General features: G+C 71.6%; 84 protein-coding genes, 1 tRNA gene and 5 pseudogenes (1 of these 90 cut by a window edge). 55 read left to right on the forward strand and 35 right to left on the reverse strand.

Features of this window, described 5'->3' with window-relative positions; translation table 11 throughout:
• The first annotated feature begins 80 nt into the window (after nt 1-80).
• Both GQS52_RS04485 and GQS52_RS04490 read left to right on the forward strand, forming a co-directional pair.
• On the forward strand, nt 81-1,034 hold the full coding sequence (locus GQS52_RS04485; RefSeq protein ID WP_182311766.1) for a 2-dehydropantoate 2-reductase: 954 nt from the start codon (nt 81-83) through the stop codon (nt 1,032-1,034).
• 202 nt (nt 1,035-1,236) lie between these two features.
• Entirely contained in the window at nt 1,237-2,139 is a 903-nt protein-coding gene (locus GQS52_RS04490) for a TIGR03619 family F420-dependent LLM class oxidoreductase (protein WP_182311767.1), read from the forward strand.
• 157 nt (nt 2,140-2,296) lie between these two features.
• Here the strand turns inward: GQS52_RS04490 and GQS52_RS04495 are convergent, their stop codons facing one another.
• The 3 genes from GQS52_RS04495 to GQS52_RS04505 are packed head-to-tail and all read right to left on the reverse strand — an operon-like array spanning nt 2,297 to nt 3,768.
• Nucleotides 2,297-2,917, reverse strand: coding sequence for a dihydrofolate reductase family protein (locus tag GQS52_RS04495; protein ID WP_182311768.1), 621 nt, complete (start codon nt 2,915-2,917; stop codon nt 2,297-2,299).
• On the reverse strand, nt 2,917-3,423 hold the full coding sequence (locus tag GQS52_RS04500) for an SRPBCC family protein (RefSeq protein WP_182311769.1): 507 nt from the start codon (nt 3,421-3,423) through the stop codon (nt 2,917-2,919). The genes GQS52_RS04495 and GQS52_RS04500 overlap by 1 nt, the downstream gene beginning before the upstream one ends.
• Nucleotides 3,424-3,426: 3 nt before the next feature.
• Nucleotides 3,427-3,768, reverse strand: a complete 342-nt coding sequence (locus GQS52_RS04505; protein WP_182311770.1) for a metalloregulator ArsR/SmtB family transcription factor — start codon at nt 3,766-3,768, stop codon at nt 3,427-3,429.
• A 292-nt stretch (nt 3,769-4,060) separates the two neighbouring features.
• Here GQS52_RS04505 and GQS52_RS04510 point away from each other — a divergent pair, with 292 nt between their 5' ends.
• Nucleotides 4,061-4,477 (forward strand): hypothetical protein, encoded by a 417-nt coding sequence (locus tag GQS52_RS04510; protein ID WP_182311771.1) that lies wholly within the window; start codon nt 4,061-4,063, stop codon nt 4,475-4,477.
• Nucleotides 4,478-4,507: 30 nt separating this feature from the next.
• Here the strand turns inward: GQS52_RS04510 and GQS52_RS04515 are convergent, their stop codons facing one another.
• Nucleotides 4,508-5,551: an endonuclease/exonuclease/phosphatase family protein gene (locus GQS52_RS04515; protein ID WP_182311772.1), complete on the reverse strand. Its 1,044-nt coding sequence runs from the start codon at nt 5,549-5,551 to the stop codon at nt 4,508-4,510.
• A 208-nt stretch (nt 5,552-5,759) separates the two neighbouring features.
• Between GQS52_RS04515 and pnuC the strand changes: the two genes are divergently transcribed.
• On the forward strand, nt 5,760-6,419 hold the full coding sequence (gene pnuC / locus GQS52_RS04520) for a nicotinamide riboside transporter PnuC (RefSeq protein WP_182311773.1): 660 nt from the start codon (nt 5,760-5,762) through the stop codon (nt 6,417-6,419).
• Complete coding sequence (locus GQS52_RS04525; RefSeq protein WP_182311774.1) at nt 6,416-7,501, forward strand: AAA family ATPase; 1,086 nt, start codon at nt 6,416-6,418, stop codon at nt 7,499-7,501. The genes pnuC and GQS52_RS04525 overlap by 4 nt, the downstream gene beginning before the upstream one ends.
• 145 nt (nt 7,502-7,646) lie before the next feature.
• On the opposite strand, the gene GQS52_RS04530 is transcribed toward GQS52_RS04525, so the two are convergent.
• Nucleotides 7,647-8,144, reverse strand: a complete 498-nt coding sequence (locus tag GQS52_RS04530) for a hypothetical protein (RefSeq protein WP_182311775.1) — start codon at nt 8,142-8,144, stop codon at nt 7,647-7,649.
• 277 nt (nt 8,145-8,421) lie between these two features.
• On the opposite strand from GQS52_RS04530, the gene GQS52_RS04535 reads away from it, so the two are divergent.
• Entirely contained in the window at nt 8,422-9,045 is a 624-nt protein-coding gene (locus GQS52_RS04535) for an RNA polymerase sigma factor (protein ID WP_182311776.1), read from the forward strand.
• A complete protein-coding gene (locus GQS52_RS04540; RefSeq protein ID WP_182311777.1) occupies nt 9,038-10,060 on the forward strand; it encodes a CU044_5270 family protein in 1,023 nt (340 codons plus the stop codon). Before GQS52_RS04535 ends, GQS52_RS04540 begins: the two co-directional genes overlap by 8 nt.
• A gap of 126 nt (nt 10,061-10,186) precedes the next feature.
• Here GQS52_RS04540 and GQS52_RS04545 read toward each other — a convergent pair whose 3' ends face one another.
• Nucleotides 10,187-10,660 carry a protein-tyrosine phosphatase family protein gene (locus GQS52_RS04545; protein WP_259371036.1) on the reverse strand — a complete coding sequence of 158 codons (474 nt, stop codon included), beginning with the start codon at nt 10,658-10,660 and terminating at the stop codon, nt 10,187-10,189.
• A gap of 299 nt (nt 10,661-10,959) precedes the next feature.
• On the opposite strand from GQS52_RS04545, the gene GQS52_RS04550 reads away from it, so the two are divergent.
• From GQS52_RS04550 to GQS52_RS04605, 13 genes and pseudogenes are all read left to right on the forward strand, one after another.
• The gene (locus tag GQS52_RS04550) at nt 10,960-11,430 is read left to right on the forward strand and encodes a DIP1984 family protein (protein ID WP_182316201.1); all 471 of its coding nucleotides are present in this window, start codon (nt 10,960-10,962) and stop codon (nt 11,428-11,430) included.
• 685 nt (nt 11,431-12,115) lie between these two features.
• The gene (locus GQS52_RS04555; RefSeq protein WP_182311779.1) at nt 12,116-12,436 is read left to right on the forward strand and encodes a WXG100 family type VII secretion target; all 321 of its coding nucleotides are present in this window, start codon (nt 12,116-12,118) and stop codon (nt 12,434-12,436) included.
• 62 nt (nt 12,437-12,498) lie between these two features.
• Nucleotides 12,499-12,789 carry a WXG100 family type VII secretion target gene (locus GQS52_RS04560; RefSeq protein WP_182311780.1) on the forward strand — a complete coding sequence of 97 codons (291 nt, stop codon included), beginning with the start codon at nt 12,499-12,501 and terminating at the stop codon, nt 12,787-12,789.
• A 222-nt stretch (nt 12,790-13,011) separates the two neighbouring features.
• Complete coding sequence (gene mycP, locus GQS52_RS04565; protein WP_259370575.1) at nt 13,012-14,277, forward strand: type VII secretion-associated serine protease mycosin; 1,266 nt, start codon at nt 13,012-13,014, stop codon at nt 14,275-14,277.
• Nucleotides 14,270-14,590, forward strand: a complete 321-nt coding sequence (locus tag GQS52_RS04570) for a hypothetical protein (RefSeq protein WP_182311782.1) — start codon at nt 14,270-14,272, stop codon at nt 14,588-14,590. The genes mycP and GQS52_RS04570 overlap by 8 nt, the downstream gene beginning before the upstream one ends.
• Before the next feature lie 38 nt (nt 14,591-14,628).
• On the forward strand, nt 14,629-16,110 hold the full coding sequence (locus tag GQS52_RS04575) for a hypothetical protein (protein ID WP_182311783.1): 1,482 nt from the start codon (nt 14,629-14,631) through the stop codon (nt 16,108-16,110).
• Nucleotides 16,111-16,188: 78 nt separating this feature from the next.
• The gene (locus GQS52_RS04580) at nt 16,189-17,481 is read left to right on the forward strand and encodes a S8 family serine peptidase (RefSeq protein WP_182311784.1); all 1,293 of its coding nucleotides are present in this window, start codon (nt 16,189-16,191) and stop codon (nt 17,479-17,481) included.
• Between the two features lie 285 nt (nt 17,482-17,766).
• Nucleotides 17,767-17,898 (forward strand): annotated as a pseudogene (locus GQS52_RS27470) (short-chain dehydrogenase); the annotation flags it as partial.
• Nucleotides 17,899-17,954: 56 nt separating this feature from the next.
• Nucleotides 17,955-20,984: a DUF6531 domain-containing protein gene (locus GQS52_RS04590; protein ID WP_259370576.1), complete on the forward strand. Its 3,030-nt coding sequence runs from the start codon at nt 17,955-17,957 to the stop codon at nt 20,982-20,984.
• A gap of 260 nt (nt 20,985-21,244) precedes the next feature.
• Nucleotides 21,245-21,334, forward strand: a pseudogene (locus tag GQS52_RS27475) (hypothetical protein); the annotation flags it as partial.
• 72 nt (nt 21,335-21,406) lie between these two features.
• Nucleotides 21,407-22,378: an RHS repeat-associated core domain-containing protein gene (locus GQS52_RS27480; RefSeq protein ID WP_259371037.1), complete on the forward strand. Its 972-nt coding sequence runs from the start codon at nt 21,407-21,409 to the stop codon at nt 22,376-22,378.
• Between the two features lie 85 nt (nt 22,379-22,463).
• Nucleotides 22,464-23,003, forward strand: coding sequence for an SMI1/KNR4 family protein (locus tag GQS52_RS04600; protein ID WP_182311785.1), 540 nt, complete (start codon nt 22,464-22,466; stop codon nt 23,001-23,003).
• Between the two features lie 322 nt (nt 23,004-23,325).
• Entirely contained in the window at nt 23,326-23,829 is a 504-nt protein-coding gene (locus tag GQS52_RS04605; RefSeq protein WP_259370577.1) for a hypothetical protein, read from the forward strand.
• A gap of 136 nt (nt 23,830-23,965) precedes the next feature.
• Here the strand turns inward: GQS52_RS04605 and GQS52_RS04610 are convergent, their stop codons facing one another.
• Entirely contained in the window at nt 23,966-24,469 is a 504-nt protein-coding gene (locus GQS52_RS04610; RefSeq protein ID WP_259370578.1) for an ATP-binding protein, read from the reverse strand.
• A gap of 264 nt (nt 24,470-24,733) precedes the next feature.
• Here GQS52_RS04610 and GQS52_RS04615 point away from each other — a divergent pair, with 264 nt between their 5' ends.
• The 3 genes from GQS52_RS04615 to GQS52_RS04625 all read left to right on the forward strand — a co-directional run bounded on the left by GQS52_RS04615 (nt 24,734) and on the right by GQS52_RS04625 (nt 26,313).
• On the forward strand, nt 24,734-25,570 hold the full coding sequence (locus GQS52_RS04615; RefSeq protein ID WP_182311787.1) for a helix-turn-helix transcriptional regulator: 837 nt from the start codon (nt 24,734-24,736) through the stop codon (nt 25,568-25,570).
• Nucleotides 25,567-25,788 (forward strand): DUF397 domain-containing protein, encoded by a 222-nt coding sequence (locus GQS52_RS04620; protein WP_182311788.1) that lies wholly within the window; start codon nt 25,567-25,569, stop codon nt 25,786-25,788. The genes GQS52_RS04615 and GQS52_RS04620 overlap by 4 nt, the downstream gene beginning before the upstream one ends.
• Before the next feature lie 126 nt (nt 25,789-25,914).
• A complete protein-coding gene (locus tag GQS52_RS04625; protein ID WP_182311789.1) occupies nt 25,915-26,313 on the forward strand; it encodes a hypothetical protein in 399 nt (132 codons plus the stop codon).
• Nucleotides 26,314-26,344: 31 nt separating this feature from the next.
• On the opposite strand, the gene GQS52_RS04630 is transcribed toward GQS52_RS04625, so the two are convergent.
• On the reverse strand, nt 26,345-26,857 hold the full coding sequence (locus GQS52_RS04630; RefSeq protein ID WP_182311790.1) for a peptidoglycan DD-metalloendopeptidase family protein: 513 nt from the start codon (nt 26,855-26,857) through the stop codon (nt 26,345-26,347).
• A 770-nt stretch (nt 26,858-27,627) separates the two neighbouring features.
• Between GQS52_RS04630 and GQS52_RS27490 the strand changes: the two genes are divergently transcribed.
• Together GQS52_RS27490 and GQS52_RS27495 are read left to right on the forward strand one after the other, a co-directional pair.
• Nucleotides 27,628-28,578 (forward strand): DUF262 domain-containing protein, encoded by a 951-nt coding sequence (locus GQS52_RS27490; protein WP_259370579.1) that lies wholly within the window; start codon nt 27,628-27,630, stop codon nt 28,576-28,578.
• A gap of 57 nt (nt 28,579-28,635) precedes the next feature.
• Entirely contained in the window at nt 28,636-30,204 is a 1,569-nt protein-coding gene (locus tag GQS52_RS27495) for a DUF1524 domain-containing protein (protein ID WP_259370580.1), read from the forward strand.
• A gap of 325 nt (nt 30,205-30,529) precedes the next feature.
• Here GQS52_RS27495 and GQS52_RS04640 read toward each other — a convergent pair whose 3' ends face one another.
• From GQS52_RS04640 to GQS52_RS04670, 7 genes are all read right to left on the reverse strand, one after another.
• Nucleotides 30,530-32,290 carry an Hsp70 family protein gene (locus tag GQS52_RS04640; protein WP_182311791.1) on the reverse strand — a complete coding sequence of 587 codons (1,761 nt, stop codon included), beginning with the start codon at nt 32,288-32,290 and terminating at the stop codon, nt 30,530-30,532.
• Nucleotides 32,287-33,033, reverse strand: coding sequence for a hypothetical protein (locus tag GQS52_RS04645; RefSeq protein ID WP_182311792.1), 747 nt, complete (start codon nt 33,031-33,033; stop codon nt 32,287-32,289). Before GQS52_RS04645 ends, GQS52_RS04640 begins: the two co-directional genes overlap by 4 nt.
• Before the next feature lie 149 nt (nt 33,034-33,182).
• The gene (locus GQS52_RS04650) at nt 33,183-34,925 is read right to left on the reverse strand and encodes a hypothetical protein (RefSeq protein WP_182311793.1); all 1,743 of its coding nucleotides are present in this window, start codon (nt 34,923-34,925) and stop codon (nt 33,183-33,185) included.
• The gene (locus tag GQS52_RS04655) at nt 34,925-40,384 is read right to left on the reverse strand and encodes a DEAD/DEAH box helicase (protein WP_259370581.1); all 5,460 of its coding nucleotides are present in this window, start codon (nt 40,382-40,384) and stop codon (nt 34,925-34,927) included. The genes GQS52_RS04650 and GQS52_RS04655 overlap by 1 nt, the downstream gene beginning before the upstream one ends.
• A 2-nt stretch (nt 40,385-40,386) precedes the next feature.
• Nucleotides 40,387-41,379, reverse strand: a complete 993-nt coding sequence (locus GQS52_RS04660) for a hypothetical protein (protein WP_182311794.1) — start codon at nt 41,377-41,379, stop codon at nt 40,387-40,389.
• Nucleotides 41,376-43,436 (reverse strand): hypothetical protein, encoded by a 2,061-nt coding sequence (locus tag GQS52_RS04665; protein ID WP_182311795.1) that lies wholly within the window; start codon nt 43,434-43,436, stop codon nt 41,376-41,378. Before GQS52_RS04665 ends, GQS52_RS04660 begins: the two co-directional genes overlap by 4 nt.
• 424 nt (nt 43,437-43,860) lie before the next feature.
• Nucleotides 43,861-45,093 carry a DNA sulfur modification protein DndB gene (locus tag GQS52_RS04670; protein ID WP_182311796.1) on the reverse strand — a complete coding sequence of 411 codons (1,233 nt, stop codon included), beginning with the start codon at nt 45,091-45,093 and terminating at the stop codon, nt 43,861-43,863.
• A gap of 278 nt (nt 45,094-45,371) precedes the next feature.
• Here GQS52_RS04670 and GQS52_RS04675 point away from each other — a divergent pair, with 278 nt between their 5' ends.
• From GQS52_RS04675 to GQS52_RS04700, 6 genes are all read left to right on the forward strand, one after another.
• A complete protein-coding gene (locus tag GQS52_RS04675) occupies nt 45,372-47,615 on the forward strand; it encodes an N-6 DNA methylase (protein WP_182311797.1) in 2,244 nt (747 codons plus the stop codon).
• Entirely contained in the window at nt 47,612-49,609 is a 1,998-nt protein-coding gene (locus tag GQS52_RS04680; RefSeq protein WP_182311798.1) for a class I SAM-dependent DNA methyltransferase, read from the forward strand. Before GQS52_RS04675 ends, GQS52_RS04680 begins: the two co-directional genes overlap by 4 nt.
• Complete coding sequence (locus GQS52_RS04685; protein ID WP_182311799.1) at nt 49,606-50,826, forward strand: restriction endonuclease subunit S; 1,221 nt, start codon at nt 49,606-49,608, stop codon at nt 50,824-50,826. The genes GQS52_RS04680 and GQS52_RS04685 overlap by 4 nt, the downstream gene beginning before the upstream one ends.
• Nucleotides 50,823-54,005, forward strand: coding sequence for a type I restriction endonuclease (locus tag GQS52_RS04690; RefSeq protein ID WP_182311800.1), 3,183 nt, complete (start codon nt 50,823-50,825; stop codon nt 54,003-54,005). Before GQS52_RS04685 ends, GQS52_RS04690 begins: the two co-directional genes overlap by 4 nt.
• A gap of 1,187 nt (nt 54,006-55,192) precedes the next feature.
• A protein-coding gene (locus GQS52_RS04695; RefSeq protein WP_182311743.1) for an IS5 family transposase occupies nt 55,193-56,001 on the forward strand; the annotation gives its coding sequence in 2 pieces (ribosomal slippage) (nt 55,193-55,541 and nt 55,541-56,001; 810 coding nt in all).
• A 471-nt stretch (nt 56,002-56,472) separates the two neighbouring features.
• Complete coding sequence (locus GQS52_RS04700) at nt 56,473-58,065, forward strand: serine/threonine-protein kinase (RefSeq protein ID WP_182311801.1); 1,593 nt, start codon at nt 56,473-56,475, stop codon at nt 58,063-58,065.
• A gap of 201 nt (nt 58,066-58,266) precedes the next feature.
• Here the strand turns inward: GQS52_RS04700 and GQS52_RS04705 are convergent, their stop codons facing one another.
• A complete protein-coding gene (locus GQS52_RS04705) occupies nt 58,267-59,937 on the reverse strand; it encodes a DUF262 domain-containing protein (protein WP_182311802.1) in 1,671 nt (556 codons plus the stop codon).
• A 296-nt stretch (nt 59,938-60,233) separates the two neighbouring features.
• On the opposite strand from GQS52_RS04705, the gene GQS52_RS04710 reads away from it, so the two are divergent.
• The 3 genes from GQS52_RS04710 (at nt 60,234) to GQS52_RS04720 (ending at nt 65,395) form a co-directional block, all read left to right on the forward strand.
• The gene (locus tag GQS52_RS04710; RefSeq protein ID WP_182311803.1) at nt 60,234-61,904 is read left to right on the forward strand and encodes a DUF6119 family protein; all 1,671 of its coding nucleotides are present in this window, start codon (nt 60,234-60,236) and stop codon (nt 61,902-61,904) included.
• Between the two features lie 325 nt (nt 61,905-62,229).
• Complete coding sequence (locus GQS52_RS04715) at nt 62,230-64,371, forward strand: UvrD-helicase domain-containing protein (RefSeq protein WP_182311804.1); 2,142 nt, start codon at nt 62,230-62,232, stop codon at nt 64,369-64,371.
• Nucleotides 64,372-64,648: 277 nt separating this feature from the next.
• Nucleotides 64,649-65,395 (forward strand): EcsC family protein, encoded by a 747-nt coding sequence (locus GQS52_RS04720; RefSeq protein WP_182311805.1) that lies wholly within the window; start codon nt 64,649-64,651, stop codon nt 65,393-65,395.
• Here GQS52_RS04720 and GQS52_RS04725 read toward each other — a convergent pair.
• Nucleotides 65,374-65,807: pseudogene (locus tag GQS52_RS04725) on the reverse strand (zinc ribbon domain-containing protein); the annotation flags it as partial. The gene GQS52_RS04720 and the pseudogene GQS52_RS04725 overlap by 22 nt on opposite strands.
• A 153-nt stretch (nt 65,808-65,960) precedes the next feature.
• Here GQS52_RS04725 and GQS52_RS04730 point away from each other — a divergent pair.
• From GQS52_RS04730 to GQS52_RS04740, 3 genes are all read left to right on the forward strand, one after another.
• Nucleotides 65,961-68,102 carry a UvrD-helicase domain-containing protein gene (locus GQS52_RS04730; RefSeq protein WP_182311806.1) on the forward strand — a complete coding sequence of 714 codons (2,142 nt, stop codon included), beginning with the start codon at nt 65,961-65,963 and terminating at the stop codon, nt 68,100-68,102.
• A 456-nt stretch (nt 68,103-68,558) separates the two neighbouring features.
• The gene (locus GQS52_RS04735) at nt 68,559-74,084 is read left to right on the forward strand and encodes an ATP-binding protein (RefSeq protein ID WP_182311807.1); all 5,526 of its coding nucleotides are present in this window, start codon (nt 68,559-68,561) and stop codon (nt 74,082-74,084) included.
• Entirely contained in the window at nt 74,081-75,550 is a 1,470-nt protein-coding gene (locus GQS52_RS04740) for a hypothetical protein (protein WP_182311808.1), read from the forward strand. Before GQS52_RS04735 ends, GQS52_RS04740 begins: the two co-directional genes overlap by 4 nt.
• Before the next feature lie 236 nt (nt 75,551-75,786).
• Here the strand turns inward: GQS52_RS04740 and GQS52_RS04745 are convergent.
• Nucleotides 75,787-75,874, reverse strand: a tRNA-Leu gene (locus GQS52_RS04745).
• A 270-nt stretch (nt 75,875-76,144) separates the two neighbouring features.
• On the opposite strand from GQS52_RS04745, the gene GQS52_RS27500 reads away from it, so the two are divergent.
• The 4 genes from GQS52_RS27500 (at nt 76,145) to GQS52_RS04765 (ending at nt 82,226) form a co-directional block, all read left to right on the forward strand.
• The gene (locus GQS52_RS27500; RefSeq protein ID WP_259370582.1) at nt 76,145-76,837 is read left to right on the forward strand and encodes a WXG100 family type VII secretion target; all 693 of its coding nucleotides are present in this window, start codon (nt 76,145-76,147) and stop codon (nt 76,835-76,837) included.
• Nucleotides 76,838-77,330: 493 nt separating this feature from the next.
• Entirely contained in the window at nt 77,331-79,115 is a 1,785-nt protein-coding gene (locus GQS52_RS04755) for a long-chain fatty acid--CoA ligase (protein ID WP_259371038.1), read from the forward strand.
• A gap of 319 nt (nt 79,116-79,434) precedes the next feature.
• On the forward strand, nt 79,435-81,258 hold the full coding sequence (locus tag GQS52_RS04760) for an AMP-dependent synthetase/ligase (RefSeq protein WP_182316207.1): 1,824 nt from the start codon (nt 79,435-79,437) through the stop codon (nt 81,256-81,258).
• A gap of 131 nt (nt 81,259-81,389) precedes the next feature.
• Nucleotides 81,390-82,226, forward strand: coding sequence for an aldo/keto reductase (locus tag GQS52_RS04765; protein WP_275946452.1), 837 nt, complete (start codon nt 81,390-81,392; stop codon nt 82,224-82,226).
• A 108-nt stretch (nt 82,227-82,334) separates the two neighbouring features.
• Here GQS52_RS04765 and GQS52_RS04770 read toward each other — a convergent pair whose 3' ends face one another.
• Entirely contained in the window at nt 82,335-84,515 is a 2,181-nt protein-coding gene (locus GQS52_RS04770) for a phage holin family protein (protein ID WP_182311810.1), read from the reverse strand.
• 289 nt (nt 84,516-84,804) lie between these two features.
• Here GQS52_RS04770 and GQS52_RS04775 point away from each other — a divergent pair, with 289 nt between their 5' ends.
• The 3 genes from GQS52_RS04775 to GQS52_RS04785 all read left to right on the forward strand — a co-directional run bounded on the left by GQS52_RS04775 (nt 84,805) and on the right by GQS52_RS04785 (nt 87,158).
• Complete coding sequence (locus GQS52_RS04775) at nt 84,805-85,599, forward strand: MBL fold metallo-hydrolase (RefSeq protein ID WP_182311811.1); 795 nt, start codon at nt 84,805-84,807, stop codon at nt 85,597-85,599.
• A 44-nt stretch (nt 85,600-85,643) separates the two neighbouring features.
• Nucleotides 85,644-86,261: a VTT domain-containing protein gene (locus GQS52_RS04780; RefSeq protein ID WP_182311812.1), complete on the forward strand. Its 618-nt coding sequence runs from the start codon at nt 85,644-85,646 to the stop codon at nt 86,259-86,261.
• 108 nt (nt 86,262-86,369) lie between these two features.
• Nucleotides 86,370-87,158 carry a 2OG-Fe dioxygenase family protein gene (locus tag GQS52_RS04785; RefSeq protein ID WP_182311813.1) on the forward strand — a complete coding sequence of 263 codons (789 nt, stop codon included), beginning with the start codon at nt 86,370-86,372 and terminating at the stop codon, nt 87,156-87,158.
• Nucleotides 87,159-87,204: 46 nt separating this feature from the next.
• On the opposite strand, the gene GQS52_RS04790 is transcribed toward GQS52_RS04785, so the two are convergent.
• From GQS52_RS04790 to GQS52_RS04800, 3 genes are all read right to left on the reverse strand, one after another.
• Nucleotides 87,205-88,707: an MFS transporter gene (locus GQS52_RS04790; RefSeq protein WP_220472738.1), complete on the reverse strand. Its 1,503-nt coding sequence runs from the start codon at nt 88,705-88,707 to the stop codon at nt 87,205-87,207.
• 160 nt (nt 88,708-88,867) lie between these two features.
• Complete coding sequence (locus tag GQS52_RS04795; RefSeq protein ID WP_182311815.1) at nt 88,868-90,007, reverse strand: MBL fold metallo-hydrolase; 1,140 nt, start codon at nt 90,005-90,007, stop codon at nt 88,868-88,870.
• 52 nt (nt 90,008-90,059) lie between these two features.
• Entirely contained in the window at nt 90,060-91,532 is a 1,473-nt protein-coding gene (locus GQS52_RS04800; protein WP_182311816.1) for an aminotransferase class I/II-fold pyridoxal phosphate-dependent enzyme, read from the reverse strand.
• Between the two features lie 326 nt (nt 91,533-91,858).
• Between GQS52_RS04800 and GQS52_RS04805 the strand changes: the two are divergent.
• From GQS52_RS04805 to GQS52_RS04825, 5 genes and pseudogenes are all read left to right on the forward strand, one after another.
• A pseudogene (locus GQS52_RS04805) lies at nt 91,859-92,218 on the forward strand (ornithine decarboxylase); the annotation flags it as partial.
• 210 nt (nt 92,219-92,428) lie between these two features.
• Nucleotides 92,429-93,018, forward strand: a pseudogene (locus tag GQS52_RS04810) (lytic polysaccharide monooxygenase auxiliary activity family 9 protein).
• Between the two features lie 597 nt (nt 93,019-93,615).
• Nucleotides 93,616-94,749 (forward strand): Vms1/Ankzf1 family peptidyl-tRNA hydrolase, encoded by a 1,134-nt coding sequence (locus GQS52_RS04815; protein ID WP_182311818.1) that lies wholly within the window; start codon nt 93,616-93,618, stop codon nt 94,747-94,749.
• An 84-nt stretch (nt 94,750-94,833) separates the two neighbouring features.
• Nucleotides 94,834-95,205 carry a DUF2795 domain-containing protein gene (locus GQS52_RS04820; RefSeq protein ID WP_182311819.1) on the forward strand — a complete coding sequence of 124 codons (372 nt, stop codon included), beginning with the start codon at nt 94,834-94,836 and terminating at the stop codon, nt 95,203-95,205.
• A 223-nt stretch (nt 95,206-95,428) separates the two neighbouring features.
• Nucleotides 95,429-97,015 (forward strand): bifunctional phosphatase PAP2/diacylglycerol kinase family protein, encoded by a 1,587-nt coding sequence (locus GQS52_RS04825; protein WP_182311820.1) that lies wholly within the window; start codon nt 95,429-95,431, stop codon nt 97,013-97,015.
• 110 nt (nt 97,016-97,125) lie between these two features.
• Here GQS52_RS04825 and GQS52_RS04830 read toward each other — a convergent pair whose 3' ends face one another.
• The gene (locus GQS52_RS04830) at nt 97,126-97,452 is read right to left on the reverse strand and encodes a DUF5709 domain-containing protein (protein WP_259370583.1); all 327 of its coding nucleotides are present in this window, start codon (nt 97,450-97,452) and stop codon (nt 97,126-97,128) included.
• A gap of 317 nt (nt 97,453-97,769) precedes the next feature.
• On the opposite strand from GQS52_RS04830, the gene GQS52_RS04835 reads away from it, so the two are divergent.
• From GQS52_RS04835 to GQS52_RS04850, 4 genes are all read left to right on the forward strand, one after another.
• On the forward strand, nt 97,770-99,185 hold the full coding sequence (locus GQS52_RS04835; RefSeq protein WP_182311821.1) for a GAF domain-containing SpoIIE family protein phosphatase: 1,416 nt from the start codon (nt 97,770-97,772) through the stop codon (nt 99,183-99,185).
• Entirely contained in the window at nt 99,166-99,531 is a 366-nt protein-coding gene (locus GQS52_RS04840; protein ID WP_182311822.1) for an STAS domain-containing protein, read from the forward strand. Before GQS52_RS04835 ends, GQS52_RS04840 begins: the two co-directional genes overlap by 20 nt.
• A gap of 173 nt (nt 99,532-99,704) precedes the next feature.
• On the forward strand, nt 99,705-101,120 hold the full coding sequence (fes, locus tag GQS52_RS04845) for an enterochelin esterase (RefSeq protein WP_182311823.1): 1,416 nt from the start codon (nt 99,705-99,707) through the stop codon (nt 101,118-101,120).
• Nucleotides 101,121-101,378: 258 nt separating this feature from the next.
• Nucleotides 101,379-102,047 (forward strand): hypothetical protein, encoded by a 669-nt coding sequence (locus GQS52_RS04850; RefSeq protein WP_182311824.1) that lies wholly within the window; start codon nt 101,379-101,381, stop codon nt 102,045-102,047.
• A 9-nt stretch (nt 102,048-102,056) separates the two neighbouring features.
• Here the strand turns inward: GQS52_RS04850 and GQS52_RS04855 are convergent, their stop codons facing one another.
• Complete coding sequence (locus tag GQS52_RS04855; protein ID WP_182311825.1) at nt 102,057-102,200, reverse strand: hypothetical protein; 144 nt, start codon at nt 102,198-102,200, stop codon at nt 102,057-102,059.
• Between the two features lie 18 nt (nt 102,201-102,218).
• Nucleotides 102,219-102,800, reverse strand: coding sequence for an NAD(P)H-dependent oxidoreductase (locus GQS52_RS04860; RefSeq protein WP_182311826.1), 582 nt, complete (start codon nt 102,798-102,800; stop codon nt 102,219-102,221).
• A 296-nt stretch (nt 102,801-103,096) separates the two neighbouring features.
• Between GQS52_RS04860 and soxR the strand changes: the two genes are divergently transcribed.
• Nucleotides 103,097-103,543, forward strand: coding sequence for a redox-sensitive transcriptional activator SoxR (soxR, locus tag GQS52_RS04865; protein WP_182311827.1), 447 nt, complete (start codon nt 103,097-103,099; stop codon nt 103,541-103,543).
• A gap of 666 nt (nt 103,544-104,209) precedes the next feature.
• Nucleotides 104,210-105,343 (forward strand): transposase, encoded by a 1,134-nt coding sequence (locus GQS52_RS04870; RefSeq protein ID WP_182311828.1) that lies wholly within the window; start codon nt 104,210-104,212, stop codon nt 105,341-105,343.
• On the opposite strand, the gene GQS52_RS04875 is transcribed toward GQS52_RS04870, so the two are convergent.
• The 10 genes from GQS52_RS04875 to rfbH form a co-directional block, all read right to left on the reverse strand.
• Entirely contained in the window at nt 105,298-106,470 is a 1,173-nt protein-coding gene (locus tag GQS52_RS04875) for a hydrolase (protein WP_259371039.1), read from the reverse strand. The genes GQS52_RS04870 and GQS52_RS04875 overlap by 46 nt on opposite strands.
• 83 nt (nt 106,471-106,553) lie before the next feature.
• A complete protein-coding gene (locus tag GQS52_RS04880) occupies nt 106,554-107,810 on the reverse strand; it encodes a DUF6365 family protein (RefSeq protein WP_182311830.1) in 1,257 nt (418 codons plus the stop codon).
• A 12-nt stretch (nt 107,811-107,822) separates the two neighbouring features.
• The gene (locus GQS52_RS04885) at nt 107,823-108,977 is read right to left on the reverse strand and encodes a DegT/DnrJ/EryC1/StrS family aminotransferase (RefSeq protein WP_182311831.1); all 1,155 of its coding nucleotides are present in this window, start codon (nt 108,975-108,977) and stop codon (nt 107,823-107,825) included.
• Nucleotides 108,978-109,011: 34 nt separating this feature from the next.
• Nucleotides 109,012-109,449 (reverse strand): nuclear transport factor 2 family protein, encoded by a 438-nt coding sequence (locus tag GQS52_RS04890; protein WP_259370584.1) that lies wholly within the window; start codon nt 109,447-109,449, stop codon nt 109,012-109,014.
• 37 nt (nt 109,450-109,486) lie between these two features.
• Nucleotides 109,487-110,710, reverse strand: coding sequence for a ketosynthase chain-length factor (locus GQS52_RS04895; protein ID WP_182311833.1), 1,224 nt, complete (start codon nt 110,708-110,710; stop codon nt 109,487-109,489).
• Complete coding sequence (locus GQS52_RS04900) at nt 110,707-111,975, reverse strand: beta-ketoacyl-[acyl-carrier-protein] synthase family protein (protein ID WP_182311834.1); 1,269 nt, start codon at nt 111,973-111,975, stop codon at nt 110,707-110,709. Before GQS52_RS04900 ends, GQS52_RS04895 begins: the two co-directional genes overlap by 4 nt.
• A gap of 59 nt (nt 111,976-112,034) precedes the next feature.
• Nucleotides 112,035-112,820, reverse strand: a complete 786-nt coding sequence (fabG, locus tag GQS52_RS04905; protein ID WP_182311835.1) for a 3-oxoacyl-ACP reductase FabG — start codon at nt 112,818-112,820, stop codon at nt 112,035-112,037.
• Nucleotides 112,821-112,944: 124 nt separating this feature from the next.
• Nucleotides 112,945-113,913, reverse strand: a complete 969-nt coding sequence (locus GQS52_RS04910) for a Gfo/Idh/MocA family oxidoreductase (protein WP_259370585.1) — start codon at nt 113,911-113,913, stop codon at nt 112,945-112,947.
• Nucleotides 113,910-115,253: an NDP-hexose 2,3-dehydratase family protein gene (locus tag GQS52_RS04915; protein WP_259370586.1), complete on the reverse strand. Its 1,344-nt coding sequence runs from the start codon at nt 115,251-115,253 to the stop codon at nt 113,910-113,912. Before GQS52_RS04915 ends, GQS52_RS04910 begins: the two co-directional genes overlap by 4 nt.
• A gap of 23 nt (nt 115,254-115,276) precedes the next feature.
• Nucleotides 115,277-115,343, reverse strand: the final stretch of a protein-coding gene (rfbH, locus tag GQS52_RS04920; protein WP_182311836.1) for a lipopolysaccharide biosynthesis protein RfbH. Its footprint extends 1,241 nt past the window's final position; only the last 67 of its 1,308 coding nucleotides appear in the window; its start codon lies off the right edge, out of view; the stop codon is at nt 115,277-115,279.

The following is a 115,343-nucleotide window of genomic DNA, read 5'->3' on the forward strand; positions in this document are numbered from 1 at the left end:
CCCGGTCCTCCCGCCGGGGCCGAACCCGACCGCGGCGAGAAGGACAGGTGCCGGCCCGCGAACCGAGAGGATCCCCGACCGTGCACTCCGACGAACCGCGTACCAGCACCTCCGCCGCTCCCGTCCCGTCGTCCGCCCGGACCGTGGCCGTGCTCGGCCCCGGAGGGATCGGCGGCCTGCTCGCCGCGCTGCTCTCCCGCGCCGGACACCGCGTCATCTGCATCGCGGGCGAGGAGACCGCGGACGTCCTGCGCCGAAAGGGCGTCCACCTGGACAGCGGCCGGCACGGCTCCTTCACCGCCGAGGTCGAGGCGGACACAGCGCTGCGCGAGCCCGTCGGCCTGTGCCTGGTGGCGGTGAAGCACACCTCGCTGGACGCGGCGCTCGACCGCGTCCCGCCCCGGCACGTCGCAGACGGGCTGCTCGTGCCCCTGCTCAACGGCGTCGAGCACCCGGCCCTCCTGCGCGCACGCTACGGCGACCGGCAGGTGGCACCGGCCGTGATCCGCGCCGAGTCCACCCGCACGGCCCCCGGCGTGATCGAACACGGCACCCCGTTCACCGAGATCGACCTGGCCGGACCGCAGGAACGCCTCGAACCGCTCGCCGCAATGCTCACGGCCGCCGGGGCGAACACCCGCGTCATGCCGGACGAGAACGCCGTCCTGTGGGCCAAGCTGACCCTCCTGGCCCCCTTCGCGCTGCTCACCACCCACCACCGGGCGCCCATCGGCAGCATCCGGACCGGGCGCCGGGAGGAACTGGAGGCCATGGTCGAGGAGGTCGCCGCGGTGAGCCGGGCCTGCGGCGGACCGGGAGACACCGCTCCGATCCTGGCCCGCTACGAGGCGTTCCCGGCCGCCACCAAGTCGTCCATGCTGCGCGACGCGGAGGCGGGGCGCCCGCTGGAACTCGACGCGATCGGAGGCGCCCTGCTGCGGGCCGCCGAGCGGCACGGCCTCCAAGTGCCGATCACGGCCCGTCTGGTGGCAGATCTCCAGCATGTCGCAGAGGGCTCCGGGCAGGCGGGCTGAGCCGACGCGGGCACCGTCGCCCCGCCCGGTCGCCGGGGCGGGCCGCCGGGACCGGTCACGGGACCGGCCGCGTGACACGGGACCGGTGCGCCTCGTTGTCCTCTTGACCGCGCGGGAACCCCGGAGCACCCGGAACTCCGGGAACTCCGGGAGCTCCGGGGCCCTGCGCGCAGAGCGCGACGAGAAGAGACGAGGACATGCGATGCGCATCGGTTTCGCACTGCCGCAGTTCGGCGCACAGGCCCTGCAGGCCGGGCACGTCACCCGCTTCGCGCGGGAGGCCGAGGCGCTCGGCGCCGGCAGCCTGTGGGTCGCCGACCGCCTGTTCGCCGCCGTCGACCCCAGCGTCGGGTACGCCGGCACGGACACCGTCCCCGAGGAGTTCCGCACCGTCCTCGACCCCCTCGCCCTGCTCGCCGCGGCCGCCGCGGTCACCGACCGGGCCCTGCTGGGCAGCAGCGTCCTCAACGCCCCCTGGTACCCGCCGGCGCTGTTCGCCCGGCAGTTGACCACCATCGACCGGATCGGCGGTGGCCGGCTCCTGGTCGGCCTGGGCACCGGCTGGTCGCCCGAGGAGTACCGGGCCGCGGGCGTGCCGATGGACGAGCGCGGCGCCCGCCTCGACGAATGCCTCGACGTCCTCGACGCCTGGTGGACCACCGACCCCGTGGAACACCGCGGTGCGCACTGGGAGATCCCCGCCGCCCACGTCCGTCTCAAGCCGGCCCGCGCCCCGCGCCCCCCGCTCTACCTGGCGGGTTTCGCGCCCCGCGCGGTGGAGCGGATCGCCCGGCGGGCGGACGGCTGGCTGCCGATCGCCGCGGCGGGCGGGAAGTTCGACCCCGAGGCGGCGGTCACCGGACCGATGGCGCGGATCCGCGAGCAGGCCCGCCTCGCGGGGCGCGACCCGCAGGCGCTGGACGTGGTGCTGCGCGTCAACACCTCGTCCGGCACCACGGTGGAGGACATCGCCGGTGTCCTGCGGCGGGCCCGCGACAAGGCCGGTGTCGAGCACGCCTTCGTCGACCCCATGTACATGACTGACGACGTCGACCAGTGCCTGGAGCTGTGCGGCCGCGTCCTGGAGTCCGTCGGCCGGGGCTGACGGCGCGGACCTGCCCGAGTGCGGAGATCTCGTCCGGCAGTGGGGTGAGGCTGACGTTGCCCGGGTGGGTCTTGATGCCGGAGGGCACCGACTCCACGTCTTCGTCGTCGTCCGCGGGCAGCCGACCTCGGAGGGAGAAGCGCCGGGTTCGGGACAGTTACCGCTCCCGGACGGCGTAGGTCACATGCGTCACCCTCGGGGAGGGCTCCGCCCGGATCTGCTCCAGGGCCACGCGGCCGGCGTCCACTCCCTCGAACAGGCGGATTCCGGAGCCGAACAGCACGGGTGAGAGCGCGATCGAGAACTCGTCGACCAGGCCGGCGTTCACGTACTCCAGGATCGTTGCGCCGCCGCCCGCGATGCGGACGTCGCGATCGCCGGCGGCCTCGCGGGCCCGGTCGAGGGCGGACTCGATGCCGTCGTTGACGAAGTGGAACGTGGTCCCGCCCGGCCGCTCCCAGGGGTCACGCTCGGTGTGCGTCACGACGAAGACCGGCGTGTGGAACGGCGCCTCCTCCGGCCACATCTGCTCGCCGGCGTCGAACATGCGCTTGCCCATCACGCTCGCGCCGGTGCGCTCGAACGTCTCCCTCGCGATGTCGTTGTCGCGCCCTTCCTCGCCGCCCTCGCCGAGCTTCAGGTTCTCCCGGAAGAACCGCTGCGGGAAGATCCACTGCTGGAGCTCCATCCACTGCTGCCCCATCAAGTCCCCGGGGGAATCGGGCGCGATGAAACCGTCCAGCGACATCGACACGCTGAAGAACACCTTTCCGGCCATCAGTCCTCAGCTCCCTTCGAGGCGATCTCGGTGACGTAGGCGGCCAGGTTGCCCAGGGTCTGCCGGCCGCTCTCGATCGCGTGGTACTTCTCGACCGCCTCGTCGCGCTGCTCCTTGGTGGGGAACACCGTGTGCATCCCGATCCGGGTCGCCGTGCCGTCGGGCTCGAACGTCAGGACCGACTCGAAGGCGTTCGGGTCGTCGCGGGTCTCACCGTGGAGCATCGCGATCCGTTCCGGCGGGGCGATCTCGGTCCAGGTGATCCACTCCTGGTAGTCCGTCCCGTCCGGTCCGTGCAGCACGAAGTCCCACTCTCCGCCGACGCGGAACTCGAACGCCCGCGTGGAGGTGGTGAACCCTTCCGGTCCCCACCACCGCGACAGGTGCCGGACGTCGGTGAACGCCTCGAACACCAGCTCCCGCGGGGCGTCGATGATCCGGGAGATGACGATCTCGCGGTCGGCCGTCGCCGACTGCGCCGGTGTTCCTTGTTCCGTCGTGCTCATCGGCTACTCCGCTTTCCTTGTCTGCTTCAGGTCCTGCACGTAGGCGTCCAGTCGGTCGAAGCTCTCGTTCCAGAACTGCTCGAAACCGCCCGCCCACTCGTGGACGGGCCGCAGCCCGCCGGCGTCAAGGCCGTACAGGCGCTGCTTGCCTGCCTTGCGGTCGCGCACCAGCCCGACCTCCCGGAGCACCCGCAGGTGTTTGGACGCCCCCGGCTGGGTCATCCCCAACTCCTGGGCCAGCTCGGTCACCGACCGCTCACCCGCCCGCAGCAGCACCAGGATCTCCCGGCGCTGCGGCTCGGCGATCGCGTTGAAGACGTCCGACGTCGTCGCTGCTCGTGCCATGCGGCGATCATATTCCGATATGGGAATGCGTCAAGCCGGAAGGCATCGGCCGGTCATGTGGGACGAAGATCGCGACGCTTGTCAGCGGCTGCGGGAACCGAGCGAGCAGGACACCTTCGGCCCGAAAGCCACTGGCGGGTTACTCGTCACCTGGTTCGCCGCCCGTCAACGGCACGCCGACGGGACCGACGCGGGACCGACGCGAGGCCGACGCGAGGCCGGTACGGAACCGTCGGAGCCGTGTGCGCGTCCCACCGCCGTCCCCGTCGCACCGCGCACGAAAGGCCCAGTCATGAGAACGCGCCGTTCCCCGGCAGTCGCCCTCCCCCTCCTCGCCGCCCTGCTGCTCGCCGGGTGCTCCGTCCTGCCGAACGGCTCCTCGGACTCCCCCTCCCTGTCCGCCCCCGGGGACCCCGACCCGGACAACCCGCGCACGGGGCCGAAGCACCCGAAGACCGGGCAGTGGTACCGCTACGACATGTACACCCACTGCGGGATAGGGACCGTCCGGTTCGCCGACCGGTGGTGGAAGGTGAGCACGATCCACACCGACATCGACTCCGACGTCGCAGGGGGCCGGGTCGACTGGAGCTACGACTACACCCCCGGCTACATGCAGCTGTCGTCGGACGGCACCGTCGTCTTCCAGACGGCCGGACAGCCCCCGATCACCTTCGTGCCGGGTGACGAGCCGGCCGGGTGCGCCTGACCGGGACCGCCCCCGCCGGGGCTACCCCGTTCACGGGGCGAGGCGGGCCGCGACGGGGAGGTGGTCGCTTCCGGTGGCGGGCAGCGTCCAGGCCCGGACAGGAGTGAGGCCGCGGACCATGATTTGGTCGATACGGACGACGGGGAAAGCAGCGGGGAAGGTGAGGCCGAAACCCCGGCCCGCCGCTTCGTGGGCCGGGCGCAGCCGCGAGGTCAGCGGGGCCAGGGCACGGTCGCCCGCGACGCCATTGAGGTCGCCCAGGAGGACCACCCGGTCCAGTTCCTCCGCGGCGACCGCGCGGCCGAGGGCGGCGGCGCTCTCGTCGCGCCGGTCGGAGGCGAAGCCGTCGGCGGGGGTGATCCGCACCGAGGGCAGGTGGGCGACGTACACCGCGACCGGGCCGTGCGGTGTCCGTGCGACGGTGCGCATACCGCGGTTCCAGTCGGCGCCGAGGCCCTCCGGCCTGATGTCGACCGGGCGGGTGCCGGACAGCGGGTGCTTCGACCACAGTCCGACGGTGCCCACGACCGCGTGGTGCGGGTAGTCAGCCGCCAGGGCACGGCGATAGGCGGGCAGGGCCCCGGGGAGGAGTTCCTGCAGGGCGATCAGGTCCGGCCCGGCCTCCGCCAGGGCGCGGGCGGTGCCCGCCGGGTCGGGGTTCTCGTCGCTCGCGTTGTGCTGGACGACGGTCAGTGCGCCGGGGCGGCCGTCGCCCCGTCCTTCCCCGCCGTTCCGGTCGCCGTCCCCGGCCCCGGCCAGGAGGGCGGGGCCGAAGAGGCCGAGCCAGACCGCCACAGGCAGCAGCGTTGCGGCTGCCGCGAGGCGCGAGCGGCGCAGCAGCGCGAGGAGGAGCAGGACGGGAACCGCCGAGCCGGTCCAAGGCCGGAAGGTCTCCAGCAGGCTGCCGGGATTGCCGGCCGTGTCGGGCACCAGCCCGGGAAAGGCCGTCAACAGGGCCGTCAGCACGGCGGCCACCGCCAGGACCTTCCCGCGGGTGCGGGTGCGGGTACGAGTGCGGGGCCTCTTCGGGGCGGGCTTCTCGTCGACTGTCCGACCGGTGTCCACACCGCACATGCAAACATCCGGCGGAACCCGGCGGAACCCGGGAGCCCGTGCACGGGTCCGGGTCCGCAGGCCGGGTCCGGGTCCGGGTCCGGCTCCGACTCCGGAGGCCGGGACGCGTCGCCGTCCTGTCGGCGCTGCCGCGTCCGGCTGCCTCAATTCCCTTGCCACGCCGCGCCACCCCCTTTATCGTCATTCTGACATTTAAGGAGGTCGCCGCGTGGACGTCGCGGACCTGCTCGCCCCTCTCCAACAACCCCTCGTCACGGTGCTGGACACCCCCGTCAGCTGGACGGAGGTCCTCGGCTTCGGCAGCGGCGCCCTGTGCGTGTGGCTCGTCGCCCGCCAGCACATCGCCAACTGGCCGATCGGCATCGCCAACAACCTCTTCTTCATCCTCCTGTTCACCGGCGCCGGGCTGTACGCGGACGCCGGCCTGCAGGTGGTCTACATCGCCCTGGCCGTGTACGGCTGGTGGTCCTGGGCCGCCGGCGGCCCGGACACCGGCCGACTGCCCGTCAGCCGCACGAGCGCCCGCGCCTGGTGGGTCCTGGCACCGGCCGCCCTGGCCGCCACCGCGCTGCTGACCGTGCTGCTGGACCGGGCGACCGACTCCACCGTGCCCTTCTGGGACGCCCTGACCACCGCGCTGTCACTGGCCGCGACCTGGGGCCAGTGCCGGAAGAAGGTCGAGTCCTGGTACCTGTGGATCGCCGCCGACGTCGTCTACATCCCCCTCTACGCCCACAAGGGCCTGTACCTCACCTCGCTGCTCTACGTCGGCTTCATGGTGCTGTGCATAATCGGACTGCGCGACTGGCGGCGCGAGCCGACGGCCCGTACGGAGAAGGCGGCGGCACCCGCGGAGGCCGCCGCATGAGCGAGTTCGGCCACGGGCTGGTGCTCGGCAAGTTCTACCCGCCGCACGCGGGCCACCACCACCTGGTCCGCACTGCGGCCGCGCGCTGCCGCCGGCTCACCGTGCTGGTGTGCGCCTCGAGCGTGGAGTCGATACCCCTCGCGGACCGGGTGGCCTGGATGCGGGAGGTCCACCCCGAACCGGGCATCGACGTCGTCGGCACGGTCGACGACGTGCCCGTCGACTACTCCGACCCCGACATCTGGGACGCCCACACGGCGGTCTTCCGCGCCGCCGTGCCCGACCCCGTCGACGCCGTCTTCACCTCCGAGGCGTACGGCGCGGAACTCGGCCGCCGCTTCGGCGCGACAGCCGTCACCGTGGACCCCGCCCGCGCGGCGCACCCGGTGTCCGGGACCGCCGTGCGCAAGGACCCCGTCGCCTGCTGGGGCCACCTGTCCGCACCCGTGCGGGCGGCCCTGGCCCACCGGGTGGTCGTGGTCGGCGCCGAGTCCACCGGCACCACCACCATGGCCCGCGCCCTGGCCCGGCACTACCGCGCCCGCGGCGGCGTGTGGAAGGACACCCGCTGGGTGCCCGAGTACGGGCGCCGGTACAGCGAGGAGAAGTACGCGCGGCTGCAGGCGGACCGCCCCGGCGCACCGTTCGACGACGTCACCTGGGAGTCGTACGAGTTCGAGCTGATCGCAGAACGGCAGCTCGCCGACGAGGACGCCGCCGCGCGGGCAGGGTCGCCCGTCCTGTTCTGCGACACCGACGCCCTGGCCACCACCGTCTGGCACGAGCGCTACACCGGCAGCCGCAGCCCCCGCGTGGAGGCCGTCGCCGCACGCGGCCGGCAGCACCTGTGGCTGCTCACCGACCACACCGGCGTGCCCTTCGAGGACGACGGCCTGCGCGACGGCGAACACCTGCGCCCCTGGATGACCGGCCGCTTCCGGACCGAACTGACCCGCCGGGGCCTGCCCCACGTGCTGCTCACCGGCCCCCACGAGGAACGGCTGCGCACCGCCGTGGCCGCCGTCGACGCCCTCCTCGCCCGCGGCCGGCACTTCGCCGACCCACTCCCGGAACGCGGCTGACCCCGGAACGGCCGCACCCCGGAACGGCCGCACCCCGGAACGGCCGCACCCCGGAACGGCCGCACCCCGGAACGGCCGCACCCCGGAACGGCCGCACCCCGGAACGGCCGCACCCGGGGACGGCACCCTCGGCGGCCCGGTCCGGTCAGGGCTTCCCCGGCACGCCGCCGCCCGGCACCGCGGCGATCCCGCAGTCCCCGCCGACCGCGGCGGCCGGGCCGCGGGCCGGGGCGGCGGCCGCGACGAGTCCGGCGTTGAGCCGCCCGACGCGTTCGAAGAGCTCTCCGTCCCGCACGATCCGGTCGCCGAACCCCCGGCGCCACTCCTCGACGTCGATCACGGTCACGATCGTGTCGTGCAGGCCTACGACGACCCACCAGTGGCCGCCGCCGACCACGACCCGCCAGGTCGTGGACACGAACCGGCCGGTGTCGCGGCGCACCTCGGCCATGACGAGTTCCCACGCGCCGGGGTCGAACCGGTCGAGGCGCTCCAGGGGTGCGCCGCGCTCGGCCGCCCGCCTGCGCAGGTGCGGGGCGTGCACCTTGAGCTCCCGTGGCTCGTCCATCACCTGCCGGACCCGGGCGAACAGGGACTCCGGGCCGGAGGCCACGTGGAATCGCGCCGTGTCATGGACCGGCAAGGCTGTCCTGCTTTCTCTCCCGGGCCGCGTCCGAAAAGTGCACTGCGGCTCCCCGGGGCCCATCGTATGCACGACGGCCGGCCCGTCACGCGGAGGGCTGCTCGGGTCAGCGGGGCACGGAACGGCTCAGCACCCGTGACTCCTCCCGCAACCGCAACCCCCGGGAGCCGCCTTCCGGGCAGGGACGGAACTCGATGACGCCGACCGGCGAAGGACAGGTGAACAACCCGAACAAGCCCAAGCCTTCGAGGCGTTCAGACGAACGAAAGGAGCCCCGATGACCGTCGAGCCCTCGGGCGTCCGCACCCGCGAGGAGGATCGCGAGGACAGCGACGCCCGCGTGATCGCGCGGTCCCGGGACGAGCCCGAGCTGTTCGCCGCTCTCTTCGACCGGTACGCCGAAGCCGTGCACCGTTACGCGGCGCGGCGGCTCGGTCCCGAGGCGGCGGAGGATCTGACGGCGGAGACGTTCACGACCGCCTTCCAACGACGCCACACGTACGACCTCGCGCGTGCCGACGCCCGTCCGTGGCTGTTCGGTATCGCGACCAACCTCGTGGGCCGGCACCGCAGGGCCGAGGCGCGCCGCTTCAAGGCGCTCGCAAAGGTCCCGGAGCCGGTGGAGCACGAGGAGCCGGTCGCCGACCGCGCGGTCGCCAGGGCCGGCGCCACGGGGGTGCGCCGGGAACTGGCGGCCGCGCTGGCCGGGCTGTCGGCCCGGCACCGCGATGTCGTACTGCTGGTGGCCTGGGCCGGCCTCGACTACGAGGAGGCGGCCCGGGCCCTCGGGGTGCCCGTCGGCACCGTCAGATCCCGGCTGCACCGGGCTCGCAGCAGATTGCGCGAAGCACTGGGCGGATCCGATCCGACAGCTTTCCGAGAGGCAGACGCCCATGCGTGACATCGACGAACTGCGAGAACTGAGGGACTACGACGCGGGGGCTCCTCCGCTCGACGACGAGACCCGGCGACGCGTCCGGGCACGGCTGCTCGCCGCGATGACCGCGGCGAACGGCCCCGCCCCGGTCGTAGTGCGTCGCCGCCGCCCCGTCCTGCGCATCGCCCTGACCGGCGCGGTCGCCGCCGCGGTCGCCGCCGGCGTCCTGGTCGCCGTACCGGACGGCGACGGCGACGGCGGGGGGCGGACGGCGACACCGCCGGCCACCGGCTCCCCCGCCCTGCGGAGCGTGACCGCGCAGACCGTGCTCAACGGCGCGGCCGCGTACGAGCGGACGCACGAGCAGACGGTCACCCCGCGGGACGACCAGTTCATCTACACCAAGGAGATCATCAAGGAGACCGACCGGGAGACCGGCGTCACGAAGAGCTACGTCGACGAGAACTGGCACTCGGTGGACGGCTCGCAACCCTCCTGGGTCATGGAGATCGGCAAGGGCTGGTGGTCACCGCCGCTCAAGGAGAACGAGAGCATGTGGCCGCCGCAGGACTGGGGCACGCTGGAGAAGCTCCCGACCGACCCCGAGAAGCTGATCCTCTCGCTCCTGGACAAGAGCGGCCCCGACGACAGGAACGACTCGCTCGACGAGATCACCGAGGAGGAGTGGTGGAGGATCCACTTCAGCCTCGCCGGGCTGCTCAAGCTGGTCCCGGTGACGCCGGAGGGGCTGCGCCCGGCGGCGTACGAGGCTCTCGGCATGGTGCCCGGGGTGAAGGTCGTGCCGAATCAGAAGGACGCCAAGGGCCGTACCGGAGTGGCCGTCACGTACGACGACCCGACGCTCCCGGAGGGCGCCACGGGCTTCGGCGGCCACTTCGTCTTCGACCCGGAGACGTACCGGTTCCTCGGCTCCCGTGACGAGCGCACCTCGGGCGACGGCAGGAACATGAAGACGTACACCCAGTTCTCCTACCTCGACAGCTGGGCCGTCGTCGACAGGGCCAAGCAGCGGCCGTAGCCGGGAAGCGGCGGTCCCCGGCCGTGAGGCGGCAGCCCCCGGCCGGGAGACGGCCACGGCCGGGAAGCGGCGGCAGGAGACCCGGCGGCGGCCAGGACCGGAGAGCGGTCCTGGCCGCCCCTGGCGTCAGCGGCCGTCGGCGAAACGGAGGACGTAGCGCTTCTGCCACAGGGTTTCGACGGCACGGCGGTCGTAGTTGCGGCGCACGAAGTCCACGGCCCGCTCCGGCGGCACCCCGTCGAGGACGGCCAGGCAGGCCAGGGCCGTGCCGGTGCGGCCCCGGCCGCCGCCGCAGGCGACCTCGACGCGTTCGTCGGCGGCGCGTGCCCACACCTCGCCGAGGACGGCCCGGGCCTCCTCGTGGCTGCTCGGCAGCCGGAAGTCCGGCCAGCGCAGCCATCTCGCCTCCCAGGGGACTTCGGGAGGCCGCTTGCCGAGCAGGTGGACGGCGAAGGCCGGCACCGGCCCTTCGGGCAGCGGCCGGCGGAGCCCGCGTCCCCGGACCAGGCGCCCGGAAGGAAGGCGCAGGACACCCGTGCCAGTGGGATCCCAGAGTCCGGCCACACCATGCCCGTCAGTCGTCGGAACACCGACGACCATCATCGCCCCGCCGGGTGCTGGCCGTCCCCGGTTCCGTCGCAGTACACATGCCGGGCGTCCCCGGGCGTCCCCGGGCGGGCTCCTCGGGCGGGCTTCTCGGAGGGGCTTCTCGGAGGGGCTCATCTGGCGGGCTCCTCCGGCGGAGAAACCCGCGGCCCGTGCCGCCCGACCCCCGGGCAGATGCCCGGCAGTCCCTCCCCCTGCACCACGCGCGATCGTACGGATGATCAATTCCCTTGCGGGCGGAACGGTCATTCCCGGATGCTTGTGCCGATCATGTACAGGTGGAGGTATGGACGGTGAAGCTCGCCGAGGCCCTGGCCGAACGCGCTGACACGACGCGGCGCGTGGAACAGCTGCGTTCCCGCATCGTGGGCAACGCCCGGTTCCAGGAGGGCGAGACGCCCCCCGAGGACGCGGCACAGCTCCTGACCGAGGCCGGTGAGGCGCTGGACCGTCTGGAGACACTGATCCGCCGTATCAACAGGACCAACTCCGCGGCCGTCATGGGGCCGGACGGCACCGTCACCGACGCGCTCGCGCGCAGGGACGTGCTGCGGCTGCGCCACGCGGTGGTCACCGCGGCCGCTGACGCCGCGGCCGGCAACGACCAGCGCGAGTACGGCCGGCAGCTGCGCTCGGAACTCGTGATACTTCCCGCGCTGCCCGTCGCGGAGCTGCGGGCGCAGGCGGACGTGCTCGCCCGCGAGATCCGCGAGCTCGACATGCGGATCCAGCGCACGAACTGGGAGGTCGACCTCCTGGACTGAGCAGGGCAAGGACGACGGGAGCAGGTAGTCGTCGCGGAGGCGTGCACACACCGCGGGCCGGCGGTTCATCCGGCCCACACCTGGCGCGTGGAGAGCAGCGCAGGGGTTCGATTCCCCGAAAACAATGCAGCTCAGCACAGCGCACAGGTGACCGTGCACAGCACACAGCACATCACCACGTGCAGATCCGCGACGGCGAGGGTGGGCTCGGGGCACCCCGTCGTCCAAGCGCGGGTTCCGCCCCTGCGCACGCTCGGCCGCGACGCTCTGCCGAAGCACTCCCCGACTTCCCCTGTTCCCCTCCGAAGGCTGAAGGACGAGGTCTTCGTGCGGGACCACGAGAACGACAGCAGGGTCCGGGCTCTCCCCGTCTCGAGGACTTCGTCACCAGGGCGCTGCGTCCCGACGGGAAGGAGTGGTACCGGCAGCCCCGAAGCCGCCGGGAGCGCATCCCCACCCGCTCCGAGGCATCCGGGAGCACCGGTCAAATCACTTGCCGCGGGGGGCAGTTGGGGGCTCTCATGGGAATGTCATCGGTGCGTCACAGCTGCCGCTCTCCTGTTGGGGGTGCGGGTGGGTGTGGCTAGAGTAAGGAGCGGCATCGGCAGGTGGTGCCGACCGGGCGCCCGGAGCGATCCGGGCGGGCGGAGCCAAGTTTTCTACGTCTCATGGGGGACAAGCGAGCATGGCCGGACAGCAGTTCACGATGACCGAGGAGGAGATGGTTGCTTTCAGCAACCGGATCCAGTCGGTCAACTCCTCGATCCAGGGTCAGATCAAGCGCCTGCAGACGGTGATCGACACGATCACCGGGGGCTGGAAGGGTTCGGCGGCCACCGCCTACAACAACCTTCAGAACCAGGTCAACCAGGACGCGAACAAGATCAACGACATCCTGCTGGACATCAAGGAAACGATCGACGCCACGACGAAGAACTACGCGGCGTCCGAGGCCGAGCAGCAGTCGGCGATCAACAACATCGCGGCGGCGTCGCCGTTCGGGTGATCCGCCGCGCACGCGGTTGCGTGCGTCCGGGTCCATCCAGCGCAGATTTCTGAGGAGACATCATGTCCGGGCAGATCCTCGTCAATTTCTCCACGATCTCCACTGCCGCCAACGACGTGCGGCAGACGGCGAGCAGCATCAAGAACCAGCTCGACGACCTCGAGGCCGGCGTCAAGAAGATCGCCACGACCTGGGAGGGCTCCGCGCAGGAGAGCTACCGGGCCAAGCAGGCCGAGTGGGACAAGCGGGCGCTGTCGATGCAGCAGACCCTGGAGCAGATCGCCAAGGCGCTCGACCAGGCCGCGCAGAGCTACCAGGCCACCGAGTCGCGCAACAAGGCGATGTGGGGCTGAACCGGCCGGTCCGAGCAGTTCCGGTGCGATGAGGAGGGCGGGTGCGTGCACCCGCCCTCGTCGGCCGTTCCGGCCCCGTCCCACCGGCGCAGGCCGCCGCCGCACTCCACCACGTACCACACATACGCATCACACATCACGTCCCGGGCGGTGGGTCCGGGGCGTTTTCTGGCACAACGCCCACTCCGTGGGGGAGGAGCGAATCCTGTGGGACCGCGCGTCGTGAGGTACACCGCCGGGCGTGCGGTGGCGGCCGGGCTGGCCGCTGCCGGCCTGCTCGCCGCCGCCGGGCCGGCCGCCGCGGCCGGGGCGGGGACAGTGCTGGCCGAGGACGGCGGGGGTGGTGGGGTGCGGATCGACAACACCCAGTGCACGTTCGGGTCCAAGCCGGTGGAGGGGACGCCCTGGTCGTTGCAGCGGATCCTGCTGGACCAGATGTGGCAGCGGACCACCGGGCGCGGGGTGAAGGTAGCGGTGATCGACACCGGGGTGGACGACGACCATCCGCAGTTGGCCCAGGCGCTGGACCGGCGGGGCGGTGCGGACCTGATCAAGGGCGAGGGGGACGAGACCACCGATCCGGTGGGGCACGGGACGAAGGTGGCGGGCATCATCGCCGCGCGGCCGTCCGCGGCGACGGGGTTCGTCGGGATCGCGCCCGGTGCCACGATCATCGCGATCCGGCAGAACGACAACCAGGGCAGCGGGACGGTCACCTCGATGGTGAAGGCGATCGACCACGCGGTGGCGGCCGGGGCCCAGGTGATCAACATCTCCCAGGACTCCTCCGAGAGCCTGAGCGACGACTCGGTGCTGGCCCAGGCCGTGCGCCGGGCGCAGGCCCGGGACGTGCTGGTGGTCGCCTCGGCCGGCAACGACGGGGCCAGCCGCAAGGCCAAGCGGACCTATCCGGCGTCCTACGAGGGGGTGCTGGCGGTGGCCGCCTCGGACCGCAACAACGAGCGGGCCCCGTTCTCCCAGTTCGGTTCCTTCGTCGACGTGGCCGCACCGGGTGTGGACATGCTCTCCACGGTGCCCAAGGGCGGGCACTGCCTGGACAACGGCACCAGCTTCTCCGCCCCCTACGTGGCGGGGGTGGCGGCCCTGATCCGGGCCAAGCACCCGGAGTGGACCTACCAGCAGGTCACCACCCAGATCCTGCAGACCGCCGAGCGCCCGCAGGCCGGCCGGGACGACTATGTCGGCTGGGGCGTGGTCGACCCGGTCGCCGCCCTCACCCAGGACGACACCGAACCCGGCCCGGAACCGGTGGAGAAACCCGCCCCCGCCCCCGGCGCCGGCGCCGACATCCAGCCCGCCGCCGTCGTCCTGGGCGAAAGCCCCCAGGAGCGCACCGAACGCCTGGCCGTCTACGCCGTGGGCGGCGGCCTGGCCGCCGTCGCCCTCCTCGTCGGCGGATCCGTCGTGCTGCGCGACTGGCGGCACAAGAACCGCACACGAACCAACGGGGAGAGCAGGCATGGCTGATCAGTACCGTGTCGACCTGAGTGAGCTCGACAGCGTCGTCAAGAAACTGAACGGCGTTCTCAAGGAGGTGCAGGACACCAAGGGCAAGGCCAAGTCCGAGACGTACCTTCCCCCCGGCGCCCTGGGCACCGGCTTCGCCGAGGCGAGGAACCTGGAGACGGCCCACGTGTCGATGAAGGACCAGATCGAGGCGATCATCGACCACCTCGACGACGTCATGGACAAGTTCGGCCAGAAGACGGTCAGCACCAAGAGCGCGTACGAGGAGAGCGACTACGAGATCCAGGCCGCGCTCTCGCAGAAGCAGAGCTGACGTTTTCCGCCGGACAGGACAGAAGGGGGTTGTGGGCCGTGGGTGAGAAACGGACCGAGTACGAGTACCACGAACCGGGTGCGGCCTCGGGCTACCCGGAGAGCCACGAGACGAAGTTCGCCAACGAGACGCTGCCCGCCATGAAGAAGATGGTGGCCAACGCCAAGCCCGGCGAGGTCGAGCGGGTCTCCAAGGCGTGGAAGGACATCGAGACCAAGCTGGTCGGCGGCGGCGGTGTCAAGGAGACCTTCGACGCCGCGGTCGAAGCCGTCCTCAAGCACTGGGAGGGCGCGGCCGCGGACGCCTTCAGGGCCCACGCCAAGAAGATCAGCAAGAAGATCACCGACAGCGCGAAGTACGCCGAGAACACCTCAGTGGCGATGCAGGGCGCCGCGAAAGCACTCGCCGCCTACAAGCCGGTCATCGACAACATGGAGATGCCCGACACCCTGGACAGGGCCGGCGACTACCTCGGCGACCTCGGCGACCGCAGCGGCGACAAGGCCCTCGACGCCGACATCAAGGGCAACGTCAGCACTGAAGAGGCACTGAACAAGCACCACGGAAGCCTCTCCGCCGGCAAGGAACGCCAGCTCGAGGCCGCCATCGTCATGGAGCAACTGGGAGCCGCCTACAACTCCCAGGCCAAGGCAATGGGCTCGTGGAAAACGAAGAAGAGCGACGACCAGGAGTTCCCCGGAGATCCCGGCGGAACTCCACCGGTCGCGGCCGTTGTTCCTGTCTCTCCAGCAGTCTCCCGACCCAAGCCGTCGACAGGGGGCGGGGGAAGAGTCAATCCGGGAGCAGGAAGCATCAGTCCGTCGAAGCCGGTTGCTCCTCCTCGTGATTCGGCAGTCATCGGCGGCGCGCAGAAGCCTGCTCCTGGAACCAAGCCTCAGGTGGGGACCGTGATCGACGGCATCTCCGGAGGAACCGGAGGAGGCTCTGTCGGCGGCGTTGCCACCGGGGGCGCAGGAGGCTCTGGAGCGGGCGGAATTTCCGGCGGGGGGATCGCCGGTGGCGGAGCTGCGGGCATTGTGGGCGGGGCCCGCGGTGTCGGTGGCGTCGGTGGCCGTGGCACCGCTGGAGTCGGCGGCACGGCCGGCCAGGGTGCGGCAGCCGGCGGTGGAGCCGCCGGCCGCGGTGGCGCAGCCGGAGCCGGGCGTCCTGGCATGCCCGGTGCTGCTGGTGCGACTGCTGGAGGAAGAAGCGGCGCAGCATCCGGCCGTGCAGGAGCCCTGGCCCGCCAGAAGGGCGGAGTCGTCGGCGGCACCCCGGGAGCCGGTGGGGCCGGCAGGGGAACGGCCGGTGGTTCCAGCCTTCACCGGAGCCGAGGAGCCGCGCAGGCGGCGGGAGGTGGCGGCCGCCCCGGTGGTCCGATGGGCGCAGGCGTACCTCGCGGACGCAGCGACAGGGAAAGAGAGGAAAGCCGGCGGGAGGGAGAACGCCCGGACTACCTCGTGGAGGACGAGGAGACCTGGGCGACGCCGCGGAACGTGGCTCCCCGTGTGGTCGATTAATTAAAGGCCGAGACGGCTTGAAGGGTGGGGGGTGTGGCTGATGTGCCGCACCCCCCTTCTGCCTGAAAGGTGAAAAGTATGAGGATTAAGCAAGTACTGCACGTGGCAACAGTGGCAAGTTTGGCAAGTGCACTGACCCTTGTTCCCGCGGGAGCTGCTTCGGCGGATCAAGTCAGAGATGCGCAATGGCCCTTGGAATTTTTTGATGCAGATTCCGTCTGGGAGATTTCTGAAGGCAAAGGGGTAACCATTGCCGTTATCGATGACGGGTTCGAAACAGATCACCCCGACCTCAAAGAGAACCTTCTGGAAGGTAAGGATTTCATTGACGGCGGAGACGTGAACCCCTCAAGCGGCGAAAACCACGGCACTGCGATGGCGTCGATCATTGCCGCTCACGGCCATGGACCTGAAGGAAGCCAGGGCATGAAGGGACTGGCGCCTGAAGCAAAGATTCTGCCGATCAGATACTCACTCCAGGACAGCCTTGCCGATCCCATTCGGTATGCCGTGGACCAGGGAGCCACGGTGATCAATATTTCACTGGGCAGCTCCGCGAGTGACAATGAAGAAAAAGAAGCAGTTGAGTATGCACTTGAAAATGATGTACTGATTGTTACAGCCAGCGGAAACGAAGGAGGCTCATCCATCGGATATCCCGGCGGGTATCCGGGAACCTTGACCGTCGGAGCGACCGGGAAGGACGGCGAGATTTGGGGCAACTCAAACCACGGACCCGAAGTCCTCCTGACCGCCCCGGGAGTCGAAGTCGTCACTGCTGGGAGTTCCACACCGTATCGAAAAGGAGACGGTACTTCCGATTCTTCAGCGTATACTTCTGCCGCCGCCGGACTGATTCGATCCAAGTATCCTGATCTCACGGCAGGGCAGGTTGTGAACCGACTGGTGAAGACTGCCGGGCTTCCGGATTCGGCGAAGGGAATCTCGCTTCCCGACGAGAAGTACGGGTACGGCTACATCCGGCCGTTGGCTGCATTGACAGAGGATATTCCGAAAGGTTCGAAGTACGGGCCATTGAAGGTGCCGGAGTCACTGCAGTCACCTTCTCCGGGCTCCGGATCCGGGGGTGACAGTGGCTCTGATTCGGGGGCAGGCTCCAACAACATTTTGAAGCGACTCCTGGTCTTCGTTGCTGCTCCACTCTTCCTGCTGTTGGTCATCGGATTGGTGGTGTTCGCGACCGTCAAGGCTTCCCGCCGCAAGAGGAGGAGTGCCGCGGTGGAGGCCAACTGGGGAGAGGGCCAACGGTCGCCGTACGGTCAGCAGATGCCGCCCGGAGGTCTCAGCGGGTTCCCGCCTCGGCAACAGGGGACAGACCGGGACCAGCCGTCCGGCCCCTGGAGGCCGTAGAAGCGGCGGAACGGGAAGAAACAGAGCGTTACGGGTCCGCGTGGTTGTCTTCCGCGCGGGCCCGTTCCTGTAGGACTTCGTCCCGGTTGCGAAAGCCTGCTTCGGGCGTTGAGGTCCTTCAGCGCTGAGCCGGAGGTGCGGGCCGCCCGCCGCGCCCCTTCCGGGAGCGGCGAGCGGCGGCGCACCTGCCGCGCAGGGCGTCAGGCCGGGGTTGTGGCCTTGCCCGATGCCTTGCCGCACCCCGGGGCCGCCTACACGTTCGCCAAGCGCGCCAACCACCTGCGCGTGCAGGCCGCCTCCCTCACCCGGGGAGCACGCGGGGCGCGCGTCAACACGATCAGCCTCGGCGTCGTCTCCACCCCGATGGGCCGCGCCGATCCGGCCGGCGAGTCCGGCGTCCCCATGCGCGCCCTGATCGAGAGCTCGGGCACCGGCCGCAACGGCGCCCCGAACGACATCGCCGAGGCCACCGCGTGGCCGGTACCGCGGCCGTCACCGCCACCCGCTACGCGGTCAAACGCATCCTCAAGGAGGCCGCGCAGGCCGCCGTCGAACAGGTGCTGGCCATCGCCACCGCCCCTGCGGTCGCCGCCCTGGAGACCATGACCACCGACCTGGTCGTCCAACTCGGCTCCAACGCCCTCGGCTTGCAGGACGGCGTCGACCTGAACCAGACCGCCCAGGCCGGCAAGGACGGCTTCGGCCAGGGCGTCAACGACATCAAGAACGGCTTCAACCTCGCCTCCGCCGGAGGCGGCGGCGGAGGAGGAGGCGGAGGCGGAGGCGGCGGTGGCGGTGGCGGTGGCGGCGGTGGAGGGGCAAAGAAGATATCCGTCGACGCCGACGCCTACGACGACATCGTCACCAAGCTCGACGGCATCGGCAGCGGCATGAAGGACAAGGCCTCCGCCAAGATGACCCGGGCCCGCACCGCCCAGGGCCGCACCCGCGGCAAGGACGCCATCGCGGATGCCGCCAACAACATCGCCGACGGCCTCCTCGACGGCCTCAAGAAAGCCGCCGACACCGCCACCGGCCACATCAAGGGCGACATGCGCCGCGGCCTCAAACAAATGGCCGACAACCACCGCGACAACGACACCAAACTCAAGAACCACCTCGACAACATCACCAACGGCACCGGAAAAACCGACACCAAGAGCCCGAACAGCAGTACCTCCCTCAACTCCACCGGCAGCGGCCCCGGAACCGCTCCGAGCTCCAAGGCTCCCGGCACGAACAGCAAGTCCCGCGATCAGCTCGGCAAGGAACATCCCAACAACAGCACCCGCACCAATGGGGCGGTCAAGGGCTGCGGTGACCCGGTGGACGTCGCCACCGGCCGTGTCTTCCTCGATCAGGCCGACATCGCTCTCCCCGCCGCGCTCCCCCTCGTCTTCAAGCGCAGGTTCGAGTCGTCCTACCGTGCAGGCCACCGGGTAGGCCCTTCCTGGGCCTCCACGGCCGACCAGCGCTTGGAGATCGACGACCGCGGCATCGTCTTCGTCACCGAAGACGGCCTGCTGCTGACCTACGGGACCCCTCGGCCCGGCGAGCCCGTCCTGCCCGATCACGGTCCTCGCTGGCCGCTGCTGCGCACCCTCCGGGGCGACTGGGCCGTCCACGACCCCGACACCGGCCACACCCGGTACTTCGCCGAAGCCGCCCACGCCCCCGGCCTGGCCCTCCTGGACGAGATGTCGGACCGGAACGGCAACCGGATCACCTTCGACTACGACCACGGGACCGGCGCACCGCTCGCCATCCGCCACTCCGCCGGCTACCACCTCAGGCTCACCACCGACGAGCACGGCCGGACAACCGCCCTCCACCTGGCAGGCGCCGCCGAGGACGGCTCCGACCTGCTGGTGGTGTCGTACGGTCACGACGAGGCGGGCAACCTCATCTCGGTCACCAAGTCCTCCGGCATCCCGACACGGTTCGAGTACGACGGCGACCACCGGATGACCGCCTGGGTCGACACCAACGGCAGCCGCTACGAGTACACCTACGACCACCACAGCCGCTGCGTGTCACAGGGCGGCGCCGAGGGCCACCTGCGCTACCGCTACGACTACGACCGGACCGACCCGGCCACCGGCCACCGCGTCACCACCGTGGTCGACTCCCTGGGCCACACGACCCGCTACCTGGTCAACGACCGCCTCCAGGTCGTCGCCGAGACCGACCCGAACGGTGCGACCACCCACACCGAGTACGACGAATTCGACCGGGTCCTGTCCGTCACCGACCCGCTGGCCCGCACCGTACGCATTGAATACGACGAAGCCGGCCGACCGGTCACCGTCACCCGCGCCGACGGGCACCGGTCATCGGTCACCTACAACGACCGGGGGCAGCCTCTCACCCTCACCGAGCCCGACGGTGCGGTCTGGCGGCACGGATACGACGACCGGGGAAACCGCACCTCGCTCACCGACCCGGCCGGAGCCACCACCCACTACGCCTACGATCCTCGCGGCCGTGTCACCTCGATCACTGACGCGCTCGGCCACACCGTCCACATCACCAACAACGAAGCCGGCCTGCCCCTCACCGTCACCGATCCGGCCGGAGCGGTCACCCGCCACGCTTACGACAGCTTCGGCCGCCTCACCTCCATCACCAACCCTCTCGGCGGAGTCACCCGGCTGTCATGGACCGTTGAGGGCCGGCTCGCGGCGCGCACCGACCCCGCCGGTGCGCGGGAGGCGTGGACCTACGACGGTGAGGGGAACTGCGTCACCCACACAGACCCGCTGGGCCGGACCTCGCACTTCGAGTACACCCATTTCGACCTGCCGGCCGCGCACACCACCCCCGACGGCGTGCGCCACACCTTCACCCACGACAGCGAACTGCGCCTCGTCCAGGTCACGAACCCCCACGGCCTGACCTGGAACTACCACTACGACGCAGCCGGCCGGCTGGTCTCGGAGACCGACTTCGACGGCCACACCCCGACCTACACCTACGACTCCGCCGGGCAGCTCACCACGCGCACCAATGCCGCCGGGCAGGTGACCGGCTACGTCTACGACGCCGTCGGCAACCTCGTCGAGAAGACGGTCGACGGCCGCACGATCACCTACGAGCACGATCCCTGCGGGCGTCTCCTCCACGCCACCGGACTCGACGCCACCCTCAGCTACCGGTACGACCCTCTCGGCCGCGTCATCGGCGAAACCACCGACGGCCGCACGCTCGCCACCGCATGCGACCCCATCGGCCGCCGCACCCACCGCACCACCCCCGTCGGTGCCACCACCACCTACACCTACGACACGTCCGGCCACCTCGCCACCCTCACGACCGCCGGCCGCACTCTCACGTTCGACCACAACGCCATCGGCCAGGAGACCACCCGCAGGCTCGGCGACGCCCTCACCCTCAACCGCACCTGGGACCCCGTGGGGCGCCTCACCGAGCAGGTCCTGACCGCGCCCCGCTCCCCCGGCCCCTTCAGCACCGCACTTACACCTACCGGCCCGACGGCCACCTGACCGCCGTCGGCGACCAGCACACCGGGCAGCGCACCTTCGACCTCGACCCGGCCGGTCGCGTCACCGCCGTCCACGCACACGACTGGACCGAGACCTACGCCTACGACCGGAGCGGCAACCAGACCCACGCGTCCTGGCCCGACCGGCATCCCGCCTCGGACGCCCGCGGCGACCGCGCGTACACCGGAACGCGCATCACCCGCGCCGGAAACATCCGCTACGAATACGACGCACAGGGCCGCGTCACCCTGCGCCAGAGGATCCGCCTCTCCCGCAAACCCGACACCTGGCGCTACACCTGGGACGCCGAGGACCGCCTCACCCGCGTCACCACCCCCGACGGCACCGTCTGGCGCTACCTCTACGACCCCCTCGGCCGCCGCATCGCCAAGCAACGCCTCGCCCCCGACCGGAACACCGTCGTGGAGGAGACACGCTTCGCGTGGGACGGCAGCACCCTCGTCGAGCAGACCACCCACGTCCACGGCTCACCGCAGGTCCTGACCCTCACCTGGGAGCACGACGGATTCACGCCCCTGGCGCAGACCGAGAGCAAAACGCCGGCCGACGCCCACCAGGACGTCGTCGACCAGCGCTTCTTCGCCATCGTCACCGACCAGATCGGCACCCCCAGCGAACTCGTCGACGAAGCGGGCAACATCGCCTGGCGCACCCGCGCCACCCTGTGGGGGACCACCGGTTGGAACCAGGACGCCGACGCCTACACCCCACTGCGCTTCCCCGGCCAGTACTTCGACCCCGAAACCCGACTCCACCACAACTACTTCCGGCATTACGACCCCGAAACCGGCCGCTACCTCACCCTCGACCCCCTCGGTCTCGCCCCCGCCCCCAATCCGGCAACCTACGTCGACAACCCGCTCTCCCTGACCGACCCCCTCGGTCTCACGCCCTGCGACGAGAACGACGTCACCTGGGGCGGCCGAGTCCGGTACGGGGCGCCGGGCCCTGGTGGCAGGGCAACTTCCATGCACGCCACCATCGAGCCCGGCATGACGGGGGGAAGCACAAATCCGTCAGTGAACGTGCCGGGATACCAAAAGTACAAGAATCTCAACAAAACCCATCTTCTCGGTGCACAGATCGGAGGGTCGAACAAGGACCCAAGGAATTTTGTGACCATGCACCGGTTCGCGAACTCCCCGGTCATGCGCGCAATCGAGGACCAGATCAGGAAGGCGGTGGACGCCGGCGAGACGATCGAGTACAGCGTCATACCGATCTACGCGTCGAACAGGAGCAATGACGTGATCCCGCTCGGCCTCACCATCGAGGCCCACGGCAACAAGGGATTCCAATTCGTCCCGTACAAATCCGACGGCGGAGGCACCAACAGTGTCACCGTTCTGAACGTCCCCAAGAGAGTTCCATGACGGCGCGGCAACGGCACCGCACCGTCTTCGAAAAGATACACTTCCTCAGGATCTACTGAGCACCGATCCCGCAAAGGAACCTTTCATGAACGCTTCGGTGGCCCGACTGACCGAGATCCTTCCACCCCCCGCGACGCCGCAGCCCAAGGACTGGGAAGCCGTCGAAAGGGAACTCGGCACACCGCTGCCCTCCGACTACAAGCAACTTGTCGACACCTACGGCGGTGGAGTGTTCGACGAGACCATCTGGCTGCTCGAACCGGGATGCCCCGACGAGAACTACGACCTGCTGGCAGCCTCCAAAGAACGCGAGGAAGTCCTTGGAGAACTCTGGGGAACTGGAGAACCAAAGCCGGTCGAACTCCAGGAGGAAGGAGCCCGAGCACTTCCCTGGGGATACGGAGAGGGTGGCGGAGAATTTCTCTACTGGCTTGTCCGCCCCGGACAGGATCCTGACTCCTGGACCGTAATGATCAATGAAGGGCGCGGCCCGGAATGGGAACGCCACCCCATGTCGTGCACTCAGTTCCTGGTGTCCGTCCTGACCGGGGAGACAGACTCCGGAATCTTTTGCGAACTTCCCGTCGAAACCCATGGTTTCGACCGGAACGCCGACATCCTGTAGCTCCCGGCAACCTCGCGTCTTCAAACTCCCCCTGCCTCCGGCGCCGTCAACGGCTCTCGCCTCCGGGTCGACGGCGGCCGGCCGCAGGGCCCCTCCGGTCACGACCACTGACAGTTCCTGGCCCCGAGTCCGTGAAACCCGGCGGACGGCAAGCCGACCGGCGAAGTCCTCCTGCCGACGACGGGCCTCGGGAACGGCGTCGCCGGGCCGGCAACGCAAGACCGAACGGCACCACGGCCTCGTCCGTCCTCACCGGACCCGGCTCAACTCCTGCGGACCTCGCACGCCATGCAGTCGGTGGGCACGCCCCCTGTCACCGACAATGGTCACCGTGGACATCGAACTCGACCCGCCGAACGGCATCACTGGGTTCCCGCTGGGCATGCCGGCCGAAGCAGTCAAGGCATCAGCCGGACGACTGGGCGAACTCCGAGTCCACGACGAGGGTTCGGCCGACCAGTTCCGTTACATGAAAGTGACAGCCCTCCACAGCCAGTTCGAAATCGTCTTCCATCTGGAAGACGGCAAGACCCTCACCTCCGCCGAGGTGTGGATTCCCCGTCCTGGTCCTGAGGAGATCACCGTCCGCTTCCGCGGCATCGATGTCTTCCGCACACCCGCCCGGCAACTACTCGAACAACTGCGGGCAATGGGACTGACCGTCCTGGACGAGACCTACTACGCCTACGTGCCCAGGCTTTCCCTCGGCTTCACTCGCGTCGCAGGCCACGAGGTTCCACTGGACACCGACGGCGAACCCCTGTACTTCCAAGCCGTCCTGACCGGCCCGACCGGCTACTACGACTACAAGCTCACAGAGGACTGAGGTGACCGTTGAAGTCGCCCACACCCCGGCCAGCGGTTCCACTGATTCCAATGGTGGTTGCCGAGTCCGGTGATCGGACATGACAGGACGAGCCAGACCGCCGAGAGGCTGCGCCGGGGCGGCCGGGTACTGAGCCCTACGAGTGAAGACTCCCTTCGGAGCGCGAAGCTTCGGGTTCTCCCGGACGCGGGGGTGCAGTGTCCACCTCGGCCCAGACGGTCTTGTCCCAGGCGGGGCCGTGGTGCCAGCTCCAGCGGTCGGCGAGGGCCGCGACCAGGAGCAGGCCGCGGCCGGAGGTGGTCTCGGGGTCGGGTGGCTGCGGGGCGATCAGAGGGAGGCGGTCGGGGCGGGAGTCGGTCACCTCGACGCGGACCGTGCGGGGCGTGCGGACCAGACGCAGCCGGAAGTCCCGGTCGTGCATCCGGCCGTGGGTGACGGCGTTGGCGGCAAGTTCGGCGGTGATCGCGGCGACGGAGACGGAGGCCGGGGCGGTGTACGGCACGCCCCACCGTTCGAGCTGCTGCACGGCAAGGTAGCGGGCCAGGCGGGCCCCGCGGCGCGTCGAGCTCAGCCGGACTGCCGACTCCAGGACCGGCCCGGCCGCGTCGGGAGGGGCGGGTACAACGGGATGTGCAGGCACGGCGAAAGGCGCGTCCGAGGCAGCATCCGCCTGCTGGGCGGGGCCGTCGGGGGCCACAGGCACGGCGAGTGCGGATGTTTCCTCGGGGGCGGAGAGTTCCTGGTTCACACGGTGACCGTCTCGTCACGCACCGCTTCCGATCCAGGTCGCGCGGTCGTACGCGGGCGCGGTGTACGGGTGCGGTACGAGTGGCGGGCCGTGCTGGTACGGGCGGGTGCCTCGTTGGTCCCGGCGCAGAGACCGAACGGGGAAGGAGACGGGCCCATGGGGAACAGCCGCCCGAGGAAACGGGGCGCGGACGGGGAGTGGCCGGGCATCTGGTCCGGCTACGGCAAGCTGCTCAAACTCTCCCGGGAGCGTGCCGGGCTGACGCAGCAGGAGCTGGCGGAGGCGCTGGGCTACTCCTGCGAGCAGGTGGCCTCCGTGGAGCAGGGCCGCCGCCCGGCGAAGTCGGCGCTCACCGAGGCCGCCGAACGCGTCCTGGACGCCGGCGGGGCGCTGCGGGTCCTCCAGGACGAGGTGGACCTGGCCAAACTGCCCTCGTTCTTCCAGGACTTCGCCCTGATCGAGACCGAGGCCGTCAGCCGGTTCTCCTACGACCCGCTGCTCGTCCCCGGGCTGCTGCAGACCGAGGAGTACGCGCGGGCCCTGTTCGCGGGGCACTGCCCGCCCCTCGACGAGGAAGTCCTGGACCAGCACGTCGAGGCGAGGCTCCACCGGCAGAAGCTGCTGACGAGGACCCCGATCGCCGAACTGTGCTTCATCGTCGGCGAGTCGGCCCTGCTCAACCCGGTGGGCGGCGACGAGATCATGCGGGGCCAGCTCCGCCGGCTCCTCGACCGCGCCGCACAGCGCAACGTCGAGATCCAGGTCATGCCGGCCAACCGCGGCTTCCACCCCGGCCTGAACGGCCCGTTCGTCCTGTTGGAGACGTGGGAGCACCAGCACGTCGGGTACGTCGAGTCGCAGGAAGTCGGCGTTGTGGTCACCGATGCAGCACAGGTCAGTGCCTTCGGGCTCAGGTATGGGAAGCTGCGCTCGCAGGCTTTGAACGTCGAGGAGTCTGCGCGTCTCATCGAGCGTCTGGCGGGAGAAGCATGAGCACTGAGCAGGCTCTTGGGGAGCCCGGTGACCTGATCTGGTTCAAGAGCAGCCACAGCGGGTCGGGGGGCGGCGACTGCGTCGAGGTGGCTGTGGCGCCCGGCGCCGTCCACGTGCGCGACTCGAAGGACCGGCAGGGCCCGGCCCTGCGGTTCGGCGCCGACGAGTGGGCGGCGTTCGTCGCGTTCGCGAGGACGCGGCTCGACACGGAGGCGTGACGGGCGACGGCCGCGGGAAACCTGTTGTGCCGTGCCGCTTCCGACGGCAGCAGCACGGCACAACGTCCGCTCCGGGTCGATACAACCCAAGCCCCAGACAATCGAGTTGAACACTACGCTGGGGCGGTGACGAACAAGAGAACAGGTGGACGGTGGCTCGTCGCCGCCCTGGCCGCTTCCGCGGTACTCATTTCAGGGTGCACGGCCCCGGTCGACCCTGACGAGCTGCCCGGCGTGTACCGCAACGACGCGACCGGCAGCGAGATCCTGCTCGATTCCGACGGTACGTTCTCCGCCACCGACATATCGACGGACGAGTCCCCCGACCCCGTCGACTTCAGCGGCCGGTGGGAGTTCGTCGACAGCGAGACGTCCAGCGACTTCGTCCACCTGTCGGTCGATGACGGTGGACTCGGCAGTACCGTCGGCGTCCAGCTCTACCCGAACGGCCGGACGACGGTGGAGTTCCATTTCGATCCGGACGGGCCGCCGTCACTGGTTCTCACCAGGGTGGCCGCGCCGTAGACCCTGCGTTCCGGGGCCGTCCGCCCGGCCGTCAGCATCCCTTCCAGGCCGTTGCGTGGTCGTGCGGGTACGTGCGGCCGCAGAAGGACGGCGGGTGGGAGACCCAGGTGCTCCCGGACCAGTGCTGGGTGGAGATGTGCAGGTGGCAGCCGGACGACTGGCCCTTGTTGCCGGTGTATCCGACCAGCGTCGTCGTGCCGACCGTCTGCCCGACGTTCACGTTGATCGAGTCCATGTGCATGTACTTGAGGCGCCACTGCACACCGTTGACGTACTTGGTCATGGTGAGGCGGCCGATCGTGCGGTCGACGGTGGCGACCGTCATGCCGTCCCAGACGGGGTAGAGCCGCTTGTAGCACGGCGACCCCTTCAGGCCGAAGTCCAACCCGTAGTAGTCGCTGTAGTGCTCACCGTTGTGGTAGTCGACGTGCAGGCCCTCTCCGTACCACGAGCCGATGAGGGTCCACGATTCCGAGTAGTGCCACGGCGAGACACCGTTCGGGGACGGGGTGGAGCTGGAGTGCGCGGCGGCCGGAGAGCCCATGACGATGCACAGGACGAGGCCGGCGAGTGCACCTACGAGACGTAAGGCGGATCTTTTCACCGATTCGCTCCGTTTGTTTGCGTGAGCGACCTCCGGTCGGCCGCTTACGGGCGGCCGAAAGTAGCAGCCGGGCCGATGGCGCTCAATGATGTCGGCAGGGACCTGCCACAGCCGCACGGCGCCCTTGAGGTGGGACGCGCCGACGTGCGGGCCGGAACGCCGTCGAGCGCCCTCGCAGCACGCCCGGTCCGGCCCGGGAGCGGTGGAGGGGGCCAGTACAGGCCGCGAAGCAGTGCGATCTCGGTCATGTGGTGAATGACCCCGAGGTCGTCCCCCGTCGGCACGCTGACGAACGGATGGCTGGGACCGGGTCCGTAGAGGTACTGCGAGAAGGCGATCGTATCGAGTTGCTCGCCGGTGGCAACCTCTGCATACTAGCTCGCCGGGATCTCCGGGGCGCCTTGGTAGAGCCCTCGGCCACCCGGCTCGAACATCCTGGGTGTCGACACCTCGCCCCGGCACCGGATCGGCCAGCAGCCGGGTACTGACTCCCGCAGGTACTCCTCGCCGCTGAGCCCCACCGGCCGTATCCGGGCCATCCCCCTGGCGCAGTCGAGCTGGTCGAGCAGCCGGCCCGAACGGCCGGTCCACGCCTGCGGCACAGTTGAGCAGCGGCCGTTTCCGCTGGAATTCCCCAGCCGCCGGCGGAAAGTCCTATCGTCGGCGGTGCATGCCGTGAACGGACGGGACGTCAGGAGAGGGATTTCCGCATGGAGGCCAAAGAGACCCTGTTCGCCGACCTCGTGCAGGGACGGGCCCAGCAGTTTCAAGTACCCCTCTACCAGAGGACGTACTCCTGGACGGATAAGCAACTGGCCCAGTTGTGGGGCGACATCCTCGAGCAGGCCGAGCTCCTGGAGGCCGGGGACAGGGACAGCACACACTTCCTCGGCTCGGTCGTGCTGGCCCCCTCCCCGCAGAACGAGGTGACGTTCCCGCGGTGGCTCGTCGTCGACGGTCAGCAACGGCTGACCACGCTCTCCCTCGCCCTGGCCGCGATCCGCGACCACATCACCGACGGTCAGCCGGACGAGGCCGAGCGGATCAACGAGGAATATCTGATCAACAAGCGCAAGAACGGCAACGACCACTTCCGGCTGCTCCCGACCCAGGCCGACCGGGCCCAGTTCGCCGCGCACGTCCGCGGCACTCACGCGGAGCACGCCGCCGGGGGCGCCGTCTCCGCCGCCTACCGCTTCTTCCGGCGCAAGCTCGTCGAGGCCGCCGACCCGGCCGCTCCGCAGGACGTGTTCCGCATCGAGCAGGCGATCACCTCACGGCTCACGCTGGTGGCGGTCACCGCCAAGCGCGGCGACAACGTGCACCGCATCTTCGAGTCGCTGAACAACACCGGGCTCAAGCTCAGCCAGGCGGACCTACTGCGCAACTACCTGTTCATGCGGCTGGAGACCCGCAGTGAGCACGTCTACGAGACCTACTGGCTGCCCCTGCAGGACAGTCTGAGCAATGACGAGCTCGAACAGCTCATGTGGTTGCAGCTGGTGCTCGACGGGGACGACCGGGTCCGCCGCCAGGACCTCTACACCGCCCAGCAGCAGCGCTTCGAGCGCCGGGGGACGGGCGAGGCGGAGATCGAGGCGTACGTCAGGGAACTGCACCGCCGGTGCGCCCACTTCCGCAGGCTGATCCACCCCGGGTAGGAACCCGATCCGTCGGTCCGCGCCCACCTGCAGCGCCTGAACGGCTGGCAGGCCACGGTGACCCACCCCGCGCTGATGCTGCTGCTCGACCGGCGGGACCGCGGGGAGATCGACTCCTCCGACACGGCCCGCGCGATGTCGTACATCGAGAGCTTCCTGGTGCGCCGGACGATCTGCCGGATCCCGACGAACAACCTGAACCGGATCTTCCAGTCCGTGCCGGCGCAGCTCCCGGTCGGGGTGCCCGTCGCCGACGGCCTGCACCAACTCCTCTCCGCCGAGAACCGGTTCTGGCCCGACGACGACGAACTGCGCGAGAAGATCCGCACCGCCCCCTTTTACCACTACGGGCGCTGGGACCAGCGCAAACTGGTACTGCAACGGCTGGAGGAGAGCTACAGCCACCCTGAGCCGGTGGACTTCGCCGCCGCACGGCTGACCATCGAGCACGTGATGCCGCAGGCGGCCGGTGAGGAATGGCTGCGGATACTGGCCGAGGACGCAGCTGAAGGAGAGAGTGCGGAGGAACTGCACGCCCGGCTGCAGCACACCCTCGGGAACCTGACGCTCACCGCGGTGAACTCCGAACTGTCCAACCACCCGTTCGAGCGCAAGCAGGACCTGCTGCGCGGCAGCCGCCTGGAGATGAACCGCCGCATCGCCGCCGCCGAGCGCTGGGGCGCCAAGGAGATACTGGCCCGCGCGGACGAGCTCGCCGACCGGGCCGTCGAGCTGTGGCCGGCCCCGCTGCGCGGCGTCGGCCGCGCGGAGCGCAGCCGGGACTGGCACCTCGCCCACCAGGTCCTCGCCGCACTCCCCCACGGCACCTGGACGTCCTACGGCGACCTCGCCGCGTTCATCGGCTCCGGCGCCCAGGCCGTGGGCAACCACCTGGCCGGCACTCCCGGCGTGGTCAACGCGTACCGGGTACTCAACGCCGGCGGCCAAGTGTCCGACAAGTTCCGCTGGGCCTCCCCGGAGGAGGAGGGAGACGTCAAGGACCGTCTGGCCGCCGACGGGATCCGCTTCACCGACGGCGGGACAGCCGACCCCGCGCAGCGCCTCACCAGCGACGACCTCGTCCTCCTCCTCTCCGGCGCCGACGGGGCGGGTGAACAGCAGGGCGAGGACACCGGCCAGAACCTCGCAGAGGGCAAGGAGGAGGAGACGCGCGCCGAACGGTTCTTCCGGCAGCTCGCGGCGAACGACACCCCCGAGACCGTGGCCGCCGTGCGCTCACTCTTCGCCCACTGGGAGGAACTCGGCGGCTGGATCGGGCACGGAGCAGGCCGTGTCATCACCAGCGCGTTCCTCATGCTGGGGAACCAGGGCGGCCCGGGGAACGGCATCTGGCCGCTGACCCTCTACCCGGGCAGCGGACGCGGCGGCACGGCAGAAGTGGTGTTCCAGTACCTCGCCGCACGCGAGCCGTTCACCGACCGCGCGCTGCGCGCCGAACTCCTCGACCGCCTCAACCGGCTGGACGGCGTCGACATCCCGGAGGGCAAGCTGGAACTGCGCCCCAACATCCGGTTGTCGCTGCTGGAGCAGGGCCACAACCGCGAACTCCTGGCCGAGACGCTGGCCTGGTTCCGGGACCGATGGGAGAACCGGAACGCCTCCTGACACGCCGGTCCCGCCCCCCGCGTTCACGCGGGGCGCGAGGCGCTGGCTCAGGAACTGTGGAGCGGCCCCCCGGCCAGGCGGTGGATCCGGCACGGTCCGGTATTCACCACCAAATCCACAAGCCTCAGCCATGCGGTCGTAGACGTCGAGGATGAGGTCGGGACCTGTCCACCACTCGGGGGGGGCAGGTCCCAGCTTCCTCTGCTGCACTACTCGCGCCAACTGCACAACTGGAGTGGACGGTACCCATTGGCCGTCCTTCTGCAGCAGCAGTGGAGCGAGCTGTGGCACATCCGGAAATCGCGTGACAGAGTCCGGAAGCCGGTCAGAGTCCCCTCGTCACCACTCTCTGCGGCTCGCCGTTGACCGTTACCGCGGAGTCGGCCTTCATCACGCGCACGGACATGTCGATCGGTGCGGGGCGGGCGTTGGCCGTTTCGGCCGCCGAGAGGTGCCGGACGTTGGAGGAGCCGTCGGCGAACGGGCGGACGGTGTGCGCCAGAAGGCGGGTCAGCTCATCGTCGAGGCCGCGCTGCAGTGGGGTGCCGTCAGGGCCGAAGGAGTCGATCTCGCGCTCGGCAAGTACCACGCCGGTCTCCGCGTGGGTGGCGGTGAAGCGCAGGATGCCGCTCTCGTTGTAGCGGAACTTGATCTCGATCTTGTTCCGGCGGATGTCCTGCTCGCGGGTCGGGAGATTCACCTCGATGTTGGCCAGGGGGAAGGCACGGTCGCTGTCGGCCGGGTAGCCGACCTCGCCCTCGATCACTGGCACGCGCACGAGGGAAGCGCCCGGCGTGTCCGGGTAGAAGTTGGCCGAACCCTCCGCGGGGAGCGTGGCGTTGCGTCGGATGATGGCACGGAAGCCCTTCTGCCCGCCCGCGCTCACAGCCGTGCCCAGGTCATAGCTGGTCACCAGGGAGAAGTCGCTGTCGTCGCCGAGTTCGCCGTCGAGGGACGCCGCATAGATGGCCGCGCCTCGGGCGACGGCGGTCATGGGCCGGCACAGGCCGCTGTCGACAATGCGGTCGTGGCCGATGAGCTCGCCCAGGGCATGACGTACCTGGGGGATCTGCGAGGTGCCGCCGATCATCAGGACGGAGTCGATGGCGTCCGCGGTGATGGCCAGATCTTCCAGGGCCTGCTGGACCGGCTCCAGGGCGCGGGTGATGAGCGGGGTAATCGCCTCGGTGTACTCGGCCGCGGTGATCCTGACCTCACGCCTCGAAATCGAGGGGGCAAGGCCGACCGGGAGGTCGAAGAAGAGCGCGCCGTCCTTCGGCACGGAGGACAGGGCGATCTTCGTCAGCTCGACCGCCCGGCGCCACCGGCGTCGTTCAGCCTTGGTGAGCCGGTCCGGGGCCAAGCCGATCTTCTGCTGGATCAGCTGGGCCAGCGCATTGTCGAATTCCAGGCCCCCGAGAGTGGTGATACCGCGCGAGGTCTGCTCCTCGAAGAGGCCGTCGTCGTATTCGAGGACGGTGACGTCGATGGTGCCGCCGCCCCAGTCGAAGACGAGGAAACGACCGGGGATCGGGACGTCGTGGGCGTACGAGATCGCAGCCGCAGTGGGCTCGTTGAGCAGGGCCCGGACCCTCACTCCGCCGAGCATTGCCGCGGCACGGGTGCGGTAGCGGGCACCGCCCGTGGCCTTGGCGGGGACGGTGACGACCGCGTCGGAGAGGTCGAGCAGCTGAGCGGAGACGCCTTCCTTCATCCTGCTGAAGAGGGAGGCGGCCGCGACCGTGCTGTGGAATTTCTCCGAACCGACCCAGACGTGATGTTCCTCGAGCTGTGCTGCGATCTCGAGGCCGTCGATGTCACCGTCCTTCTCGGCACCGGAGCGGGTGCCGAGCATGCGCTTCACGGCGTCGAGCGGCTCACTGGTGCCGGTCTTCGCCTCCCAGCCGAAGCAGAGGGTGCGCTGGAGGTCGCGGACGGACAACACGGAGGGGAAGAGTTGATCGAACTCCGACATCTGCCACTGGGCGGGCACGTTGTCACCGTCGACTGGCAGCACTTCGGTGGTGTGCCCGTTCCAGTGGGCCACCACGGAGTTGCTGGTGCCGAAGTCGATACCGAAAGTCACCGCGTTTTCCTTCCCGCCATCCGACGGTCCCCGTTGCCTTCGAAGCGGGGATGCGCCCCGTCGTCTCGCCGCCCGTCGTCTCTGTGCTGCTGCTTCTCGGGTTCCTGACCCCGGTGGTGCTTCTTCCTCTTCTGCTGCGCGGGAGCCTCCTTCTCCGGCTGCTTCCTCTCAGCTTCGGCATGTGTTGCTCTACGCCTCTGCTGGCGTGTCATTTCCTTGGGTGAAACCTTGGCAACGGCCCGCAGCCATCCGCGTTCCACAAGCTTCCCGGACTCTGTGTCGACGTAGGCCGGCGCGACGATTTCATAGGTGACCGGACCTCTCTTCGTCACGCCGGGCTGGTCCTCCACGACGTTGAACAGCGACTGATCGCCGGCGTCGCCGACGATCTGCAGGCCGGCCTTCGCCGCCTCGTCGTCAAGGCGGGTCAGCACCACCTTCAAGGTCTTCGCGTCCAGCGCCTGCCGGTGCAGAACGGCCAACTGGGCCAGGTGCATCTGGCGTGTGCGGATACTCTCCAGCACACCCTTGCGCACTGCTTCGGTGAACTGGGGAAGCACTCGGCGCATCAGCTCGGTCCGGAAGGTGGAGACCAGATCGGTCTCGGTCTCCTTGTCGGCCAGAGCTGCGCCCAGTTTCTCCGTCGCCTCCTCCAACTCCTTCTCCACCACGGGCAGGAGCGTCTCGTTAACCGACTTCAGGATCGCGGCGGCGTCCAGAGTCCCCGGGGTGAACTCGGGCACGTGGCTTTCGGTGAACCGCCAGGGAGCAGCCTTGGCCGCCCTGAGCTCACCACGATTCCGCACGCTCCCGTTGTTCGGCCCACGTCCCCGGTTCCGCCGGGATCCGTCACGGGGTCCAGAACTATTGTCACCTTTACCGGCTCCGTTGCTCACGATGTGCTGCTCTCTGGGTATTCAAGGGCTGCGGTGTCTTCGGCAGCCGGGGAAAGGCGCTCTGACGCCCTGGTGATTATTTCTCGGGCCGCCTCGATGCGTGACCACTCGCGGTCACTGTCCGTGGGCGGCGCGGTGAGCCTCGGCAGGGGCTCGGGCGGGAGTTCCAGCCGGTGGCTCGTGCCGGTGGGGGCCTTCCAGCGGTGCGGGGCGAGCGGGACGGCGAACCGGAATACTTCCTGCTGTTCCCGATCGGCCTTCTCGATCATGTCCTTGGCGCGGTTTATCCGGACGCGACCGCTGTCGTCGAGCTCCTTCCTCAGCGCCCGCCAGGCCTTCTTCCAGTCGTCCGCCCCGTCGGGCGCGCCGAGCACCATGTACGGGTTGAGCGGCTGGTCGCGTTCCCCGAGAGGTCGGTCCTCCAGGAAGCTCCGATTATTCCGCAGCGTGGCCACGGCGCCTCCACCGAGCTGGTCCGGCACCGGGGGGCGGCCTTCGGCGTCCTGCTCCAAGAGTCTGAGGGCCTCCGTGATCTCCTGGCCGGCGCGCAGGTATGCCTGGATGTTTTGGGCCTCCCAGCGCACCGGCTGCGGGTGGTGCCGGAGCCTCGCGGCCATGTTGAGCGCAGCTCTTCTCCGCTGTTCCGCCGCCTCGTCGTCCCCGTGGAGGAGGGCGCGGTGCATCTGCCGCACGGCCCTGATCAGGGTCCGCACGCCGATCCAGCCGTTGAACTTCTTGTTGGTCGCGCTGCGCACGCGAAGGTCGATCCGCTCCAGGAGAACCCACAGTCGCTCGTCGGCGACGAGGGCGTCCGGGGCCTCTCCGGTCCGCCGCACCTCGCGCAGGGCGTCCAGGAGCTTCTGCGTCGGTGGCAGGAGGTCGGTCCACTCCTCGGTGATGGCCTCGGCGTCGTTGGCCTGCAGCCTCACCAGCAGGCGCCAGTCCTGCGGCCAGCTGCGACCGGGTTCCGTTCCCGGGCCTGCCTCCCGACGCTCCCGTTCCAGTGGCCAGGCCAGCAGGTCCATCTCCTCGTCGGTGAGGGACGCCGGGTCCAGGCGAGCACGGAAGTAGGCGGCACGGGATGTGCCGTCGCGCTCGGGGACCGCGCCGATCCACTCCTCGTCGATGTAGTCGTCGAGGAGTGGCCGGGGGAGCTTCGCCAGGAGCGCCCTCTGCCGAGGGGCCGGCACGTTGACCTCCATCAGGCGACGGTCGTCCTGGTAGATCTGCCACATGCTGCCCGGCTCCCCCAGGAGCGGCAGCGGCTTGTCCTCCAGCAGGGCGCGGGCGCGGTCGCCGAGTAGGCGGTTGAAGACGTCCAACCCGTGGTTCTGTGCCGTGACGAGCAAGGAGACGCCCTCGACCGGGTCGTCCTGCCGGGATGCCGTATCGGCCGCGGCCCGTGCCAGTTTCTGCGCGGAGAGCGTCCCGGTCTCCGCCTTCAGCGCGTCAGGCAGCATGGTTTCGGCGAAGGAGCGGGCACGCTCCCAGGCCTGCCGGTCGGTGAATCCCTCGGGGACCGGCTGGGGCACGGCCGGTTCCGGTTCCGGCTGCTTCTGCGGCGGAACGACCGGAGGAGGGCTGTCGGCGGCTTCCGCGCCCTGCGGAGCTTTCCCGACGGTCCGGTCCCGGGCGCGGGCCTGGTGGAGGGCGAGACGGCGGGCGATCTCGCGCTGCCGCAGCTCCTCCAGGCGGGCCTGCTCGTCCTGGCCCGCTCCCAGCGGGTTTCCTGCCGTCATCAGAGCTCCTCCGCGAAGGTGTGCACCTGCTCGATCACCGCGGCAGGAGTCCGGTCCAGGCTGTAGGAGTCGGCGAAGGCGATCCTCGGGGCGAGGCCACCAGCGCGGACCTCGTGGCGCAGAGCCCGGAGCCGTTCGTTTCCGCACTCCTCGGTGGCGGACTCCAGCGGATGCTTGACGGCGACTGCGACGGGCTCGCCGGTGAAGTCCGAGGTGAAGAGCGCCACCGGTCCGGCGGCGGTCTCCTTGAGGCTGACGGTGGGCTCCTCGTCCGCCCAGCCCTTCAGCAGGACGGCGTGCTCGTCCGGGTCGATCTGCAGTTTCCGGCCGCGCAGGGCGTCGGTCAGGTCGCGGGCGAGCCGCCAGTCGTACAGCGGGTGGAGGCGCATGTTGGAGTAGTCGCGCAGGCAGGCGTAGCAGGAGCTGCGGCAGTTCTGCGCATGGTGGTCGACCTCCAGGTCCTGTACGTACCGGTCGACCGCCCGGAGGAACTCGTCGATGTGTTCCTCCGAACCGAGGTAGGTGCTGAAGCCCGCGCCGTTGTCGAGGCTGTCCGCCAGGTAGGCCATGACGGGAGCGGCCACCGGGGCGTCCGAGCCGTGGATGCCGCTGAGGAGTTCCTCCGGCTGCACGTCCAGGTGCGGGGCGGCGGCACGGCGCAGCAGGGCCGCCAGCGAGTACCAGGCGGCGCGCCGGCCGTGGTAGGCCTCGGGGAAGCCGTCGATCTGCTGGGACTTCGAGATGTCGAAGCGGAGGCCTCGGCTGGTGTCGAGGGCGCCCTTGGCCCCGACGAAGAGCATGTCGGTGTGCTGGGTGGCGCCGAGGGCGATCTCCAGGTCGGCTTCCGCCTTGGGGTGGTCCAGAGCGAGGTATCCGCGCCACGGGCCGGTGTTCTTGACGAACCGGAAGAGCTTTCCGGCGTTGGTGTTGACGATGTAGCGGTCGCCGCTGCCGGTGTGGACGACCATCCAGTCGTCGGCGGCGCGGTGAATGCGCGGGGCGGTCTTCTCCAGGTCGGTGGCGGTCCGTGCGCTGGTGGCGTTGGAGCCGAGCTCCCGGTAGCCGTCGTAGTCCCGTGCTTCGCGGGCGGCCCGGAAGCCTGCGGGTTCCCGGAAGGGGACGGCCCTGTAGTACTTGCTCTCCGCGCCGCAGGCGGGGCAGGTGCCGGCGCTCCCGGTCTCCGGGTCGACGACGGCCTGCGGGTCCACGTGGGAGCAGATCCGGCACATGGCGACCAGCTGTTCCGGTCCGAACGGGTCCTCGGCGGCCTGCACTCCGCGGCCGCTCGGGACGAGGGAGACCACTCCCACGGAGCGGAGCAGACGGCCGTCCTGCGGGGTTTCGCTGCCCGGTGCGAACTTGCTGAGGGCGACGGCCAGGTCGCGGTTGACGGAGTCGGCCGGCGGCCAGGGGAAGGTCTTCTGCGGGATGCTCCGGTAGAGGAGGCGGGAGCGGGTCGGGAAGCCGAACATGGGCAGGAGGCCGGCCTCCGCCAGACGCTGGCTGAGGTCGGGGTGGCCGACCGTCCGGGCCGCCACCTCGTCGACCTGGTCGAGGAGTTCGTCGACGGCGGCCACCGGGTCGATGGCGGCGATGCTCTCCGGTGTTCCGGCCTGGAAGGCGGCGGCAGCGGCTCTGATGCGGTCCGGGTGCTCGGCGGTCCAGCGGCGGACGGCACCGCGATGCATCGGCCAGTCGGCGGCGAGGCCGAACTGTCCGTGGACGTTGGTCGTCATGTCCGGCCCCTTCCGGCGGTCCTCCGGCTGCAGGGGTTCGAAGGCCTGGCGCAGGACCTCTCCCAGCAGGACCCGCCGGAAGACGGAGACCATGCCGAGGACCAGGTAGGGCGGCGGAGTCGGATCGTTGGTGATGGCTTCCGGGCGGGCGAAGTAGTGCTCGTCGTGACTGCGGCCGCGGCAGACGGTGAGGGCTACGGCGACCGGGCTGTTGCGTCGGCCGGCGCGCCCCACCCGCTGCTGGTAGTTGAAGCGGGTGGGCGGCATGTTGGCCATGATCACGGTGTTGAGGGGGCCGATGTCGACACCGGCCTCCATGGTCGTGGTCACGGAGAGCAGTTCCAGGCCGTCCGCCTGCGGGACGTCGTCGTCGCCGAGGAAGACGTCCTGGAAGAGGCTCTGCCGGCGCTGGGCCTCCAGCCGGTCCGTCTGGCCGGTCAGCTCCGCGGTGCGCAGGGGGAAGTCACCGGTGCGGTGGGCGGCCTTCCACGCGTAGTAGTCGTCTTCGAGGACTCCGCTGTACTGCTGGGGCACAGCGGGCAGCGGGGTCAGGCACTTGGTGCACAGCCCCGCACCCGGGTGAAGGTGCGGCCGGTGGCAGGAACGGCACGTCCAAGTCTTGTTCTCGCCGGGGCGGAGCGCCACCTTCTCCGGCTTGATGACGTAATCGACCACGGCGTCCTTCCAGACACCGAGCACCCGGTCCTCGACCGTCTGCACATCGGTGCCTTGGCGTTCGGCGATCTGCTTCCAGAAACGCTTCAGAGGCGCGGGCGGCCCCTGCAGGGAGGCACGTATCCGGGTGAAGCGCCGCATCAGGCCGAGGATCCGCAGGCTGGCCCGCGCCACGGCCTGGTCGCTCTCCGGGCCGGTCTCCAGAGGCGAGCGGTCGTCGCGCAGGCAGAGCCAGCCGAGCCCGAGCGATTCGAAGTCACGGCCGCCGCCGGAGAAGAGGCTGCCGATGGTCTCGAGGCGGAGGCGGGAGCGGATGCGGTTGAGGAGTTCCTCCTGTGCCTGGGTGTCCACCACCGCTTCCCCGTCCCGTTGCCAGTTGTAGAGCGCGGTCCAGGGCTGTCCGGCCGAGGTCTGCTGGAGCGAGGCCGCGGGGCCGGCGGGGTTGGTGCCGTACTTCAGCAGCATGCCTTCGAGGTCGGAGGCGAGGTCGTCCAGGGAGGGCAGTTCGGAGAACTTGCGTTCCAGGTCGGGGAGGAGTTCCGGTTCCGCGTCGAGGTCGTCGGCAAGGATCGCCTTCAGGCGCCCCCAGTCCGCCGGGTTGCGGTCCCGCAGCCGTGCCGCGGCGGCACGGGCACTCACCCGATCGACCGGCTCCCCGGCGTAGTGAGTCTTCACCAACTGGAGGTCTCCGAACGGATCCCCCTGGTTCTCGACGGCCCGGGCGCTGAGCAGGCGGAGGAGGTCCTGGTGGTGGCGGAGGGCGAGACCGCTGGCGAGCTCGGAGGCGTCGTCACGGCTGTCGGAGAAGGCGATCGCCTTGCGTCGGCCGTCGGGAAGGTGGCCGAGGGCTTCGGTCACCAGCACCTGGTTGATCTTGTAGAAACCGGTGCGCATCCGCCGGACCGGCGCGCTGCGCAGCCGGTCGGGGGATTCCAGCGGAATGAAACGGCCGTCCCTGTCGTGCTTGATCTCCCAGTCGTCGCCGCAGGCGGGGCAGCGGGTGGGGAAGGCCTGCAGCCGGGCCGGGTCGTAGGCCGGCTTCTTTCCCTCCTTGTCCAGGGGTACGGAGATGTGGAACGACCATCCGGTGTGCTGGACGTCCCGGTTCTCCAGGCGGCCGGTGGCCGGCTGGTAGGCGCTGCGGCGGAATGCGAACTCGACCAGCGGCCCACCGTCGGACAGGCCCGCGTGCCAGTCGGGGTCGTCGAGGCCAAGGCCCTTGGTGCGCGGCCAGTACACGACGTAGTTCGCCGCCGTGGGCGCACCGCTGGCCTCGTCGGGGAGCAGGTCCAGGTCCGGGAAGTCGGTGTGGAGGGCACCGACGAACTTGCGCTGCCGGGTGTCCTTGGGGCTGGCGTACCCACCGAGCATGAGGTCGCCGCAGGCCTGGCAGGAGAGGAGCTCCAGTACGCGGGCGCCACAGGTACAGCGGGAAGTGGGTTCGGCGAAGAGCCGTCCGACCCGGCGTTCGGGGCCTTGCTCCACGGGGACGTCGGGGCAGTTCGGGTCGGAGCAGGCCCAGATGCCCTCGATGTTCCGGAAGAAGAAGTGGGCGCGGAGCTGGGGAAGTCCGGGGTCCTGTGCGGAGCCGAGTACGCGCAGAACGCCGTGGAGGGCGTCCTGTCGCTGTTCCTCGAGGGCGTCCGGGAAGAGATTCTTCGCCAGTTCGGGGGCGGGCAGGGCACGAGGCCTGCCGCCGGGAGTGAGCGCGTGCTGGAGCGCCGGGCCGAGGCCAGCCTCCCGGGCCAGGGCGACGGCTTCGTGCCGGGTGACGGGGGCCTTCGCGGCCTGCGCGAGGCGTTCGGTGTGGGCGGCCAAGTCGCCCCCGCCGCGGATCTCCTTCACCTGTCCGGGAATGATCACGCGCCGGGAGCCGGGCAGGGCGAAGAACCCGTCGAGGAACTCGTCGTCCCGGCCGGCCTCCAGGGAGGCGGAGGCGGCGAGCACGCGCAGCTTCTCGGGGTTTTTGTCCAGACCGAGGCGGTGGCGGAGGTTGCGCAGCAGGTAGGCCACCTCGGTGCCGGCCGTACCGCGGTACATGTGGAGCTCGTCGAGGATCAGGGTGAAGCGGGCGCCGGGGGTCTCCTCCAGCCACTTCCTCGTGGCGTTGAAGATGTGCTCCTCCTGCTTGCGGAGCAGCATGATGTTCAGCATCGAGTAGTTGGTGACCATGATGTCCGGCGGCGCGGCCTGCATGTCCCAGCGGGCGTGCATCTCCGCTCCGCCGAGGCGCGGGATGAAGGGCCGCAGCTCCTCGCCGAGCTTCTCGTCGGCCTTGCGCTGCCGTTCCTGGACCTCCCGCAGGTACTGTCGGAGACGGAAGGTCGCCGGTCCGGAGTCGCGGCTGCCGGAGACGGGGGTGGCTCCGGTGTAGCGGCCGAAGTAGAAGCGGTGTCCGTTGCGCTTCCGGTCCAGCCATGCGTGGGCCTCGCGGCTGTCCAGTGACTTCCGGAGCCGGACCAGCTGGTCGTCGGCGAGGGCGTTGGTGGGGTAGAGGATCAGCACGCGCACGGCGGCGGGGTGCCCGTGCTCGCCCTGTCGGCCGGGCACGTGGTCGCCGTCCGTCCGCCACCATTCCCGCTGCGCCGCACGGGTGCCCTGCCAGTGGGCGGACTCGGCGACCAGGTCGGCGAGGACAGGCAGCAGGAAGGACTCCGTCTTGCCGGAACCGGTGCCTGCGGTGACCACGAAGTCCTTGCCCTTGCAGGCGGCGACCAGGGCGTCGTGCTGATGCCGGTAGAGGCTGGTCACGCCGTCAGGGAGCGTGAAGCGGGCGAACTCGGCCGCGTCGGGGTGCGCCCCTGCTTCGGCGAAGGACTCCGCGATGCCGACGCCCCGGGACGCGTACTGCGGGCGCAGCTCGATCAGCGGGTCGCGCCAGGCCCCGTTGTCCCGGTCCAGGAGGTTGCGCCGTTCCTCCATGACGGAACGGTCGTCGACGCCGAACGGGGTGTCGTAGTAGCGGAAGAGCGCGCTGCGCAGATCGTCGAAAGTGCCCATGACGTCCTGGACATCGGTGTTCATCACCGCCGCTGTCTGCTGTTCCACGCTCACTCGGTCCTCCCGCCGGTGGCCGCCACCGGGCGCGGCACGGTCTCCAGGTTCTGCTGCAGCGAGGCCGCGATCATCTCGGCGAACGCCCTCGGCACGTTGTCGTACACGCGGGCCTGCGTCTGTTTGTCCGCCGGGGGCGGGAAGCCGCTGCACAGGACGGCCGCGCGCTCGTGCAGGGCGGGCAGGGGCGCGTACCGGTCGACGAAGAGTCGACCGATGCCGGCACGGCCCTTGCCGGGTTCCGGCTGCCAGTGCATCGCACCGGTGCGGTGGCGGGCGAGCTCCAGATAGATGCCCGTATCGCGTTCCACCGCGTGGAAGACGCCGTTGCGGCGGACGCGGGTCAGGCGCGCGTAGTCGGCTCCGCGCCACCGGTACAAGCCGTCCTCGCCGTCCCTCGCCACGGGGACGAATCGCCGGAGGCGCAGCTCGTACTTCTCCAGCGTGCTGGCGGTGCTCCCACCGGGCGGTGCGGACTCGGGGCCCGGCACCGCCTGTGGAAGCAGCTCCGTCAACTGCGTCGCGGCGCAGGGAACGTAGCGGACCCCGAGGAGCTCTGCGGCTTCCCGCAGGCTCCGCAGGTCCTCGTACTGGAACAGGAGGGTGTCGGGTAGTGGGGCCTCACCGGCCTCCGGCCGGTGCGGGACGGTGATCAGCTCCATCCACTCCTGTGCTGCTTCCTCGACGCGCGCGCTGATCCGCGCGGTGCGCGCGCCGGTCAGCAGTGCGAGGCCGTCCGCGTGGGGCAGCCGGGTCAGCACCGGCGGTGCCACCGACCAGCGGTCGGCGCGCAGGTCCACGTCGACGAAGCCGAGGGCGGTGGCCTTGCGCATCCAGTCCCAGTCGGCGTACTCCTTCAGCTCCAGGCCCCATGCCCGGGCCTGGTTGCGGACACCGTCGCGCAGTGCGGACGCCCTGCCGCTGCGGCTCTCGCTCAGCCAGCGCAGGAGGGTCCCACCGAACTCGGTGCTGCTCATCGGTCCCGTCATCGGTCCAGCTCCTTCGCTGCCTGCACATACACGGCCCACGAGGGCTCGCCGGACGCCTGCTGGGCATTGAGGACGGCGCGGGCCCAGGCCCGCGGGTTGCCGGCGCTCTTCGGCTTCGGCGTTCCGGGGTTCACCGGGCTGCCCTTCCAGCGTCCGCTCCGGCGTTCCAGGAGCCAGCCGCCGATGCCGTGGAAGTCGGCCTCGAAGCGGAGCGGGGCGGGGGTGTCGGGGAGACGTTCCGTCCACCAGTCCGGTTGCTCCGGGGCCTCCAAGGTCCACAGCCGTCCGTCGGCCGCCGCGAACAGCACCTCGTCCGCGTCCCGGCGGCACAGCTCCATGGCGGCTGCCGCATCCTGGGTGGTGGCGCCCGTGCAGTCGGCACCGGTGACGCCGGTCGGCAGGGTCTGCTCGTCGAGGAGGGAGGGCGACGCCGAGGCCTTGCCGTCGACGACGGTGAAGCCGCAGACCTTGGTCGTCTTCGGCTCGACGACGGCTTGGTCCGCGGTGGCGAAGCCGATCTCCACGCCTGCACAGCTCACCGTGTGGCGGCCGGGCTCCAGCCGGAGCACAGCCAGGGGGACGGGGCGGCCCGCGGCGATCACCTTCCTGAGCTCGGGCCGCTCCTTCCCGTCGACCAGGAGGGTGACCGTGCCCTCCGCTGCGTCCGGGAGGACCACCTGGGGCTCGCCTCCCCGCAGGTACAGGTGGGGATCGAGCGAGGGTGCGAGCTTCAGTCCGCCCTCGAGGCGGAGCTTGAACTGGGCCGGGGGCTGCAGGAGGCCGACTGCGCCCTGGACGTCCTGGAGCGCCCGGCGGAGGGTGACCGCGTCGTCGAAGGTGACGGGCTTGTGCAGGGACCAGCCCTGCGGCACCCAGGCAAGCTTGCCGGTGTCGACGCTCCGGCCCGTGGCTGCGGCCTTGTCTAGCAGTCGCTGCACGTCCCGCTGCGCGGTCGGGGCGGCGAGCACCACGTGTGCCTCTCCCGGGCGGAAACCGTCGGTGCCGGTCCAGACACCGAGCACGTCGTCCCGTGCAAGCACCAGGACGGAGCAGGAGGGGCGGCTGAGCACCAGGGTGTCCCCGTCGCGGCGAATGCCCCTGGTGAGGGTGTCCGCACTCGGGGCGGGCAGGCCCGTCACCTCGTAGTAGGCGGTGTCGCCGAGCTGTTCGAGGACGACGCCGCCCTCGAGCTCGATGTGCTTCTTCTGTTCTGCGGACCGCAGGCGCGCCACCCAGCCGAGACGCCCCGCGTCCAGTCGCACCAGGAGTTCGGCCCGGGTGACACCGGCCGGCACCAGCTCGTCCGAACCGTCCCAGGAAGCGGCGTAGTTGCCGATCAGTCCGGCGAGGAAGGGGCGGAACTCATCCTCCTGCAGAGCGTTGCGGAAGCCCTTGGAGAAGTGCCGCTCCATGCCACGGATCTCGATCTGGGCCAGTAGCGTCTCCCCTGGCAGGGGCCAGGTCGTGCCGTGCTCCCGCAACGACCGGAAGAACTTCGGCATGAAGGACCGGTCCGCGCCGCTGAGGAGCGCCTGGGACAGGGCGAACCCGATCAAGCTGCGGTTGGAGGGGAGGTCGGCGGGGGTGGGAATGGTGCACAGGCCCCGCGCGCCCTTCTGGCTGTGCTGCCAGGAGGCCAGCACCTGCCACATGCGGGATATGGGTTCGTAGTGGTGGCTGCCCAGTTGCTTCTCGTCGCCGGTCAGCAGCTCGGAGAAGCGGGCGTGGTAGGCGGTGGCCCGGTGGTTCTGGTCGTTCACCATCCGGGATGCGGCCATCACCGAGCAGGCCAGCAGCGGCAGGAAGGCGGGCACGCCGTCCTTGTCCTGCTGCCGCATGCGCCAGCGGTAGTCCTCCAGCGCGCTGTACGGTTCCGCGGTCCCCAGCCGCAGGAATCTGCCCACACACTGGGCGAGGGGCTCCTCCAAGCCGTATCCGTGCCTGAGCTCCTGCTCCACGTCGTCGTCGACGTAGAACAGCGTCGGGTGGCCGGCGTGCTGCCGTCCGAAGAACTCCTCGGCCAGCACTTCCTGCCACACCTGGTAAGAATGGTCCACTCTGTCCCCAAAAGAGATGCCCCGATGCCCTGTTCGTGAAATTCCCCGGCATGGAGCGGTATTCCGCGTCACCTTAAACCCGCCGCTGACGACGGGCCACTGTCGAACGCCCTTTCAGGCTCAGCCCTCGGCTGCCACTACCCGACGCACCCCCACGGCACGCAACTCGCAGAGACGCCCCGCTCACCCCCCACCGTTTCCACAAGCATCCATGACAGTGCTCGCACAATCACCCGGAAGGTGCGGCCAGGACTTCACCAAGAGCGACGCCCTCTACGCCGTCTCCTCCGACGCGGCGGCCCCCGTCTTCATCCGCGGCTCCCTGCCGAAGAACACGCGGTACTTCCCCACTCCCCCTGCGGCTGTCCGTGAGGGCGTCGGCCGAGCAGGTCCTGGCGTCAAGGAACCGACACCACAAGCCTGTTCACCTCCGCAGGCCCCGGATCTTCCGGCCGAGCTCGCTGTGCGGGTCGAGGAGCGCGCCCGCGACACGGCCGGTGGAGTCCTTCACGCCGCCGCTGAAGTTGAGCCGGCCGGTGGAGCCGACGCTGGCGCAGACGCCGTCCCAGTAAGCGGGTTCGCGTTCCCAGCGGACGTCGGCGAGCAGGCGCTCGACCGTCTCGTGGCCCAGGGCGGCCCCGGGGTCGCACCAGGGGGTGGTGCGGTGCAGCAGGACGCCGAGGCCCGCCATCACGGCCGGGGCGGTGATCGCGCTGCGCCGGGCGAAGTCCGGGAAGCGGTCCCCGATCAGCCGGGACACCAGGCGGACGACGACCGTCTCCACCTCGTCGGCGTCGGTGCCGGGCGGCAGGTCGTCCTCATGGACGGTGGCCGCCGAGTACTGCACGCCCTTGCTGCCGAAGACGGTGGTGACGATCAGCGTCCGCAGCGCGGACAGCGTCACGACCTCCTTGTCGGTCCTGGTGAGCTGCCGCTTGCCGGCATTGACCAGCGCGCCGAACGGCATCCGCCGGCCGTCCGACTCGACCTCGAGCCTCTCGCCGACGGCGTGGGCGAGGCGGGTGGCGAGGTCGCGCTGGTCCATGGACATGGCCAGGTTCTTGGCGACGTCGATGCCCTTGACGTTGCGGTCGTAGAAGATCTGCCGCGCGTCCGCCGGGGAGATCCCCAGGTAGAGCTCGAAGGGGATGCGGACCCGCCGGCCGAGCTCGGTGTAGGTGAGGCCGAAGGACTCCGGGTCCTGGTAGATGTCGTGCCAGGCGGTGGTCTGGGTCTCGCCGTCGATGGCGATCACCATGGCGTCCGGGGCGACGGTCAGCGTCCGCAGGCCCGAGCCGGGGAGCAGTTCGTCGCTCATCGCGGCGATCTCGCCCGCGTGCCAGAGCGTGATCGGGGGCGTGGACCAGGCGGAGCCGTGCTTGCCGAGGATGCCGGCGGCGATGTACTCGGCGTAGTCCGGGATGTTCCTGCCCTTCTGGGACTTCAGCGTCCGCTGCACGGTCGCGCGCAGCTCGGCGCGGCGCCGGTCGTGCCCGGACGCGGCCTTGAGGGCGCGCGGGTCCTCCTCCTGGCGCGGCGACGGCACGAGGCGCACCAGCGTCGCGAGGGACATGGTGCCGATGACCGCGTCCTCGCGGAACGGCATGACGGTGAGCGGGATTCCTTCCGGGGTGCCGCTCGGCATGGTCAGGCGCATGGGTTCCCCCTGGGTGGTGGACGGTCGGCCGTCGCCCGGCCCCGAGGCGCCGCACGTCCCCCGGCGCCCCGCCGGAAGGGGCGGAGCAGGACGAGGGGCGGGGCGCTCCAGGACATGGCTGCGGCAAGGGAAGTGACGCTTTCCGCCGGGGAGTCCCACTCGCCGGCGGAAGCGACCACATGAAAGCATGACCGTGAAAGCGCTGTCCAACGACTTGTCAGAGTTGACGCGTGCTGTAAGGTGTGAGCACGCCGACCATCGGAGCCAGGACCTCACCCATGCCGCAGCCACTCGCACCATCCGCCCAGGTGACAGCCGCCGAGATCTCCCGCATCGCGGGCGTCACGCGCGCCACCGTCAGCAACTGGCGCCGCCGGCACGACGACTTCCCCGCGCCCTCGGGCGGCACGGACAGCAGCCCGCTGTACGACCTGGAGGAGGTCCGCGCCTGGCTCGCCTCCCGCGGACAGCACACGGCGGCCACTCCCAGCGGCGAACTGCGCACCACCCTGCGCCTCCGCGAACCGGCCGGCGTCGGCACGTCCGACCTGCTCCTGCTGGTCCTGGCCGCCGCCCGCCGCCCCGCCGAAGGCCTCACCGACCTGCTCGCGCTGCCCGACGCCGACCTGGTGAAGCGGGCGAACGACGCGGCGGCCGAGGCGTCGGACGTGGTGCCGGACACCGAACCCGTCCGGTTCACCGCCGCCGACACCGCGGTCCTGCGCGCCCTGCTGCTCTGCGTCCGCGACGAGGGCGCGCAGACGGCGCTGGGCGTCCTGGCGGAGAGGGAGCTGGAGGACAGCGCCGCCAGCGGCGCCTACCGCACCCCGGCCCCGCTCGCCGACCTCCTGGCCCGCCTGGTCCCAGGCCCCCCGGCCCGCGTCCTCGACCCCGCCTGCGGCAGCGGCACCCTGCTGACGGCCGCAGCGGCGCGCGGCGCGCGCGAGCTGTACGGGCAGGACAGCCTTCCCGTCCAGGCGCGGCGCACCGCCGTCGGCCTGACCCTGACGGCCGAGGAGGGCGCGGACGTCACCGTGCGCACCGGCGACAGCCTGCGCGCCGACGCCTTCCCCGACCTCACCGTCGACGCCGTGCTGTGCAACCCGCCCTACGGCGACCGGGACTGGGGCCACGACGAACTCGCCTACGACCCGCGCTGGGCGTACGGCCTCCCGCCCCGCGCCGAGTCCGAACTGGCCTGGGCCCAGCACGCGCTCGCCCACCTCGAACCGGGCGGCCACGCCGTGCTGCTCCTCCCGCCGGCCACGGCGTCCCGCTCCTCCGGCCGCCGCATCCGCGCCGAGCTGGTCCGCAGCGGCGCGCTGCGGGCGGTGGCGGCCCTGCCGCCGGGGGCGGCGGTCCCGCTGCACATCGGCCTGCAGGTGTGGGTGCTGCAGCGCCCGGAGCCGACCCGGCCGGCGTACCAGACGATCCTCTTCGTCGACACCGCGGGCGAGCCCACGGCCCCGGGGCGCGGCGGGAGCCGTTCCGGCGCGGTGGACTGGGCGCGGGTGACCGAGCGGATCGTCTCCGCGTGGACGGCGTACGCCGAGGACCCGGACGGGTTCGAGGCGCAGGCCGGGGTGGCGCGGGCGGTGAGCGTGGTCGACCTGCTCGACGAGGTCGTCGACGTGACCCCGGCCCGGCAGGTGCGTGCCTCGCAGGCGGACGTCGACCCGCAGGAACTGGCCCGCGAGGCCGCGGCGTCCCGCGCAGGGCTGGCGGCGGCAGTGCGGACGGTGGCCGAGCTGGCCGACACGGTGTCGTGGGACGCCGCGGGGGCTTCGGCCCGCGCGTGGCGCACGGCCACGGTGTCGGACCTGGCCCGGGGCGGGGCGCTGAAGGTTCTGCGTGCGGTTCCGGTCTCGCCACGTGCGACGGCCGCCGAGCCGGAGGGCGCGGATGCGGGCGCCGGCGGCGGGGAACGCCGGCCCGCCCTGACGGGCGAGGACATCGCCCGCGGGACCGGGCCGACGGGACACCCCCTGGACGCGCAGGCCGAGCAGATGCCGGAAATCGCCGCGGGCGACGTCCTGGTCCGCAACCTGGTCGGCGGCACCGGCCCCGTGGCCCGGGTCGCGGGCGAGGCGGAGGCCGGCGTCCTGCTGGGGGCCGGCGTCCACCTGTTCCGGCCGGACCCGGCGCGGCTGGACCCCTGGTTCCTCTTCGGCTTCCTCAGCTCCGAGGCCAACCTGGCCGGCGCCTCCACCGGCAGCTCCACGCTCCACCTCAGCCCTGGGCGGCTGCGCGTACCGCTGCTGCCGCTGGCCGAACAGCAACGGTACGGCGAGGCCTTCCGCCACGTCGAGGCGCTGCGCGAACAGGCCCGGCGCGCACGGGACTTGGCCGAGGAGACGGCACGGCTCGTGAGCGGGGGGCTCACGGGCGGGCAACTGGTGCCGGAGCCCACCGAGGCTCTGGAGCTGTCCCACCTCTTGATGCGGACGGATGAGAAACCATCCCTCCCTCCGCGCTCACAGTCATCCGTACCAGCCCTGGAAGGGAAGCGGAAGAAGTCTTGAACGGCAGCAAGCACACGGAGTTGGCGAACCACGCGTGGTCCGTCGCCGACCTCCTGCGGGGGGACTACAAGCAGTCCGACTACGGCAAGGTCATCCTGCCGTTCACGGTGCTGCGGCGACTGGAGTGCGTGCTGGAACCGACCCGCGAGAAGGTCGCCCAGCTCGCGGAGCAGTACAAGGACAGCGACATCGACCCGGACCGCTTCCTGCGCCGGGCCTCGGGCCACGCCTTCTACAACAGGTCTGGCCTGACCCTGAAGAAGATCGCTGCGGACCCGCAGAACGCGGCGAAGAACCTCGCGGTGTACGTCGGGGCGTTCTCCGACAACGCCCGCGGCGTGCTGGACCGCTTCGAGTTCGCCCAGCAGATCAAGCGGCTGGACAACGCGGGGCTGCTCTACCAGGTCATCGGCAAGTTCACCGACCTGGACCTGCGTCCCGAGGTCGTGCCCAACCACAACATGGGCTACATCTTCGAGGAGCTGATCCGCCGCTTCTCCGAGCAGTCCAACGAGACGGCCGGTGAGCACTTCACGCCGCGTGAGGTCATCCAGCTCATGGTGCGGCTGCTCGTCGCCCCCGACGGCGACGCGCTCCAGCTCCCGGGCGCGGTGCGCACGGTCCTCGACCCGGCCTGCGGCACGGGCGGCATGCTCTCCGCGATGGACGACCTGATCACGGAGCTCAACCCGGACGCCACGGTGGAGGTGTACGGGCAGGAGCTCAACCCGGAGTCGTGGGCGATCTGCCGGTCCGACCTCATGATCAAGGGGCAGGACCCGGAGAACATCGCGTTCGGCAACTCCTTCTCCGACGACGGCCACGCGCGCAAGACCTTCGACTACATGCTGGCCAACCCGCCGTTCGGCGTGGAGTGGAAGAAGGTCAAGGACGAGGTCGAGGCCGAGCACGAGAAGCTCGGCGAGGCCGGCCGCTTCGGCGCGGGCCTGCCGCGCATCAACGACGGCTCGCTGCTGTTCCTCCAGCACATGATCGACAAGATGAAGCCGGTCGGCGTGGACGGCGGGGGCGGCTCGCGCCTGGCGATCGTCTTCAACGGCTCGCCCCTCTTCACGGGCGCGGCCGGCTCGGGCGAGTCGGAGATCCGCCGCTGGATCCTGGAGAACGACTGGCTCGAGGGCATCGTCGCCCTGCCGGACCAGCTCTTCTACAACACCGGCATCTCGACCTACTTCTGGATCCTGACCAACCGCAAGAGCCCCGACCACAAGGGCAAGGTCGTCCTGCTGGACGCCCGTGACCAGTGGCAGAAGATGCGCAAGTCCCTCGGCGACAAGCGCAAGCAGCTGGGCGCGGACCACATCGCCACGGTGGTCAAGCTGTACGGCGAGGCCCTGGCCGTGGCGAAGGACCCGGACCACCCGCTGCACGGCAAGGTGAAGGTCTTCCGCAACGAGGACTTCGGCTACCAGCGGATCACGGTGGAACGCCCGCTGAAACTGCGGTTCGAGATCACGGAGGAGACGCTGGCGGCGTTGGAGGCCTCCAAGGCCATCCAGAAACTTCCGCAGCGGCAGACCATGCTCATGTTCGACGCCTTCGACTCGATGGAGGTCAGGAGCTGGGCCACGAAGGAGGAGGCCTGGCTGGCGTTGAAGGATGCCATGGTGCAGGCTGGCGGGACGTGGCCTACCGGTGCGCCTTTCAACAAGGCGTTGCGTGACGCGATCGGAGTGCGTCACCCCGAAGGCGAGGTCCAGTTCGTGAAGGGACAGCCCGAGCCCGACCCGGAGCTTCGGGACTACGAGAACGTGCCCTTGGGCGAGGACATCGAGGAGTACCTGAAGCGGGAGGTCCACCCGCACGTGCCGGATGCATGGATCGACCGCAGCAAGACGAAGATCGGGTACGAGATTCCGTTCACGCGACACTTCTATGTGTACGAGCCGCCTCGGCCGCTGGCGGAGATCGACGCAGACCTGAGGGTACTGGAGGCTCGGATTCAGGAACTGCTGGCGGAGGTGACGGAATGACCCGCAACATGATGCCCATTCGTCGCGTCTTTCGCGTGGTGAACGGCGGGACACCCTCCTCCGAGCCAGAGAACTGGGGAGGGGACATCCCATGGGCCACACCGGCGGATTTCACCGGCTGCCTAACCGAGATCACCACCACTCGTCGCACCCTGACCCCGGCAGGCGTTCGCTCCGGATCCGTCGTTGTGCCGCGGGGGTCACTCCTGGTGTCAACCCGCGCTCCAATTGGTTATGTCGGCATCACAGGTTCTGACATGGCCTTCAACCAAGGTTGCAGGGCCCTCGTCCCGCGGATGGCCGCGGATGTCAGATTCTTCGGTTACCAACTGGAGGCGCAACGGCTCGACCTTCAGGCGCAAGGCCTCGGGACGACCTTCCTCGAGCTGTCTTCGGACAAGTTGTCGTCCTTCACCGTTGTCACGCCCTCGCTGGACGATCAACACCGGATCGCGGACTTTCTTGACGCTGAAACGGCGCGCATCGACCAACTGATCGAACTCTACGGCCAACTTTCTCGATTGGCTGCCGAAAGATCACAGAGAGTAGTCGACAAAGCGGTGGAGGCGTGCACGGACATCGTTCCGCTCCGCTACATCGTCCGCTTCCGTGAAGGCCCAGGCATCATGGCCGTGGATTTTCACACCGCTGGAGTCCCGCTCATCCGTATCGCCGGTCTGAAGAAGGGCGAGGTCACCCTCAACGGATGCAATTTCCTAGACCCAGACAAGGTCGCTAGCCAGTGGTCCCAGTTCCGGCTCCGTCTCGACGACCGGCTGATCAGCGGAAGCGCCACAATGGGTGAGGTGTCGGTGGTACGGGACCCCGATGTCGTGGGCTCCGTGCCCTACACCGGCCTGATCATCCTGCGGCCGGCACAGGCGAACGTCGACATGAAGTACGTGGAGGCCTTCCTTAGGTCGTCCTTGTTCTCACGCCAAATCAACCTGCTCAAGACGGGGGCAACCATGCAGCACTTCGGACCTACTCACCTGTCCCAGGTGCGTGCACCGTTGCCGTCACCGGACCAGCAGCGCCGAGTTGCCGCAATCGCTCACGAGGCGCAGCGTCACGCCATGACGTGCGAAGAGTTGGCCACCCGGCAGGTCGCTTTGCTCAGCGAACGCCGTCACGCCCTGATTCACGCCGCCGTAACCGGCCAGTTCGACATCTCCAGTGCCAGCGGGCGCAACGTGACCGAAGGAGTCTCCGCATGAGCCCCGTGCACGACGAGTCGTCCTTCGGCTCCGCCATCGTCGCCGCCCTCTGCGACCGCGGCTGGCGGGAGGCGAACCCGGAGGACTACCAAGCCGACCTCGGTCTGGACACCAACGAGCTATTCACCTTCATCGGCGCAACGCAGCCTGACGAGTGGGACGAACTGCTCACCGTCTACGGCGGCAACCCCAACGAGGCGCAGCGTGGTTTCGCGCAGCGCCTCGACCGGGCCATCGCCGACGACGGGCTGCTCCACGTTCTCCGCAACGGTGTGAAGGACCGCGGGGTCCGGCTCCGTGTCGCCTACTTCAAGCCCAACCTCATCTCCGCGGACTCCGTCCTCGACGGCTACCGGGCCAACCGTCTCACCGTCGTCCGCGAGCTCCCCTACGCCACCAAGCAGGCCGACTGGGGTCACCGCCTCGACCTGACCCTGTTCCTCAACGGCATCCCCGTCGCCACGGCCGAGCTGAAGAACCCGCTCACCGGTCAGGGCGTCGAGCAGGCCAAGGAGCAGTACCGGACCGACCGCGATCCGACCGAGCTGATCTTCACGCGTCGCGTGATCGCCAACTTCGCGGTCGACCCGGACCTGGTCTTCGTCACCACCCAACTGCGCGGCAAGAGCACCCGGTTCCTGCCGTTCAACACCGGTTCGAACGGCCCCGGTCAGCCCGGCGGGGCCGGCAACCCGGCGCCCACCGCCCACGGGAAGTACGCCACGTCCTACCTCTGGGAAGAGGTCTGGCAGCGGGACAACTGGCTGGACCTCCTCCAGCGTTTCGTGCACCAGCAGAAGCACAAGACGCCCGGCGGCGGCACCACCAAGTCGACGATCTTCCCCCGCTTCCACCAGTGGGACGTGGTCCGCAAGCTCACCGCGCACGCGTCCGTGCACGGCGCCGACCAGAACTACCTGGTCATGGCGTCCGCCGGCTCCGGCAAGTCGAACACCATCGGCTGGCTGGCGCATCGCCTCAGCGACCTGCACGCCCGCCGCGATCCGCACGTCCTCCGGCCCGACGCCCTCGCCGACGGCCGCATCAAGCCGGGCGAGCCCGTCTTCGACAAGGTCATCGTCATCACCGACCGCCGCAACCTGGACGCCCAGCTCTCGGCGACCGTCGGCAGCTTCTCGCAGACCGACGGCCTGGTCGTGAAGATCGACGAGAAGCACGGGGCGAAGGGCGAGCAGCTGGCCCGCGCGCTCTCCCGGGACACCGGGAAGATCGTCACAGTCACCCTGCACTCGTTCCCGGCGCTGCTGAACCACATCAAGAGCAACCCGGCCGAGATCAAGGGCACCCGCTTCGCGATCATCGTCGACGAGGCGCACTCCTCCCAGTCCGGCGACGCCGCCACCGCCGTGAAGTCCGCCCTGCGCGACCTCGGCCTGGACGCCGACTCGGACGACGAGGGCGCGACCACGGTCACCGTGGAGGACAAGCTGAAGGCGAAGGCGGTCGAGCGCTCCCGGGCCGCCAACCTCTCCTACTTCGCCTTCACCGCCACCCCCAAGGCGAAGACGCTCGAACTCTTCGGCACGGAGGCCGTCGAGAACGGCAAGACCGTCTACCGGCCCTTCCACACCTACTCCATGCGCCAGGCCATCGAGGAGGGCTTCATCCTCGACCCCCTGCGCAACTACGTCACCTACAACACCTACTGGAAGCTGGCGAACCTCAACCGCGACGAGAAGGAGGTCGACCCCTCCAAGGCGAACAGCCTGCTCGCCCGGTTCGCGCTCATGCACGAGCACACGGTGTCCCAGCACGCCCAGGTGATCGTCGAGCACTTCGTCGCCCACACCCGCGGCCGGCTCGGCGGACGGGCCAAGGCCATGGTGGTCACGGCGTCCCGCCACTCCGCCGTGCAGATGGCCCGTGCCATCCGCAGCTACATCGCCGACCGCGAGTACGACACGAAGTACCCGGACCTCGGGGTCCTGGTCGCGTTCTCCGGCTCCCTCACCATCGACGGCGAGGAGACCACCGAGAGCAAGGAGAACGGCGGTCTGCCGGAGAGCGGGCTGCCCAAGGCGTTCGCCTACACCCGCGCCGACGACAAGGCCGCGAAGGCCGGCGGCAAGGGGCAGCAGGAGTACCGGATCCTGGTCGTCGCCGAGAAGTACCAGACCGGCTTCGACCAGCCGCTCCTCACCACGATGTACGTCAACAAGACGCTGACCGGCATCGCCGCCGTGCAGACGCTCTCGCGCCTCAACCGCACCGCCGACCGCAAGTCGCAGGCGGACCTGGCCGTCCTGGACTTCGTCAACGATGCCGAGGACATACAGGACGCGTTCCGCCCGTACTTCGAGGAGGCGCACACCCTGCCCTCCGACCCGAATCTCCTGTACACGGCCCAGAGCCGCGTCATGTCCGCGCCGATCATCTCGGAGCAGGACATGGACGAGTTCGTCGCCGCGTACCTCGAGGCGCAGGAGAAGGCCGGCGGCTCCCAGGCCAAGTGGGAGAAGCTGCACGCCGAGCTGTACCGGCTCCTCTCCCCCGCCGTCACCCGCTTCAGCGCTCTCCTGGAGAGCGAGGAGGAGGACGACGTCGAGGCCGCCGAGGAGTTCCGCGCCCACCTCAACGACTACGTCCGCAAGTACGGTTTCCTCGCGCAGATCGTCCCCTACCAGGACGCCGACCTGGAGCGGCTGTACCTGTACGGGCGTTACCTGCTCAACCGGCTGCCCCGCCTCGCGGACGGCGGCGTCGACATAGGCGAGGTCGACCTCAGCCACCTGCGCGTCGAGAAGACCGGCGAGCACGACAAGTCCCTGCTCCCCGAAGGCCCCGCCGAACTCAAGGGGTTCGGCGACGGGGTCGGCGGCGGGAAGGACGCCGAGAAGTCGCTGCTGTCCGAACTGATCGAGAAGTTCAACGCGAAGTTCGGCACGGAGTTCACCGAGGAGGACGTCCTCCCGGCCTTCAACGCCACGAAGAAGGACCCGAAGGTCCGGGCCGCCGCCCTCGTCAACGACGAGGAGAACTTCGGCCTCGTCTTCGACAAGAAGTTCGAGGACAACATGATGGACCATGTCTCCACGATCGACACCCTCGGCAAGCGGTACTTCGGGACGGACCGGGACTTCAAGTCCAACCTCGACCGCAGCGCCCGCCGCGCGGCCTGGCGGATGATCCGCCAGGAGGAGGGGCTGGACGACTTCTGACAGAGGGGTCCTAGGTCCGCGCCTGGGGCCCCTGTCAGGACATCTCCTACTACCAGGCATCCGGCTCGCGAGCCCCTCGCATCCTATGGCAGGCGAACGAGGACATGACGCCCTCGCTGCCAGGAAGGGACGCCATGTTGTTCATATGTCCGCACTGCGCTCAGCCGGTTGAGCGCACTCGCGAGGGACTCGTGGCCCCTCACCAACTCACTGAGTTCAGTGCCATCCTCTGCAAAGGCGCGGGGCGTACACCGGCACACGAGGAGCGAGGGGCCGACCGCTGCAACGTGTCCTCCAAGGCGGAAAGACGGAATCCAGAACTTCCTGCCCCCAGCTGGCTGCCGTCATGGCGTAAGCAACATCGTGCCTCAATTGCCCTTCCGGCCACTGATGCGCTTCGGATCTGGCTGCCAAATACTACCGACTTGGGGCATATTGCATCCATCGGAACCATGATGTCTACAAGTACGCGGCCGATCTGGGATCCATTCAACCAGTGCTGGACGATCCCAAAGGGTCATTTTCTGCCGATGGCCAACAAACTCGTTCGCCGCTACAGCAGCATCCTTCTGGGTCGCGAGTACAACCCTCGAGAGAAGTGCAACCATCGTTGCCAGAACGCAAAGGGTCCGTATTGCACTTGCTCCTGCCTGGCGAAGAATCACGGACGCGGGCGGTGGATGAGAGGCTTTGCGCAGCTCGACGAGTTTGGGACCAGGTACCGCGGTCAGTCCTGGCACTGGCAAGTCATGACCTTGGGGCGTTGAGGTGCCCAGTTCCCCTCACCACTATCCCCGGATGCTGCGTGGACTGGTTACCGGAGACATCCCCCGCCTGGGATCCTGCGTGGACTTCTGACGAGGGTGGGGGTCGGCACCGCTCAGTCCCGAACCCCAGGGGTTCCTGCCTGCTTCAGCCGCGCGCGGCCCGCTCCATGAACTCGGCCCAGGCCTTGAAGGGTCCATCGATTCCGGCTTTGTCCTCGTGGTCCAGTGGCATCGCTTGAATCTCTGCGCCCCGCCGACAGTCGACGAGCAGAGATGCTCAAGCCATCCCCACAGCACCACCTCGCCGCCCAGGAACTATGGCCCGCCTCCTGAGGCGTGCCCTATGAGCTCGTAACACGATCTTGTTGAACTGCCCTGGTAGGCCGTGCCCGGTGTGACGATTCGGCCGTTCGAGAGGGTGTGACTACCCGGCCGTGGATCGTGGACGATGACCTGTGGGCGCTGATCGAGCCGCTCCTGCCACCCTGGCCCGAGAAGGCTCCCGGTCCACGGCCCGTGCCGGACCGGCTGTGCCTGCAGGGCATCCTCTACGTCCTGTACAACGACATCGCCTGGCAACTGCTCCCCCTTGAGCTGGGGTTCGGCTCTGGTCAGACCTGCTGGCGGCGCCTCGAGCGCTGGCAACAGGCCGGAGTCTTCGACCAACTGCACCGCGTCCTGCTCGCCAGGCTGCACGCGGCCGGCGAGCTGGACTGGTCCAGAGCATGCGTCGACGGTTCCCACGTCCGCGCCAAAAAGGGGGAGCCGACACCGGTCCGTCGCCGGTCGACCGGCGGAAGACGGGCAGCAAACACCACCTGATCTGCGACGGACGCGGCACCCCGCTCAAGGTCATCACCACCGCGGCCAACGTCAACGACGTCACCCAGACCCTCGCCCTGGTCGACGGAGTCCCACCCGTCGCCGGCCGCCCGGGCCGACCCCGCCGGCGCCCCGAGGCCCTCCTCGGAGACAAGGGCTACGACTCCAACCCCAACCGCCGCGAACTGCGCAAACGCCGGATCCTGCCGGTCATCTCCCGCAAGGGCAGGCCTAACATCAAGGGCCTGGGCAAGCTCCGCTACGTCGTCGAGCAGACCTTCGCCCTCCTCCACCAGTTCAAGCGCCTCGCCGTCCGCTGGGAACGCCGCACCGAGCTCCACGACGCCTTCGTCTCCCTCGCCTGCAGCCTCATCTGCTGGAGACGCCTCAAGAAGGCCAACTCATGATCGTGTTACGAGCTCTATGACAGCGAGAGGCACGGCGTGCTGAGCGAACTCGTTCCGCACCCGCCATCAATGCCGTCACCCACGGCTGCACGGTCGTCCGCGACTTCCCCATTCACTTCCTCGCCCTCTCCTCGCCCGCCGCTGCATCCCTCACCATCCGCGTGGAGGTCACCGACACGCGAGGTGACGAACTCCCCGCAACCGCTACCACCCCTGCAGCTGGCCCGCCCGTACCGGCGGACGCGGTCTGCTCCTGGCCGAGGCCCTCGCCGATCGCTGGGGCTGCGAACCGCGCCCGGACAGCCCCGGCAAGACGGTCCGGGCCGAGTACGCGGTGGCGCGATACGACCCGTCCGCCGTGCCCCCGTAGGGCAGGGCTGGACGCGGTGATCCCTTTGCGGGGAAACTGGCCGCGGCCAACGGGGCTCGGGGAACGGGCGAGCGCGAGTGCAGGACGCGGGGCGGGGACAAGTGCCGGACAGACCGATCGCGGGCCGCTACGAGCTGCTGGAGCGGCTCGGCAACGGCGGCATGGGCGACGTGTGGCGGGGCTACGACGCGGTGCTCGACCGGCCCGTCGCCGTGAAGCGGATCCGGCCGCAGGCCGTCGCCGCCACGCCCCGGCTGGCCGAGGAGCTCGAGCGGCGCTTCCGTCGTGAGGCCCGGATCACCGCCCGCATCCAGCACCCGGGCGTGCCGCAGGTGTACGACGCCGTCCTCGACAGCACCTACGAGCACCTGTTCCTCGTCATGGAGCTGGTGGAGGGTGTCCCCCTCACCCGGTACGTGCAGGAGGAGCGGCCCCTCCCCGTCAGCTGGGCGGTGGCGGTCGCCGCGCAGGTCGCCACCGTGCTGTCGTACGCGCACGACGTGCCCGTGGTGCACCGCGACCTCAAGCCGTCCAACATCCTGGTCGCGCAGGACGGCACGGTGAAGGTCCTCGACTTCGGCGTCGCGGCGATCCTGCAGACGGACGTCACGAGGCTGACCGCGACCGGCAGCCCCATCGGCACGCACCAGTACATGTCCCCCGAGCAGGTGCGCGGCACCCGGGTCACCCCGCGCACCGACCTCTACGCCCTCGGCTGCGTGCTCCACGAACTCCTTTGCGGCAAGCAGCTGTTCAGTGCGAGCAGCGACTTCGAGCTGATGGACCAGCACGTCCGGGCCACGCCCACCCCGCTGCGGCGCCTGCGCGCCGACGTGCCGGAGGAACTGGAGGCGCTGGTCCTGCACCTGCTCCGCAAGACCCCGGAGAGCCGGCCGGTGGACGTGCAGGAAGTGTACGAGCGGCTGATGCCCTTCCTGCCCGCGCCCGGGGAGCCCTCCGCCCTCGGAGAGGCCGGGCCGCCCGGGGCGCCGGACCCGACCGGGCTCTACCGCCGCCCCTACGCGCCCCGCGCCCGGGCCGAGAGCCGTCCCCGTGTCGCCCCGGACACTGCGACGCCCGGCCGGGCCGCCGAGTACGTGGTCTCGCCGCCCGAGCGGGAGCTGCTGCGGGCCCAGTTGCGGGAGGTGGACGAGCACTACATCGCCCTCATGGAGGAGGAGCGCTACACGCAGGCCGCCGAGGTCGCGGGCGAGATGATCGAGCCGCTGGCGCGGGCCTTGGGCGCCGAGAACAAGGCCGTCCTGCGGCTGCGGCGCCGCCGGGCGGTCAGCCGGCAGCTGGCGGGCGACCACCGGGCGGCCCTGCCCGAGTTCGAGGCGCTGGCCGAGGCGTACGGCCGCATCAACGGGCCGACCGGCGAGGCCGCCCGCGACTGCCGCGCCCAGGCCGCCCGCTGTCGCGGCGAACTCGGCCAGGTGACCGAGGCACTGGCGGAGCTGCAGGGCGTCCTCGAGGTGGAACGGGCCGTCGAGAGCGATGTCAGCGACGCGGCCGTGGAGCTGCGCCGTGACATCGGCATGCTGCTGCTCAGCCAGGGCAACCCGGTGGAGGCCCGGACGTGTCTGGAGGCCCTGTACGAGGACGTCGTGCTCGTCCACGGCCCGCGCCACGACGTGGCCGTCGAGGCCGCGGAGGTCCTGGCCATGCTCCGCCGCGAGCTCGACGGTGCGTGACCGGCGCAGCACGGCCGGGAGAACCGGTGAACGGACGCCCGCAGCCTGCCCCAGTTCGTCACCTGCACCCGGACCTGAGGCCGGCTGTACTTCTCGTCGACGGGACAGCCCAGTCCGTTCCTGCGGAGGCCGACTGCGGGCAACAGCAGCCGCAAGGAGCCGGTGACAGGTCCACGCGGCTCCCTGCAGAACCTGCCGGTGTCAGCTCCGATCCGGTGTCGGCGCGTTCGTTTCCTCCGCGATCACTTCTTCGTCGGCCGGCGGCTCGTCGATCTCTCGGCGGACGGCCTGACCCGTGTAGTCGGGCAGGCCCAGCAACCGGTTGAGGGCGTTGGCCATCAGATGCCTCCGGGCAGCCAGGAATTCGGGGAAGCGGTCCAGGGACCGCAGCTCCGGGTCGCCGGGGATCCACTGCTCGGCCAGCCGCTCCGCCGCGATGCCGACCATGTACTCCGCAGGCAGCTTGGAGGAGATCATCTTGTTGGTCTGGCCCGTCACGAAGGCAAGGTTGGCCAGGCTGTTCCACTCTTCCTTGGGAAACGTCGACTGGACGCGCGCACGAGGAAAGACATGATGGAACTCGATCTTGGCACGGGAGTTGACGGGCCGGTCGTTGATCGCGGTGTTGGTCGCCCAATCCTTGGCCCTCATCTCGAGTGCGGCGATGTAGAGGAGACGGAAGAAAGGATGGGTCGAGTACTTCTGCTCCAGGTCCCGCGGGTGGATCGGGCTGTCCACGGAGCGCGGGCCGAAAGCACGGCGGATGAGCTCGGTGAACAGATGCTCCCCTGCCCGCTCCTTGACCAGCCGCGCCTCGGCGTCGAGCTTGCCCTCCACCTGCAGGGAATAGTGGCTGAAGGCCATCGCGGTGTAGACCCACCGGCGCAGCAGTCCGACCTCTTCGGGCTGCAGCTTCCCCTGACGGTGATGCAGGAGCAGCGCAGGGACCACCACGACGTTCGGTGACGTGAGTACGTCCGAGCGGGGAATACCGCACTCTCCGCGAAGGAAGTCGACGGCGAGACGCAAGGCTGTTTCCGTGGCCTGCCACGCCTCCTTGAGGGCAGTCCCGTCCATGGTGGCACCGATCAGCTTGATGTGGCGGGCTGTCGTCCCCGCGAGCAGGCTCATGAGACGCAGGACCGCCTCCCGGTCGAGCCCAAAGCCGATGTCCCTCAACTCGTCGTGGAAGGCATCCATCGTCTGCAGGCCCTCCGCCCATCGGGCGGCGATCGCGCTGTAGACGAGGTCACCCTTGGACAGCCGGCGCCCGCCCTTGTTGAGACGTGCGAAGACCTCGGCGACCTCCTCGTAGTCGTCGGAGCTGTAGGTGATCACCACGATCTGCTGCTTGCGGATGTCGTTGACCCGCTGAAGCCGCTTGGTCCACTCTCTGAAATCGGGGTGCCCCATTTCGACACCAGCGTCCATGAGGAGCTCGTAGAACTGGACCCCTTCTTGCAGGATCGTGGAAACGGGGATCAGGAGCGGGTCCTTGCGCTGCACCGCGCTCGGGTTGACGAACTCCTCGGTCCGTACATCGAACCGGAGGTCGATGAAACGGCCGTCAGCCTTTGACTCGGGCCGATAGACCCATGCAAGCGAGGTGAGCCGCTGCTGCCCGTCCAGGAGGTACAACGGCTTCCGGGAAGACTTGGCGGACTGGACGACTGCCGCGGTCCGGAAGGGCACCTCCAGATTCGTCTCCCACAGAAGCAGCGCGCCCACGGGATAGCCCCGGTAGAGGGAGTCGAAGAGGTCACGTACATCGGTGCGCATCCAGACGAAGTCACGCTGGATGGACGGGATGACGATCTTGCCCTGCAGTAGATCTTCCACCGGAGAGACGACCGGCTCGTTGGACTGCTTCACACTCTCCCCCACCAATTTGTGTGTGTTGCAACCATGTTAGCCACCCCCCGACAACCGCCGGACACGACACATCCACCCCTCGTGCCAGCGACGGCACACCCCCACATCACACTTGACGGCGCTTTCACTTTGATGAGAGATTAATAACGCTTCCGCCATGAACGCTCTTCCGGGAGCAAGGATCTGCTCGGAGGAACGTGCCTCCGGTCGGCCAACAGTTGCCTGAGCTGGACGGTCCACAGGCTGATGGCCAACACGGACGAGTCCTGCTGTCATGCAGAGAGAAGGGGCCAGCCATGAGCAACAGGAAGGCGACCCGGAAGTCGACTCTCTACCGGCTCACACTCCCGGACCGGAGCGAGACCGACCTTCGGACGTGTGTACGCGACCGGTACCTGGAGAGCGACAACCACTCGGTCGCGACCTTCACCCGCGGCGACATCGACGGCTTGGTGGTCACCGGCGGTGTCCGGAAAGACCGCGCGGACTGGTGTGACGCGGTCCAGATGATCACAGGGGTCGATGTGGATGTGGCCAGCCAGGCAGCGGCCGGACTCGTCATCACGCGAACCCCGACCGCTGTCTACGCCCTGACGTACGGCGTGGGCTACCACATGCTCGAATCGGACTACAAGGACGACGACTTCGGGCTGGAGTTCGCCACCCGGAGTCTGGACGAGGACGGCGTCATACGGATCCGAAACCTGATCATGGACGGTCGAGGGCGAGTGGATGAATCGTCCGTCTCCCGGGGAGACCGAATCGATGGGTTCGGCATCGATCGCTACGGAGCCATCGTCAAGCGGTTGAGCGGCACGGTGAGCAACATCGCGCTGACTTCTGTCAGAGAAGGGCGGAAGAGCCAGATTCGTGTCGAGTGCGCGGGCAGTGCCATCAAGCTGCCACTCGCGACCCAGGTCGACGACTTCCTCAGCGATCTCAGGGCCATCGAGGGGGTCTGTGCAAGGCAGCCTCATCCGGACCTGCTTTTCATCGACCGGATCAGGGCTCTGCCCGCCTCCAGCCCGAAGGTCAAGGAGGCCCGGCAGGTCCTCGACGAGTTGCTGGCGAATCCGGCAGGTGAGCGGCTGGCCTTGGGCGTTCCGGAACAGTGCCTGGACAGCATCAACTCGGCTCAGTGCTTCCGGGTGAAGGGCCCCGGTCGTCCCCGCATGGATGTGGCGGACCTCGAACTCTCCGACCTGCTGGAGTACGTCCACCGCAAGCCAGCCGGCACCCGCCTGGAGGCCTTGGAACAAGTGCGTGTCACGCTCTTCAGTGATGAGGACTGCCAGACCCCGGCCAGCAGCGCTGTCAAGGGGACGCACTGGCTTCTGGCTGATGTTCCGGTGGGATCCTCTCGCTTCTTCTACAGTCACGGACAGTGGTACGAGGTGGGTGCCATGTTCGTCGAGACACTCGAGGACGAGTTGCGGGAACTCCTGGGGAAGGCCCCGACGGTGTCTCTCCCGCCGTGGCCGAAGGGACCGAAGGTCAAGAACCGGGACTCGCACGACGAGGACTGGTACAACAAGCAGATCGCCAAGCAGAAAGGCTTCACGCTTTTCGACAAGTCGAATCCGGTCACCAAGAAGTTCAGAGGCGGCGGCCTGGAGATCTGTGACGTACTCGGCCCTGAGGGCCAGTTGATCTGTGTCAAGAAGGCGGACAGCAAGACGTCACCGCTGAACCACCTCTTCGCCCAGGCATCCGTGGCTGTCGAAGCCCTTCGGACCGATCCCGAGATGCGAGCGGCGTTCCAGCAGCAGGTTGCGGACCGCGCGGCCGATGAACAGGCACCGGACGGCGGAACCTTTCATGTGATTCTGGGGATACTCCTCAAGGACGGGGAGGACATCACAGTCACCTCCCTCTTCGCGTTCGCCCAGGTCTCTCTCCTGCAGCACGTCAGGCGACTCCGCGCGATGAACGCCGAGGTGGAAGTGACCACCATCCGCCGGCAATAGCAAGAACGCGCGGTCACTCCGCACATGGGCTCAGCGCGGCGCTGCTCAAGGGAGCCTGAACTCCGTCTACTGCGGCGAGTCGTGCCCTACCCTCTGGTGATGGCCGCTCTGCTGTCCCGTCGGCCCGTACATCACGGCCCTCACCGCCTGCTGACCACCAACTCGTCCACGGCCCACGCCACGACGTGGCCGTCGAGGCCGCGGAGGTCCTGGCCGTGCTCCGCCGCGAGCTCGACGGCGAGTGACTGGCGGAGCACGGCCGGAAAGCCGGTGGACGAACGCCGGAACGGCCTGCGGCCGCACCGCGGCGGCCTAAAATCCCGTCATGCCGCATCTTGCCCTCGACATCGCCTTCTGCCAGCAGCTGGAGAAGCTCGAGAAGCACGTCAGGAACGGCGTGTTCGACGCCTGGGAGAAGTTCGAGCGGCTCACCCTCGACCAGCTCTTCAAGGACCCGGGTCTGAAGCTGGAATCCCTCAAGGGCGCCAAGGACCGGCAGATCCGGACCGTCCGGATCACCCAGGGATACCGCGGTGTGGTCCTCGCGCCCGAGACGGGGGACACCTTCGTGCTGCTCCGGGTCGGCCCGCACGACGAGGCCACCGAGTGGGCGGTGAAGCAGAAGGCGACCATCAACGCCGTCACCGGCGCCGTGGAGCTCCGCGAGATCGCCACCCTGGAAGAGCTGGCCCCCGCCTACGAGCGCATCGCGCCCGCCGAGGAGCAGCGGCTGTTCGCAAAGGTCTCCGACGGGGAGATGGCCGCGCTCGGCATCGACGACACCACCCTCGCGCAGGCACGCGTGCTGACCAGCCTGGAACAGCTCGACGTCTTCGGACGGTTCTTCCCGCCCGACCAGTACAAGGTCCTGGAGCACCTGGCCCTCGGTGCGAGTGTCGAGCAGACGTGGCAGGAGGTCGTCGTGCCGGCGCTGGCCGACGCGGCCTCCCAGGAACCCGTCGACACCACCGACTACGCGACTGCCATCGCGCACACCCGCACCAGGATCGCCGTCGTCACGGACGCCGACGAACTGCGCGACATCCTCGACAAGCCGTTCGCCGCCTGGCGGATCTTCCTGCACCCCGCCCAGCGCAAGGTCGCCTACCGTCCGTCGTACTCCGGCCCCGCGCAGGTGAGCGGCGGGCCCGGCACCGGGAAGTCCGTTGTAGCCCTCCACCGGGTGCGGCACCTGCTGCGGCACCTTCGCGACGGCGACCGCATCCTCCTCACCACCTTCACCAACGCCCTCGTGGACTCCCTCAGCGAAGGACTCTGCCTGCTCGTCGACGATCCGGACCTGCGCGACCGGGTCGACGTCATGACCGTCGACGCCTTCGCCGGGCGCGTGGTCAGCACCTCGCGCCGGCCGCTCACCGGGTACGAGGAGACCGCCCGGTGGGAGCGGGCCGCGGAAGCCACCGGCTTCACCGGAACCCCGCAGTTCCTCGCCCAGGAGTACAAGCACGTCGTCCTCGCCCAGGACATCCGCAGCCGGGAGGAGTACGAGCGCTGCGAGCGCCGGGGCCGCGGCAGCGCACTGCCGTCCTCCGTCCGGCCGCTGGTGTGGCGGACCGTGGAGGAGTTCGCCCGACGCCTGGCCGAGGACGGGCTGCGCACCTACCTCGGCACCTGCGTGGAGGCCACCGACCTGCTGACCGAGCAGGGGCCGTACTACCGGCACGTCGTCGTCGACGAGGCCCAGGACCTCCACCCCGCCCAGTGGCGGATGCTCCGCGCGGCCGCCCCGCGGCGCCCCGACGACCTGTTCATCGCCGGCGACCCGCACCAGCGGATCTACGACAACCGGGTGTCGCTGAAGTCCCTCGGCATCAACGTCGCCGGCCGTTCGACCAAGCTGCGCAAGAACTACCGCTCCACCCAGGAGATCCTCAGCTGGGCGACGGGACTCCTGCTCGGCCGCCCCTACGCCGAACTGGCCGACAGCGGGAGGCACGACACCCTGATCGGGTACAGCTCCGCCCTGCACGGCTCCGGACCACACGTCCACGCGGCCCGGACGGAGGGGGCCGAACTCGACGCCTTGGTCGAGCAGGTGCGTGCATGGGTGGACGGCGGTGCCGCGTACGGGGAGATCGGGATCTGCGCCCGGTTCAACAAGACCTGCGAGAAGGCCAAGGCCCGCCTGATCGCGGCCGGCATCCCCGCCAGCCGGGTCCGCGCGGGAGCCGCCCGCACCGACGACGCGGTCAACGTGGGCACCATGCACACCTTCAAGGGGCTCGAGTACCGCTACACCGCCGTCATCGGCGTCAACGACCGTGCTCTGCCGAACCCTTCGGCCATCACCCCGGAGGAGGTCGACCGGCTCCAGCACGAGGCCGACCTCGCCGCGGAACGCTGCCTGCTGTTCGTCGCCTGCACCCGGGCCCGGGACGGCCTGTACCTCTCGTGGACTGGGCAGCCGAGCCCGTTCCTGGTGGAAGCCGGCTGCGGGGCGGGATGACCGGCACGGTCAACCCACCATCCCCGAGACGGGCAAATGCAAATACCAACAGGGAGTTTGACGATGCTTTCACTCCCATGGGAGAGTGGGGACGCTTCAGCTCGTGAAGGCGGCGCGGCGAAGGACGTCGCGGCGCGAAGGGGTGGACGGGCGGTGGCGAGGGGGACGTGGCTTCAACAGCCCACAGTCTTGCCGGGGGTCCCGGCGGCCGGAATCCTTCTCCTGCCCGCAGCAGTGCGGGACGCCCCCGGCGGGGCGCTCGCGGAAGGGGTGTGTGATGGCCGACGAGAAGACTCCCGACGAGAAGATCTCCGACGAGGGAGCGGTCGAGAAGGCCGGGCGGTGGGTCGCCGATCTCGCGGAGAAGATCATGGTGAACGGCGTGGGGCCGGTCACGGGGTCGGTGCCCTGGGCCGAGGACCGTCTTTCGCGTCGGCAGGGCGCCGACTACAGGGCGCCCGATGACGACGAGCGCCGTTCTCCCGAGGACATGAAAGACGACATCGATGCGGTCGTCGCCCGCCTCATCAAGGAGTCCGTGGCTGCTGCCGGGACCCAGGGGTTCGTCACCGGGCTCGGAGGTCTGCTCACCGCAGGCGTGACGATCCCTGCGAATGTGGCCGCGTCCGTCGCCATCAACTTGCGGATGGCCGGTTCCATAGCGCACCTTCGGGGATGGGACATCCGTGATTCGCACGTGCGGACCGTCGTGATGATGCTCGCGATCGGGATGAGCACGCAGAAAGTCCTGGCAGCCTTCGGGGTGAAGATCGGTCAGAAGCTCGGCGAGCAGATGATCAAGAAGATCCCGATGGCGGTGCTCCATGCGATCAACAAGAAGGTCGGATTCTACCTCGTCTCGAAATATGGAACCCAGCGCGCTGCGGTCACGCTCGCCAAGGGGATCCCGATCCTGGGGGGCATTGTCGGAGGCGCTGTGGACGCAGGGGCGACTGCTGTCATCGGACGGGCCACGGACAAGGCCTTGCGCGGCGACACCCTTCAGGCCGAGGAACCGAATTGATTCCTCCTCGTGAACGAGGCCGGTCCCTGACCTGCTCCGCCCGGCACCCAGCAGGTGGCAGGACCGACGGGATCAGCACCAGCCGGGGTGGGGCCGGCCCGGAGGAGCATCACGCGGGCGGGGTTCCTGTCCCGGGGTGAGACGGCTCCGCACGCGGTACACGCGTACGTTCGCCCGGGCATCGGGAGTGCGTGCTCGGCTCCCGCTCCGCACTGTGCGCAGTCCATGGTGGTGTGCGCGGGATGCGCCAGACACACAACCCGGCCGTGCTTGCGGCCCACCTCCACCAATGCCGCCTTGGTGGCGCCGGTCGCGGCCTCGGCCGCCTCGCGCGCCATCGTGGTCCTCGCCAGGAACTTCGACCGGAAGCCCCCACTGCGATCGCGCCGGAGGCTCGGACCACGCGCTCGGCCCGGGCCCCTTCTCCTCCCCTTCCCCGGACCTCCGGGCGGGCAGGAGGCCGCGGCGACCGTCCGTCACACCTCGTACCCGTGCTCGCACCCGTGGTCAGTACAGTGATCACACCGCCGGGGCGGGCGGGCGGGCGGCGACGCGGAGGGGCGGCATGGCGACACTGGGAATGCACCGGGACTTCCTGTTGGAGTTCGCGGCGCTCGACAAGCCGGTGCAGCGGCGGGTCGCCGAGGCGTTCGAGAAGTTCACCGCGGCCACCCACGCGGGCCTGCACCTGGAGAAGCTCACCCGCCAGCGGGACCCGCGGCTGCGCACCATCCGCATCACCGACTTCTGGCGGGGCGTCGTCCTCAAGGCCGACAGCGGGGACAGCTACCTGCTGCTGAAGGTCCTCCCCCACGACAAGGCCAACGACTGGGCCTGCCGGCACCGGGCCTCGGTCAACGGGGCGACCCACGGCGTGGAGATCCGCAACGACGTCGCCCTGGAACGCGCCACCGCCACCCTGCGGGCCGCGGCCGCCGACGAGCCCGAGCGGCTGTTCGCCGCCCACCCCGACAAGGTCCTGCGCAGCCTCGGCATCGACGAGGAGATCCTGCCGGTCATCCGGCTCATCCCCGACGACGAGCACCTGGAGGCCCTGCACAAGGTGCTCCCCGAGCAGCAGTACGACGTCCTGCTGGGCCTGGCCTCGGGCATGTCGCCGGAGGAGGTCGACCGCGAGATCGTGCAGGTGTACGCGCGCAACCCCGCGCCCGAGCCCGAGGGCACCGACGGTGACGGGCTGACCGCCGCGATGGCCAGGGCCCGCGGGCGCGTCGCCCTGGTGTCGGGCCCGGAGGAGCTGACGGGGATCCTCGCCCGCCCCTTCGACGCCTGGCGGGTCTTCCTCCACCCCAGCCAGCACCGGATCGCCTACGCGGACCGGTACGCCGGCCCGGCGCGCGTGACCGGCGGGCCGGGCACCGGCAAGACCGTCGTCGCCCTGCACCGCGCGTACCACCTGGCGCGCCGCCTGCCCGCCGACGCCCCCGACGGGTCGGTGCTGCTCACCACCTACACCAAGGACCTCGCCGCCGACCTGGAGCGCTCCCTGGAACTGCTGGTCACCGACGGGGCGGTGCGCGCGAAGGTGCGCGTGGTCACCGTCGACGCGCTCGCCAACGAGGTCGTGCGGCGCGAACGCGGCGGCGCGCCGCTGAGGATCATCACCGACCAGAAGGACATCACCGCCCGCTGGGCCCGGATCGGCCGCCGCCTCGGCCTGGACTTCGCGGACGTCTTCCTCGACCAGGAGTGGCGGCACGTGATCCTCGCCCAGGCCCTGGAGAGCCCCGAGCAGTACCTCAAGGCCCCGCGGGCCGGGCGCGGCACCCCGCTCGGCCCGCTGAAGCGGGCCCAGCTGTGGCGCGCGGTCGCCGAGTTCGAGCAGCAGTTGCGCGGCGCCGGGGAGTGGACGTTCCTCCAGGTGTGCGCGGAGGCCGCGCGGCTCCTGGACCGGCGGGGCGAACGGCCGTTCCGGCACGTGGTGGTCGACGAGGCCCAGGACCTGCACCCCGCCCAGTGGCGCTTCGTGCGGGCCCTCGCCGCCCCGGGACCGGACGACCTGTTCCTGGCCGGCGACACCCACCAGCGGATCTACGGCAACAAGGTCTCGCTGCGCTCGCTCGGCATCCACGTCACCGGGCGCTCGCACCGGCTGCGCGTCAACTACCGCACCACGCAGGAGATCCTGGCCTGGTCCGCGGCGCTGCTGACCGGCGAGCAGCCGGACGACATGGACGGCGGCCGGGAGTCGCTGACCGGCTACCGCTCCACCCTGCGCGGCGCGCATCCCGAGTCCCGCGGGTACGCGTCCCGGGCCGAGGAGATCGGCGCCCTGGTGGAGCAGGTCCGCGCCTGGACCGGGGCGGGCGTGGACCCGGAGGAGATCGGGGTGGCCGTGCGCTTCGTCCGGTTCGGCCGCGACATAGCCCAGCACCTGGAGCGGGCCGGCGTGCCCGCACACGTCCTGGGCACGGGGGGCCGCCCGGGGCCCGGGGTGCGGATCGGCACGATGCACCGCATGAAGGGGCTGGAGTTCCGCTGCGTCGCGGTCGCCGGGGTGGGCGACGGCACGGTGCCGATGCGCAGCGCCGTCACCCCCGCGGAGGTCGACGCGCAGCAGCACCAGGAGGACATCGGCGCGGAACTGAGCCTGCTGTTCGTGGCCTGCACCCGGGCCCGCGAAGCCCTGCGGGTGTCCTGGCACGGCGCCCCGAGCCCCTTCCTCGCCCCCGTCGTGGCGCACTGAGGGGATCCGGGGAACGAACACGAGCCGACGCGTTCCCGGGCAGCCGTCCTCGCCCGCGTGAACTCGTCCGGTGCGGTCGGCCACCGGCTTGTCCGATGCGGTTGACGCCGGGGAGTGGTCTGGCAGAATCCCGCCATGGCAAGAGCGGGTGAGGACCTGAAGGTTTGGTTGACCGGGCTCGACGATGCGCAGCTCCGCGAACTCGTCTCCATACCGGGGCCCTTGCCCTATTGGGCGAAGCTGTCCTTTCGCAGCGCCGGGCCCCGGCTCGGGCGGCGCGAACTGCTCTCCGTCCGAGCCTGGCTGAGCCGCGCTCAGGTGCGTGACCTCAAGAAGATCGCTGACGATGCGGCCGACTCAGCCCGTCGCCTGCTGGCCCATCACGGTCATGGAGAGGAATCCCTCCGGGAACCGGATCTCGAAACGCTCGAGTCGACGCTCGCTTCCCTCCCGCCGGTGCTGGCACGGCTGACGCTTCATTCCGTCGCCATGGAGAACGGCACCTCCCGGCAGAACCTGGTGGAGTCGCACTGGGCGCGGCTGCTGGAGGCTGCTGCGCTGCCGGCCACAGAGTGCGAATGCGGTCGGGGCGGTGACGCGCACATGGACGAGACCGATGCGGAAGCTGCCGCACGGGCCGAAGAAACGGGGGGCGTCCCGCAGCAACGGCAGCGCGGTGCCGGAGAAGCCGTGGCGGGGAAGGACACCTCGAACCCGACGGTCCCTTCGGGCCCGGCAGAGGCTCTGGCGGCGCTCCGCTCACGGGCCGCGGAGCTGACCGAGGCGCTGGACCGGGCGGCCGAACGGGTGGCCGGCGGATTCGCTCTCCCGCAGGGGCTGCTGGAACAGGCGGCCGACTGGGATGCGGAACGCTCGACCGTGGCGGGCACGGTCGAGCGGGCAGATCGGACGTGGCCCACCGAGGCGGGATTCGACGAGCTTCAGGAAATCGTCGACGAGTTGCTGGCCGAGGAGAAGCAGGAAGCGGACCGGGCCCAGCGTCTTGCCGCGTTTCTGGAGCAGCGGCAGTCACTGCTGTCCGTGCTCCGAATGGCCGAGCAAGGAGGCGGCGGCACCCACCTCGAGTCGCTCCAGGAGGCACTGCGGGATCTGGACGAGCAGATCGCAGGCCTGAATCCCACCGCCGCGGCTCCGGACCGGTCCCGCAGCACCGCCGTTACGGCCCCGTGCCCGGGTGACAGCGGCGAGGCTCCGCAGCCGTCCCCGGAAACGGAGAGCCCCGCGGAGACCAGTGTGCCGATCGCCTCGACCACCCCGGCCGGCACGGCCGCCCCGCCCGGCACGCCGGTCTCCGACGGAGCAGTCGGCGACCCCGACCGGCAGGACGTGCCGCAGCGGGGTGACGGCTCCCAGGACGTCCCGCCCGGTGAGGCACGGGTGAGCGAGCCGCTCGCCGGTCCCTCCGAGACCGGTCCCTCCGAGACCGAACCGTCCGAGACCGAACCGTCCGAGACCGGGGCATCCGAGACCGGGGCATCCGAAGAAATCACGGAAGCCACGTCCCCGGCAGGGCCCGGGACGGCTGCGGCTCCCGTCGCGGAGGGGGCGGAAACCGCAGAGGACCGCCCTGCCGCGGGGAAGCTTCTCCCCTGGCGGCCCGCCGTCTGTGAGGGCGCCCCGTCGACCCCCGAGTCCTCCCCTGTGGAACGCCTGGTGGGCGAGGGCCGGTTCCAGGAGGCGTACTGGCTGACCGTCGGGTCCGACGAGCCGGACCACCGTGCGGAGTGTCTTGCGTTCGCCGACGCGGCCTTCTCGTGCGCCACGCCCGAGGACACCACTCCGGTGATGACCCGTTTCGCCCCGGACCTGGATCTTCTCCAGAACGACCGGCCGGCGCTGGTCCTGGCCGCAGCGGCTTCCGTCCGCGCCGGGCTGGTGGTGGGCTGGCCCAACGACCTGCTGCTGCAGACGGATCCCTGTGCCTCCCTCTCCGGCCCCTGGCGCCGGCTTCTGGAGTGTGCGGTCGATGTCCTGAGGCGTTACCAGCGGGTGGACCCGGCCACCGTGCAGGCTTCCGACGACGCGGGTCCGGTACTCACCCGGGAGCGTGTCGCCGAGGAGGCCGCGCGGCTCAAGTCCGACCTGCCGAAGCTCAGGATCGGCTATGCGCGCGCCACCCAGGTGCAGAACCTCCTGATACGTCCTGACCAGCCGCTGGGACGAGCCCTGGAGGCCGTGCAGAACTGGGCCTCCGGGAAGGCGGAGGCCACCGTGCTGGACGAGGCGGGGAAGGTATTCCGCAAGCGCGACTCGCCGGAACGGATCATCGAGGAGGCCGACGCGGCGATCCGTACCCCCAAGCAGGCCAAGGAGCCCATCGAAGCCAAGGCCCGGCGTTCGCTGCTCAACCGGATCGAGCAGGTGGTCACTCTGCTCTCCCAGGCCCGGGCGCTGGCCGCGCCCGGGGCGGAGGAGCGCAGCGACACGGTGACCGCGCTGAGCCACGCCCTGACCCGGGTGCGGGGGGAGGACCCCCTGCCCGGTGTGGAGGGCGCGGCGCTGCTCTGCCTGCGACGCTGGCTGGAAGGCGAGAGCCGCACGCCCGTCCCCGCGCCCGGGCACGGCGCCGTCGGCACCAGTGACGGCGACGCCGGCTCCGCCCCGCTCGGCGCCTCCGGTTTCCTGCCCGCCACCGAGGCACTGCTGGCGGCCCCGAACCTGCCGCGCACCCCGGGCGGTGCCCCCGCCCCCGCCGCTCCCGGCTTCGCGCAGGAGGTCGCGTCGCTGCTCGAGCCGGTGGACGTCCCCACCGTGGTGACGACCTATGCCGAGCGGGGCGACCTGCATCTGGTCGACGCCCTGGTCGAGGCGCTGGAGCAGGGACTGGTCCCGGCTGCCCCCGCCGGGGCGGAGGCGCTGCCCTCCGACTGGCGGGCACGGCGGGACGTCCAGTGGGCGCGCTGGTCCACCATCCGTTCCGAGACGCACCGGAACGCCTCCTCCCTGCTCGCCGAGCTCCGCACCCAGCAGAGTCTGGACGAGCTGACGGAACGCGACCTGGTCGGACGTCTGGAGCAGCTGGAACAGCCCGTCCCGGAGGGGGCGTTCCGCGGCACGGTGGAGGAGGTCCGCCGCCTCGAGGGCGACCTGCGGGACCGCGTCCGGGCATACGTGCAGCGTCTGCGCACCCAGCTGGACTCGCTGACGCTCTCCGAGAAGGACCGCAAGCGGATCACGGGCCTGCTGGAGGCCGGGGACACCGTCACCGCGGAGGAGTGCCTGGCACTGCTGCGCAAGGGGGATGCGCTGCCGGAGTGGAGCGGTGAGGCCCCGGGGGAGGACCTGGAACGCTTCGTCGCCGGGCTGGAGAGCGTCACCCCGGCCAAGGCGGGTCCGCAGGGCTTCTCGGCGCTTCCGTGGGCGGAGGCATACGCCGACGGGCAGCCGTTGACCGAGGGCGCGCTGGCGGGCCTGGAGTCCTGGGACGCCCTCAGCAGGCCGACCACGCGCGGCGCGGAGTGGCAGAAGCACGTGCCGACCGTGCTGCGCCTGCTGGGCCTGGAGGGCCGGCCGCCCGCCCGTGACGACAACCACCAGGTGCGCGGCACCCTTCGGCTGAGCGCCAGGCTGCGTGCCAGTGAGAGCGTCTCCGGCTACGTCGCGGACCTCGGCTCCGCGGCCACCACCTACACGGTTCTGGTGGTCTCCGACGAGCAGCGCGGACGCAGTCCTCTGGAGCTGCTCGACCGGAGCGACACCGGGGCGTGCATCATCCTCTACCTGTACCCGCTGGGGCTGGCGGGCCGCCGCAAGATGGCCATGCACGCGCGGGCGTCCGCGCAGCAGGCGCTGGTGGTGGATCCTGCCGTGCTCGGCTGGGTCGCGGCACGCTCACCGCGGTCGTTCCGTGCTCTGCAACGGGTGACACTGCCCTGGACCGGGTTCAACCCCTACACGCCGTTCGTGGCCGGGCTGGTGCCGCCGGAGGTCTTCTACGGCCGGACCCGCGAGATGGCCGAGGTCACCGACCCGTTGGGGGCCCTCTTCCTCTACGGCGGGCGCCAGTTGGGCAAGTCCGCGCTGTTGCGGAAGGTCGAGGCGGACTTCCCGTCGGCCCCGGACCGCAAGGCGGTCTACCTGGACCTCAAGGCGCGTGGCGTGGGCGAGGCGGAGCCCGCCGACCGTATCTGGCCGGTGCTCGCCGCAGAGCTGAAGCGGGTCGGCGTACTGGGGCCGAAGGTGTCGACGGCGGTGTCGCCGGACGTGCTCCTGGAGCAGGTCCGGCGCTGGCTGGAGGACAACCGCGAACGACGGGTCCTGGTCCTCGCCGACGAGGCCGACGCCTTCCTGACCGCCGATTCCAAGGCCGTGCGCGGCAGCGGCGGAGAGGGCACTTTCGCCAACGTGGCGAAGCTGAAGGGGCTGATGGACAGCACCGACCGCCGTTTCAAGGTGGTCTTCGCCGGTCTGCACCAGGTGCAGCGCTTCAGCAAGCTGTCGAACGTCCCGCTGGCACACGGCGGGGAGGTGCTGATCGGCCCGCTGAAACCGGCCGAGGCGCAGCGTCTGGTCGTGGAGCCGATGGCGGCGTTCGGTTACCGGTTCGAGCGTCCGGAGCTGGTGTGGCGGGTGCTGGCGGCCACCAACTACCAGGCGTGCCTGGTGCAGATCTTCTGCGAGCGTCTGGTCACCGCGCTGCGGGAGAAGCCGGCAGGATCCGCGCACTGGCCGATCACCGTCACCGAGGAGGACATCCGGGCCGTCACGAGCTCGGCCGACGTGCACCGGCACATCGCCGAACGCCTGCGGCTGACCATCAACCTGGAGGACCGCTACCGGGTCCTCGCGCTGGTGATCGCCCTCCGCAGCCAGGCCGACGGCTTCCAGCGGGGCTACGACGCCGACGAACTCCTCCACGAGGCCAAGCGGAACTGGCCGGAGGGATTCCGCCGGCTGACCGCCAGCGACGTGAAGATCTACCTGGAGGAGATGGTGGGCCTCGGCCTCCTGATCCAGCAGGCCGACCGTCGCAGCTACGCGGTGCGGAGCCCCAACGTCGTACACATGCTGGGCACCCGTGAGGACCTCGAACTGGAGCTCAGACAGACCGAGTTCAGCTTGCCCTACGACTACAACCCACGGTTCTCGCGCCGGCTGGTGGGGACGGACCGCGAAGGCATAAACCGGTACAGCCCGCTCACCGAGCAGCAGCTGCACGAGGCGACCGGCCCCGGCCTGAGCCTGGTCTGCCTCACGAAGGCGCACGCGCCGAAACTGGCCGAGCAGGCCGTCCGGTCCTACGGCGACGCGCGCGGCCTGACCGTGCACACCACCGCCCCGGACACCCTGGTCGGTGTACTGACGACGGCCACCCGGGACCGGGAGTCCAGCGTGGTCGTCGCCGATCTGCGCTACAGCGGCCTGGACACGCTCAACCAGTCGCTGGAACGACTGCACCAGCACGTCGCGGGCGCCAAGGGCACGCAGAGCCGCTCGGCGATCGCCCTGGTCGACCCGCGGGCACAGGCGGTGCTCCAGGACGAGCGGGTCACCCGGGTGCTGCGCCCGGAACGGTGGAACACCGACAGCCTGAGGGCCTGGCCGGAGTGCCCGTTCGACACGCCGGACAAGCGGCGGCGTCTGATCGAGGCGACCGGCGGCTGGCCCGGGCTGGTCGAGCGCACCGTCGATCTCGCAACCCGCGGAGGCTCCACCCTGGAGGCTGCTCTCGAGAAGATCGGGGCCCAGCACGACCGGAAGGATGTTGCCCTCGCCCACCTGGAACGGGTCGAGATCGACCCGCGCACGCGGGAGCTGCTGACCACGTGGGCCGAATACGTCGATCCGGGAGAGTGCTGCAACCACGGTGACATCGCCGCGGTCACGGAGCTCACCCTGGACGAGGTCCGCGACTTCGCCGGCCGGCTCGCCGACCACGGCGTGCTGGACGACAGCGAGGACGGCTACGCGCTGGACCTGGTCACCTTCCGGGCACTCAACACCGTGAGGCAGCAAGGATGATCGCCTCGGCCGTCGTCGGGGCGAGGGCCTTGCCGGGAGTCCGGATCCGGCTGAACCACCTGCTGACGGACCTGAACAGCGGACGCAGCTGCCTGTGGCTGCTGCCGAGAAAGATGCTGGAAGGGCCCGACTCCCCGGCGGATCACCTTTTCGACGAGCTGCTGAACGAGCTCCACGACTTCGTGCTGCTGCCGTCGGACGACCCCGACGGACCGCCGCCCGTCCGGCCCCGGGCTCCCGCCCGGGTCGCAGTACCGGACTCCGGGCTGTGGTCGGGGCTGGCCCCGGCCCTCGACTACGACGACGGGCTGGCGGACCTCTTCTCCGCCGCCCCGGTGTCCGGACCCGCCGAGCCGGACACGGTGCCCGCCCCTCCGACCGAGGCGGAGGCGTTGGCGGACCTGCTGGAACGTCTGGCGAAGGAGCTGGGCCTCCAGTCCGACGGCGCGCAGGAGAGCGACGACACGGCCGGTGACGTGCTCGCCCGCCTCGCGGGCGGCCGGAACGGGCCGACCGAGACCAGGCCCGTGATCGTACGGGCCTGGCGCGAAGCCGTGCCCTCCGCGACCGGCCATCTGCTGCGCCGCCTGGTGGCGACGGGCAAGGAGGCGGGTATCCCTCCCGCCCGGGGGCCGCGGGCTCTGGTGGTCGCCTCCACCGAGGACCTTCCTCCCGGACTGCCGGGTCAGCTTGCGCGGGAGAACATCGCGGTCCACTGGTGGTGGGGGGCGACCGGACGCCTGGACACCGCCACCGTCGTGGCCCTGGCGCGCCCCCCTCTGAAGTCGGTGCTGGACCGTCAGCATCTCTACGAGTCCATCGCCCAGGCCACCGTCACAGAGGTCTGCGGCCCCTTCCTCGACGTGGCAGCGGCCCTGGCCGCCCGCTGGCAGGACGGCCGCCCCGAGACGCTGCCCGATGCGCTCCACGACGTGCTCGCGGACAGCCCCGTTCCGGACGGCGGCCTGCCCGAAACCACGGAAGGGGCCCGCAACCCCGCGAGACGCCCCGCCGAGAGCCTGCTCCCTGCCTGGAACGCGGCGGCCGTGGACAGTTGGGAGGGCCGACTGCGCCACCACCCCGGCCACGACCTCCAGCGTGAGCATGCGGTGGCGTCCCGGGTCTGGCTGGCGCAGAACCAGGTTCTTCTCCCACTGCTCGACGAGGCCAGGGAACGCTTTGCCGCAACCGTGCGGTCGAGGGCTCGCATCCCGCTGCAGCAACTCGCCGAAGAGTACTGCTCCCGGCGCGGGACCGATGCCGTCGTCACCGAGTCCCCCGACTCCCTCATCGAGACCATGGAGCTCGGCGCCATGTGGGGTGCCCACCGCGACGGTGCCACAGCCCTCACCCCCAAGGAACGCCGCCACTTGCGCATCCTGCGTGAGGCCCGCAACCTGCTCGCCCACCGGACCCCGCTCGACGGCGACCGGTTGCACCGGTTGATCATGGAGCTGTACCGGTGATCCAGGTTCTGGGCAGCCGCCCGCTGCAAGGGCGCCGAGCCGGTTCGCCTCGTCGGAGACCTCACCGCCACCCTCCTCGCGGTCGACGCCGGAAACGGAGCCGAAACACCCGTCACCGCCCGGGCTCCGCCTCTCCCGCACCCCGGAGGCAGGCCGTGCGGGCCGCACCCGCACCCGCACCCGCACCCGCACCAACGCAAAAACCCCACGGCCTCGGCGAGACCGCGGGGAATGACTGGTGTCCGAGGGGGGACTTGAACCCCCACGCCCGATAAAGGGCACTAGCACCTCAAGCTAGCGCGTCTGCCATTCCGCCACCCGGACAAGGTGATCGCCGTTGCGGTGACCCGCAGCGACGAACACAACGATACCAGGGGTTGGCCGGTGGTTTCACACGCGTATTCGCGCAGGTCAGTCCGGTCGCGGCCGGGGCTGCGCCCGGGCCCGGGCCAGGGCCGGAGGCGGGCCCGTCGGCCGACCCGCGCCCCGGTGGGAGGGCCGGCCGACGGAGGCCTTTGGCTAGGCTGATCGCAGTCTTGACGGGGGCCTGCCGCACGTGCGCGGTGCGGCGGGCAAGCAGTACGGGGGTACGGCATGGCCGGTGGACCGGGCTGTTCCATCCGGAACGAGGGCGCGGGCAGGCAGGCCGGCGACCTCGACAAGGCCGCGGACGACATCGGGGACGCCAAGAAGGCCGTGGAGGACGGCGTCTGCTACGTGCCCGCCACCTTCGGGGGTACGGACTCCGGCGCCGCCTACAACGCCTTCTCCGCCGCCTGGCAGGCCGAGGCGCAGACCATCAAGGACGCGCTGCGCGAACAGGCGGACAAGATCCGCGCCTCCACCGCGAACTACAACGCCGCCGACAAGGGCGTCATCAGCTCCATGAACACCGCGGTCGGCGCGGCCGGCGCGGGCGCGGGGGCCATCGGCGCGGCCGGGACCGGCGGGGGCGGCGGGGACCTCGGCATGCCGGGAGTGAGCACCCGGCCGGTCCACGCCCAGCACCGCATGATCCGGTACGGGCTGTCCCTGGGGGGCGCGCACCGCACGGCCCTGTTCGGGGACGGCGCGGTGGCGGGCGCGGTCGCCGCCGACCGGCTGGGCGTGCAGCCCAGGTCGGTGGCCTTCCTCGCCGAGGTGGTGCGCAGCGGCGGCGCGGCGTACGCGGCCGCCCTGCCCGAGCCGCTGCCGGGCGGGGCGCCGTCCCGTCTGGCGGGTGAGTGGCTCGACGCGGCCTCGTCGGTGGTGCGGGACGTCGACGGCGACGAGACGGCCGCGCGCTGACTGGAGGCGGTCGCCGAGATCCTGGACATGCGCCGGCGGGTGCGGCACGAAGGGGCCTGACGGCCCGGCACCGGGCCCGCTGTCCACCGCCCGCCGCCTGCCGCCCACCTCCGCCGCCTGCCGTCGGGGGCAGTTGCCTGCGGCCCGTGGCGTCGCGCCGAACGACGATGCATTCGCGGACAACTCCAGTTCCTCAAAAAGGAATTGATACAGCGTCAAAAACGTCCCGGCATATGCCGGAGTGCAACTCTCTGAGCGCTAAGGCGTGTGCGTCATGCAATGCCCCGGAGGCAATGAGGGGCGCGTGATGCCCGATGACTCCCCCAATGCCTACAGATCGGGTACGTTACGGCACCGTCCGCATGCACCGTGCTGTGCGCGGCACGGCGCAGCGAGAGGAGCAGTGGTGCACGAGTTCTCCGGGCCGTTCCCCGACACCGACACCGCCGACACCGGCGCCGACACCGCCACCGCCGCCACCGCCGCCACCCGGGTGGGCGGTCTTGCCGACTCCGTCTTCGAGAACGCCGCCGAGGCCCCGGGGTTCGTGCAGTTCGAGGTGGCGCGGGAGGGCGGGGCGCGGGAGCCGGTGACGGCGGCGCGGTTCCGCGACGAGGTGACCGCGCTCGCCAAGGGCCTGCTGGCCGAGGGCGTCCGCTTCGGCGACCGCGTGGGAATCATGTCGCGCACCCGCTACGAGTGGACCCTGTTCGACTACGCGCTGTGGACGATCGGCGCCCAGCCGGTCCCGGTGTACCCGACCTCCTCGCCCGACCAGGTGCGGTGGATCCTCGGGCACGCCGGGGCGGTGGCCTGCGTCGTCGAGAACGACGAGCACGCCATGACGGTGGGCTCGGTGATCGGGGAGCTTCCCGGTCTGGGCCACATGTGGCAGATCGACGCCGGGGCGGTGGAGGCCCTGTGGGCGGCCGGTCTCCCTGTGGCGGACGAGACGGTGCACCGGCACCGTCTGGCGGTGACCCCCGGTTCGGTGGCGAGCGTCGTCTACACCTCCGGGACGACCGGGCGGCCCAAGGGCTGCGTGCTCACCCACGCCAACATGATGACGGAGGTGGACACCTTCCTGTCCGGCTGGGGGTCCGTGCTCGGCGGCCGGGGCGGCGAGCCGGCCGCGGCCCTGATGTTCCTGCCGCTGGCCCACGTGATGGGGCGGATGCTCCAGGTGGGGTGCGTGCGCGGGCGGGTGCGGGCGGCGCACCAGCCGAGCCTGACCTCCGAGGACCTGCTGCGGGACATGGCGTCCTTCCGGCCGACGATCGTCTTCGGGGTGCCGCACATCTTCGAGCGGGTGTTCAACGCGGTGCGGCGCGCGGCCCTGGAGTCGGGGCAGGAGGAGGCGTTCGACAAGGCGGTGGACACCGCGGTGCGCTGGGCCGAGGCGCAGGAGCGCCAGGCGTTCGGCGAGGGCCCCGGGCCGGGTGCGGCGCTGCGGGTGCAGCACCGGATGTACGACCGGGCGGTGTACGCGAAGGTGCGGGAGGTCTTCGGGGGACGGCTGCGCACCGCGATCTCGGGCGGGTCGGCCCTGCAGCGGCGGCTGGGCCTGTTCTTCGCCGGGGCCGGCGTAACGGTCCACGAGGGGTACGGGCTGACCGAGACGTGCTCGGCCAGCACCTGCAACCCGCCCGGGCGGGTGCGGTTCGGCACGGTGGGGCCCCCGATGCCGGGCAGCTCGGTGCGGATCGCCGAGGACGGGGAGGTGCTGCTGCGGGGCGGGCACGTCTTCACCTCCTACCTCGACGACCCGGGGGCGACGGAGGAGGTGCTGCACGACGGCTGGCTGGCCACCGGCGACCTGGGCACGCTGGACCGGCACGGCTACCTGACGATCACCGGCCGCAAGAAGGAGGTGATCGTCACCAGCGGCGGCAAGAGCGTCTCCCCCATGCCGCTGGAGGACCGGGTGCGGGCGCACCCGCTGGTCGCGCAGTGCGTCGTGGTGGGCGAGAACCGCCCGTACATCGGGGCGCTGATCACCCTGGACCCGGAGGCGCTGGGGCACTGGCAGCGGATGCGGGGGCAGCGGGCGACGCCGCTGCGGGACGCGGCACGGGACCCGGCCGTGCGGGCGGAGGTGCAGCGCGCGGTGTCGGCGGCCAACGCCCTGGTGTCCAAGGCCGAGTCGATCCGCGAGTTCCGCATCGTGGGGCCGCCGTTCGCGGAGGAGGCGGGCCTGCTCACCCCGTCGCTGAAGCTGAGGCGCCACGCGGTGCTCAGGGCGTGCGCGGACGAGATCGAGTCGATCTACTCGGGCTGAGGGCCGGGGGCGCGGCGCGCTACTCGGGTTGAGGACCGGGGGCGGGACGCGGACGGACCAGGGGCGCGGACGCCGGGACCGGGATCACGGGCCGGACCCGCATGACCGGGCGTACCGTCGGTAATACTTCGGTGGACGCCGTGGACAGGGCGTACGGATCGCGTGCAGGTGTGGGAACACAGCCGTTCCCGGGCGGACGGGGAGGGCCCGGACGGCCGATCATGCGGGGGTCTCCCGTCGCGCACCGGTGCGCCGGTCCGCCGCGGGTCCGTCGGCCCCGCGTCCCGTGTCCCGTGTCCCACACCCGAGGAGCCGAATGGTGCAGGAGTTCACCGTGCCGCCCGTGGCCGTGCAGCCGCAGGTGGGCGGGTTGGCGGACAGCGTGTTCCGCAACGCCGAGGAGGTCCCGGACGCGGTGGTGCTCGCCCGCCGGTCGGGCGCCGGCTGGGAGGACGTCACGGCGGGGCGGTTCCGCGACGAGGTGACCGCGCTCGCCAAGGGCCTGCTCGCCGAGGGCGTCCGCTTCGGCGACCGCGTGGGGATCATGTCGCGCACCCGCTACGAATGGACCCTGTTCGACTACGCGCTGTGGACGGTCGGCGCCCAGCCGGTCCCGATCTACCCGACCTCCTCGCCGGACCAGGTGCGGTGGATGCTGCACGACTCGGGGGCGGTGGCCTGCGTCGTCGAGGGCGACGACCACACGATGACGGTGGGTTCGGTGGTGGACCGGCTGCCCCGGCTGGTCCGGCTGTGGCAGCTCGACAAGGGCGCGGTCGACGAGATCGTCGCGGCGGGCAGGGGCGTCCGGGAGGAGGCGGTGCGGCGGCACCGGATGGCGGTGACCCCGGACTCGGTGGCCACCGTCATCTACACCTCCGGGACGACCGGGCGGCCCAAGGGCTGCGTGATCACCCACTCCAACCTCATGACGGAGACGGACAACCTCCTCGGCCGCTGGGAGGCGGTCTTCCGCTCCCGCCCGGGCGACGAGGCGTCCACCCTGCTGTTCCTGCCCCTGGCCCACGTCTTCGGCCGGATGGTCGAGGTCGCCGCGGTCCGCGGGCGGGTGCGGCTGGGGCACCAGCCGAGCCTGGCCTCGGACGACCTGATCGGCGCCCTGGCGTCCTTCCGCCCCACCTTCGTCCTGGGCGTGCCCTACGTATTCGAGAAGGTCTTCCACGCGGCGCGGCGCAGGGCCGAGGCGGCGGGCCGGGTCAAGGTCTTCGACAAGGCCGCAGAGGTCGCGGTGCGGCACGCCGAGGCCCTGGAGGAGCAGGCGTTCGGCACCGGTCCCGGCCCCTCGGCGGCCCTGCGGGTGCAGCACGGGGTGTACGAGGCGCTGGTCTACCGCAAGGTCCGCGACGCGCTGGGCGGGCGGGTGCGGTACGGGATGTCCGGCGGCTCGGCGATGGAGCGGCGGCTGGGCCTGTTCTTCGCCGGCGCCGGGGTGACCGTCTACGAGGGCTACGGCCTGACCGAGACCACCGCCGCCGTGACCGCCAACCCTCCCGGGCGGACCCGTTTCGGCACCGTCGGGCAGCCGGTGCCGGGGACGAGCGTGTGGGTGGCCGACGACGGCGAGATCTGGATCAGGGGCGGCCAGGTCTTCTCCGGCTACCTCAACGACCCGCGCGCCACCGCCGAGGTCCTGCGGGACGGCTGGCTGGCCACCGGCGACCTGGGCTCGCTCGACGGGGACGGCTATCTGACGATCACCGGCCGCCGGAAGGAGATCCTGGTGACCTCCGGCGGGAAGAGCCTGTCCCCCACCCTGCTGGAGGAGAAGGTTCGCGCCCACCCCCTGGTCGCGCAGTGCGTGGTCGTCGGCAACGACCGCCCCTACGTCGCGGCCCTGATCACCCTGGACCCCGAGGCGGCCGAGCACTGGCAGGCCGTGCGGGGCCGGGCACGCCGGCCGCTGCGCGAGCTGGTGCGGGACGAGGCGCTGCAGGCGGAGGTGCGCCGCGCCGTGGCCGCCGCCAACACCGCCGTCTCCCGGACCGAGTCCATCCGCGCCTTCCGCGTCCTGCCCGCCGCGTTCACCGAGGAGCGCGGGCTGCTCACGCCCTCGCTCAAGCTCAAGCGCCGGATGATCGAGACCGTCTTCGCCGAGGAGATCGCGGCCCTGTACCGGCACTGAAGTGCACGAACCGGGCGGGAACGGGTAGGGGGACCGGGCGGGCACGGGGGCGTGAGCGGTCACCGGAGCGGCGGCCGCCGTGCCCGGGAGTCCCGAGATCCGTGTACGACGAGGAAAAGGAACGTGCTCCTGTGAGCAAGGTCCCCTTCATCACCCTGAACAACGGCGTGCGCATGCCCCAGCTGGGCTTCGGCGTCTGGCAGGTCGGCGACGACGAGGCCACCGAGGCGGTGGGCACCGCCCTGGAGGCCGGCTACCGCAGCGTCGACACGGCCGCCGCGTACGGCAACGAGGCCGGCACCGGCAAGGCGCTGGCCGCCTCCGGGCTGCCCCGGGAGGAGCTCTTCGTCACGACGAAGGTGTGGAACTCCGACCACGGGTACGACGCCGCCCTGCGGGCCTTCGACGAGTCCCTGCGCAGGCTGGGGCTCGAGTACGTCGACCTCTACCTGATCCACTGGCCGATGCCCGGCCGCGGCCTGTACGCGGACACCTGGCGGGCGCTGGAGAGGATCCACTCCGAGGGCCGGGCCAGGGCGATCGGCGTGTCCAACTTCCACGAGCCCCACCTGCGGCGCCTGCTGGAGGAGGGCTCGGTGGTCCCGGCCGTCAACCAGATCGAGCTGCACCCGAACCTCGCCCAGGGCGCGCTGCGGGCCTTCCACACCGAGCACGGCATCGCCACCGAGGCGTGGAGCCCCCTCGGCCAGGGCAAGGGGCTGCTCGAGGACCCGGTGATCGTCTCGGTGGCCGGGCGGCACGGGCGGACCCCGGCGCAGGTGGTGCTGCGCTGGCACCTGCAACTGGGCAACGTGGTGATCCCGAAGTCGGTGACGCCCTCGCGCATCGCGGAGAACATCGACGTGTTCGACTTCGAGCTCGACGGCGCGGACATGACCGCGCTGGCCGGCCTGGACCGCGGCGAGCGGCTGGGCCCGGACCCGGAGACCTTCGACTTCACCGGCTGACGCCGGGACCCCGCCCGGCCTCCCCCGCCCCGCCCGCCACCGCCCCGCTCGGTGGCGGGCGGGGCGGGCCGGGCGGGTCGGGGGCGGGCGGGGCAACAGGCGGGCCGGTCAGGCGGCGGGGTTCCGTCGGGCCACCGGGACCTGGGGGCCCACGGACTCCTCCAGCCAGCCGCGCAGCACCGTGTGCACCGCCTCCGCACCGGCCAGGGGCCGCGGCGGGGCGGGCAGGTCCGCCGGGTGCAGCAGGAACGCCCGGCTCTGCCCGCCGCCGAGCCCGCCGTGGGAACCGATCTGCGCCTCGAAGGCGTGCACCTCGCCGGTGAGCGGGTCGCAGGCGGAGTTGACCATGATGTCGGCGACGTGCGGGAAGGTGTCGGTGCGGCGCACCGCCTCGACCGCGCCCTCGCCGAAGGGGGCCAGCGGGTCCTTGCCGACGACCTCGCCGGTGGCGATCCAGTGCTCCGCGCCGCCCGCGCCCAGCACCACCGAGCCGCGCTCGTCCTCGGTGGCCACGAGCAGGAAGCCGATGCCGGGGTGCCCGGCGAGGACGCCGAGCAGCCCGGGGTGGGCGCGTTCGATCTGCTCGCGGGTGGCGCGGCCGGGGATGTCGGGGAAGGAGACCAGGCCGAGGTTGCCCGAGCCCAGGACGATCGGCCGGTCGGCGGGCGGGTGGACGGCCGGGGCGCGTTCGGGCCGGTGCAGGGCGGCGCGGGCGGCCTCGCGGGCCTCCGCGCCGGCGATCTCCTCGCGGGCCGCCTCCGCCTCGATCCCGTACTCGGTGCGGTCCCGGGCGGTCAGGCGCGCCGGGCGGTGCCGGCGGTGCCGGGCGCGGCGTCCCCCGGCCGGCAGGCCGCAGCAGGACAGGACCAGCTCGCGCAGCGACACCCCGTACCGGGCGGCGAAGGTCTCGCCGTGGCTCTGGCCGTGGTCGGAGAGCAGGACGAAGCGGTAGGGGCGCGGGGCGTGCTCGGCCGCGCGGGCGATCAGCCGGATCGAGCGGTCCAGCCGGGCCAGGACCTGCCCGGCGTCCTCGCTGTCCACCCCCGAGTGGTGGGCCACCTCGTCGTAGGCGACCAGGTCGGCGTAGACGGTGCTGCGCCCGGCGAGCATGTCGCCGAGGACGGCGGCGACGACCACGTCGCGCTCGACGACGGTGGCGAAGGCCCGCACCAGCGGGTAGAGGCCGCCGCGCGGCACCCGGGGGCGGTCCCCGCGCAGCCGGGCCCGGGTGGACTGCCGCACCTCGCGCACGACCTCCGCCAGGAACGACCCGGTGGTGCGGACGGCGTGCGCGGGGTCGGAGAAGTAGGCGAAGTAGCCGTGCCGGGAGCGGGTGCGGCGGTCGCGGCGCGCCGCCGCGCTGAGCACGAGCGCCAGTTGGGACGCACCGCCGCCGAAGAGGTTGCCGCGGCTGGCGCCGTCCTCCTCCAGCAGGCCCCGGGCGCCGGGGCGGGAACGGGCCCTGCGCTCCAGTTCGGCGGCGTCGGAGGGGCTGTTGCAGACCACGATCCGCCCGGTCTCCTTCTCGTACCAGCGGAAGGCGGGCACGTCGAAGTTGGAGCCGTGCAGGATGCCCAGTTGGCTGGCACCGGTCTGGCTGGACCAGTCGGTGCGCCAGGGCACCAGGCGGTGGGTGCCGCCGGCCAGCCAGGAGGCGACCGTCGGCATCAGCGGCGGGGTGTCGCGGTCGGCGCGCGCGGGACCGCGGACGGGAGTACGCGCGGGGTCGCGGACGGCCCGCAGCAGCACGTCGTGACCGACCCCGTCCAGTTGCAGGAAGACGGTGCCCGGCGGCTGCGGTGCGGCGGCGTCCGCGCCGCGCCGGGCGCGGCGGCCGGTCCGCCGGCCGGCGAGCCGGGCCAGGCGCCGCCGGTACGCCTCGTCGTCGCGCAGCGCCAGGGTGCCGGAGGCGGCGGAGCAGGCCGCCGAGACGACGGCCGCGATCAGCACCGCGGTGGGCGGGTCGATCTCCCCGCGCCAGTCGGGGACCAGCCGGACGGCGAGCAGCAGCATGACGCCGTTGAGCAGGTACACCAGCAGGGCCAGGACGATCGCCGGCACCAGCAGCAGGGCGCGCACCAGCAGTGGCCACACCAGGGCGTTGAGCAGGCCGAACGCCCCGGCCGCCAGGGCCGCGGCGGCGCCGATGCGGGTGAAGTCGTCGCCGTCGGCGGACTGCAGGCGGAAGTCGGGCAGGATCCCGGCGAGCACCGCGATCGTGACGGTGCCGACCGCCCACACCACGAGCATGTGCAGGAGCGCGCGGCCCGCAGCCTGCCACCGTTCCATCGCCGGCCCCACCTCTGACGTGCCAGTCGCGTACCCGGGTCCCGTACCCGGCCCGGTGCCGGAACCGTGATGTTTGCCACCGTTCCGTACCGGTCCGCACGGTCCCGTGCCGGTGTGCGCCGGTCCGCGGCCCTGCCCAATGGCCGCGTACCGGCACAGTTCCGGCCTCCACAGTGTCACACCGGGCCGCGGACCCGGGCGTCCCCCGGGGGGAGGAGATCCCCCGGGGCCGCGGTCGGGGCATGAACGGACGCGGGCCCGGATACGCTCGTATGCGGAACCGTGGGAGGTGCCCGTGCCGGAAGTGACGTGGTGGGGCCATGCCACCTGCACCGTGCAGGACTCGGGGGTGCGGGTGCTGACCGACCCGCTGCTGACGGGGCGCCTGGCCCACCTGCGGCGCAGGGGCGGCCCCGTGCCGCCGGCCGACGCCGCGCGGGAGGCGGACGTGGCGCTCGTCTCCCACCTGCACTCCGACCACCTGCACCTGCCCTCGCTGGCGCAGCTGGCGCCGGGCACGGCCGTGCTGCTGCCGCGCGGGGCCCTGCGGGCGGTGCCCGGGCTGCGGCGGCTGCCGGGGCTGGGGCTGGAACTGTTCGAGGTGGCCCCCGGCGACGAGGTGCGCGTCGGCCCGGTGACGGTGCGCGCGGTCCCCGCCGAGCACGACGGGCGGCGGCTGCCGTTCGGCTCGGAGCGGGCCCCGGCCCTGGGCTACGTGGTGTCCGGCGAGGGCGTGACCTACTTCGCCGGCGACACCTCGCTGTTCGACGGCATGGAGTCGGAGATCGGCCCGTGCGACATGGCGCTGCTGCCGGTGGGCGGCTGGGGGCCGTTCCTGGGGCCCGGCCACCTCAACCCGCACCGGGCCGCCGAGGCGGCCCGCCGGATCGCCCCGCGGCGCAGCGTGCCCATCCACTACGGCACCTTCTGGCCCGTGGGGATGGGCCGGGTGCGCCGGCACGAGTTCCAGGACCCGGGGCGGGACTTCGTCCGGCACGCCGCCCGGACCGCGCCGGAGGTGGCGGTGGACCTGCTCCTGCACGGCGAGAGCGCGTCGGTGGACCGGAGGCGGGCCGGGCGGTGACGGCTGCGGCGGCTGCGGGTCCGGCGGCTGCGGGGGCGGGGTCGGTGGCGCATCTCGCGCAGGCGGCCGTCGATCCCGCGGCCCAGGGGGCAGTGGCGTACCCGACGCTCTTCCTGCTGCTGCTGGCCGGATGCCTGGTGCCGCCGGTCCCCTCCGGGGCCCTGGTCAGCGGGGCGGCTGCGGTGGCCATGGTCCGCCCGGGGCCGTGGTGGACGCTGCTGCTGATCTTCCTGGTGTCGTCCCTGGCGACCTTCCTGGGGGACTCCGCCCTGTACTGGCTGGGGCGGCGCGGCGCGAAGTCCCGCAACGGCTCGCGCTGGATGCGCCGGATACAGCGCCGCACGGACCCCCGGCGGCTGGAGCGGACCAGCCGCAAGCTGCACGAGCACGATGTGCTGATGCTGGTGGTGTCCCGGCTGCTGCCGGGCGGCCGGCTGCCGGTGGTGGCGGCCTGCCTGCTGGCGGAGATGCCGCTGCGGCGGTTCGCGCACGGCGCGCTGTTCGCCTCCCTGGCGTGGAGCGCCACCTATCAGGCGATCGGCGTCCTCGGCGGGGTGCTGTTCCCCGAGCCCTGGCAGGGGGTGGCCGCGGCGATCGGCCTGACCCTGCTGATCGGCGCGGTCCCGCAGGTGTGGCGGAGGCTGCGGCGACAGGCCGACTGAGGGGCGCCGGCGCCCGGCGGCGGACGGAGCCCGAATCCTGCCCGTTTTATCCGATTTACCGGAGGGGAGGCGCACGTCACCGGCAGGCCGGAGGAAGGCGGGCTTCCCATGGAGCATTCGACCGAAGGACCGCGGACGGCGCCGAGCACCTCGCCCCCCGGGGGCGGGACGCCGACGGGCGGGGCGGGCGACGTGGCGCGGGCGGTGGGACGGGCGCTGGCGGCGGAGGGCGTGCACCTCGTACCGGCCGCCGCCGTACGGGCGCGGCTGGGCGCGGACGAGGACGCGTGGCACCGTTTCTCCGCCCACTGGGATTCACTGAGCACCGACGGCTACGCCTCCGCCCGGGGCACGCGCCGGCTGCGCCGCTACGGACGGTTCTCCGTGACCCCGGCGGCGGGGCGGATCGTCCTGCTGCCCCAGGAGCCCTTCGTGCAGCCGGAGAACAGCAACCCCCTCTACGTCGGGGTGGAGCGCACGTTCGATCCCCTGACGGACTCCTTCGTCGCCGACCCCGTCCTCCGGGCGCTGCTGCGCCTGCTGGGAGAGGTGGCCACGGCCCTGGACGACTCGGCGACGTGGAGCGCGAAGGTGCACCCCTTCCGCGTCGTCGCGTCGGCTGACGCGCACGGGCTGCCCACCCCGGAGGGCCGGCACCGCGACGGCGTCACCCTCGTCTCCTCGCTGCTGGTCGGCCGGAGCAACGTGGCCGGCGGCGAGAGCTCGGTGTCCGACCCGGACGGGAGGCCGCTGCTGACGACCACGCTCGACGAGCCGGGAACGCTCCTGCTGGGGGACGACCGCCGCACGCTGCACGGCGTATCGCCGGTGCGTGCGGTGGACGCCGGCCGGCCGGCCCACCGCGACGTCCTGGTGGTGACGTTCACGCCGGACTGAGGCCCCGGCCCGCACCGGCCGCGGGTGCGGGTGCCCGCGGCCGCGCCTACGCCTGCGGCTTCTCCCGGCGGGGCATCAGCCAGAAGACGGCCACCGCCATCAGGAGCGGCAGGACGCTGACCGTCAGCATGGTGAGCCGCAGCCCGTCGGTGAAGTCCACGTCGAGCTTCAGCCCGGACACCTGCCGGAGCAGGTTCGGGTCGTAACCGGAGCCGCCCGAGCCGACCGCCATGCTGCTGCGCGCGGTGCCCAGGGCCTGTTCGGCCTCGGTCACCGAGAGCCCGCGCGACTCGGCGTCCTTCAGCCACTCCTTCTGGAAGAAGACGTTGAAGAGCAGCAGGTAGACGGTGGGCCCGAACGCGTAGCCGGTCATCCCGAAGGCCTGCTGCACGGAGGCCACCGTGCCGGACTTCTCGGGCGGTGCGTGGGCGAGGACCGTCTCGGACACCGAGGTGGAGGTGGTCAGCGACCCCAGGTTGCACAGCCAGGTGGCCAGCACGAGCCACCACAGCACCATGGTGGGACTGGCGGTGAGCGCCATCAGCACCCCGCCGGCCGTCATCACCAGCAGGCCGGTGGTCATCACCGGCCGCGGGGTGTACTTGCTGATGAGCTTGCCCGCCAGGACCACGGCACCGGAGATCAGCAGCGTGCCGGGCAGGAACAGCAGGCCGATGGCCTGCGGCGACAGCGACAGCACCAGGCCGCCGAACTGTCCCAGGGCGAAGCCGAACCCGCCGATGATGAAGTTCAGGGTGAAGGTCGCCGCCAGGGCCGTGCTGAAGGCACGGCTGCGGAACAGCCCCAGGTCCAGGGCCGGCTCCGGGGTGCGGCGTTCGTGGTGGACGAACAGCACGGCGGCGGCCGCGCCGACCGCCAGCGGCACCAGGGTCTGCGGCCGGAGGACGCCGTTCTGCGCCGTGGCGATGCCGATGACGACGGCCAGCAGGGCCAGGCCGACCAGGGTGACACCGACCGCGTCGAGCCGGCGGCGCTCCAGGACGGGAGGCTCCGGGACGTACCGCGCCGTCAGCCAGAGCGACACCAGTGCCAGCAGCGGAGTGACCAGGAACAGCCACCGCCAGCCCGCGACGTCCACCACCCAGCCCCCGAACGCGGGAGTCACCCCGCACAGGACCATCTCGGTGGCCATGAAGACGCCGATGGCCATGGGCCGCTTCTCCGCCGGCACCGACATCTTCAGCAGGGCGAACGACACCCCCAGCAGCGCGGCCAGCGCCAGGCCGTCCAGGAACCGCATCACCAGCAGGTAGCGGTAGCCGGGGGAGAGCGTGGAGAACAGGTTGACGACCGTGACGCCGACGAGCCCCGTCATCAGCAGGCGCTTGAGCCCGAAGGTGTCCGCGATGCTGCCGACGGCGAGGACCGCCGCGGCCATCACCAGCGTCGCCGCCCCGCTCAGGAACCCGACGAGCCCGGGCGGCACGCTCAGGGCCCGGCTCACCTGCGGCAGGTTGAGGCTGAACATCAGCGGGTCGGCGACCGTGACCGTGAAGGCGAGGGAGAGTCCGAGGATGATCAGCGGCATCCTCGGACCGGTCCGTGACCGGTTCACCGGCATCGCAGCACCTCCTGTGGTTCCGTCCGCGCCCGCGTACGGCGGTCGACGGTAGTCCGGCCCGCGTGCGCCGCCCGGTTGCCCGGGGCCGACACGCACGGGCAGCACGCTTTCGGGCCGGTCGGGCCGGTCAGGCCTCCAGGACGCGGGACTGCCCGATGCCCAGGTCCCACAGGTCCTCCCGGGGGCGGCCGGCCGCGGCCCAGGCGGCGCGGACCCGGGTCAGCGGTTCCAGCGGCGGCTCGGCCGAGAGCAGGAAGGTGCCCCAGTGCATGGGGGCCATGCGCCGCGCCCCGAGGTCGGCCGCGGCCCGGACCGCCTCCTCGGGGTCGGTGTGCACCGTCCGCAGCAGGCCGCGCGGCGCGTAGGCGCCGATGGGCATGAGGGTGACGTCGACGCCCGGCAGACGGCGGCCGATCTCCGCGAACCAGTGCCCGTAGCCGGTGTCGCCCGCGAAGTGGATCCGCCGCCCGTCGCGGTCGGTCAGCACCCAGCCGCCCCACAGGGAGCGGCAGGTGTCGGTGAGGGTGCGCCGGCTCCAGTGGTGGGAGGGGACGAAGTCGAAGCGCACGCCGCCGAACTCGGCCGCCTCCCACCAGTCGAGCTCGGTCACCCGGGTGAAGCCGCGCCTGCGGCACCAGCGGGCCAGCCCGGCGGGCACGAACAGGGCGGTCTCCCGGGGCAGGCGGCGCAGGGTCGGGGCGTCGAGGTGGTCGTAGTGGTTGTGGCTGATCACGACCGCGTCGACGGGCGGCAGCTCCTTCCAGGGCACCCCCACGGGGGTGACCCGTTCGGGGGTGCCGAGGATCCTGCGGGACCAGACCGGGTCGGTCAGGACCGTCAGCCCGCCGATCCGCACGACCCAGCTGGCGTGCCCGGCCCAGGTCAGGCAGACGGTGTCGGTGCCGACGGGGGGCAGCGGGCCGGGCTCGACGGGGATGCGGGGGACGTCGGCGAGGTCGGCGGGCTGCGGGCGCAGCCCGCCCGCGTTGACGACGCCGAGGAGTTCGCGGGGGCCGGGCAGCGGATCGGTCAGGCGGTCGGCGAAGGAGCGGGGCCACGTGCGCACCTCGCCGAGCGGCCGCAGCCCCCCGGCCGGGGCGGGCGCGTCACGGGCCGGGGCGGACGGGGTCCGGCGGTTCGGGGCCGGGGCGGCGGGGGTCCGGTGGTTCGGGGCCGGGGCGGTCGGGGCGGAGGGGAGCCGTCCGGCGGGCCGCTCCCCCGCCGGGTACGGGCGGGTGCGCTCGTGCTGCTGGGTCTGCTCCGGCATGAGGGGCTCCGTTCTGACGGGAGGAACCGTGCGGGTGGGAGGGAGGGGCCGCTCAACCGCCGTCCTCGCCCGCCTCGGGTGCGGATTCCCCGCCTCCCGCCCGGTACTCCCGGGGTGCGGGGGCGGCGGGGCCGGCCGGGGCCTCCTCCACCGGCCCCCCGGGGTCGGCCAGGCCCGGGACCCCCGGCACCGGTGCGTCGGCGGGCCCGCCCGGCCCCGTCCACTCGGCGGACGGCCCGCCCGGCGCGGGCGAACCGGGCGCGGGGGACGTCGGCGGGGGCGGGGGCGGCCCCGGCGGGGGCGCCGGGCCGGCCGCGAGGTCCGCCAGGGCGGCTCGCAGTCCGGCCAGGGCCCGGGCCACGTGCGGCAGGCCCAAGGGGTCGGAGGAGTCCAGGGACTCCTCCTGCTGCTGCTCGGTGGCGCCGTTGAACGGCCCGGTGGGGATCCTGGCGTGCAGGGCGGCGGGGTCGTCCCCGAAGTGGTGGCCGCCCAGGACGGGCAGGCCCGTGCGTTCGGCCAGGAGCCGTTCCAGGGACGCGGAGTCGCAGGCGCCCAGGCGGCCGAGGGCGGGGCGCAGCGAGGCGAAGTCGGGGTAGAGCTGGAAGCCTGCGCCGGGCGGCCTGCACATCGCGCCGGCCGCCACGAGTTCGTGGTGCACGGCCGAGGCGACGGCGGCGTGCAGCCGGTTGGCGGCGGCGGCGCGCTCGGTCAGGGAGCGGGGCTCGTCCAGGCCGAGGGCCGCGGCCGCCTGCACCGGGCCGGGCACGCAGGCCCGCAGCCGGGCCAGGACCTCCAGCGCCCGGTCCCGCAGCACGCGGCCGGGCTCGTCGTCGGTGAAGCGGGCGAAGCCGGCGTTCCATCCGGGGACGGCCAGCCACGGGCCCAGGTCGCCGATGCAGACGGTGCGGGCGGGCAGGATCTCGGCCGGGCCGGGGAAGACCTCCCCCGGGTGGTGCAGGACGTCGCGGAAGGTCTCGTCGGAGACCACGAGCAGGTGCTCGTCCCAGGCGACCTCGCACACCTCGTGCAGCAGCTCGGGCTCGGCGAGGGTGCCGGTGGGGTCGTCGGCCGGTGAGAGCACCAGGATCCGCGGGTCGCCGCCCTCGGCGCGCAGGCGGCGGACCGTCTCCAGCAGGGCGAACGGGTCGGGCACTCCCCCGCACTCGGCGGGCGCCGCGACGGTGTGCACGTCGCGACCCAGCAGGGCGGCCTGCGGCAGCACGTGCGGCCCGCACGGCCGGGGCACCAGCACGTTGCCCTCGGCCGCGGCCAGGACGGCGAACAGCACCGTGGCCGCGCCCGGCCCCAGCAGCACCTGCTCCGCGGTGCCGGGCAGGCCGCGGCGCTCGTAGTAGCCGGCGGCGGCCGTCCGCGCCGCGCGGCTCCCGCCGGGCGGCGCGGGGGCGCCGTCGTCCGCCGCGGCGGCCAGGCGCTCGGCGAGTTCCGCGGGGACGGGCAGGCCGGGGTCGGGGACGAATCGCGCCGCGCCCGGAGCGGGCCGGGGTGTCCGGTCGGTCTCCTGCATGCGTACCTCCGTGGGCCGCGCGTACCCGGGTGCCGCTCCCACCACCCTCACACTTCCCGCGCCGGGCGGCACGGCGGACGGCGCCGCCGGAATGTTTCCGGGCACGGGGGCCGGAAAACCGAGCCACGGAGTGCCCCGTTCCCGCGAGGGGGCGGGGCGCCCGGCCCGCGGAGGCCGGGGACGGCCCGGACGGACGGGAGGGCCGGGACCGGAACCGGACGGACATGGAACCGGACGGGCACGGAACCGGACGGGCACGGAACGGGAACGGCACGAAGACGGCACGAAGACGGCACGAAGACGGCACGAGAGAGGCGGCACACTCCATGGGCCACTCCAGGGCCCCGGTGCTGGACGCACTGGCCGCGCACGGCGGGAACAGCGACCTGACCTTCACCCCGCCGGGCCACGAGCAGGGCCGGGGGGCCGACCCCCGGGTGGTCGAAGTGCCGGGGAGGGACGTGTTCGCCTCCGACGTGCTCATCATGAACGGCCCGGACGACCGGCGGATGACCGGAGGGGTGCTGGAGCAGGCCCAGGAGCTGATGGCCGACGCGGTAGACGCCGAGCACGCCTTCTTCTCCACCTGCGGCAGCTCGCTGTCGGTCAAGAGCGCGATGCTGGCCGTCGCCGGGCCGCACGAGAAGCTGCTGGTCTCGCGCAACGCGCACAAGTCGGTGGTGGCCGAGTAGGCGCAGGCCTCGTCCCGGGACGGAAACGGGACGGTCCGGGGCCTTCCGGGCCGTCCCGTTTCCGTCGGCCGGTTACGACGGCCGTTTCCGTCGACCGGCCACGAAGTATTGGTACAGACCTTGTTGGAGGGTCCCTGCTCCCCGATACTTGGTCCAGACCACAGCGCGCGCTTCGGAACACCCCCACCTCCTCCAGGAGCACCCATGCGCAGAAGACTCGGAGCAGCCGCGCTCGGCCTCGGCCTGCTCGGCACCACCCTCGCCGCGGCGGGCAGTGCCGTCGGCCACGGCTACACCAGCACCCGCCCAGCCGTGCGGCCCTGTGCGCCCAGCGCGTCGTCACCGGCTGCGGCGACATCCAGTGGGAGCCGCAGAGCGTCGAGGGCCCCAAGGGCTTCCCGTCCGCGGGCCCCGCGGACGGCAGGATCTGCAGCGGGGGCAACACCCGCTTCGCCGAGCTCGACGACCCCCGGGGCGGGAACTGGCCCGCCACACAACTGACCGGCGGCCAGGGCTACGACTTCAAGTGGACCCTGACGGCCCGTCACGCCACCACCTCGTTCCGGTACTTCATCACCAGGGACGACTGGGACCCGACACGACCCCTGACCCGCGCGGACCTGGAACCGGAACCGTTCATGACCGTCCACTACGGCGGGCGGCAGCCGGAGGCCGTCGCCGTGCACCGGGGGACCGTGCCGACGCAGAAGACCGGCCGGCACCTGATCCTCGGGGTGTGGGACATCGCCGACACCCCGAACGCCTTCTACTCGTGCGCGGACGTGCGGTTCTGACCACGGACGCCGCAGGAGCCGCAGGGACCGGAGGGGCCGCGCGCGCCGCCGCACCCGGGCGGCCCGCGGAACCCTGACGCCGGCCCCGCCCCGGGAACTTCCCCGCCCGGGGCTGCGAACGGTGTTGCAGGACGCGTGCTTCGGGCGCGGGGCGGCTGTGCCGCCCCGCGCCCGAAGTCCCCTTTTTCACTCCGCTCGACCCTTCGGCCAAGGAGCGGCTGCCCCGGCCCCTCCGGAGCAAACTCCTTCCGGAGGAAGACATTCCCGACCCCCGCGGGCCGGACGGGCCCCGGAGCGAGGAGGAGACGAGGGGAGGGCGGGGGAGGGCGGGGGGAAGCGGCGGGAAAGCGCCGGGGCCGGCCCCCACCCGCACCGGCACCCGTGCCGGCATCCGCATCGACACTGCACCGGCACCCGCGTCGGCATCCACGACGCCACCGGGGCGAAATCACGCGCAATCGGGCGCCGCGCCGATGATTCCCCGGCATCCCGCCGGGTAGCCGCCGGATGCGGAGCCCCGCATTCCGCCGCAGCGCGCGGTCGCGGCGCACCGCAGCACAACGGAACGGAACCCGCCCGCGACAGTCTGGAGGGACCGTGGAACTCGGTTTTCTCAGCCCCCTCTTCCAGCAGCCCGGACCCTGGGCCTCGGTGTACCTGCCCCCCGCCACCGCGACGGAGGACGCGGTCAAGCAGCACGAGCTCACCGTACGGTCCGTCTGCGACGACCTGGCCGCGCGGGGCGCGGACCGGGACACCTGCGAGGCCCTGCGCCAACGGCTCGCCGGCGCCCGGGCCGACCGGGCACCGGGGGTGGCGGCCTTCGCCGCCGGAGGCCGGGTGGTGCTGGACCTGCCGCTCCCCACGGCGCCCGGACGGCCATCGGCCCACTGGGCCGCCCTGCCCCACACCTCGCCCCTGCTGGAGCTGATGGACGACACCCCGCCCTGCCTGATCGCGCTGGTGGACCGCACCGGTGCCGACTTCCGGCTGGACGCGGGAACCGGCAGCCGGCCGGCCGGCAGCGTCGAGGGAGAGGACTGGCCGGTGCACCGCACCGCGTCCGCCTCCTGGTCCGAGCGCCACTTCCAGAACTCGGTCGAGAACACCTGGGAACAGAACGCCACCGGAATCGCCCGGGCCCTGCACGAGGCCTTCACCGACAGCGGGGCCGGGGCCGTCGTACTCGCCGGCGACCCGCGCGAGAGGCGCGAGGTGTACGACAAACTCCCGGAGGAGGTGCGCGCGGTCACGGTGGAGACCGAGCACGGCGGGCGCGCCCCCGGCTCCGGCACGCCCCGGCTGGACGAGGAGGTCGAGCGGACCCGCCACCGGCTGCGCGGCCGGCGGACCGAGGAGATCCTCGACCGCTACCGGACGGGCCTGGGACTCCACGGCGAGCGGGCGGCCGCGGTGTCCGGGGTCCCGGCACTGGTGGAGGCCGCGCAGAGCCACCGCATCGCGGCCCTGCTGATCAGCCCGCACGGGTCCGACCTGGAGCGGGAGGTGTGGGTGGGCCCCGACCCGGACCAGCTGTCGACCCGCCGCAGCGACCTGCAGTACCTGGGCGAGACCTCGCCCAGCCCCGCCCCGGCCGGTGACGCGCTGCTGCGCTCGGCCGCGGTGACCGGCGCCGAGGTCCTGACCGTGCCGGAGGTGCGGGAGGCGCCGGAGGGCGGCCTCGGCGCGCTGCTGCGCGGCACGGCCCCGGTCTCCGCGCAGGCCCGTTGACGGCCCGCCGGGGACGACCGCAGGACAGGGCCCGCGGGACCGGCAGGGCCGGCGGGGCGGGCAGACGAGGAAGGACCGAAGGCCATGCAACGAGGCAGTGACCGTCTGAGCGTCCACCGCGACGACGAGATGAAGCACGAACTGAAGGGGCTGCTGCAGTCCGGGCACCCGACCCGCGTCGAGGAGTGGAACGACCCCGAGCCGGCCGCCGACGACGACCCCGACGTGCTGCCGCCCGGGGCCCGCGCCCCCGAGGAGGACGAGCGCCTGCGGCTGGAACTCGCCCGGCACCTGGCCCGCACCGCGTTCCCCGGCAAGCGCTCCGACATGCTGCGGGTGCTGCGCGAGCGCCACGCCCCGGACCCGCTGGTCGAGCTGGTCGAACGCGCCCCCGAGGGCCGCACGTACGGCACCGTCCGGGAACTGGTCGACGCCCTCGGCGAGCAGCGCGGGTGAACCGGGTCCGGAGGCTGCCCCCGGACCGGGAGCAGCCCCGGACCGGGAGCAGCCCCGGACCCGGGAGCAGGGGCCGGGGCCGCCCGGACGCGCTGCAGGCGCGGATGCGGGTACGCCCGGGAGAGGGAATCGCGTGCCCCGTGTCCGGTCCCTGCTCCCCTCAGGGACCGGACATCCCGGGGATTCACGGTGATCCGCCGGAAGCCCGGGTAGTCGTCGGGTCATGAGCCGTATCACCGACCGGCTGCACGCCGTGGACCGTGCGGTCTTCGACCAGGTGGCCGCGCGCAGCTGGCCCGGCGCCGAACCGGTGCTGCCGCGCCTGAGCCGCAGCGCCAACCGCGGGATGCTGTGGTTCGGCGTGGCCGCCGGGCTGGCCGTCTTCGGCGGCGCCCGGGGGCGGCGGGCCGCACTGCGCGGCCTGGGCTCCCTCGCGGCGGCCTCCCTGACCGTCAACACTGTGGGGAAGCGCACCGTGCGGCGCAGACGGCCGCTGCTGGTCGGCGTGCCGCCGTCCCGCCACCTGCACCGCCAGCCGTTCACCACCTCCTTCCCTTCCGGGCACTCCGCCTCGGCGGCGGCCTTCGCCGCCGGAGTGGCCCTGGAGTCCCGCAGGCTGGGAACCCTGGTGGCCCCGGCCGCGTGGTCGGTGGCCTTCTCCCGGATCTACACCGGCGTGCACTACCCGGGGGACGTCCTGGCCGGGCTGGCCCTGGGCGTCGGGGCCGCCCTGGCGGTGCGCGGGCTGGTCCCCTCCCGGGACGGCACCGCCGTCCCCGCCCGGCCGCGCGCCGACGCCCCCGCGCTGCCCGGGGGCGAGGGGCTGATCGCCGTCCTCAACCCCCTGTCCGGCCCCCCGCCCCTGATCACCGACCCGGCGCACCGGCTGCGCACCGCCCTGCCCAGGGCCGAGGTCGTGGTGCACGACGAGGACGACGACCTCGTGGAGGTGCTGGAGGACGCGGCCCGGCGGGCCGCGGAACGGGGCGGGGCGCTCGGCGTGCACGGGGGCGACGGCAGCGTCAACGCCGCCGCGGCGGCGGCCCTGCGCCACGGCGTGCCGCTCGCCGTCTTCTCCGGCGGCACCCGCAACCACTTCGCGGCCGACCTGGGCCTGGAGACCGTCGAGGACACCGCGCGTGCGGTGCAGGCCGGCGACGCCGTCGCCGTCGACCTGGCACGCTGGTCCCCCGGCGCGCTGCCGCCACCGGCACCGGGACGCGGCGCCCCCGCGGGGGGCGCCGCGGCCGCCGCAGCCACGGGCGGGGGCACCACGTCCGGGGCACCCGGTGGTACCGGGGCGTCCGGGGGGACCGTCTTCGTCAACACCTTCAGCATCGGCTCGTACCCGGAGCTGGTGCGGGTGCGCGAGCGGTGGTCCAGGCGGGTGGGCAGCCTGCCGGCCGGTGTCCTGGCAGCCGTGCACGTACTGCGCCACGAGCGGCCGGTGGAGATCCGGATGAACGGTGTGCGGCGCACCGTGTGGCTGGTCTTCGTCGGCAACTCCGCCTACCGCACCGTCGGGTTCGCCCCCGCGCGGCGCGGCGACCTGGCCGACGGCCTGCTGGACGTGCGGGTCGTGCACGGCGGGCGGTTCGCCAGGACGCGGCTGGTGGCCGCCGCCCTGACCGGGGCGCTGGGGCACTCCCCCGTGTACTCGGCGGCCCTGCTGCGCCGGGTGCGCATCGGCGGGCTGGCCCCGGGCACCCGGCTCGCCTTCGACGGGGAGGTGGTCCCCGCGCCCGGCGAACTGGTCGTCGACAAACTCCCCGCCTCCCTGGTGGTCTACCGGCCGGTCGCACGGCGCTGAAGCCCCGCCAGGGCCGGGGGCCGCGTGTCGGGGCCCCGGCCGGAAGCCGCGGGCCGGAGGGCGCCGGGAGGGTTCCCGGTGTCCTCCGGCCCGGGGCCGTCACGTGCCCGTCACGGCCGGTCGGTGATGTGCACCGCGTCCTCCTCGGCGGACAGGCCCCCGGTGTCGCCCTCCTTCGAGTAGGGGATCCGGTCGCGGGGCTGCTCCGGGCCGCCCTGCGCGGTCAGCAGCCCCGCCCGCGGCTCCTCCGCGCCCGGTCCGCCCTCCGGCTCGTCGACGTCCGGCAGGCGCTCGCCGTCCACGTCGACGTCCGGCTCCTCCTGGGCCAGCCGGTCGTCGAGGCTCTCGCCCTCGCGCAGTTCGTTCGCCGTGGGACGCGCCTGCGTGACGGCGGTCGGGGTCGCCGGGGACCGGCTCCTGCTGCGGGTCCTCGGCACGCTGCTGCCGCGGGGTGTCGTCCTGGAGGTCGGGGATGCCCTCCGACTCGGGGTCGCGGCCCGGGTCGTGCGGTGCGGTGGTCATGGCGGGAACCTCCTTGCGGGATCTTCCGGGTCGGCTTCCCGGGGCACGCCGGATCACACGCATGCCGGACGCGTGACCGGGCCCGCGGCGGGCAGGCGACGCACCGTCGCAGGGGCTCGCCGGACCGCCTTCCCGGGGAGGTTCCCGGCAACCCCGGTAGGATGGACCGGCCTTCGAGGGAGGCAGGCCTTCCCGCCCCCGGCAACGACGCCTCCAGGAGGGCCACGCGTACATGACCGTCACCGAGCAGGCCCTGGTACCCGCGGACGAGGAGCAGCGCCTGGCGGCCGTGCGCCGCTACGCCATACTCGACACCCCGCCGGACGGCGCCTTCGACCGGGTGACCGCGCTGGCCGCCCGCCTGTTCGGCACCCCGATCGCCACCGTGACGATCGTGGACGAGAACCGCATCTGGTTCAAGGCGAAGAAGGGACTGCCGGACGGCGTCGAGCAGACCGGCCGCGTCCCCGGGCTGTGCGCCTCGGCGATCCTCCACGACACCCTGTACGTCGTCGCCGACGCGCTGCGCGACCCGCGCACCGCCGCCAACCCCCTGGTCCACGGCGAACCGGGGGTGCGCTTCTACGCGGCCGCCCCGATCACCACCCGCGACGGCCACCGCCTGGGCACCGTCAACATCCTCGACACCCGCCCCCGCAGCTTCGAGGAGGCGGACCTGGCCGCGCTCGGCGACCTCGCCGCGATCGTGATGGACGAGCTGGAGATGCGGCGGTCGGCGATGCGCACCGTGGCGCTGGAGCGGGAACTGCGGGCCAGGGTGGAGGCGGAGCGGACGCGCCTGGCACGCCTGGCCAACACCCTGCAACGCACCCTCCTCCCGCCCGCCCTGCCCGAGGTGCCCGGCCTGGAGGTCGCCGCGCACTACCGGATCGCCTCCGCCGACCGGGTCGGCGGCGACTTCTACGACCTGTTCCCACTGGCCGACGGCCGCTGGGCGTTCTTCGTCGGGGACGTGTGCGGCAAGGGCTCCCGGGCCGCGGCGCTGACCTCGCTGACCCGCTACACCCTGCGGGCGGCCGCCACCTACGACCCGGACCCGCTCGAGGTCCTCAAGAACCTCAACACCGTGCTCCAGCACGAGTACCAGGACGGTGACGCCCGCTACTGCACCGCCCTGTTCGGCCTGCTGTCCGGCTGCGGCGGCCCGGAGGGGGTGGAGGTCACCCTGGCCGGCGGCGGCCACCCCCCGGCCTACGCGATCCGCGGCGACGGCACGGTCGAGTCGGTCCACCCGGCCGGCGGCCAGCTGATCGGCCTGCTGCCCGACGCCCGGTTCGCCGTGACCCGGCTCCGGCTGTCCCCCGGCGACACCCTTCTGCTGTACACCGACGGCCTGAGCGAGGCCCGCACCCCCGACGGCGCGATGCTCGGCGAGGGCCACCTCCCCGACCTGCTGTCCGGGCTGGCCGGGGCGAGCGCCCCCGCCGTCGTGGCCTCCCTGCGGGACCTGCTCGCACAGACCGTGCAGAGCCAGTCCGACGACACGGCGCTGCTGGTCCTGGCCGTGCCCGCGGCGGGCGCCGCAACGACGACCACCGCGACGGCCGCCGCAGCGGCCGGCAGGAGTTCCGCGACCGACAGGAGTCCCGCGGCCGACAGGAGTCCCGATGAACCGAGCCCTTCCTGAACTGACCGTCGCCGTGCACCGGGAGCGGGGGAACGCTGTCCGGGTGACCGTGGCGGGCGACCTGGACTACAACACCGCCCCCGAACTCCGCCGGGCACTGGACGACGTCCCCTTCACCCCGGGGGTGCACGTGGTGCTCGACCTGTCGGCCCTGACCTTCTGCGACTCCAGCGGCATCACCGTCCTGGTCGCCGCCCACCGGCTGGCGACGGACGCGGGGGGATCGGTCTCCCTGGCCGCCGTTCCCCCGGCGGTCGCGCGGATCTTCGGCATCACCGGGCTGGACCAGGTCTTCACCCTCCACCCCACCGTCGAGGACGCCCTGTCCGCCGACCGGGAGCGCTGACGGCCGCCTGCGGCGGGGGCCTCCGCCGGGTCAGGGCGGGCGGGGCAGGGCCCGGCGGGACGGGTCCGCCGGGTCGGGGCCGCCGGGGTGATTCCGCGCAGGGAACGCCCCCTCCCGCAAGATCACATGAGATAAGGTAAGCCTTACTTCACCCATGGTGCGACGGAGGTCCCATGAGCACGGCGTCCCGGGCCCGCCCCCTCCCGGCTGCCCCGCGGAACACCCCCGCGCACCCGCCCCGCGTCCCCCGCCCCGCGCCGGTGGGGACCGCCCTGCCCCCGGAGGCGGTGACCGCCCTGCGCGGAGCGCCGCCCGCCTCGGTGGAGGCCTTCTGGGAACGCGTCCGGAACGAGGGCACCCCGCTGGTCCGCCCCCTGGCCCGCGGCGGCGGAAACGGCAGCGGTGACGGCAGTGCCGGCAGCAGTGGTGGCGCCGGCGGTGACGGTGACGAGTACGCGGTCACCTTCCTGTGGCGGGGGACCCCGGACACCCGCGCGGTCCTGGTCGTGCCCAACAAGGTCCTCGACCCCCGCGACCCGGCGCGCAACCTGATGGAACGGGTGCCCGGCACCGACGTGTGGCACCTGACGCTGCGGATGCGCGGCGACTGGAGCGCCACCTACTCGCTGTGCGTGGACGAGGGCGACGGGCCGCCCGGCCCCACCTCCCCCGGCCCCACCTCCCCCGGGCCCGCCCACTGGCAGTGGCTGCGGGGGCGGGGACGGCCCGACCCGATGAACCGGCTGCCCCGGATGCCCCCCCGTTGGGGCGGCGGCGAACTGTCCGTGGTGCGCCTCCCCCACGCCCCGGCGCAGGAGGAGTGGGAGCCCCGGCCCGGCGCCCCGGCCGGCACCGTCACCGAGCACCTCGTGCGCAGCGAGCATCTGGGCAACGAGCGGCGCGTGTGGCTCTACACCCCGCCCGGCCTTTCCCGGCGGGAGGCGCAGGACACCGCGCCCCTGCCCCTGCTGGTGCTCCTGGACGGCGAGATGTGGGAGCCGGCGCTGCGGGTCTCGGCCCTGCTGGACAACCTCGTCGCGGACGGCCGCATCCCCCCGGTGGCCGCGGTGCTCCCGGAATCGGTCGACAACGGCCTGCGGTGGCGGGAACTGGCCTGCGACGAGAGGTTCGCGGCCTTCCTGACCGACGAACTCCTGCCCTGGGCGGGCGAGTCGGTGCCGATCACCGACGACCCGGCCCGCACCGTGGTGGCCGGGCAGAGCCTGGGCGGCCTCACCGCCGCGTTCGCCGCGCTGCGCGCCCCGCACCGGTTCGGCAACGTCCTCTCCCAGTCGGGGTCGTTCTGGTGGCCCACCGGCACCCCGGACGACACGGACGGCACGGGCGCCGAGTGGCTGACCGCCCGCGTCCGGGAGGGGGAGGCCGGGGACCTGCCGGTGCGCTTCGACCTGTCGGCCGGGCTGCAGGAGTGGGTCCTGCTGCCCGCCCACCGACGGCTGCGCGCAGCACTGGAGGCGCGCGGCTGCGAGGTCTCCTACGAGGAGTTCAACGGCGGCCACGACTACCTGTGCTGGCGCGCCCGCCTGACCGAGGGCCTGGTTCGCCTGCTGGGCCGCCCGCAACCCTGACCCGCCACGCCGCCCGTGACCCTGGGACGCCCACGGTCCCGTGGCGCCCACGGTTCTGGAGCGCCCACGACTCAGGGCCACCCACCGCCCAGGGGTGCCCGCAGTTCCGGAGCGCCCCGGCACGATGCGTCCCCGGCGCGCCTCGGGGGCCGACGGCCCGTTCGCGGGGCACCCCCTTATGCCGCCTCCAGGTGCGCAGGGGCGGAAGGAGCGCCATAGCTTTGACCTACTGTGCCCGTTTCGTAACAGGAGGTCGCCGTGGGACTCTTCCGGAGCCCGTCGCCGTTGCTCGCCGCCGCTGTCCTCAGCAGCTCCGCCGGACTCGTCCTCGCCGCGGCCGCCCCGGCCGGGACGGCTCCGCTGGACGCCGCGCAACCGGCCCCGACTGCACCGGCGGCCCCGGCTGCACCGGCGCCGTCGCCCGGTACCGGCCACATCCACATGCCGATCAGCCGCACCGTCCGCCTCGAGGCGCACCTGAAGGTCGGCGAGGAGGTGGACCTGGGCAGGCCCGGACGCAGCGTCGGCGACCAGTTCGTCTTCAGCGGCGACCTGCGGCCGGTGGGCGCGCGGGGCAAGCAGGACGGCCACGCCTCCGGCCGGGTCGGCGGCCACTGCGTCATCACCGACACCGCGCTGAACGCGGGCCAGTGCTCGACGACCGCGGTCCTGAGAGAGGGCCAGATCACCGTCCAGGGCGAGCAGACCGGAATTCCCACCCCGGCCCCGGTCGTCAACGCGGTCACCGGCGGCACCGGGGAGTTCCGCAACGCGACCGGCCAGGTGACCCAGAAGTTCCTGACCCCGTCGGTCTGGGAGTTCACCTTCCGGCTGACCCTTCACAACCCCGAGCCCGCTGCCCACCAGATGCCCAAGGGCCCGGTGGACGCCGGTTTCGGCTCCCGGACGGCCCCGCCCACCCGCTGACGGGCCGCCTCAGTACGCCACGCCGACCGTCTTCCCGGCCGCCGGGTCGTCCAGCACCACGAGCAGGGCGTGGGACAGGGCCGTCCGGGCTCCGCGAGGCGTATCGGGAGCGGGCCCGTGGGCAGCCTGCGGGACGCGTTCCGCGCCGGACATGCTCCCGGGCTCCCGGAGTCAGTCGCCGTAGGGCACCTTGGCGCGCGCGTCACGCAGCGCGTTCCCCCACCAGGCCAGCTGGTCGAGCAGTGTCTTCGCGGCCACCGCGCCGGACTCGTTCTTCATCTGCCCGTCCTCGTCGAACTGCTCCCATGCCGTGTGGAGACTGACCACCTCGCGCACCGTCACGGTGTGCAGCTCGGCGAAGACGGGGCGGAGGTGCTCGACCGCGCGCAGCCCGCCGGACAGTCCGCCGTAGGACACGAACCCCACCGGCTTCGCCTGCCACTGGGCGTAGTGCCAGTCGATCAGGGTTTTCAGCGACGCCGGATAGCTGTGGTTGTACTCGGGCGTCACCACGACGAAGGCGTCGGCCTCGTCGAGGCGCGGAGTCACCGCGGACAGGATCTCCTGCGCCTCCTCCGAGGGCGTGGCGGACAGCACCGGCGGCAGAGGGTGATCGGCCAGGTCCATCACGTCGACGACCATGTCGGCACGCTCCTTCGCGAGACCGGCGAACCAGGTGCCGACGGTCGGGCCGAGACGGCCTTCACGGATACTGCTGACGATCACCGCGAGGCGGAGTGGGGAACCAGACATCACATGTTCCTTGGTGTGGAGGACAACTGGGTGCTGCAGGGCCGTACAGCGGAGTTGTGCTTGCGTCCGAGCCCGTGCCCGAACTCTCCACCTTGCACCTTGGTTCAAGTCAACCTTCCCCGCGCTTCCACGGGCCCGGCCGCCCGGCTCCTGCCCGGTGGCCGAGCGCGTCGGGCCCTGCCCGCGTGTCCGCGTCGAGGGCGACGGCGCCGTGGCTCACGGCGTGCGCGGGCACTCCGCGGTCCGTCGGGGAAACCGCCGGACCGTCACGAAAGATCGAGGCTAACGTAGGACACATGTCGCACCTCTCTTCCTCCGCTTCGGAACTGACTGTAGGGGAACTGTCCAAGCGCAGCGGCGTTCCGGCTTCCGCACTGCGTTTCTACGAACGCCAAGGGCTCATCCACAGCCGTCGCACGAACGGAAATCAGCGGCGCTACAGCCGTGAAGTGCTGCGCCGCGTGGCATTCATCCGCGTCTCGCAGCGCCTGGGGATTTCGCTCGCCGCCATCAGGTGCGCGCTCAAACTCCTGCCCGACGGCCAGGCGCCCACCACCGAGGAATGGGCCTCCATTTCCCATTACTGGCAGGTCGACCTGAACGCCCGAATCGCGAAGCTCGAAGGGCTCCGCGACCGGCTCGCCGAGTGCATCGGCTGCGGCTGCATGTCCCTCGGCACGTGCGAGCTGGCCAACCCCGACGACGTCGCCGCCAAGCACGGGCCGGGAGCTTTCCGGCTGTGACGCCGTCGGCCGGCGTGCCGGCCGGTGCGGCCGGGGACCGGGCACCGGCATGGCGCCGGACGCGCCGGACACGGACGAGCACCGGGGGCGCGGAGGGCCAACCTTGGTTAGATCCGCTGGCCTCGCCGCGGGAAGCGTGCCAGGCTCGACGACGGGTTTCCGGACGGACGAAGCCGCTCGGCCGGGCTTCCCGAGGGACGTCGGACGACGAACGCCGCGCGTCGCCCGCGCATCGGCGCACGCGCCACAAAGGGGGAAGAGAGTGGCACCGACAACGCTGATCGTCCGTAAACGACGAGGACGGTGACGGGGCGCCGGCCCACGGCATGCCGGCGGCCCTGCGCGCCGACGCGTCCGCCCTGCGGGCGCCGCTGCCGCCGGTCCCGCGGGCCTCTTGTGCCGGCCGGCCGTGCCCTGCCCGGTGCCCGCCCCCCGCTCCCCGCCTCCGCCCCCCACGAATGTTCCCCGCCGTCCCGGCATGCCGCCGTCCCGGCATGCCGCCCTCACCGGCCGGAACGTTGCATTCTTCCCTCTTCTCTTTTCCTTCGATTCGCTCTCCGGCACAGCACCCGGCATCCCGGGCACCAGTGATTCACAAGGAGATCAATGGACAGGCAAGAAGACAGCTTCAGACCCTCGCCCCATCATCGGCTCGGCCTTGAACAGTTGCTTTCTTCTCTGCCGAGGAGCGACCAGCGGCGCATTGCCGAGGCGTACGTGAGGGGACTGCTCCATGCCGAGGGGCGCAAGACGCTGCAGAACATCGCACGGCACGCCGGGGGGTCGGGGGCACAGAACATCCACCATTTCATCAGTGGTTCGTCCTGGCAGTGGGCTCCCGTCCGCGAGACCCTCGCACGCCGGGCGCAGCAACTGCTGCCACAGGGAGCCTGGGTGATAAAGGACATCGTCATCCCCAAGTCCGGGCAGCAGTCCGTGGGCGTGGACCGGCATTTCCTCCCGCGGCTCGGCCGGACCGTGACCGGCCAGCGCGCCTTCGGCGCCTGGCTGGTGTCGCAGGACGCCGCGGTCCCTGTCAACTGGTCGCTCTTCCTGTCCCGGAAGTGGCTGGGCGACCCGGACCTGCGCCGGCGTGCCAACATCCCGGAAGGCCTCCGGGCGACGAGACCCGAGGAGGCCGCATGCCACGTGGCGGTGAGCACGGTCCGCGGCCAGGGGCTGCGTCCCCGGCCGGTCGTCGTCGACGTGGAGGGGTTCGATGCCTCGCTGTGCGCCTGGAAGCTGGCCCGGGCCGGGGTGCCGGTGGTGGTCCGCATCCCCCCCGACACCCCGCTGACGGTGGACACGTCCGTCCTGGGCGGATACAGCCCGGCCCCCACGCCGGCCTGTCAACTCGTCTCTTCCATGAGGTGGTTCCGCCACAGGCCCGACGGTCACCGGATCGTTCGCATCGGCTTCGGCGGAACGGCCGTGACGACGGTGCCCGTCCTGATGCCGTCACCCGGCACCGGCGCCGCCCCCGCGGGGCCGGAGGCACTGCCGATGCTGCTGGTCGCGGAGTGGGGCGCCCACGGCACCGCCACGCGGTTGTGGCTGGTGGACAGCCGACGGGTTCCGTGGACCTGCATGCCCGGGCTCGTGGCGCTGCCGACCGTGGTGGACCGCGACGGTGCCGCGGTGTCCGAGAGAGTGGGCATCCGCGACTTCGCCGGCCGGTCCTTCGACGGCTGGCATCGGCATGTCACCCTCGCCTCGGCCGCCCACCTCCTGGTCACGCTGCACGGACAGGAACCTCAGCCGGACGCCTGCCCGGCGGCACCGGTACGGGGCTGCGCCTGATCGCGCGAGAAGGACCACGCCCGTGCCGCAGGAGCGAACTGCAGCGCCGCGTGTCCGGCGCCGCACACAAGGTCGCGCCACCGCCGCTGCAGCTCCTCTCCCTCGGCATGGGCACGGGTCCCCGCGCTGCGCAGCAACCGGTCCACCGCCGCCGTCAGATACTCCGCGGCCAGGGCGCAGTCGCGCGCGTTCCGCGCCGTGGCCGCCTCGTCCACCTCACCCTCGTCGGCCACCCGCCCCACCCGGGCGAGCAGGAGCGCGGCAGCGTCCGTCTCCCCCTCGCTGCGTGCCAGCGCCTGTTCGTACGTGCTCCGGTCGGGGGCACCGGACACTCCCGCGGGCGGGGCGGTGAGGCGTTCTCCGACCAGCTCGGTCCAACGCCGTACCGCCCCCCGCGCGGCCCCGAGGAGGGGAGCGGCCAGAGTGAGACCGTTGGCGGCTTTCAGAGGAACGGTGTGGCAGGGGGCGGCGCCCGGGAACGACGCACCCGAGACCAGCGTGTCGAGGGGGACCGTGCGCTCCGCGGGGACCGTCACCGCCTCGGCGACGACGGTGTTGCTGCCCGTGCCGCGCATGCCGAGGGTGCGCCAGGTGTCCCGGACCGTGCAGTCGGCGGCGGGTACGGCGAACACCCGGACCTGTGTCCTCCCCCCGGCCTCCGTCCGGGCGGCGAGCAGCGTCCAGTCCGCGAAGCCGGACCCGCTGACGTAGGGCCAGGCGCCCGTCAGCCGCCAGCCTCCCGGTACGGGCACGGCAGTGCCGGCGGGTATCAGCCCCGCCGCCACGACGGTGCCGTCCCCCTTCGCCCACACCTCCTCCCGTCCCGCCCCGGGCAGCAGCCCCGTGAGCCGGCCGGCGCTTGCGCAGACGGACGCGATCCAGGCCGCCGAGGGGCAGCCGGTGCCCAGTTCCGCCGCGGCGGTGAGGAGATCGGCGAAGGTGCCCGGGGGGCCGCACGCCCCGGGAGGGGCGAAGTGCCGGGTGAAGCCCGCTGCCACGATCGCCTCGACGACGTCCGGGTGCAGGCTGCGGTCGGTGTCCGCCGCCGCGGCATGTGCCGCGGCCAGTGGCACCACCGCACGGGCGGCGGCGGTCAGCGGTGACGCGGGGGCGGTGTCCGGGTGCACGTCTGTCAATGCGTTCTCCCTGCTGTGCTCGTCCTCGGGTGTGCGGGCAGTCCGGCGCGGGAGCCCCCGCGTCGTCCCGGACGTCATCCGGAGAGCCCCACTCGCCGGGCCGCGGCGAAGAACACGTCCGGGGTGTCCGGCAGGAGGTCCACGGCCCGCCGGAAGCCGGCCCGGCCCGCGGCGAGCGCATCGCGCGTGGCGGTGTCGTGGAGCACGGCTTCCAGGCCGGAGACCACGGCTTCCTCGTCGAACAGCTCGGTCCGCACGGCGGTGGCCGTGAAGGGATTGTCCTCCAGCAGTGGTCCGACAACCCTGTTCCACTGGAGGGGCCACATGTGGAACGGCGGTACCGTCCCCGGGAAGGCGGACAACCAGGAGCGGACGTCGGGCGTCAGCCCGTCCGGCAGGCCGGCCGCGTCCGCCGGGTCCAGCCGGTGGCTGTTGACGGTGAACAGGCCCGGTACGTCCGCGAGGATCGCCCGCTCCAGCGCGAAGGACGGCAGGAACAGCGCCAGTACGGCGTCCGACGCCCCGATCAGGCGGGTGTACTCCCCCGCGGTGCAGGACGGCCGGTGGCGGACCCGCTCCCGGGGCAACCGGTCGAAACCGTCGAACCAGGGGCCGAGGAACAGGAACCGTGTGTCGTCGGGCAGCTTCGCCAGGTATCCGGCGACCAGGTGGGGCACGCGGCGGGCCAGTTCGCGGGTGAGCGGCCCGGCCCGGGTCTGCATCAGGTGCTGCCACGGCAGGGTGGGAACGGTCAGCAGCCTGTGCCGGGCGTGGACGGACAGCCCGTCGCGCACCTCCTGCCTGGCGGCGGCGGACAGCGGGCGGACCGTGGGATCGGCACGGTACGGAAACGCCGGGCCGTCCGGGGCCGCGTGGGGACGCACGCCCGGTACCGGCCACAGGTGCGCCTCCATGTGCAGGATGCGGTCGCTGACCCGCATCGTCCGGCCGAGGATCTCCACCTCCCGGCCGGTGCGGGTCAGGTCGTACAGATCGATCGGGATGACCGGCACGCCGAACCGTTCCACGTACCAGGGGTCCGTGTCGTAGCTGACGACATGGGTCATCCAGTGGGCGGTGTAGTCGCACAGGACGATGGCGTCCGGCGCGAAGTCCCGCACCACGCCGGCCACCACGTCCTCGACGCGCCTGCCCAGGGCCGAGGTGACAGTGGTGTACGCGTGCCGGCTGGAACGCAGCATGGCCTCGTTGCCGGCGTCGACGACGAAGTGGCTCTTCACACCCGCCGGGACCAGTTGGTCGGCGAGGTCCAGGCCCATGGTCGTCTCGTGCAGCGTCAGGGCCAGCGGAGACATGAACAGCAGCCGCATCGGTCTCTCCTCCTAACCGGCCTGCGGGGCCGCGGTCCGGGAAGTGACGGACTCGCGCAGGCAGGAGGCCACGGTGCGCACGTCGTCGTCACTGAGGCCGGGGTGGATCGGCAGGCACAGCGTCTCCTCGGACGCGCGCTCCGTGTTCGGCAGGATGCGCCCCGTCTGCCCGTATGCGGGGACCTTGTGCAGGGGGGCGTAGCGGAAGGTGGTGTACACGTCCGCCTCCAGGAGGTCGGAGGCCACGCCGTCGCGGACGGCTCCGGGCATCTGCACCCAGTAGAAGTAGTGCGAGGCCTCCTGCCCGTCCGGCAGGGCGGGGGGCCGTTCCACTCCGCCGAGGCCGGCCAGCTCCTGGTCGTAGAGCCGCACGATCTCCCTGCGCCGGGCGAGGAACTCCGGCAGCCGGCGGAGCTGGACGCTGCCGATCGCGGCCGTCAGGTCGTTGCCGATCAGCCGCCGGCCCGGTTCGGGCACCTCCAGGTCCCACCAGCGGTGGGAGACCCGGGCGTATCCGAGCCCGGAGGACTGGACCAGGCCGTGGTAGGCCAGTCGCCTGGCTCGGACCGCCAGCTCGGGATCCCGGACGTAGAGCATGCCGCCGTCACCCGTGGTGAGGACCTTCGCCGCGTCCAGACTCCACATCGCCAGGTCGCCGAAGGTTCCGGTGCGCCGGCCGTCCACTGCCGAGCCCAGCGAGCAGGCGGAGTCCTCGATCAGCGCGATCCCCCGCTCACGGCAGCGGAGGGCGATGGAGGCCGCCTCCCCCGGGTACCCCCCGTAATGCAGCAGCAGGACCGCCCGGGTGCGCGGGGTCAGCACCGCCTCTATGTCGGCCCACGACGGGTTCATGGTGCGGGCGTCCACGTCGCAGAACACCGGCCGGGCACCGCGGACCACAACGGCGTTGGCCGCGGCGAGGAAGCTCATGGATGGGAGGACGACCTCGTCCCCCTCGGACAGGCCGAGCACCTCTGCGGCCAGGAACAGTCCGGACGTACCGGAGTTGAGGAAGACGACGTGCTCCGGCGGCACGCCGAGGTACTCGCCGAAGGCTGCCTCGAACGCCTTGGTGCGCGGTCCGTGTCCGAGCCACCGGTCCTTGAAGACCGCTTCGACGGCGGCGAGTTCCTCGTCACCCACCTGGGGCTGGAAGAGGTTGATCACTGTTTTCCCCCTGGGATGGACACCGCAGCGCCGGTCAGAAGTGCTGGTCGTGGGTGATGCGGCGGGACCGCAGCAGCAGCCCGTCGGGGCCGTCGGTCAGGACGTCGTGGACCACACAGCTCGGTGCTGTCTCCGGCCTGCCCCCGGGGCGGACGGTCACCACCAGGGCGTACACCGTGGAGCGCAGGGCTCCGTCGTCCGCGGGTTCGAGGGCGATGTGGTTGAACCAGTGCCGCCGCTGTACGGGGTCGCCCTCGAACCGTCGGTGGAACTCCACGAGTTCCCGGACGATGCCGTCGCGCCCGCGCGCGGGCTCGGCGTCCGGAGAGTGCTGGAAGACGCCGTCCTCGGTGAAGGTGGCCGCGTACTCGTCGAAACGCAGGCCGTCGAGGTGCTGCATCTGGTGCGCGTAGAAGTGCTGGACCCGGGCGTACAGCTCGGGCGGGACCACGTCGGGCTTGCTGGTGGGCACAGGGAACCTCCGATGACGGTTGGGAAGGACGCGGGCCTCAGTCGCCCGCCGCGCGGACCACGACGGCCGAGTTGAACCCGCGGCGGCCGCGGGCCAGCACCAGGGCGGTGCGGACCGGCCGCTCGCGCGGCTCGCCCCGCACGACGTCGAGGCCATAGGCGTCCGGTACCTCGGACACCCCGTGGGTGGGCGGGATGACGCCGTCGCGGATGGCCAGCAGGGCGCAGACGACGTCCAGGGGGCCGCCCCCTCCGTAGAGCCGTCCGGTCAGCGACTTGGGCGCGGTGACCGGAACGGCGCCGGCGCCGAACAGCGATCCGATGGCCTCGGCCTCGGCCGCGTCCAGGTGCGGCGTGCCCGCTCCGTCCGCGAAGACCACGTCGATGTCGGCAGGCCCCAGGCCCGCGTCGGCGAGGGCGCCGGCCGCCGCCCGGCCCAGGGCCGGCGGGCGGCCGGAGTCCGGGGCCGGGTCGAAGGTCGCGGCATGGCCGGCCAGTTCGCCGTAAACCCGCCCGACCCCGCGGGCGCGGGCGCTGGAGGCGTCCTCCAGGACCAGCAGCGCACCGCCCTCGCCGGGGACGTGGCCGGATGCGGCGGCGTCGAAGGGCAGGTAGGCACGCAGCGGGTCGGTGGCGGTGGTCACCATGCCGCCGCTCAGCTGCGAGGCGTACCCCCAGGGATCGAGTGCCGAGTCCACTCCTCCGGCCACCACCAGCGGAGTGCCGCGCCGGACCGTGCGCCGGGCGTGCCCGAGGGCGTCCAGTCCGCCGGCCTGCTCGGCGACCAGGGCGGCGCTCGGGCCCCTCATCTTGTGGCGGATGGATATCTGACCGGTGTTGACCGCATAGAACCAGGCGAAGGACTCGTAGACGCTCACGTACTCCGGCCCCCGGCTCCACAGCTTGCGGAACTCCCGGTGGGTGAAGTCGAAGCCGCCGAGGGCGTTGGCGGTGACCACGCCCATGTCGTAGTCCCTGAGGTCCCCGGCACCGACCTGTGCGTCGTCCAGCGCCCAGTCCGCGGCCGCATAGGCCAGCCGGGTGGAGTGGTCGGTCTGCGGCAGCAGGCGGCCCGGCAGGTGCTCGGACGGATCGAAGTCGTCGATCTGCCCGGCGAGCCGGGAGGGGTAGCGCGACACGTCGAAGCGCGTGACCCGTCCGATCCCGCTGTGGCCCGCGAGGACGGCCTTCCAGTAGGCGTCGCGTCCCAGGCCGTTGGGGGCTGCCACCCCCAGGCCGGTGACGACGGTCGTGACGGTCATCGGTCCCCTCCTTCCGGGGCGCGGAGCACCATGGCGCTCTGGAATCCGCCGAAGCCGCTGCCGACCGTCAGAACGGTGTCCACGCGCTGTTCGCGGGCGGTCAGCGGAACGTAGTCGAGGTCGCACTCGGGGTCGGCGTGGTGCAGGTTGGCGGTGGGCGGTACCACGTTGTGCCGGATGGCGAGGGCGCTGGCGGCGATCTCGATGGAGCCGATGGCCCCCAGCGAGTGCCCGACCATCGACTTGATGGAGCTGACCGGAACGGCGTAGGCGTGCTCCTTGAGACTGCGCTTGAACGCGGCCGTCTCGTGCCGGTCGTTCTGGCGGGTACCGGAGCCGTGGGCGTTGACGTAGTCGACTGTCTCCGGGGCGATCCGTGAGGCGTCCAGGGCGCTGCGAATGGCCTCGGCCATCTCCCTGCCGTCCTTCTTCAGGCCGGTCATGTGGTACGCGTTGCAGCGGGTGGCGTACCCGGTCACCTCGGCGTACACCTGTGCGCCGCGGGCCCGGGCGGCGGCGTACTCCTCCAGGACGAACATGGCCGCTCCCTCGGCGAGCACGAAGCCGTCGCGGGTGGCGTCGAAGGGGCGGGAGGCGTGTTCGGGGTCGTCGTTCCGCTTGGTCGTCGCCTTGATGGCGTCGAAGCAGGCCACCACGATGGGGGTGACGGGGGTGTCCGCAGCGCCCGCGACCACCACCTCCGCCCCGCCATCCTGGATGAGCTGCACGGCGTGGCCGACGGCGTCGATGCCGGAGGTGCAGCCGTCGGAGACCAGCGTCACCGGTCCTTCGGCCCCCGCGGCCCAGGCGACCTCGGCGGACATCGCACCGGGAGTGAGGTAGTCGAACATGTACGGCGACAGGTGCTCGGGGTCCACGAGCCACTCGCGGCCCCTGTCCGACATCACCAGGTACTCGTTCTCCAGGCTGGTGGCGGCCGCGACCGCGCTGCCCAGGACCACGCCGATCCGGTGCGGGTCGACGTCGCCGAAGGCCAGTCCGCTGTCCGCGACCGCCTCCTGGGTGCAGGCCACCGCGAACTGGGTCGCACGGTCCATCCTGCGCACCTGTCGCGGCGTCAGCCCTTCGTCCTCCGGGCGGAAGTCGACTTCGCCGGCCACTCGGGACCGGAAGCCCGACGCGTCGAAGAACGACACCTCGCGGGTGGCGGTCCGGCCGTCGGTGAGCAGGCTCCAGAACTCCTTCGTGCCCTTCCCCCCGGGGGCGCGTACGCCGATTCCCGTTATCACCACTCGTCTGGTCATCGCTGGCTCCTTAAACCGTGGGTCACGCGGCCGCGTCCGCGGCCGCCGGTGTCGTGGGATCAGTAATTGCCCAGTCCTCCGCACACGTTGAGCGCCTGGGCCGTCACGGAGGCCGCGGCGTCGCCGGCCAGGTAGCCGACCATCGCCGTCACCTCGTCGACCTCGACATAGCGGCCGATCGGCACCCGGGCGGTGACCCGCTCCGCGGCCTCCTGCTCGGTGATGCCGTACGACTGCGCGTAGTGCGTGCGCACCCGCTCGGCCATCGGCGTCTCGACGAACCCGGGGCAGACGGCGTTGACCGTGATGCCGGTTTTGGCGAGGTCCAGCCCCAGGGCCTTGGTGAAGCCGACGACACCGTGCTTGGAGGCGGAGTACGGGGCGGCGGTGACCGCCCCCTGCTTGCCGGCCGTGGACGCGATGTTGATGATCCGGCCCCACTGCTTGTCCCGCATGCCGCCGACGGCGAGCGCGGCCCGGGTCACCAGGAACACGCTGTTGAGGTTGGTGTTGATCACGTCGTACCAGAGCTCGTCGGACATCTCGGCGACCACGCCGCCTCCGCTGCGGCCCGCGTTGTTCACCAGGATGTCGAGGGGGCCGAAGCGCTCCACCGCCGCGCCGACCAACGCCTCGACGTCCGCCCGGTCGGTCACGTCGCAGGTCCTGCCGTCCACGTCCAGGCCCTGCTCCTGCAAGCTCTTGACGGTCTCGGCGAGCCGGTCGGCCGAGCGTCCGCACACGTACACCCGGGCTCCCTCGCGGGCCAGGTGGGTGGCGATCCCCAGACCGATACCGCTGGTGGCTCCGGTGACCAGGGCCACTCGTCCGCGGTGGGAAGACATGGTTCCTCCAAGGAGAAGAGAAGCAAGGGACGGGCCGGGCAGGGCGGTGGACCGGCCTGCCCGCCCGTGGGAGTCTCGCGCCACGGGTTCGACTCCGGTTCGAAGCGGAGTGGAAGGCCCCTCGTCACGCGCCGCGGCGTGCCCGGGTGTTCACCTCGTGCAGGAGTTCCGCCTGGCGTACGACCGGCCCCGGGTCCGCGTGTCCGTGCCGTACTCCCCGCGCGAACGCCGCGAGCGTCGCTTCCACCTGGTCGTGGGCGTCCAGGGTGATCTCGCGGCGGCCGTCCGGGGTCTCCAGCCGCACCACCGGGCGGTGGTCGGCCGCCGGGGTGAACGCGTGGTCGAGCACGACACGGCCCCGGCTGCCGCACAGTTCGTAGACGGAGCGGTAGCCGTGGTCGAGGCCGAAGGCGAGCTGGGCCGTGCGTCCCCCGGCGTCGCGCAGCAGAGCGGCCCCGCCGGTGTCCACGGCGTCGCCGGGTCCCCGGGACAGCCATGCGCCGACGACCTCCAGGTGCGGTCCGAGGAAGTGCAGGGCGGCCCGTACCGGGTACACGCCGGTGTCCCACAGGCATCCCCCGCCCAGGTCGGGACGCAGGCGGATGTCGCCGGCAGGCCGCCGTGGCACGGTGAACTCGGCCCGCAGCGACCGCAGGTCGCCGATGGCTCCGTCCCGGACCAGCGCCCGCACGGCCTCGTGCTGCGGATGGTGGACGAACATGACGTTCTCCCACAGCACCAGCCGGCGGCGCCGGGCCAGTGCGTACAGGGCTGCGGTGCGCTCCGGTGCGGTGGTCACCGGCTTCTCGGCGAGGACGTGCTTCCCCGCTGCCAGGGCCGCCTCGTTCCACCGCTCGTGCAGCGCCGCGGGGAGCGGTACGTACACCGCCTCCACGTCCGGGTCCGCCAGCAGCTCCGGGTACCCGTGGTACGCCCGGCAGCCGTGTGCGCGGGCCGTCTCGTCGGCCCGGGCGGGGTCCCGGCCGGCCACCGCGACCACCTCGACGTCCGGGCTGCGCACGGCAGCCGGCAGCATGCGGCGGCGGGCGATGTCCGCGCAGCCGAGCACCCCCAGGCGCACGGGCGCCGTCACAGCAGGTCCGGGCAGGCGTTGAGCACCGACAGCAGGGTGCGGGCCTGCACGTTCACGTAGTGTCCGTGCTGGGCCATGGAGGACAGCTGGCCGGGGGTGACCCACTGGTAGCCGGGCGGGGTCCGGGTGAGACCGGTCTCCACCACCAGGTAGCGGCTGACGGCGTCACGGAACCGGCCGCCCTCCTCGGAGTGGAGCGCCCGGTAGCGGATGCGTTCCGGACCGGCGCCGAGGACCTCGTCCAGGAAGGCGGGACGATCGGCGGGCGGGAGGTGGGACCAGTTGGCCGGGTCGCACTGGACGGTGGGGCCCAGTTCCACGGTGTCCAGGAAACCGCCCTCCACCCGGGCGTGCACCAGGAGGTGGGGCACACCGTCGAAGCGCCGGTACAGGAAGGCGACCACGCCCTCGCCGACCGGTGCGAACAGCGGCTGTGTCCATTGGGAGACCTCGCGGTTGCCCGCCTCGACCCGGACGGCGACCACCTCGAAGTAGCGCCCGTCGGGCCGGCGGACGGCGTCGTCGTCCCGCACCCAGCCCTCGAGGCCGTCGAGCGCGGTCCGGGTCGCCCGGAGCTCGTGCCGCGCGCGCTCGGTGGTGAACCAGGACCGCACCCCGGTGTCGCTCGTCCGGGCGCGGTCCTCGGCCCTGCCGAGGGGGGCGCAGGCCAGGACGGTGCGCGCGTCCATGTTCACCACGTTGTCACGGCACAGCAGTTCGCCCAGCTGGCCGAGGGTCAGCCAGCAGAAGTCGGGATCCGGCTCCACCTCGCCGTCCGTCTGGACGATCACGTTGCGGTTGGCCTTGTGGTGGAACCACGATCCGTGTTCGGACTGGAGCACGTCGGTCAGCACCCGTCCGCGCCCCGGCTCGGTGAAGTACTCCAGGTACTTCACGGCAGCGCCCCGGTGGACCTTGGTGTAGTTGCTGCGGGTGGCCTGCACGGTCGGGGACAGCTGCAGCAGGTTGGGGTTGCCCGGTTCCATCTTGGCCTGCATGAGGAAGTGCAGGACCCCGTCGAACTCCTTGGCCAGCAGGCCCAGGATGCCGACCTCCGGCTGCTTGATGATCGGTTGCTGCCAGGCGCGGAACGGGCCGGAGCCGACCTGCACGCTCAGCCCCTCGACGGTGAAGAACCGGCCGCTCTCGTGGACGATGTTGCCGGTGCCCTCCTGGAACGACCAGCCTGCCAGCTCCCGGAAGGGAATCCGCTCGACGTGGAAGGCGTGGGCCAGCCGCCGGCCCTCCATCCAGCGGGAGAAGTCCGCGGTCCGCATCCCGGCGCCCTCGGCACGGACGGCGGCGGACCGGGCGAACGCAGCGGGCAGGGCGGCGTCCACGCGGGGCAGGAGCCCGGCCGCAGTCACCGGGCACCCGCCACGAACGTGCGGACGGAGTCGACGACGTAGTCGATCATCTCGTCGGTGAGC

This window comes from Streptomyces sp. SCUT-3 (genome assembly GCF_014083985.1).
In the GTDB taxonomy this organism is placed as follows: domain Bacteria; phylum Actinomycetota; class Actinomycetes; order Streptomycetales; family Streptomycetaceae; genus Streptomyces_H; species Streptomyces_H thermolineatus.

Excerpts from the sequence above, each read along its gene's own strand:
- GQS52_RS04490 (WP_182311767.1), top strand. The coding sequence starts at position 1,237 with ATGCGCATCGGTTTCGCACTGCCGCAGTTCGGCGCACAGGCCCTGCAG.
- GQS52_RS04495 (WP_182311768.1), bottom strand. The coding sequence starts at position 2,917 with ATGGCCGGAAAGGTGTTCTTCAGCGTGTCGATGTCGCTGGACGGTTTC.
- GQS52_RS04500 (WP_182311769.1), bottom strand. The coding sequence starts at position 3,423 with ATGAGCACGACGGAACAAGGAACACCGGCGCAGTCGGCGACGGCCGAC.
- GQS52_RS04505 (WP_182311770.1), bottom strand. The coding sequence starts at position 3,768 with ATGGCACGAGCAGCGACGACGTCGGACGTCTTCAACGCGATCGCCGAG.
- GQS52_RS04510 (WP_182311771.1), top strand. The coding sequence starts at position 4,061 with ATGAGAACGCGCCGTTCCCCGGCAGTCGCCCTCCCCCTCCTCGCCGCC.
- GQS52_RS04515 (WP_182311772.1), bottom strand. The coding sequence starts at position 5,551 with ATGTGCGGTGTGGACACCGGTCGGACAGTCGACGAGAAGCCCGCCCCG.
- GQS52_RS04525 (WP_182311774.1), top strand. The coding sequence starts at position 6,416 with ATGAGCGAGTTCGGCCACGGGCTGGTGCTCGGCAAGTTCTACCCGCCG.
- GQS52_RS04535 (WP_182311776.1), top strand. The coding sequence starts at position 8,422 with ATGACCGTCGAGCCCTCGGGCGTCCGCACCCGCGAGGAGGATCGCGAG.
- GQS52_RS04540 (WP_182311777.1), top strand. The coding sequence starts at position 9,038 with ATGCGTGACATCGACGAACTGCGAGAACTGAGGGACTACGACGCGGGG.
- GQS52_RS04545 (WP_259371036.1), bottom strand. The coding sequence starts at position 10,660 with ATGGTCGTCGGTGTTCCGACGACTGACGGGCATGGTGTGGCCGGACTC.
- GQS52_RS04555 (WP_182311779.1), top strand. The coding sequence starts at position 12,116 with ATGGCCGGACAGCAGTTCACGATGACCGAGGAGGAGATGGTTGCTTTC.
- GQS52_RS04560 (WP_182311780.1), top strand. The coding sequence starts at position 12,499 with ATGTCCGGGCAGATCCTCGTCAATTTCTCCACGATCTCCACTGCCGCC.
- GQS52_RS04570 (WP_182311782.1), top strand. The coding sequence starts at position 14,270 with ATGGCTGATCAGTACCGTGTCGACCTGAGTGAGCTCGACAGCGTCGTC.
- GQS52_RS04580 (WP_182311784.1), top strand. The coding sequence starts at position 16,189 with ATGAGGATTAAGCAAGTACTGCACGTGGCAACAGTGGCAAGTTTGGCA.
- GQS52_RS04600 (WP_182311785.1), top strand. The coding sequence starts at position 22,464 with ATGAACGCTTCGGTGGCCCGACTGACCGAGATCCTTCCACCCCCCGCG.
- GQS52_RS04605 (WP_259370577.1), top strand. The coding sequence starts at position 23,326 with ATGGTCACCGTGGACATCGAACTCGACCCGCCGAACGGCATCACTGGG.
- GQS52_RS04615 (WP_182311787.1), top strand. The coding sequence starts at position 24,734 with ATGGGGAACAGCCGCCCGAGGAAACGGGGCGCGGACGGGGAGTGGCCG.
- GQS52_RS04620 (WP_182311788.1), top strand. The coding sequence starts at position 25,567 with ATGAGCACTGAGCAGGCTCTTGGGGAGCCCGGTGACCTGATCTGGTTC.
- GQS52_RS04630 (WP_182311790.1), bottom strand. The coding sequence starts at position 26,857 with ATGGGCTCTCCGGCCGCCGCGCACTCCAGCTCCACCCCGTCCCCGAAC.
- GQS52_RS27490 (WP_259370579.1), top strand. The coding sequence starts at position 27,628 with ATGGAGGCCAAAGAGACCCTGTTCGCCGACCTCGTGCAGGGACGGGCC.
- GQS52_RS04650 (WP_182311793.1), bottom strand. The coding sequence starts at position 34,925 with ATGACGGCAGGAAACCCGCTGGGAGCGGGCCAGGACGAGCAGGCCCGC.
- GQS52_RS04660 (WP_182311794.1), bottom strand. The coding sequence starts at position 41,379 with ATGACGGGACCGATGAGCAGCACCGAGTTCGGTGGGACCCTCCTGCGC.
- GQS52_RS04670 (WP_182311796.1), bottom strand. The coding sequence starts at position 45,093 with ATGCGCCTGACCATGCCGAGCGGCACCCCGGAAGGAATCCCGCTCACC.
- GQS52_RS04675 (WP_182311797.1), top strand. The coding sequence starts at position 45,372 with ATGCCGCAGCCACTCGCACCATCCGCCCAGGTGACAGCCGCCGAGATC.
- GQS52_RS04685 (WP_182311799.1), top strand. The coding sequence starts at position 49,606 with ATGACCCGCAACATGATGCCCATTCGTCGCGTCTTTCGCGTGGTGAAC.
- GQS52_RS04690 (WP_182311800.1), top strand. The coding sequence starts at position 50,823 with ATGAGCCCCGTGCACGACGAGTCGTCCTTCGGCTCCGCCATCGTCGCC.
- GQS52_RS04710 (WP_182311803.1), top strand. The coding sequence starts at position 60,234 with ATGAGCAACAGGAAGGCGACCCGGAAGTCGACTCTCTACCGGCTCACA.
- GQS52_RS04715 (WP_182311804.1), top strand. The coding sequence starts at position 62,230 with ATGCCGCATCTTGCCCTCGACATCGCCTTCTGCCAGCAGCTGGAGAAG.
- GQS52_RS04720 (WP_182311805.1), top strand. The coding sequence starts at position 64,649 with ATGGCCGACGAGAAGACTCCCGACGAGAAGATCTCCGACGAGGGAGCG.
- GQS52_RS04730 (WP_182311806.1), top strand. The coding sequence starts at position 65,961 with ATGGCGACACTGGGAATGCACCGGGACTTCCTGTTGGAGTTCGCGGCG.
- GQS52_RS04740 (WP_182311808.1), top strand. The coding sequence starts at position 74,081 with ATGATCGCCTCGGCCGTCGTCGGGGCGAGGGCCTTGCCGGGAGTCCGG.
- GQS52_RS27500 (WP_259370582.1), top strand. The coding sequence starts at position 76,145 with ATGGCCGGTGGACCGGGCTGTTCCATCCGGAACGAGGGCGCGGGCAGG.
- GQS52_RS04770 (WP_182311810.1), bottom strand. The coding sequence starts at position 84,515 with ATGGAACGGTGGCAGGCTGCGGGCCGCGCGCTCCTGCACATGCTCGTG.
- GQS52_RS04785 (WP_182311813.1), top strand. The coding sequence starts at position 86,370 with ATGGAGCATTCGACCGAAGGACCGCGGACGGCGCCGAGCACCTCGCCC.
- GQS52_RS04790 (WP_220472738.1), bottom strand. The coding sequence starts at position 88,707 with ATGCCGCTGATCATCCTCGGACTCTCCCTCGCCTTCACGGTCACGGTC.
- GQS52_RS04795 (WP_182311815.1), bottom strand. The coding sequence starts at position 90,007 with ATGCCGGAGCAGACCCAGCAGCACGAGCGCACCCGCCCGTACCCGGCG.
- GQS52_RS04800 (WP_182311816.1), bottom strand. The coding sequence starts at position 91,532 with ATGCAGGAGACCGACCGGACACCCCGGCCCGCTCCGGGCGCGGCGCGA.
- GQS52_RS04820 (WP_182311819.1), top strand. The coding sequence starts at position 94,834 with ATGCAACGAGGCAGTGACCGTCTGAGCGTCCACCGCGACGACGAGATG.
- GQS52_RS04825 (WP_182311820.1), top strand. The coding sequence starts at position 95,429 with ATGAGCCGTATCACCGACCGGCTGCACGCCGTGGACCGTGCGGTCTTC.
- GQS52_RS04835 (WP_182311821.1), top strand. The coding sequence starts at position 97,770 with ATGACCGTCACCGAGCAGGCCCTGGTACCCGCGGACGAGGAGCAGCGC.
- GQS52_RS04840 (WP_182311822.1), top strand. The coding sequence starts at position 99,166 with ATGAACCGAGCCCTTCCTGAACTGACCGTCGCCGTGCACCGGGAGCGG.
- fes (WP_182311823.1), top strand. The coding sequence starts at position 99,705 with ATGAGCACGGCGTCCCGGGCCCGCCCCCTCCCGGCTGCCCCGCGGAAC.
- GQS52_RS04855 (WP_182311825.1), bottom strand. The coding sequence starts at position 102,200 with ATGTCCGGCGCGGAACGCGTCCCGCAGGCTGCCCACGGGCCCGCTCCC.
- GQS52_RS04860 (WP_182311826.1), bottom strand. The coding sequence starts at position 102,800 with ATGTCTGGTTCCCCACTCCGCCTCGCGGTGATCGTCAGCAGTATCCGT.
- soxR (WP_182311827.1), top strand. The coding sequence starts at position 103,097 with ATGTCGCACCTCTCTTCCTCCGCTTCGGAACTGACTGTAGGGGAACTG.
- GQS52_RS04880 (WP_182311830.1), bottom strand. The coding sequence starts at position 107,810 with ATGCGGCTGCTGTTCATGTCTCCGCTGGCCCTGACGCTGCACGAGACG.
- GQS52_RS04895 (WP_182311833.1), bottom strand. The coding sequence starts at position 110,710 with ATGACCGTCACGACCGTCGTCACCGGCCTGGGGGTGGCAGCCCCCAAC.
- GQS52_RS04900 (WP_182311834.1), bottom strand. The coding sequence starts at position 111,975 with ATGACCAGACGAGTGGTGATAACGGGAATCGGCGTACGCGCCCCCGGG.
- fabG (WP_182311835.1), bottom strand. The coding sequence starts at position 112,820 with ATGTCTTCCCACCGCGGACGAGTGGCCCTGGTCACCGGAGCCACCAGC.